Source organism: Alistipes sp., assembly GCF_020026455.1.
Taxonomy (GTDB): domain Bacteria; phylum Bacteroidota; class Bacteroidia; order Bacteroidales; family Rikenellaceae; genus Alistipes.
Window position 1 is genome coordinate 230685 of the sequence record NZ_JAHHQJ010000001.1, and the last position, 111596, is coordinate 342280.

General features: G+C 60.7%; 80 protein-coding genes, 2 tRNA genes and 1 pseudogene (1 of these 83 only partly in view). 50 read left to right on the forward strand and 33 right to left on the reverse strand.

Annotated elements, in window-relative coordinates; all coding sequences use genetic code 11:
• A protein-coding gene (locus QZ460_RS00880) for a NigD-like N-terminal domain-containing protein (protein ID WP_290539699.1) crosses the window boundary here: on the reverse strand, positions 1–438 show its 5' portion. It extends 294 nt beyond the left edge of the window; only the first 438 of its 732 coding nucleotides appear in the window; it begins with the start codon at positions 436–438; the stop codon falls past the left edge of the window.
• Between the two features lie 135 nt (positions 439–573).
• On the opposite strand from QZ460_RS00880, the gene QZ460_RS00885 reads away from it, so the two are divergent.
• Both QZ460_RS00885 and QZ460_RS00890 read left to right on the forward strand, forming a co-directional pair.
• Positions 574–1122 carry a sigma-70 family RNA polymerase sigma factor gene (locus QZ460_RS00885; RefSeq protein ID WP_290539700.1) on the forward strand — a complete coding sequence of 183 codons (549 nt, stop codon included), beginning with the start codon at positions 574–576 and terminating at the stop codon, positions 1120–1122.
• 74 nt (positions 1123–1196) lie between these two features.
• Complete coding sequence (locus QZ460_RS00890; protein ID WP_290539701.1) at positions 1197–2609, forward strand: hypothetical protein; 1413 nt, start codon at positions 1197–1199, stop codon at positions 2607–2609.
• Positions 2610–2862: 253 nt separating this feature from the next.
• Here the strand turns inward: QZ460_RS00890 and QZ460_RS00895 are convergent.
• Positions 2863–2937, reverse strand: a tRNA-Arg gene (locus tag QZ460_RS00895).
• A gap of 43 nt (positions 2938–2980) precedes the next feature.
• On the opposite strand from QZ460_RS00895, the gene QZ460_RS00900 reads away from it, so the two are divergent.
• From QZ460_RS00900 to QZ460_RS00925, 6 genes are all read left to right on the forward strand, one after another.
• Positions 2981–3610: a hypothetical protein gene (locus tag QZ460_RS00900; protein WP_366934975.1), complete on the forward strand. Its 630-nt coding sequence runs from the start codon at positions 2981–2983 to the stop codon at positions 3608–3610.
• Positions 3611–3615: 5 nt separating this feature from the next.
• On the forward strand, positions 3616–4212 hold the full coding sequence (locus tag QZ460_RS00905; RefSeq protein ID WP_290539703.1) for a riboflavin synthase: 597 nt from the start codon (positions 3616–3618) through the stop codon (positions 4210–4212).
• Between the two features lie 4 nt (positions 4213–4216).
• Positions 4217–5266 (forward strand): ATP-binding protein, encoded by a 1050-nt coding sequence (locus QZ460_RS00910; RefSeq protein WP_290539704.1) that lies wholly within the window; start codon positions 4217–4219, stop codon positions 5264–5266.
• A 241-nt stretch (positions 5267–5507) separates the two neighbouring features.
• On the forward strand, positions 5508–6407 hold the full coding sequence (lgt, locus tag QZ460_RS00915) for a prolipoprotein diacylglyceryl transferase (protein WP_290539705.1): 900 nt from the start codon (positions 5508–5510) through the stop codon (positions 6405–6407).
• A complete protein-coding gene (locus QZ460_RS00920) occupies positions 6404–7375 on the forward strand; it encodes a hypothetical protein (RefSeq protein WP_290539706.1) in 972 nt (323 codons plus the stop codon). The genes lgt and QZ460_RS00920 overlap by 4 nt, the downstream gene beginning before the upstream one ends.
• Positions 7375–7866, forward strand: coding sequence for a GtrA family protein (locus tag QZ460_RS00925; protein ID WP_290539707.1), 492 nt, complete (start codon positions 7375–7377; stop codon positions 7864–7866). Before QZ460_RS00920 ends, QZ460_RS00925 begins: the two co-directional genes overlap by 1 nt.
• Positions 7867–8019: 153 nt before the next feature.
• On the opposite strand, the gene uvrB is transcribed toward QZ460_RS00925, so the two are convergent.
• Positions 8020–10065, reverse strand: coding sequence for an excinuclease ABC subunit UvrB (gene uvrB / locus QZ460_RS00930; protein ID WP_290539708.1), 2046 nt, complete (start codon positions 10063–10065; stop codon positions 8020–8022).
• A gap of 99 nt (positions 10066–10164) precedes the next feature.
• Here uvrB and dnaG point away from each other — a divergent pair, with 99 nt between their 5' ends.
• The 4 genes from dnaG (at position 10165) to tsaB (ending at position 14615) form a co-directional block, all read left to right on the forward strand.
• A complete protein-coding gene (dnaG, locus tag QZ460_RS00935) occupies positions 10165–12138 on the forward strand; it encodes a DNA primase (protein WP_290539709.1) in 1974 nt (657 codons plus the stop codon).
• Between the two features lie 262 nt (positions 12139–12400).
• A complete protein-coding gene (gene smpB, locus QZ460_RS00940) occupies positions 12401–12862 on the forward strand; it encodes an SsrA-binding protein SmpB (protein ID WP_290539710.1) in 462 nt (153 codons plus the stop codon).
• A 127-nt stretch (positions 12863–12989) separates the two neighbouring features.
• Positions 12990–13766 carry a Cof-type HAD-IIB family hydrolase gene (locus QZ460_RS00945; protein WP_290539711.1) on the forward strand — a complete coding sequence of 259 codons (777 nt, stop codon included), beginning with the start codon at positions 12990–12992 and terminating at the stop codon, positions 13764–13766.
• 141 nt (positions 13767–13907) lie between these two features.
• Complete coding sequence (gene tsaB / locus QZ460_RS00950; protein ID WP_290539712.1) at positions 13908–14615, forward strand: tRNA (adenosine(37)-N6)-threonylcarbamoyltransferase complex dimerization subunit type 1 TsaB; 708 nt, start codon at positions 13908–13910, stop codon at positions 14613–14615.
• Positions 14616–14683: 68 nt separating this feature from the next.
• Here tsaB and QZ460_RS00955 read toward each other — a convergent pair whose 3' ends face one another.
• A complete protein-coding gene (locus tag QZ460_RS00955) occupies positions 14684–16114 on the reverse strand; it encodes a DNA recombination protein RmuC (protein ID WP_290539713.1) in 1431 nt (476 codons plus the stop codon).
• Positions 16115–16270: 156 nt separating this feature from the next.
• Here QZ460_RS00955 and rpe point away from each other — a divergent pair, with 156 nt between their 5' ends.
• The 6 genes from rpe to QZ460_RS00985 all read left to right on the forward strand — a co-directional run bounded on the left by rpe (position 16271) and on the right by QZ460_RS00985 (position 22318).
• Complete coding sequence (gene rpe, locus QZ460_RS00960; protein ID WP_290539714.1) at positions 16271–16921, forward strand: ribulose-phosphate 3-epimerase; 651 nt, start codon at positions 16271–16273, stop codon at positions 16919–16921.
• A 98-nt stretch (positions 16922–17019) separates the two neighbouring features.
• The gene (locus QZ460_RS00965; RefSeq protein WP_290539715.1) at positions 17020–18957 is read left to right on the forward strand and encodes an ATP-binding cassette domain-containing protein; all 1938 of its coding nucleotides are present in this window, start codon (positions 17020–17022) and stop codon (positions 18955–18957) included.
• Positions 18958–19151: 194 nt separating this feature from the next.
• A complete protein-coding gene (gene rlmB / locus QZ460_RS00970; protein WP_290539716.1) occupies positions 19152–19886 on the forward strand; it encodes a 23S rRNA (guanosine(2251)-2'-O)-methyltransferase RlmB in 735 nt (244 codons plus the stop codon).
• Between the two features lie 156 nt (positions 19887–20042).
• Positions 20043–21509, forward strand: coding sequence for a DUF4153 domain-containing protein (locus tag QZ460_RS00975; protein WP_290539717.1), 1467 nt, complete (start codon positions 20043–20045; stop codon positions 21507–21509).
• Between the two features lie 21 nt (positions 21510–21530).
• Entirely contained in the window at positions 21531–21746 is a 216-nt protein-coding gene (locus tag QZ460_RS00980; protein ID WP_290539718.1) for a hypothetical protein, read from the forward strand.
• On the forward strand, positions 21743–22318 hold the full coding sequence (locus tag QZ460_RS00985; protein ID WP_290539719.1) for a SprT family zinc-dependent metalloprotease: 576 nt from the start codon (positions 21743–21745) through the stop codon (positions 22316–22318). The genes QZ460_RS00980 and QZ460_RS00985 overlap by 4 nt, the downstream gene beginning before the upstream one ends.
• A 10-nt stretch (positions 22319–22328) precedes the next feature.
• Here the strand turns inward: QZ460_RS00985 and QZ460_RS00990 are convergent, their stop codons facing one another.
• Positions 22329–23678, reverse strand: a complete 1350-nt coding sequence (locus QZ460_RS00990) for an MFS transporter (protein ID WP_366934976.1) — start codon at positions 23676–23678, stop codon at positions 22329–22331.
• Between the two features lie 104 nt (positions 23679–23782).
• Complete coding sequence (locus tag QZ460_RS00995) at positions 23783–25351, reverse strand: glycerol-3-phosphate dehydrogenase/oxidase (RefSeq protein ID WP_290539721.1); 1569 nt, start codon at positions 25349–25351, stop codon at positions 23783–23785.
• 202 nt (positions 25352–25553) lie between these two features.
• Between QZ460_RS00995 and QZ460_RS01000 the strand changes: the two genes are divergently transcribed.
• On the forward strand, positions 25554–26348 hold the full coding sequence (locus QZ460_RS01000) for a DeoR/GlpR family DNA-binding transcription regulator (RefSeq protein WP_290539722.1): 795 nt from the start codon (positions 25554–25556) through the stop codon (positions 26346–26348).
• 76 nt (positions 26349–26424) lie between these two features.
• Here QZ460_RS01000 and QZ460_RS01005 read toward each other — a convergent pair whose 3' ends face one another.
• A complete protein-coding gene (locus tag QZ460_RS01005; protein ID WP_290539723.1) occupies positions 26425–27189 on the reverse strand; it encodes a glycerophosphodiester phosphodiesterase family protein in 765 nt (254 codons plus the stop codon).
• Between the two features lie 261 nt (positions 27190–27450).
• Here QZ460_RS01005 and galK point away from each other — a divergent pair, with 261 nt between their 5' ends.
• The 4 genes from galK (at position 27451) to QZ460_RS01025 (ending at position 33493) form a co-directional block, all read left to right on the forward strand.
• Entirely contained in the window at positions 27451–28581 is a 1131-nt protein-coding gene (gene galK / locus QZ460_RS01010; RefSeq protein ID WP_290539724.1) for a galactokinase, read from the forward strand.
• A 151-nt stretch (positions 28582–28732) separates the two neighbouring features.
• On the forward strand, positions 28733–30010 hold the full coding sequence (locus QZ460_RS01015) for a replication-associated recombination protein A (protein ID WP_290539725.1): 1278 nt from the start codon (positions 28733–28735) through the stop codon (positions 30008–30010).
• Between the two features lie 142 nt (positions 30011–30152).
• Positions 30153–30647: a metallophosphoesterase family protein gene (locus tag QZ460_RS01020; protein ID WP_290539726.1), complete on the forward strand. Its 495-nt coding sequence runs from the start codon at positions 30153–30155 to the stop codon at positions 30645–30647.
• 392 nt (positions 30648–31039) lie between these two features.
• Positions 31040–33493, forward strand: coding sequence for an ATP-dependent Clp protease ATP-binding subunit (locus QZ460_RS01025; RefSeq protein ID WP_290539727.1), 2454 nt, complete (start codon positions 31040–31042; stop codon positions 33491–33493).
• 246 nt (positions 33494–33739) lie between these two features.
• Here the strand turns inward: QZ460_RS01025 and aspS are convergent, their stop codons facing one another.
• Entirely contained in the window at positions 33740–35494 is a 1755-nt protein-coding gene (aspS, locus tag QZ460_RS01030; protein WP_290539728.1) for an aspartate--tRNA ligase, read from the reverse strand.
• Positions 35495–35820: 326 nt separating this feature from the next.
• Here aspS and QZ460_RS01035 point away from each other — a divergent pair, with 326 nt between their 5' ends.
• Positions 35821–36267, forward strand: a complete 447-nt coding sequence (locus QZ460_RS01035; protein ID WP_290539729.1) for a nucleoside deaminase — start codon at positions 35821–35823, stop codon at positions 36265–36267.
• 99 nt (positions 36268–36366) lie between these two features.
• Positions 36367–37305, forward strand: coding sequence for a tetratricopeptide repeat protein (locus tag QZ460_RS01040; RefSeq protein WP_290539730.1), 939 nt, complete (start codon positions 36367–36369; stop codon positions 37303–37305).
• Between the two features lie 155 nt (positions 37306–37460).
• Here QZ460_RS01040 and queG read toward each other — a convergent pair whose 3' ends face one another.
• Positions 37461–38396, reverse strand: coding sequence for a tRNA epoxyqueuosine(34) reductase QueG (gene queG / locus QZ460_RS01045; RefSeq protein ID WP_290539731.1), 936 nt, complete (start codon positions 38394–38396; stop codon positions 37461–37463).
• 98 nt (positions 38397–38494) lie between these two features.
• On the opposite strand from queG, the gene QZ460_RS01050 reads away from it, so the two are divergent.
• Positions 38495–40159, forward strand: a complete 1665-nt coding sequence (locus tag QZ460_RS01050) for an AMP-binding protein (protein ID WP_290539732.1) — start codon at positions 38495–38497, stop codon at positions 40157–40159.
• Positions 40160–40401: 242 nt separating this feature from the next.
• Here QZ460_RS01050 and asnA read toward each other — a convergent pair whose 3' ends face one another.
• The 3 genes and pseudogenes from asnA to QZ460_RS01065 all read right to left on the reverse strand — a co-directional run.
• Positions 40402–41436 (reverse strand): aspartate--ammonia ligase, encoded by a 1035-nt coding sequence (asnA, locus tag QZ460_RS01055; protein ID WP_290539733.1) that lies wholly within the window; start codon positions 41434–41436, stop codon positions 40402–40404.
• Positions 41437–41649: 213 nt separating this feature from the next.
• Complete coding sequence (locus QZ460_RS01060; protein ID WP_290539734.1) at positions 41650–44877, reverse strand: DUF2723 domain-containing protein; 3228 nt, start codon at positions 44875–44877, stop codon at positions 41650–41652.
• A gap of 726 nt (positions 44878–45603) precedes the next feature.
• A pseudogene (locus tag QZ460_RS01065) lies at positions 45604–46695 on the reverse strand (DEAD/DEAH box helicase); the annotation flags it as partial.
• Positions 46696–46780: 85 nt separating this feature from the next.
• On the opposite strand from QZ460_RS01065, the gene cysS reads away from it, so the two are divergent.
• The gene (cysS, locus tag QZ460_RS01070; protein WP_290539735.1) at positions 46781–48256 is read left to right on the forward strand and encodes a cysteine--tRNA ligase; all 1476 of its coding nucleotides are present in this window, start codon (positions 46781–46783) and stop codon (positions 48254–48256) included.
• 162 nt (positions 48257–48418) lie between these two features.
• Positions 48419–49531 (forward strand): peptide chain release factor 2, encoded by a 1113-nt coding sequence (gene prfB, locus QZ460_RS01075; RefSeq protein ID WP_290539736.1) that lies wholly within the window; start codon positions 48419–48421, stop codon positions 49529–49531.
• A 339-nt stretch (positions 49532–49870) separates the two neighbouring features.
• Here the strand turns inward: prfB and QZ460_RS01080 are convergent, their stop codons facing one another.
• The 3 genes from QZ460_RS01080 to QZ460_RS01090 all read right to left on the reverse strand — a co-directional run bounded on the left by QZ460_RS01080 (position 49871) and on the right by QZ460_RS01090 (position 51843).
• Positions 49871–50038 carry a 4Fe-4S binding protein gene (locus QZ460_RS01080; protein WP_019151157.1) on the reverse strand — a complete coding sequence of 56 codons (168 nt, stop codon included), beginning with the start codon at positions 50036–50038 and terminating at the stop codon, positions 49871–49873.
• A 49-nt stretch (positions 50039–50087) separates the two neighbouring features.
• Entirely contained in the window at positions 50088–51359 is a 1272-nt protein-coding gene (gene serS / locus QZ460_RS01085) for a serine--tRNA ligase (protein WP_290539737.1), read from the reverse strand.
• 413 nt (positions 51360–51772) lie between these two features.
• A tRNA-Gln gene (locus QZ460_RS01090) sits at positions 51773–51843 on the reverse strand.
• A 136-nt stretch (positions 51844–51979) separates the two neighbouring features.
• On the opposite strand from QZ460_RS01090, the gene QZ460_RS01095 reads away from it, so the two are divergent.
• A complete protein-coding gene (locus QZ460_RS01095) occupies positions 51980–53224 on the forward strand; it encodes a nucleoside permease (RefSeq protein WP_290539738.1) in 1245 nt (414 codons plus the stop codon).
• A 503-nt stretch (positions 53225–53727) separates the two neighbouring features.
• On the opposite strand, the gene QZ460_RS01100 is transcribed toward QZ460_RS01095, so the two are convergent.
• Entirely contained in the window at positions 53728–55824 is a 2097-nt protein-coding gene (locus tag QZ460_RS01100; protein ID WP_290539739.1) for a M3 family metallopeptidase, read from the reverse strand.
• Positions 55825–55892: 68 nt separating this feature from the next.
• Entirely contained in the window at positions 55893–58073 is a 2181-nt protein-coding gene (locus QZ460_RS01105; RefSeq protein WP_290539740.1) for a M3 family metallopeptidase, read from the reverse strand.
• Between the two features lie 89 nt (positions 58074–58162).
• Between QZ460_RS01105 and QZ460_RS01110 the strand changes: the two genes are divergently transcribed.
• The 9 genes from QZ460_RS01110 to QZ460_RS01150 all read left to right on the forward strand — a co-directional run bounded on the left by QZ460_RS01110 (position 58163) and on the right by QZ460_RS01150 (position 67499).
• Positions 58163–58876 carry a 16S rRNA (uracil(1498)-N(3))-methyltransferase gene (locus tag QZ460_RS01110; RefSeq protein ID WP_290539741.1) on the forward strand — a complete coding sequence of 238 codons (714 nt, stop codon included), beginning with the start codon at positions 58163–58165 and terminating at the stop codon, positions 58874–58876.
• 22 nt (positions 58877–58898) lie between these two features.
• Positions 58899–60887, forward strand: a complete 1989-nt coding sequence (locus QZ460_RS01115) for a proton-conducting transporter membrane subunit (protein WP_290539742.1) — start codon at positions 58899–58901, stop codon at positions 60885–60887.
• Position 60888: 1 nt separating this feature from the next.
• Positions 60889–61803, forward strand: a complete 915-nt coding sequence (locus QZ460_RS01120) for an NADH-quinone oxidoreductase subunit H (protein ID WP_290539743.1) — start codon at positions 60889–60891, stop codon at positions 61801–61803.
• The gene (locus QZ460_RS01125) at positions 61800–62429 is read left to right on the forward strand and encodes a hypothetical protein (protein ID WP_290539744.1); all 630 of its coding nucleotides are present in this window, start codon (positions 61800–61802) and stop codon (positions 62427–62429) included. The genes QZ460_RS01120 and QZ460_RS01125 overlap by 4 nt, the downstream gene beginning before the upstream one ends.
• Positions 62430–62433: 4 nt before the next feature.
• Positions 62434–63834 (forward strand): proton-conducting transporter membrane subunit, encoded by a 1401-nt coding sequence (locus QZ460_RS01130; protein WP_290539745.1) that lies wholly within the window; start codon positions 62434–62436, stop codon positions 63832–63834.
• Positions 63831–65354 (forward strand): NADH-quinone oxidoreductase subunit C, encoded by a 1524-nt coding sequence (locus QZ460_RS01135; RefSeq protein ID WP_290539746.1) that lies wholly within the window; start codon positions 63831–63833, stop codon positions 65352–65354. The genes QZ460_RS01130 and QZ460_RS01135 overlap by 4 nt, the downstream gene beginning before the upstream one ends.
• Positions 65355–65378: 24 nt before the next feature.
• On the forward strand, positions 65379–66143 hold the full coding sequence (locus QZ460_RS01140) for an NADH:ubiquinone oxidoreductase (protein WP_290539747.1): 765 nt from the start codon (positions 65379–65381) through the stop codon (positions 66141–66143).
• A gap of 2 nt (positions 66144–66145) precedes the next feature.
• Complete coding sequence (locus QZ460_RS01145; protein WP_290539779.1) at positions 66146–66691, forward strand: chromate transporter; 546 nt, start codon at positions 66146–66148, stop codon at positions 66689–66691.
• A gap of 235 nt (positions 66692–66926) precedes the next feature.
• Positions 66927–67499 (forward strand): chromate transporter, encoded by a 573-nt coding sequence (locus QZ460_RS01150; protein WP_290539748.1) that lies wholly within the window; start codon positions 66927–66929, stop codon positions 67497–67499.
• Between the two features lie 234 nt (positions 67500–67733).
• Here QZ460_RS01150 and QZ460_RS01155 read toward each other — a convergent pair whose 3' ends face one another.
• The 3 genes from QZ460_RS01155 to QZ460_RS01165 form a co-directional block, all read right to left on the reverse strand.
• A complete protein-coding gene (locus QZ460_RS01155) occupies positions 67734–68669 on the reverse strand; it encodes a class I SAM-dependent methyltransferase (RefSeq protein WP_290539749.1) in 936 nt (311 codons plus the stop codon).
• Positions 68670–68687: 18 nt separating this feature from the next.
• Complete coding sequence (locus tag QZ460_RS01160) at positions 68688–70517, reverse strand: U32 family peptidase (protein ID WP_290539750.1); 1830 nt, start codon at positions 70515–70517, stop codon at positions 68688–68690.
• A gap of 160 nt (positions 70518–70677) precedes the next feature.
• Positions 70678–73560 carry a putative LPS assembly protein LptD gene (locus QZ460_RS01165; protein ID WP_290539751.1) on the reverse strand — a complete coding sequence of 961 codons (2883 nt, stop codon included), beginning with the start codon at positions 73558–73560 and terminating at the stop codon, positions 70678–70680.
• Positions 73561–73700: 140 nt separating this feature from the next.
• On the opposite strand from QZ460_RS01165, the gene QZ460_RS01170 reads away from it, so the two are divergent.
• From QZ460_RS01170 to QZ460_RS01220, 11 genes are all read left to right on the forward strand, one after another.
• Positions 73701–74912, forward strand: a complete 1212-nt coding sequence (locus tag QZ460_RS01170; protein WP_290539752.1) for an N-acetylmuramoyl-L-alanine amidase — start codon at positions 73701–73703, stop codon at positions 74910–74912.
• A gap of 10 nt (positions 74913–74922) precedes the next feature.
• Entirely contained in the window at positions 74923–75930 is a 1008-nt protein-coding gene (locus QZ460_RS01175) for an MlaD family protein (protein ID WP_290539753.1), read from the forward strand.
• Between the two features lie 142 nt (positions 75931–76072).
• Positions 76073–78568, forward strand: coding sequence for a Smr/MutS family protein (locus QZ460_RS01180; RefSeq protein WP_290539754.1), 2496 nt, complete (start codon positions 76073–76075; stop codon positions 78566–78568).
• Positions 78569–78824: 256 nt separating this feature from the next.
• The gene (alr, locus tag QZ460_RS01185; RefSeq protein ID WP_290539755.1) at positions 78825–81194 is read left to right on the forward strand and encodes an alanine racemase; all 2370 of its coding nucleotides are present in this window, start codon (positions 78825–78827) and stop codon (positions 81192–81194) included.
• A complete protein-coding gene (locus QZ460_RS01190; protein WP_290539756.1) occupies positions 81194–81907 on the forward strand; it encodes an SAM-dependent methyltransferase in 714 nt (237 codons plus the stop codon). Before alr ends, QZ460_RS01190 begins: the two co-directional genes overlap by 1 nt.
• 148 nt (positions 81908–82055) lie before the next feature.
• Positions 82056–82664 (forward strand): nucleotide exchange factor GrpE, encoded by a 609-nt coding sequence (locus QZ460_RS01195; RefSeq protein WP_290539757.1) that lies wholly within the window; start codon positions 82056–82058, stop codon positions 82662–82664.
• A gap of 4 nt (positions 82665–82668) precedes the next feature.
• Positions 82669–83835: a molecular chaperone DnaJ gene (dnaJ, locus tag QZ460_RS01200; RefSeq protein WP_290539758.1), complete on the forward strand. Its 1167-nt coding sequence runs from the start codon at positions 82669–82671 to the stop codon at positions 83833–83835.
• A 347-nt stretch (positions 83836–84182) separates the two neighbouring features.
• Entirely contained in the window at positions 84183–84587 is a 405-nt protein-coding gene (locus tag QZ460_RS01205) for a hypothetical protein (protein WP_290539759.1), read from the forward strand.
• Positions 84588–86582, forward strand: coding sequence for a DNA mismatch repair endonuclease MutL (mutL, locus tag QZ460_RS01210; RefSeq protein WP_290539760.1), 1995 nt, complete (start codon positions 84588–84590; stop codon positions 86580–86582).
• Positions 86583–86621: 39 nt separating this feature from the next.
• A complete protein-coding gene (locus tag QZ460_RS01215) occupies positions 86622–87224 on the forward strand; it encodes a rhomboid family intramembrane serine protease (protein WP_290539761.1) in 603 nt (200 codons plus the stop codon).
• Positions 87225–87227: 3 nt separating this feature from the next.
• Positions 87228–88370, forward strand: coding sequence for an endonuclease/exonuclease/phosphatase family protein (locus tag QZ460_RS01220; protein WP_290539762.1), 1143 nt, complete (start codon positions 87228–87230; stop codon positions 88368–88370).
• 366 nt (positions 88371–88736) lie between these two features.
• Here QZ460_RS01220 and aspA read toward each other — a convergent pair whose 3' ends face one another.
• On the reverse strand, positions 88737–90170 hold the full coding sequence (aspA, locus tag QZ460_RS01225; protein ID WP_290539763.1) for an aspartate ammonia-lyase: 1434 nt from the start codon (positions 90168–90170) through the stop codon (positions 88737–88739).
• Between the two features lie 207 nt (positions 90171–90377).
• On the opposite strand from aspA, the gene QZ460_RS01230 reads away from it, so the two are divergent.
• Entirely contained in the window at positions 90378–90827 is a 450-nt protein-coding gene (locus QZ460_RS01230) for a YhcH/YjgK/YiaL family protein (RefSeq protein WP_290539764.1), read from the forward strand.
• Between the two features lie 130 nt (positions 90828–90957).
• Here the strand turns inward: QZ460_RS01230 and QZ460_RS01235 are convergent, their stop codons facing one another.
• The 12 genes from QZ460_RS01235 to QZ460_RS01290 all read right to left on the reverse strand — a co-directional run.
• The gene (locus QZ460_RS01235; protein WP_290539780.1) at positions 90958–92271 is read right to left on the reverse strand and encodes a UDP-glucose/GDP-mannose dehydrogenase family protein; all 1314 of its coding nucleotides are present in this window, start codon (positions 92269–92271) and stop codon (positions 90958–90960) included.
• Between the two features lie 123 nt (positions 92272–92394).
• Entirely contained in the window at positions 92395–93585 is a 1191-nt protein-coding gene (locus QZ460_RS01240; RefSeq protein WP_290539765.1) for an FprA family A-type flavoprotein, read from the reverse strand.
• A gap of 242 nt (positions 93586–93827) precedes the next feature.
• A complete protein-coding gene (locus QZ460_RS01245; protein WP_290539766.1) occupies positions 93828–95492 on the reverse strand; it encodes a RagB/SusD family nutrient uptake outer membrane protein in 1665 nt (554 codons plus the stop codon).
• 20 nt (positions 95493–95512) lie between these two features.
• Positions 95513–98779, reverse strand: coding sequence for a TonB-dependent receptor (locus tag QZ460_RS01250; protein WP_290539767.1), 3267 nt, complete (start codon positions 98777–98779; stop codon positions 95513–95515).
• A gap of 596 nt (positions 98780–99375) precedes the next feature.
• Entirely contained in the window at positions 99376–100518 is a 1143-nt protein-coding gene (locus QZ460_RS01255) for a DUF1735 and LamG domain-containing protein (RefSeq protein WP_290539768.1), read from the reverse strand.
• Between the two features lie 27 nt (positions 100519–100545).
• On the reverse strand, positions 100546–101655 hold the full coding sequence (locus QZ460_RS01260) for a glycoside hydrolase family 18 (protein WP_290539769.1): 1110 nt from the start codon (positions 101653–101655) through the stop codon (positions 100546–100548).
• Between the two features lie 37 nt (positions 101656–101692).
• Positions 101693–103300 carry a SusD/RagB family nutrient-binding outer membrane lipoprotein gene (locus tag QZ460_RS01265; RefSeq protein ID WP_290539770.1) on the reverse strand — a complete coding sequence of 536 codons (1608 nt, stop codon included), beginning with the start codon at positions 103298–103300 and terminating at the stop codon, positions 101693–101695.
• Positions 103301–103312: 12 nt separating this feature from the next.
• The gene (locus QZ460_RS01270; RefSeq protein ID WP_290539771.1) at positions 103313–106396 is read right to left on the reverse strand and encodes a SusC/RagA family TonB-linked outer membrane protein; all 3084 of its coding nucleotides are present in this window, start codon (positions 106394–106396) and stop codon (positions 103313–103315) included.
• A 546-nt stretch (positions 106397–106942) separates the two neighbouring features.
• On the reverse strand, positions 106943–107716 hold the full coding sequence (locus QZ460_RS01275) for a hypothetical protein (RefSeq protein WP_290539772.1): 774 nt from the start codon (positions 107714–107716) through the stop codon (positions 106943–106945).
• A 19-nt stretch (positions 107717–107735) separates the two neighbouring features.
• Positions 107736–108905, reverse strand: a complete 1170-nt coding sequence (locus tag QZ460_RS01280) for a DUF4595 domain-containing protein (RefSeq protein WP_290539773.1) — start codon at positions 108903–108905, stop codon at positions 107736–107738.
• A gap of 87 nt (positions 108906–108992) precedes the next feature.
• A complete protein-coding gene (locus QZ460_RS01285; protein ID WP_290539774.1) occupies positions 108993–110675 on the reverse strand; it encodes an Ig-like domain-containing protein in 1683 nt (560 codons plus the stop codon).
• Between the two features lie 226 nt (positions 110676–110901).
• Positions 110902–111596 (reverse strand): DUF4595 domain-containing protein (locus tag QZ460_RS01290; RefSeq protein ID WP_290539775.1); only part of this gene is annotated, 695 nt, incomplete at its 5' end.

A 111596-nucleotide genomic window follows, 5' to 3' on the forward strand; every position in this document is an offset into this window, starting at 1 on the left:
GTCCGATACGGGGTAGAGGGCATAGAAGGTCAGCCACTCTTTTGTCAGGTGGAACGTGTTGCTCTGGAAGCCCGTCTTGGCATTGCCCAGCTCGGCGAGGCGGGCGGCGTCGGTCACGACCTCCGAAGTGCCGGTGTAGATGGTCTCCAGGAGATAGAGGTCGATGTTGTAGTCGTAATTGGGAATACCGTTCTGGAGGGTGAACCAGATGATGACCCGCTGCTTTTTGTCGGGATCGGGCTTGTAGCCCGGGACGCGCGACTTGTTGCTCGGGTAGAGTGTCTCCCCGTTGTCGCGCTGGAAGTAGTAGTCTCCGCCGTCAAGCGTGCGGACGGTGGTGATGAGCGTGCGGAGGTGTTTGCTGTCGTCGTCGTCGTTGCAGGCCGTGAAAGCGGTGGCGGCTATGGCTGCGATGAGGAATAAGCCCAATTTTTTCATAATATCCAATATTTTATGTTACCTTTCGTTCTTAAAACGTCCGGCAGGGGCGAATACTGCATGGGGAATAAATTTTTTTCATCCGTGCAGTCTTTTGCCTCCCGCCGCATTTATAGAGTGTACAGAATAATGCAAATGGAGGAACAGATACTGGCCGAAGGGTGCAGGAAAGGGGACGATACGGCTCGCAAGGAGCTGTACGACCGCTATGCCGGCCGTCTGTTGTCGATTTGCATGCGTTATGCCGCAGACCGCGCGACGGCCGAGGATCTGCTCCACGATGCTTTCCTGAAGATCTACGGGGCGTTTGACCGCTTCACCTACCGGGGACCCGGATCGCTGCGCGCCTGGATCGAGCGGGTCACTGTCAACGTGGCGCTGGAGTGGATACGCAGCCGTTGCAAGCCGGGAAGCGTGACGCTCGACGAGGGAAAGGCCGCGGCGGAGGTGGCGGAGCCGGATGTCTCGGAGATGGCCCGCGTGCCGCGCGACGTGCTGATGCGCTTCATCGGCGAGCTGCCCGAGGGGTATCGGGCGGTATTCAACCTCTACTGCATCGAGGAGTATTCCCACCGCGACATCGCCCGGATGCTGGGAATCAACGAGAAAAGCTCCTCTTCGCAGTTGTTCCGCGCCCGGGCTATGCTGGTCCGCAGGATCAGGGCCTATTTGGAGACGCACTGAAGAAGAGAGGATGCCGTTTCGGAATGTTTGAAAAATGAGGGATCATCCGGTGATGCCGGACCTACGATAGGACTATGAAACAAGACAAGGATTGGATCGATGCCATGCGGAATGCGCTTCGCGACGCCGAACTTCCGCCTCCGGAGGGGGGATGGGAGCGTCTGCAGCGCGAGCTGGGCGGTGCGGCTCCGGGGCCGGAGGCTTCCGCGGGCAAACCCCGCGGGTTCGTATGGCGGATCTACCGGCCGCGGATCGTCGCCGCAGCGGCTGCCGTGCTGTTCTGCATTGTGGCGGGAGAGCTTCTGCTCCGGTCGGACAAGACGTTGGAACGTGACGGGGCTGTTGTCGCATCGGTGGCGGAAGAGGAGGCGGCCGGGGTTGCCATACCGCAGTCCGCCGAGGCGGAAACCCTGCAGGAGACCCTTGCAAAGGCGGTGGGAATGCCTCGCGAACAGACTGCCGGGGATGGACCCGCAGCGGGAGCCGGGGAGCTCCTCGCCGCGACTGCAGGGCCCGCAGCACAAGCAGCCCGGGGAAATCGCCGGGCGGAGGGCCGGACAGCACTCCGGGCCGGAGCGGGCATGACGGCGGATGTTTTCGGTGACGGTGCAAAGGCGCCGTCCGGGGCGGTTGAGAAAGTTCCAGCCGGAGCGGCGGCAACGGCTTCGTCCGGAGAAGGCGCAAAGGTGTCGTCCGGAGCGGCCGGAAAAGCCTCATCCAAAGAGGGTACCAAGGCGGCGGCCTCCGGCGGCAGGGCTTCGACGCAGGCTTCCGGTCGCTCTGCGGTGCGGTCGGCTGCCGGCATATCCGGTCGTGGGGGGGACTCCGACGAGCCGTTCGTAGCCTACGCCAGACCGCATAAAAAAGCGTCGTTCTCTCTGTATGCCGGCGGCGGCGTGGCGGGCGGAAACCGCGAAGGACTGGCTCCCCGGATGCTCGGCTCCTCGATAATGAACGACGCTTCGTCGGTGATCGGCAACGGCAACAGCCTGGCGCCCCTGCGCGGCGGCGGATACGACGCGGGTTCGTTCCGTCACCACCAGCCGTTGAGCTTCGGTATCGCCGTGCGCAAGGAGTTCGCGCACGGGATGTCGCTGGAAAGCGGCGTCAACTACACCCTGCTGCGTTCGGACGTGAGGATGCGTTACATCTCGGGCGATGTGGCGCAAAAACTCCATTTCATAGGTATTCCCCTGCGTTTCAACTGGCAGTTCTTCGAACGCGGCCGCTTCTCGCTCTATCTGGGTGCGGGCGGCATGGTCGAGAAATGCGTCTCGGCCAAACTCGGATCCGAGACCGTCGACGAACCGGGCGTGCAGTGGTCGGCACTTGCCGCCGTGGGGGCGCAATACCGCGTAGGCGGTATGGTGGGACTCTATTTCGAGCCCGAAGGATCGTATTACTTTACGGAGACCGAATTGCGGACGTCGCGTACGGATTCTCCCCTGACTTTGACCCTGAGACTGGGCGTGCGCCTCTCTTTTTGATGTCTCGGATCGCATAACGTACCTGTTTATCGGATAAGAGGAGTTCGCACCGGGAGGGCGGATTCCTCTTGTTGTTTTGCGGCTTATTGTGTCTAAAAATAGTATCAAATGGATCAAATATGCTATTTTTGTTGTATGATCGAAATTTGTTACTATTTTTGTTGAACGAATAAAGTGACGCCGCCACGCCCGATCTTGCATTTGTCCAGATACGATAAAAAAACACAGGCGCGCTTTGTTGCGCACCTGTGTGTGGTAGTCCCGACGGGAATCGAACCCATATCGTAAGAACCGGAATCTTATATTCTATCCATTGAACTACGGGACCGGGTGTGCAAAGATGCAAATTTTTTTTAATATTCGAAAGAAAAATGCGAGAAAAGCAGAATAATTGGCAAAGAATTGAGGCCGTAATCAAGTGGGCGAATATGTCGACCAACTATTTTGCGCGATATATCGGTCTGGCGCGTGGCGAAAATCTCTATCAGATCAAGCGGGGCAACAACGGCATTTCGCTGGATGTTGCCGAGCGTATCGTCGGCAAATTTCCCCGGATCGACAAGCTCTGGCTGCTGACCGGCGAGGGACAGATGTTCTCCGGAGAGCAGATGCGCGGGGTGCAGATACCTTATTATAGTACGGATGTCGAGCAGGGCATCGCCCGTCTGGATCGGCTCGACGCCGAGAGCAACCTCATCGTGCCTCCGGTGGGGGAGTGTGATCTGGCGATGTGCTATACGGGCCGTGCGATGGGCAACATCGTGCCGCCCGGAACGGTCGTGCTGCTGAAAGCCGTGGACCGCGATGCAATTATTCCCGGGGGTGAATATGTGATTGTCTGCCGAAAAATTGTAACTTTGCGGATAGTTCGGGCTGCCGACGAGGAGGGAAAAGTCCGCCTGGTGGCCGGAGATCGGGATAATTTCGATGATATCATTTTGAAAGTCAGTGATATAGTCTCGGTCTACAAAGTGAAGGGTAAATTGATCATTAACAGTTGAAGAGTATGTTTTCAGGCATTGTGGAGCGTATGGCGGAAGTGGTTTCGATCCGCACGGACCGGCAGAACAAGGATTTCGTACTTCGGGCGGATTTCTGCAAGGAGTTGAAAATCGACCAGAGCATAGCGCATAACGGCGTATGTTTGACAGTTGTGGACATCACGGAGGATACCTACACCGTGACGGCCATGAAGGAGACGCTCGACAGGAGCAACCTCGGGTTGCTGCGCGAGGGCGATCTGGTCAACCTCGAGCGCTCGATGAAGCCCGATGCGCTGCTCGACGGGCACATCGTGCAGGGACATGTCGACCAGACGGCGGTCTGCACGGCGAAGGAGGATGCCGACGGAAGCTGGTACTTCACCTTCAGCTACGAGCCCCAGGGCGCCGGGCTCTGTACGGTCGAGAAGGGCTCGGTGACGGTCAACGGCGTGAGCCTCACGGTCTGCGACTCGAAAGAGAAGAGTTTCCGGGTGGCGATCATCCCCTATACCTTCGAGCACACGAATTTCTGCCGCATCGAAGTTGGGTCGGTCGTGAACCTCGAATTCGACATCATCGGCAAATACATCGCCCGACTGATGCAAAACTACACGAAGTAAGCCTATGGTACACATCAAGACAAAAGAGGGAGCATCGCTGTGGATCGCCCTGCTCGCCTCGGCGATTGTCGCCGTGGGGATGGGTCTGCTGCATATCGAATGGTGGATCACGCTCTGCACGTCGGTCGGGGTGTTCGTCGTGGTGGCGCTCGCGGCGCTGTTCATCATCCGCAAGTATGTAGCCTACAAACTCAAGCCGATCTATTCGATCGTGCTTTCGCGCGACGTGCACACCAACGAGATCTTCTCGGAACTCAAGGACAAGCGTGTCGAGAACATCGGCGATGAGTTGACCGCGTGGGCCGACACCAACGACAAGGAGATCGCCCGGCTGAAGGAGGCCGAGTGTTTCCGCAAGCAGTATCTGGGCAATGTGGCCCACGAGCTGAAAACCCCGATATTCAATATCCAGGGATATATTTCGACGCTGCTGGACGGCGGACTGGAGGACGAGCTGATCAACCGCAAATACCTCGAGCGCGCCGAGAAGAGCATCGACCGCCTGATCAATATCGTCAACGACCTCGACACCATTTCGAAGCTCGAAAGCAGCATGAACAAGCTCAATCTGGAGCGATTCGACGTGGCGGCGCTGGCCCGGGAGATCGCCGAGCAGGCCGAGATGGAGGCCGACCGGAAGGAGATCCGGATCGGGGTCAAGGGTGCCGACAGCCTGCCTTCGCCCTTCTGGGTGCTGGCCGACAAACACTACATCGGGCAGGTGTTCGTCAACCTGATCATCAACTCGATCCACTACGGCAAGGAGGGCGGGCAGACCCGCATCCGGTTCCGCGACATGCTGGACAAGATTCTGGTCGAGGTCGAGGATAATGGGGCGGGCATCGCCAAGGAGGACCTGCCTCGTGTGTTCGAACGCTTCTACCGTACGGACAAGGGGCGCTCGCGGGAGCAGGGCGGCACGGGACTCGGACTGGCTATCGTCAAACACATCGTCGAAGCGCACGGCGAACGGATCACGGTCCGCAGCGAACTCGGCGTGGGCAGCACGTTCTCCTTCACGCTGAAGAAGGTGAACATGCAGGAGGCGAAATAGAGCCTGCGCGAAATCCGGCGCGCCAGCCCTGTTTGAGGGGCGGTCGGTTCCCGGGGGCAGGGCCCGTTGCAGTTGGAGCCGATTTCCGGGTGCGGGGCCCGTTGCTGTTGGGGCCGGTTCCCGGGTGTGGAGCAGAGCGCCTGCCGTCTCCCTTGCCGAAGCAGGGGCGGGGTGTAGTCGATTCGGAGGAGGAGGCAGCCCCTTGAAAAAGCAGAACCGAATGAAGTAACAACTTGAATAAATGACATATCCTTTGTTAGTACAACCGTTATCCATCGTTTGGGATTTCGATCCGGTGCTGTTTCGCATCGGGGCGATCGACATCCGCTATTACGGGCTGATGTGGGCCCTGGCCATTCTGATCGGCGCGAAATTCTTCGACAACTTCGTCAGACGTGAAGGACTGCCCGCCAAGGTCTCGGAGTCGATTTTCATTTATGGAACACTCGCCACGATCCTCGGAGCGCGGCTCGGCCACTGTCTGTTCTACGATACGATGGAGTATCTTTCGAAACCGTGGACCATCCTCACGGGATTCCGCGATGGCGGACTGGCCAGCCACGGCGCGGCCATCGGTCTGCTGATCGGCTTGTGGCTCTTCTCGCGCCGCAACAAACTGCCTTACATCTGGTCGCTGGACCGCATCATGATCCCGGTGGGGATCGGCGGCGCGATCGTGCGCCTGGGCAATCTGTTCAACTCGGAGATTTTCGGACAGGCGACGACCCTGCCGTGGGGCTTCGAGTTCGTCCGTTCGCACAAGTGGGCGGCCGAGTTCGCCCCTGCGGCGGTGCACCCGACGCAGATCTATGAGGCGATCTGCTATCTGGCGACTTTCGGCATCCTCTGCTGGCTCTATTACAGGAGGGACATTGCGCGCCGCCGTCCGGGCATCCTGTTCGGCATCGGCCTGATCGGGACCTTCCTCACGCGGTTTTTCATCGAGTATATCAAAACCGAGCAGGAGCCTTTCGAACTGGAGTGGGCGCTATACATGGGCCAATGGCTCAGCATCCCCTTCATCCTGCTGGGAATCTATATGATCTGGCGGGGGGCGACCCGTCCCGAGACGCTCCCGGCTTCGGGCTCGGCTCCGCAACCCAAATCCCCGCCTGCAACACCTAAAAAGAAGAAGAAATGAATGCGAACCCGATGGAAGAGCAGATCGGCCGCCTTGTCGGCAACCTGCTGGCCGGCGGCGGAGAGATTTTTCTGCCCGGCGTAGGTTCACTCTACACCGAGCGACAGGGAGCCCGACGGCTCAACCGACACACCGTGCAGCCGCCGAGCCGCACGGTGGCCTTCACCTCGCAGCAGCGGGGTGTATCGCTGGTCGACGCGATTGCCGGCGTCCTGCGTGAGGCCGGCGGTTCCGAAAATCCCGAAGCCGAGGCGCAGGCTGTCTACGACCGCTGGATGGCCCGGGTCCGCCGCGCAGACCTGCTGACCATAGAGGGTGTCGGAGTGCTGAAATTCAAGAATTTTATCCCCGATGAGGCGTTCGACCTCCGGCTCAATCCGCAGGGCCGCGAACCCGTGCGGATCCGGGTGCAGCGCCGTTTCGACTGGCCGCTGTGGGTTGGCATCGCGGCAATCGGCATCGCGGCGCTCTACGGCGGACGGGAGTTGCTCCTGTTCCGTTCGGGGACGCCGGAAACGGCCGTCGTGGCGGAGATGCCCGGTGTACCCGACAACTCCGGGGAGGTCGGAGCGCCAGATCTCCGGGAGGGGGCTTCTGAAACGGAGGGCTCCGTGGCCGGAGATTCCGTTGCGCTGACCGGCAGAGCTGCTTCGGAACCGTCCGTTCCCGATGCCGCACCGGAGGCGGAGACCGCCGACGCGCATTCGGCGCAGGAGCAGGGCGATCCGATGGCGCTGCTCTCGGGCCGCCACTATGTCGTGCTGGGGGTTTTCAGCTCCGAAGCGAATGCCCGGCGTGCCGGGCGGGAAGGCGAGGCCCGGGAGGCGACGTTCCGTTGCCGGATTTACCGTTTCGGGGGCAAATTCATGGTTTCGCCCTTCTCGTCGGACGATGCCGGAGCCTGTGCGCAGTTCATCCGCGCGCAGGACGGGCGATTCCCCGACATGTGGACCTATACCGCCCGCTGATGGCCCCTGCCGAATTGATAACCCGGGTGATCGACTGGTTTTACATCCGGCCCGTCGCCGCGCTCCTGCCCCGGCAGGTGTTCCGTTATGCGGTCTGCGGCGGTGTGACCTACATGCTGTTCGATCCCGTCTGCTATTTTCTCCTTTACAATTTCATCTTGGCGCACCGCTACGTCGATTTGGGATTCGTGGTCGTCTCCCCGCACATTGCGGCGATGATTCTCGTCTTTCCGTTCACCCTCTTCGTGGGCTTCTGGCTCAACCGTTATGTGGCATTCCGCCGGTCGCCGATCGGGGCCGGGACGCAGCTCCTGCGCTACCTGCTTTCGGTGGCGGGGTCGGTGGTGCTGACCTATGCGGGTCTGAAATTCTTCGTGGAGGTCTGCGGTGTGTGGCCTACGCCCGCCAAGATGGTCACGACGCTGCTGACGACGGTTTACAGCTTCTTGGCGGCCAAATACTTCACCTTCCGGCACGCCGAAGAGCCATAGGGGCAGGCGGAGGGTTGTAGACCGCGGGCCCGTAGGGGCGTAGGATGGCGGTAGAGCGGTAGGGTAGCGGAACCCGAAGGGCCGAAGAGCCGTGGAGCCCGTCGGAGGCCCGAATGCAAAGGGAGCGTCGCCGCTCCCTGTTTTTATTTCTTTCTATTTCCGGAGGTTCTCCTCCCGCAGTTTCTGGAGTTCGTACATCCGGTCGCGGAATTTCGCCGCGGCGAGGAAGTCCAGCGATTTGGCTGCACGTTCCATGTCCTCGCGCGCCTTGTCGATCAGCGCATCGATGTTTTCGCCGGCCGTGTAGCTCTTCTGCACGTCGGCGGCCGTTGCGTAGTGTTCTTCGACGATGGGATAGGCCGTCATGTCGACCTCCGACGTGTCGACGCGTCCCGCCAGCAGGGCGCTTTGTCCCGAGCCGCTCTTCTGTGCCTGCCGCGGCAGCATCTCGTGCTCCATGTTGTAGCGCACCTGCTTCTCGCGGCGGCGGTTGCTCTGCTCGATGGCGTAGCGCATCGAATCGGTGCAGGTGTCGGCGTAGAGAATCACGTTGCCCTGGGAGTGGCGCGCGGCGCGTCCGGCGATCTGCGTGAGCGACCGGACATTGCGCAGGAAGCCCTCCTTATCAGCGTCGAGGATCGCCACGAGCGCCACCTCCGGCAGATCGAGCCCCTCGCGCAGCAGGTTCACGCCGATCAGCACGTCGAACAGACCGCCACGCAGGTCCTCGAGAATCTGGATGCGCTCCAGCGTGTCGACATCCGAGTGGATGTAGCGGTTGCGCACGCCCACACGGTCGAAGTATTTCGATAGCTCCTCGGCCATGCGTTTGGTGATGGTCGTCACGAGTATCTTGTCGTCGTTCTTCACGCGCTTGTCGATCTCCTCGATCAGGTCGTCGATCTGGTTCAGCGTCACGCGCACCTCCAGCGGCGGGTCCACCAGTCCAGTGGGGCGGATCAGCTGTTCGACGACCACACCCTCGCTCTTCATCAGCTCGTAGTCTGCGGGGGTGGCGCTCACGTAGATCGACGTGCCCTGCAGCTGTTCGAACTCCGCGAAGGTCACCGGGCGGTTGTCCTTGGCCGCCGGGAGGCGGAAGCCGTACTCCACGAGGTTCTCCTTGCGGGCGCGGTCGCCGCCGAACATGGCGTGGACCTGGGGCAGGGTGACGTGGCTCTCGTCCACGACCATCAGGTAGTCCTTCGGGAAATAGTCGATCAGGCAGAAGGGGCGCGTCCCGGCGGCACGTCCGTCGAAGTAGCGCGAGTAGTTCTCGATGCCGGGGCAGTAGCCCAGCTCCTTGATCATTTCCAGGTCGTACTCCACGCGCTGCTTGATGCGGTGGGCCTCCATCGGCCGCCCGGCGCGTTCGAAGAACTCGATCTGCTTGCCCAGGTCGAGGTAGATCTGCTGCACGGCGGCGTTGATGCGCTCCTTGGTCGTCACGAACAGGTTCGTGGCGTAGAGCGTGATGCTGTCGAGCGAGTTGATGCGCTGTCCCGTGACGGGGTCGATCGACTGGATGGCCTCCACCTCGTTGTCGAAGAACATCACGCGGAAGCATTGGTTGCCGAATTCGCCGAAGGCCGCCATGATGTCCACCGTGTCGCCGTTGACACGGAAGGTCGCAGGCTCCAGCTCGCGTTCGGTGCGGGTGTAGAGCGCCTCGACCAGCTTGTAGAGGAAGTGCTTGTAGCTCACGACCTGCCCCACCTTGATGGTGATGGCCGTGGCGTGGAAGTCCGCCGGGTTGCCCGCGCCGTAGAGGCACGAGACGCTCGAGACGACGATCACGTCGCGGCGCCCCGACAGCAGTGTGGCGACTGTGGCGAGACGCATCTTCTCGATCTCGGCATTGATCTGGAGGTCTTTTTCAATATAGGTATCCGTCGAAGGCAGGTAGGCCTCCGGCTGGTAGTAGTCGTAATACGACACGAAATACTCCACGGCATTCTCCGGGAAGAAGTTGCGGAACTCCCCGTACAACTGTGCCGCGAGGGTCTTGTTGTGGCTCAGGACCAGCGTCGGACGGTTCAGCCGCGCGATGACGTTGGCCACCGTGAACGTCTTTCCCGAACCCGTCACTCCCAGCAGCGTGTTGTGTTTGGAGCCGTGCTCGATCGAACCGACGAGCTGCTCGATCGCCTCCGGCTGGTCGCCCATCGGGGCGTAGTCCGATACGAGTTTGAAATTCATGAGGCAAAGTTACATATTTTTTTGGATATGGAGCGGAAATCGCTCGCTGAGGCGCATGGTCGATCGTATTCTTGATATTTTTGCGTACCTTTGTAGGCTATGATCGACCGGGAAACAGTAGACCGCATTTACGCCGCCGCCAATATCGTGGATATTATCGGCGACTACGTCACGCTCAAACGCAAGGGCGTGAACTACCAGGCGTGCTGTCCGTTCCACAATGAGAAGACCCCGTCGTTCGTCGTGTCGCCCTCGAAGGGCGTCTACAAGTGCTTCGGATGCGGCAAGGGCGGCAACGCCGTGACCTTTCTGATGGAACACGAGAACATCACCTATCCCGAGGCGCTGAAGATGGTGGCCAAGCGCTACGGCATCGAGGTCAAGGAGAAGGAGATGTCGGAGGAGGAGGTGCGTCGCAACGACGACCGCGAGTCGATGTTCGCCCTGAACGGCTGGGCCGCGGAGTATTTCGCCAACTACCTCCACCGCGAGACCGAAGGCGAGAGTGTGGGCCTCGCCTATTTCCGTCAGAAGCGCGGGATGACCGATGCCACGATCCGCAAATTCGGGCTGGGATTCTGTCCGGCGAAGGGCGACCGGATGTCGAAGGACGCCCTGGCGGCGGGGTACAAGCAGGAGTTCCTCCTCGCAACGGGGCTTTCGCTGGTCAGCGACCGGGACGGCTCGCTCTTCGACCGTTTCCGCGACCGGGTGATCTTCCCCGTGCACAACATTTCGGGGCGCATCGTGGCCTTCGGAGGCCGCACGCTGCGCACGGACAAGCAGGTGGCCAAGTATCAGAATTCCCCGGAAAGCGAGATATACAGCAAGAAACGCGAACTTTACGGGCTCTATTTCGCCAAGAAGGCCATCCAGCAGCAGGATTTCGCCATCATGGTCGAGGGATATACCGACGTGATTTCGATGCACCAGGCCGGGGTCGAGAACGTCGTCTCCTCGTCCGGCACGTCGCTGACAATGGAGCAGATACGCCTGCTGAACCGCTTCACGCGGAATATCACGGTGATCTACGACGGCGACTCGGCGGGGATTCACGCCTCGCTGCGCGGGATTGACATGATCCTGAAGGAGGGCATGAACGTGCGCGTGGTGCTGCTGCCCGAACCGGAGGATCCCGACTCGTTCGCGCGCAGCCATACGGCGGCCGAATTGCAGGAGTATATCCGCGACAACGAGCAGGATTTCCTGGAGTTCAAGGCCAAGCTGCTGCTGAAAGACGCGCAGGGCGATCCGATCCGGAAGGCGGCGCTGATTGGCGACATGGTGCAGTCGGTGTCGGTGATCCCCGATCCGATCCAGCGCTCGGTCTACATCAAGGAGTGCGCGCGGATCATGGATATTGACGAGCAGATTCTCATTTCGGAGGTGGCGCGCAAGCGCATGACCACGTCGGGCGACCGCGAGACCGACGAGTTCCTGCGCCGCCAGACGACCCTCCGGCAGCGGGAGGCGCCGCAGCCCGAGGTGGAGTATGTCAAGCAGGTCGAGGCGGGGAGCAGTTTCGAGACCCTGGAGCGCGAGATCGTGAAATACCTGCTCAAGTACGGGCATTGCTCGTTCGATTTCAAGGAGGGCAAGACGATGGTGGCGTGCAACGTCGCGGAGGTGATTTTCTCGGAACTCAGCGACGACAACATTGCCTTCCGCAATCCGGTCTACAACAAGATCATGGCGACCTACCGCGAGCAGTGGGCGCAGCTGGGGACAGGGGTGGAGGTGCCGGCGCACATCTTCCTGAACCATATCGACCCCGAGGTGTGCAACATGTCGGTGGACATCCTCACCTCGGACGACAACTACGTGGTCAGCGACCTGTGGCGGCGTAAGGAGATTCACATCGATACCGACGCCGAGATGCTGGCCGTGGGGGTTCCGAAGGCCGTGACACTCTACAAGTCGAAGGTGGTCAAGGCGCTGATCGAGGAGTTGCAGGCCCGGCTGGAGGACGAGAACATCTCCGACGAGGAGCAGAGGGATGTGGTCCAGCGGCTTACGGCCTACAATAATGTGAAAGCGACGATTGCAAACAAGATACAACGATTGATTTTATAACCCCCTGTGACGGGCCGCATCGCAGGGTGTAGACTGGGAAAAAGCCCGTCGGAAGCGGGTTTCGGCAGGAAATGCCGGGATGGAGTTTTGAAGAAAAAAGGGGCAGGGATCGGGGCGTACGCGCATCACTGCGCATACCGTGTGCAAACAGAAAATAAACAGAAAGATGTGTAAAACATATCAAAGATAAAAGAATTAGTTACCTTGACCGATTCCCACCCCCGCAATTAAAATCGCAATTTGTGTGCCGTTTTTGAGTATTATGAGTGAACAGAAAAAGATAAATATCCGGAACAAGCGTGCGACGTTCGATTATGAGATTCTGGAAGAATACGTTGCAGGCATCGTGCTTGTCGGAACGGAGATCAAGTCCATCCGTGCCGGCAAGGCCTCGATGGTCGATACGTTTTGCTATTTCGACCGGGGCGAATTGTGGGTGCGCGGTGTCAACATCGCCGAATATGCCTGGGGGACGTGCAACAACCATGCGCCGCGCCGCGACCGCAAGCTGCTGCTCACGGCCCGCGAACTGGACAAACTCCGGCGTGCCTCGCAGGACAAGGGCCTCACGATCGTGGGCCTGCGGCTGTTTCTGAACGAACGCGGTCTGGCGAAGGTCGTCGTGGGGCTGGCCCGCGGCCGCAAGGCGTACGACAAGCGCGAATACCTGAAGGAGAACGACGCGAAGCGTGAGATGGACAAGGCGATGAAGACCTACCGGTAATTGGCCGTGGAGTCGGCCTTCCCGGGGTGTTCCGTGCTGCCTGCGGGCGGAGCGGCTTCCCGGCGGCAGGCTGCGGCATAAAAGCCGAAACGGGGCTCGCCCTGACGATGACTGAAAAAGGAGATTTATGACGAAAGCGATATTTTTGGACGTCGACGGAACGCTGATCAGTTTCAAGACCCACCGGGTGCCCTCTTCGGCTCTCGATGCGCTGCTCGAGGCCCATGCGCGGGGTGTGCGGCTCTTTATCGCCACGGGGCGTGCGGTTGCCGACCTGGACGGACTGGAGGGGATTCCCTACGACGGTGTGACGGCGCTCAACGGGGCCGACTGTCTGATGCGCGACGGCCGTGTCGTGGCCCGGCATCCGATTCCGCGCGCCGACTTCGAGAAGGCGCTCGCCTTGTCGGCGGAGCTGGATTTTCCGGTCGGGCTGGAGCTGAACGACGGGGTTTTCGTCAACCGTGTGACGCCCGATGTGGTGCGTCTGGCGGAACTGGTGGCCCATCCGGTCCCCGAGCAGGTCGACCTCCGGGTGCTTTTCGACCGGGGCGATTGCTGCCAGATGTGCTTTTATTGCGACCCTGTGCTGGAAAAGAGGGTGATGGCCGCGCTGCCGTCGCTCGTGGCGTCGCGCTGGTGCCCGATTTTCGCCGACATCAATGTCCGGGGTGTCGATAAGGCGAGGGGCATGGTCGAGTTCGCCGCGCATTTCGGCTTTGCGAACGACGAGGCGATGGCTTTCGGCGACGGCGGCAACGATGTGGCGATGCTGCGGGCTGCAGGCGTGGGCGTGGCGATGGGCAACGCATGCGACGAGGCGCTCGCTGCCGCGGACTATGTGACGGCGTCGGTCGACGACGACGGAATCCGGCGTGCATTGGAGCATTTCGGAGTGATATAACGGTTCGGTTCCGGGGAGCATCCGGGGTTGCGCCGCGACAGGTCCCCTTGCGGAGAGGGGCGGCCTGGAATGGGATGATTGGCAAACGATGCCGGGGCGGAGACTACCGCCGGCGGCAGCGAGAAAACGATAGAAGGAGTTATGAGTTTGATACTTGCTATTGAGACCGGAACGGACATCTGTTCCGTGGGTATCGCCAAGGACGGCGAACTGCTGTCGCTGCGCGAGAGCGACGAGGGGCGCGACCACGCCCGCAAGGTCGGCGTATTCGTCGACGAACTGCTGCGCGAGACGGGCATTGCGCCCGATGACCTCGATGCCGTGGCGGTGGGTAAGGGCCCCGGGTCGTATACGGGACTGCGCATCGGCGTGTCGTTCGCCAAGGGCCTGTGTTACGGGCTGCAGAAGCCGCTGGTGGCGGTCGGATCGCTCGAGGCGCTGGCCGAGGTGGCCCGCGAGGACTATGAGGCGGGGATTCTTGCCGTCGGCGACTGGCCGAACGCCCTGCTGTGCCCGATGGTCGACGCCCGGCGCATGGAGGTCTATGCGCAGGTTTTCGACACCGAAGGGCGTCCGCAGAGCGAGGTCTCGGCCGAGGTGGTCGATGCCGGGAGTTTCGCGGCTTTCCGCGGTCAGGGGCGCCCGTTCGTGATCTTCGGCAGCGGGGCGCGCAAATGCGCCGACATCCTTCCCGATGCGCTATGCGTGGAGGTGACCCCGTCGGCCCGCGGGCTTGCCCGGCTGGCCCAGCAGGCCCTCGATGAAGGCCGCACCGAGGATATTGCCTATTTCGAGCCGTTCTACCTGAAGGATTTCGTCGTTACGACATCGCGCAAGAAGCTGCTTTAGGTGGCCGCTGGCCCCGCGATTGTTTGCGGAGGGGTGATGTGCCGGCCCCGCGATTGTTTGCGAAGGGGCTATGCGCCGCTGTCCGGCCGGGCGGCGGAATCGGTGGCGGGTTCGTCCGGATCCGCATCGCTGCCGGCGATTTCGAGCGTGCGCGCGGCATGCTGCCGCTTGGTTTGCAGACGGGCGGTTTTGCGCAGGCGTTCGCCGACGCGGATGATGTTGTCGTTGCCCGTGCAGAGACGTTTGTAGGCGTCGTCGTAGGCGTCGCGGGCCTTGTCCAGAGCCGTGCCGACCCCTTCGAGCGAGGCGGTGAAGGCCACCAGCTGTTCGTAGAGTTTCAGTCCGCAGGCGGCGATCTCCTTGGTATTCTTGTCCTGGTCGTTGTATTTCCAGAGGTCGGCGACGAGTTTCAGCAGGGCGAAAAGATTCGTCGGCGACGAGATGATCACCTTCTTGTCGTAGGCGTCGGACCAGATGGCGGTGTCGTTCTGCAGCGCGGCGAGGAATGCCGGTTCGTTGGGGATGAACATGATGACGAAATCGGGCGAATTCAGCCGCCGCTGGTACTCCTTGCGGCCCAGTTCGGTGACGTGCTGACGCACCGAGGCGACGTGTGCCGCGAGGTAGCGCCGCCGCTCCTCCTCGCTGTCGGCCGAAGAATAACCTACGAAGGCCGTGAGCGAGACCTTCGAATCGATGACGATCTCCTTCTTCTCGGGCAGGTGCAGCACCACGTCGGGCCGCAGGTTGCGCCCCTCCTCATCCTTGATGTTGTACTGCGTTTGGTAGTGGATGCCCTTCGAGAGGGCCGAACTGTCGAGGATCGTTTCGAGAAGCATCTCGCCCCAGTCGCCCTGCACCTTCGAATTGCCTTTCAGGGCGTCGGTCAGATTCCGCGCCTCGGTCGAGATCGCCTGGTTGAGCTCCATCAGACGCCTGAGTTCCGACTTCAGTTCGCCGCGCTGGGAGGTCTGCGTGGTGTAGATCTCCTCGACACGCTTGCGGAAATCGACGATGTTCTCCTTGAACGGTTTCAGAAGAATGTCGATCGACTCCCTGTTCGTCTCCTTGAACCGTTGCGACTGCTCGCCCAGAATCTCCGTTGCCAGGTTCTTGAACTGCTGGCGGAAACGCTCTTCGAGCTGTTCGCGCTCGGCCTGCTCGGCGGCGCGCTCCTCGGCATTACGCGTCCGCAGGGCCGCCAGTTCCGTGTCGGATGCGGCCCGCAGGGCCGCCAGTTCGGCTTCGGTGCGCGTACGCTGTTCGGTCAGCGTCCGGACCTGCTCCTCGTAGCGGTGGCGAAACTCCCGCTCGGCGGCCGTAGCCTGCTCGGCGGCGGCCAGACGGGCTTCCGAAGCCGCAAGGCGTGACGAGGCGTCGCGTTCGCGCGTCTCGGCATCGGCGAACTTGTGCGATTCCCTGCGCCACAGCAGCAGGACGAGGACGAGCGCCGCGGCAAGGCAGCAGAGGACCGATATGTAGAGCAGGGACAGAGTCATGGCCGTTCGATTGTGGATTCCCTGCAAAAATAGCAATTTATTCCCGGAAAACGACCCGATCGGATGCGGGATCGGAATTTTCGGCCCGAAGTCCGCATTTTTCGTCTCCGGATACGGGAAATTTCGTATCTTTGTTTATTAAAAGCAAATTACGCCATGAACAGAATAGTAGCCCCTTCGATGCTCTCGGCCGACTTCGGCCATCTGGAGCGCGATACCCGGATGGTCGACGCCAGTGCGGCCGAATGGGTCCATATCGACGTGATGGACGGCGTTTTCGTCCCCAATATTTCATTCGGCTTCCCCGTGCTGAAGGCCATCCGCAAGGCGACGGCGAAATTTCTTGACGTGCACCTGATGATCGTCAATCCGGAAAAGTACGTCACGCGCTTCGTCGAGGCGGGGGCCGATCTGGTGACCTTCCATCTCGAGGCGACGGACGATCCCGCGGGATGCATCGCGCTGATCCGCCGGGCCGGAGTCAAGGTGGGGGTGTCGATCAAGCCGGCGACGCCGGTGGAGGCGCTGCGCGAGGTGCTGCCGCTGGTCGACCTGGTGCTGGTGATGAGCGTCGAGCCGGGATTCGGCGGACAGTCGTTCATCCCGGGGTCGGTCGCCAAGATCCGGGAGCTGCGCGCCATGGCGCGCGGGATGGGGCTGGAGACGATCATCGAGGTCGACGGAGGCCTCTCGTCGCACAATGCCGGCGAGGTCTATGGAGCGGGTGCCGATGTGCTCGTGGCCGGCAACGCCGTCTTCGGCGCCGCGGACCCCGCGGCCGAGGTCGTCAAGATGCTCAATGCCTGACCGTGCGGGCCGGGATGCTGCCGGGGACGGGCGTTTCGGGACCCGAAGATGGATATGTCGGATTAAATCGCTAACTTTGCGGTGTTTTTAGATTCGCCATGATTTCATTAGACAACCTTACCGTCAGTTATGGGGGCTGGACCCTTTTCGACAATATTTCGTTTCTGATCAACCCGAAGGACCGCATCGGGCTGGTGGGCAAGAACGGAGCAGGCAAAACCACGCTCCTGCGCATCATCACGGGCGAGTTGCAGCCCACGTCGGGAGCCGTGACACTCAACGGCGACTGCTCGATCGGGTATCTGCCGCAGACGATGCGCGTGGCGGACACCACGACGCTCGCGGAGGAGACCGCCAAGGCCTTCGAGGAGGTGTTGCGGCTCGAGAGCGAGATCGAGGCCCTGACGCGCGAGATCGCCGAGCGCACCGACTACGAAAGTCCCGAATACGAACAGCTCCTGCATCGTCTGAACGATGCGCAGGACCACTATCATATCCTCGGCGGCGAGACCCGCGACGCGGACATCGAGAAGACGCTGCTGGGCCTCGGTTTCAGACGTGAGGACTTCGGGCGTGCCACGAGCGAGTTCTCGGGCGGCTGGCGCATGCGGATCGAGCTGGCGAAGCTGCTGCTGCGCCGACCCTCGATCTTCCTGCTGGACGAGCCGACGAACCACCTCGACATCGAGTCGATCCAGTGGCTCGAGGAGTATCTCCGGAATTACAACGGCGCGGTGCTGCTCATTTCCCACGACCGCGCCTTTCTGGACAACGTCACCAACCGCACGGTCGAGCTGTCGCTGGGCAAGATCACCGATTACAAGGTCTCCTATTCGAAATACGTCGTCCTGCGCGCCGAGCGCCGGGAGCAGCAGATGGCCGCCTACGAGAACCAGCAGCGGATGATCGAGAAGACCGAGGAGTTCATCGAGAAATTCCGCTACAAACCCACCAAGTCGAACCAGGTGCAGTCGCGCATCAAGCAGCTGGAGCGCCTGGACCGCCTCGAAATCGAGGAGGAGGATCTCGCCACGCTCAACATCAAGTTCCCGCCCGCTCCCCGTTCGGGGCAGATCGTTGCTGAGATCCGCGACGCGGGCATGTCGTTCGGTGCAAAGCATGTTTTCAGCGGAGCCAATTTCGTGATCGGGAAGGGCGATAAAATCGCGCTGGTGGGCCGCAACGGCGAGGGCAAGACGACCCTTGCCCGCATGCTGATCGGCCAGCTGACGCCGACCGAGGGGTCGGTGCGCCTCGGTGCGAATGTCAATATCGGCTACTACGCCCAGAATCAGGACGATTTGATGGACGGCGACTTCACGGTCTACGACACGCTGGACCGTGTGGCCGTGGGTGACATCCGGACCCGGCTGCGCGACATCCTGGGGGCGTTTCTGTTCCGCGGCGAGGACATCGACAAGAAGGTCAAGGTCCTCTCGGGCGGCGAGCGGGCACGTCTGGCCATGGCCCGCATGATGCTCGAACCGCGCAACCTGCTGGTGCTGGACGAGCCGACGAACCACATGGACATGCGTTCGAAGGACATCCTCAAGAATGCCATCATGAAGTACGACGGTACGGTGGTTGTGGTGTCGCACGACCGCGAATTCCTCGACGGCATGGTCGGGAAGGTCTACGAGTTCCGCGACGGCGGGGTGAAGGAGTATCTGGGCGGCATCTACTATTTCCTCGAAAAGCGCAAGCTGGAGTCGTTGCAGGAGATCGAGCGGAAGGACACTCCGTCGAGACCTGCAGCAAAGAGGGACGAGGTGGCAGCTTCGGGAAAACTCACCTACGAGCTGAAGAAGGAGCAGGAGAAGCAGATCCGCAAGTTGCGGAAAGCCGTCGAAGCCGTGGAGACCGATCTGGCCGGGATCGAGAAGCAGATTGCCGAGTACGATGCGCGGTTTGCCGCCGCGACCGAATACAACGAGGCCGACTACAAGGCCTACAACGAACTGAAAGGTCGTTACGATCACCTGATGCACGAGTGGGAGAAGGTGTCGTATGAACTGGAGATCGTCGAGGATCAGTGATTTGCGGTTTTGCAGGCTGCTTGTCGGGATGAGCCAAACGCTGCGCGTATGGAGTATTTGGTTTGTCTTTTGACGCTTGCCGACGCTGCCGATGCTGCCTCCGTTGCTGCCTGTTTGTCTGCGCCGCACGAACGGGGGACGGTCCCGGGCCCGAGGGCCGGATTGAAGCCGCGTGTAAAAAGTAAAAAACGATTATGGATAACAATCTTATTTTCGGGATTCGTCCCGTGGCCGAAGCGATCGAGGCCGGAAAGCAGATCGAGAAACTCTACATCCGCAAGGGTGCCGAAGGGCAGCTGATGCAGGAACTGAAGGACCTTTGCATGCGTCACCGCCTCCATTATCAGGAGGTTCCGGTCGAGAAACTCAACCGCCTGACACGCGGCAACCACCAGGGCGTCGTGGCGCAGACCGCGGCCATCGAGTATGTGCAGCTGGCCGATATTCTGGAACGCGTGCCCGAAGACGAGACGCCGCTCGTGGTGTTGTTCGACGGGGTGACCGACGTGCGGAATTTCGGGGCCATCGCCCGCTCGGCCGAGTGTGCCGGGGCGCACGGACTGATTGCACCGCTGAAGAACTCGGCGCCCGTGAATGCCGAGGCGATTCGTTCGTCGGCCGGAGCGCTGACGACGATCCCGGTGTGCCGCGTCGGTTCGGTCCGCAATACGATCAAGGCCTTGCAGGCGGAGGGCTTTCAGATTGTGGCGGCTACGGAGAAGAGCCGCAAACTGCTCTACGATGCCGATTTTCGCCGCCCCACGGTGATCGTGATGGGCGCCGAGGATACGGGTATCTCGAAGGAGGTGCTCAAGCTCTGCGACGAGCAGCTGGCCATCCCGCTGATCGGTCACATCGAGTCGCTCAACGTCTCGGCCGCAGCTGCCGTGATGCTCTTCGAGGTCGTGCGCCAGCGTATCGGCGAATAGCCGACCCCCGACCCCCGGCCCCCGGGCCCGGGATAACCCGGCAATCCCGACAACCCCGGCTGTCCCGGCTCCGGGTCCCGGGCCTCGGATAACCCGGCAACCGGACAGCCCGATAACCCCGGGCTGTCCGAAAAACCTGATAACCCCGACAAACCTATGAAAACGAAATTCAAATTCAGCCTGTGCTGGCTCCGCGAAGGGGTCGTGCGGGTCGTGCGGTCGTATCCGGTCGAAATGCTTCTGGCGCTCTACGCCTGCATCTGGTGTCTGCTGACCTTCGAACTCGACTGGGACAATAGGGAACTGTTCGAGAAAATCGCCCTTGTGCCGCTTTTCTTTGCGCTGGCGCTGGCGCTCAATGTTGTGGCGGGAGGCGGCCCGTGGCGAAAGGTTTACTGGGTGGTGTGGGTGCCGCTGGTGCCGCTGTCGTTCTGGAGCGGGCTTGGCGACTGGGTCGAAAGCGCGTCTTTTTCCATTTCGCTCGGCATTCTGGCTCCGCTGCTGCTGCTGTTGAGCCTGCGGGCCGTGCGGAACGACCGCTTCGTGGCCGGAACCGTCGTCTGGCTGCGCTCGGGGGCACTGGCCCTGTTGTTCGCCAATGTTGCGCTGGGGCTGTTCCTGGCGATCTTCTATTCGGCGGTCTATATCTTTGGTCTCGAAGGCCGGTGGGTCGAGCACCTCGGGGTGTGGTCCGTGACGATCTGCGAGACGCTGGCCGTACCGCTGCTGTTTCTGATGCTGGCCGACCGCTGGCGGGGCGCCGAACTGCGCGGCAACCGCGTCCTCGAAGTACTGCTGAACTACATCGTGACGCCCGCACTGCTGATCTACGCCGCGATCCTCTACCTCTACATGGCCAAAATCCTCGTCACGTGGACCTTGCCCGAGGGAGGTGTGGCCTATCTGGTCTTCGGGTTCACGATGACGGCCCTGGCCGTGAAGGCTCTGGGGCTGCTGCTCGAAAAACGGATCTGCAACTGGTTTTTCGACCGCTTCAGCCTGGTGTCGCTGCCCGTGCTGGTGCTGTTCTGGATCGGTGTGGTGCGCCGCACGACCGAATACGGGCTGACCGAACCGCGCGTATACCTCGTGGTGTGCGGTGCGCTGATGACCCTCTGTGTGCTGTTGTTCCTTTCGCGGCGTGCGGGCCGCTATCTGTGGGTGTGCCTCGCGGCATGGGTGATCTTCGCCGCGATGGCCTTTGTTCCCGCCCTCGGACCGGAGCGTATCGCCCTGCAGTCGCAGACGCAGCGTGCTCTGCGGTTGGCCGGGCGTCTCGGGCGTCTCGGCGGGGACGGACGCCTGTTGTTGACGCCCGTTCCGCTGGCCGATACCGTCTATAAGAAGGAGTACCGCGAACTCTACACGTCGCTCGACTATATCTGGCGCGACAGCACCTCTTTCGCGCGGTTCGGCGTGAGGGATCTCGGAGATCTGGCTGCGATTTTCCCCGAGGAGATGCGCCATTACGTGAGGTGGGGCTATTCCCCGGAGCGTGTGTCCAACAGTATCTTTGTCGAGCTGCCCACACCTGCCCCGATCGAGTTGGTCGCGGGGTATTCGCGCTATTATGCGAATCCAAATAACGATTGCGTTTTTCGAGACGATACGTTGCGCCTCTGACTGGGCGCAGCGGAGCCCGAGGTGGTGATTCCAGGGAAGGAGTTGCTCGAGGTTCAGCTGGCGAAGAGCGGTTTCGTGCCTGCCGCGGACGCCGTTCCGACCGAGAGTCAGGCGTTGCAGCTGTTGGATTACCGCAGCGAACACTGTCGGATCGTTTTCAGGGGCCTGATCATCGATTGCGAGGATTCGGTGTTGCGGGTTACCGACATGACGCTCCATTCCGTCTGGCTGCGATGACCTCGGTTTATGTGCATCCCCGGCTGGGCGAGGTGACCCTCTCGCAGACCGTGCGCGCCCGGCGCATTTCGATTTCGGTGCGCGCCACGGGTGCCGTGCGGCTTTCGTTTCCCTGCGGGGTGTCGCAAAAACGGGCTTTGGATTTTCTGGAGCGCAAGGCGGAGTGGATCGGGGCAGCGCGCGAACGGCTCGCCCGCAAGCGGGCATCCCTGCCTCCGCAGTTGCCGCCCGAGGAGCAGAAAGTCCGCATCGAGGAGCTGCGCCGTGCGGCGAAAGCCGACCTGCCGGGGCGCATCGGACGGCTGTCGGAGGCGACGGGCCTGAAGTACGAAAAACTTTCGATCCGCGCCTCGCGCACGAAGTGGGGGAGTTGTTCGGGGCGCAACCACATCTCGCTGAGCCTCTTTCTGATGACGCTCCCCGAGCACCTGCGTGACTATGTGATTGTCCACGAACTCTGCCACACGGTCCACCACGACCATTCGCCCCGGTTTCACGCCCTGGTCGACCGCCTGGTCGGAGGGCGCGAAAAAGCCCTTAACCGGGAGTTAAGGGCTTTCACGATTCGTTAGCGGGAATTTCCTATTGGGCGAGAGCCTGTTTTTCGCGTTTCCAGGTGGTGGCGCAGAAGATTGCGGCAAGCAGGCTGGCGACGACGAACATCCAGAAGGTGGCGTTCCATCCCAGCGAGTTGTCGTTGGCGACCGAGCCCATGACGATTTTCGCCAGCACGGCATCGCCGAACAGATAGCCAAACAGTCCGACAAATCCGGCGGCCGTTCCGGCTGCATTCTTCGGCACGAGGTTCAGGGCCTGAATGCCGATCAGCGCCACGGGACCGTAGATGCAGAAGCCGATTTCGCAGAGCGCCGCGTAGACGACCGTGCGTCCGATGGCGGCCGGGTCGCCGCCGAAGATTTCGGCCAGCAGCCGGGCGATGGGGGCGGCCTTCCAATAGATCAGAATGCCGATCAGCACCAACACCATGTAGATCACGTTGGCCGGGGCGCAGCGCCCCTTGAAGCATTTGGCCGAGATCCATCCGCAGATGATCGTTCCGGGGACTCCGGCATAGTTGTGCAGCGAGAAGGCCAGGTTGCTCTGCGCGGCATCCATGATATTCATCTCCTGAAGGTAGACCGGCGCCCAGTCGCTGATGCCGTAGCGCACCAGATAGACAAAGGCGTTGGCCAGGGCGATGAGCCAGAGGATTCTGTTCTTGAAAATGTAGTCGACGAAGAGTTTCCTGAAGGGGATTTTCTGCTCTTCCCCCTTGGCGGCTTTCACCGCCGAGTAGTCGTTGCGGTATTCGTCGATGGGGGGCAGTCCGCAGGCCTGGGGCGTGTCGCGCAGTGCCCACCAGCAGAAAACGGCAAGCAGAAGCGCCACGCAGCTCGGGAAGATGAAGGCTGCACGCCAAGTGTCGCTCCATCCCAGTGTGGCGAAGAGGACGACCCCGGCGGTGACGAGCAGCCCCAGCGAGCCGCTGCCGATCGTGTGCGACGTATTCCATACCGACATCTTGAAGCTGCGTTCGTTCTGGGAGAACCAGTGAGCCATGATCCGCCCGCAGGGAGGCCATCCCATGCCCGAGAGCCAGCCTACCAGCAGCATCAGGCCGAAAATGATGCCGACGTTGACGCCGGGGTTGGTGTGGCTGTAGGGGATCAGTCCCGTGGCGATCATCAGCAGCGACGAGAGGATGAGCCCTACGACCAGAAACTTGCGCGCATCGGAGCGGTCGGAGAGGCTTCCCATGATGAACTTGCTGAAGGCATAGGCGATCGAGATCGCCGAACCGGCGAGTCCCACGCTGGCCTTGTCGAGGAGCCCCGACTCGATCATGCCCGGCGCTGCGAGCGAGAGATTCTTGCGCACCAGATAGTAGGCCGCGTATCCCAGAAACGCTCCCAAAAATACGCGCAGACGCATCTGCGCATAGGTTCCCGGGATTTTGTCCCGGGAGAGCCTCGGCTTGGGTGCCGGAGGATTGAAAAAACCGAACATTTTGTGCAGGCTTGGATTAAAAGTTCTTATCAGGCTTCAAAGATATAATTTTTTGCCATCTTCGTGAAACTTTCGACCTGTGCATCGATCCATGCCTGGTCGCGGCCCAGCTCGCGGGCCATCGTTTCGGCGACCTTCGGGGCGGCGGCCATCGCCTCGCGGGCGTCGACGAACAGCAGCCGCACGCGGCGTGCCAGCACGTCCTCGACCGAGAGGGCCATCTCCTCACGCACGGCCCAAACCACTTCGGCCAGCGTGTAGCCGAACTTCGGGGAGAGTTTCTCGCCCAGCGCCGGGTTTTCCTCGATCAGGCGCAGGATCTTCGGCTCGTCCGAACCGTAGACGTACATGTGGTCGGAGAGATCGGGGTTCTTGCGGTAGCCGTGGATGCGGAGTTTTCTGGTCACGCACTTGCGCCGGGGGAGGCCCGCCACTTCGATGGCCTTGTCGACCGTGTCCTCGGCCATCAGGCGGTAGGAGGTCCACTTGCCGCCGGTGATCGTCACCAGACCGTTGTCCGAGGTGATGACCTTGTGGCTGCGCGAAATCTCCTTCGTGTTCTTGCCCTTCTTCTTGGGTGCCGCCAGCGGACGCTGCCCGGCAAAGACCGAGAGGATGTCCTTGTATGTGGGTGCCGGATTCATGTAGAGTCCCGCGGTGCCGAGGATGAAGTCGATCTCCTCCTTCAGCGGGCGCGGCTCCTCCTCCGGGGTGGGGCGCACGATGTCGGTGGTTCCGACCACGACCTTGTCGTGCCAGGGCACGGCGAATAGCACGCGGCCGTCCGAGGTCTTGGGGACCATGATGGCATAGTCGCTCTGCAGGAATTTCATGTCCAGCACGAGGTGCACGCCCTGGCTCGGGGTGACCATCTTGCGGTGTTCGGGGCTGTCCATGTGCATGATGTCATCGACGAAACAGCCGGCGGCATTCACGACGCTGCGCGCCTGGATCTCATGCTCCTCGCCGGTGGTGTTGTCGACGAACTTCACGCCGGCGACCTTGCCCGCCCCGTCGTGCAGGATGCCCGTTACGGTGGCCTCGTTGACGACCGTGCCCCCGTGTTCGACGCAGGTCTGGGCCAGGTTGATGGCCATGCGCGAGTCGTCGAACTGTCCGTCGTGGTAGACCACGCCGCCCTTCAGACCCTTTTCGACCGAGGTGGGGATGTATTGCATCACTTTCTTGGCGGAGATGTATTTCGAGCGTCCGTATCCGAAGCCGAACGAGAGCAGGTCGTAGAAGGTCAGGCCGCAGAAGTAGAGGAAATTGTCCCAGTAGCGGTAGTTCGAAATGACGAAGGCCTGGTCCTTCACCAGATGCGGGGCGTTGGCCTTCATGCGTCCGCGCTCGCGCAGCGCTTCGAGCACAAGCATCACGTCGCCCTTCTGCAGGTAGCGCACGCCGCCGTGTACGAGTTTGGTCGAACGGCTCGATGTACATTTCGCGAAGTCGGTCTTCTCCAGGCAGGCTACGCTCATGCCGCGCGAGGCAGCGTCCACCGCGACGCCCAGTCCGGTCGCTCCGCCGCCCACGACTACCATGTCCCATATTTTGCCCTTGTCGGACAACTTCTTGATTTGTGATGCTCGTTCCATAAAGTCTCGGTTTGATCGTTGATTTCGTTTCGCAACAAAAGTACGAATCATTTCGGGGATTTCAAAATAAAAAATCTTTTAATTTGAAATGCGACGGCCGGAGGCGGGTATTTTTCGGGTGGGAAAATAATCGCGTGAAAGGTTTGTTTTTTGAATATTTTTCGTATATTAGACCTCAGAAACTTTAAAATTTTGATTGCGCATGAACAAACCAGGTGAAGAACCGCTTTTGAGCCTTCCGGAACGACACAGCCGTATTCTGTCGCTGTTGCAGCAGAACGGTTCGATTTCGGTGACACAGCTCTCCGAGCTTTTCAAGGTTTCGGAAGTGACCATCCGCAAGGATCTCTCCTACCTTGAGCAGCAGAAGAAACTCTACCGCACCCATGGTAGCGCCATCCTCATAAGTCCCTATATCAGCGACCGGCACGTGAATGAGAAGGAGAAGAAGAACGTGGCCGAGAAGCGGGCCATCGGCGCGGCCGCCGCGGAGCTGATCTCGCAGGACGATTCGATCATTATCGCTTCGGGAACGACGTTGGCCTTCCTGGCCCGGGAGATCAAGCCCGTCGGCCACCTGACGGTCATCACGTCGGCGGTTCCCGTGACCCAGATTCTCTCGCAGCATCCCGATGTGGATGTGCTTCAGTTGGGCGGCATCACCCGTAGCAGCTCGATGTCGGTCGTGGGTCCCTTTGCCGAGACGATGCTCCGCAATTTCAATTGCAGCAAACTCTTCGTTGGGGTGGACGGCATCGACATGGAGTTCGGACTGACGACGACCAACGTGCTCGAAGCCTCGCTGAACGATGCGATGATCAATGCCGCACAGAAGGTCGTGGTGCTGGCCGACTCGTCGAAATTCGGCCGCCGCGGGTTCAGCAAGATCTGCGATCTGGAGGCCGTCGACCGCATCATCACCGACAGCGGCGTGCAGCAGCTTTACCTCGACCGGCTGCGTGAGCGGGGCATCGAGGTGACGGTGGTGGACGCCTGACGGGCTTCCGACCGGATAAACAGCGAGCGGCAAAACCCGGGTTTTGCCGCTCGCTGTTTTTTTTGACTGCGGGGTTCTATTTCTTCAGCAGGGCCTGCAGACGCTCGGGGTAGTCGGTGGTGATGTAGTCCACGCCCAGGTCGATGAAGTAGTTCATGTCCGCTTCCTCGTCCACGGTCCAGACGTTGACCTCGAGCCCCAGCTCGTGCGCCTCCTTCACCCATTGGGGGTGTCTGCGCAGCACGCCCATCGAGTAGTCGATGCCGGCCAGCCCCAAATTTTTGATGCTCTTGGGAGGCAGGTCGCCGTTGAGGTAGTGGATCTTGGTGTCGGGGATGAGCTTTTTGAAGGCCAGGCAGGCGTTGATCGAGAAGGCGATGATGTCGGTTCGATCCAGCACGCCGTGTTTCCTGAGCTGCTTGACGATCTTTTCGGCGGCGAGGTCCTCGCGGGTGTAGTCCGAAAGCGACTTCATTTCGAGAATCAGGCGCGTGTCGGGCTTCGAGGCCACGAGTTCGAGATAGGCGTCGAGCGTGGGGATGTTCTCGCCGTTGGGGAGCACGATGGCCGTGATCTCTTTGGCCGTGGATTTCTCCATGTCGACGTCCGTGCCCTTGTACTTGCGGTCGTGGTTGACGACCAGTTTGTCGTCGGCCGTGAGCCATACGTCGATCTCCGAGCCGTAGGCGCCGATGGCGTCGGCCTTGGTGAACGATGCCAGCGAGTTCTGTGCCGACTCGGGGGCTGTCCAGTAGCCGCGGTGGGCAATTACCTTGGGCTGGGCGGCGACGGCGCCTCCTGCAAACAGCATGGCGGCGGCCAGAATGAGTTTTTTTGTCATATCGTTTGAACTGTTAGTTGGTAACTTCTGAAACGAAACCAGTCCAAAGATAGCAAAGATTTTCGGATTTTCATGTTGAAAGGGTGTTAAACTTTTGTTTACGCGGGGGTGTCGCGGCGGCCCTCTCCGGGGGATTTGGGTGTCAAAAGGCTGATTTTATTGCCTGTTGTGGCAAAATTGTACCCGGGGTTGCGGAATTTTTCCTATCTTCGTACAATCCGAAACCGGAAACTCAAAACTTAAAACCACAAAATAAGAGCCATGAAAGAAAAAGTCAGCAAAAAATTCAGTGAACTTTACGGCGAGGGGGCCATCCTGTTCGCCTCTCCGGGCCGCATCAACCTGATCGGCGAACATACGGACTACAACGGGGGCTTCGTCTTCCCGGGTGCGGTCGACAAGGGGATTGTCGCAGCCATCCGGCTCAACGGCACGGACAAGGTCCGCGCCTATGCGCTCGATTTGGACGAAAGCTCGGAGTTCGGTCTGGAGGAGGCGGACAAACCGGCCGCGGGCTGGGCGTGCTACATCTTCGGCGTCTGCCGCGAGATCCGGAAGCGCGGCGGCACGATCGGCGGCTTCGACACGGTCTTTGCCGGGGATGTGCCCCTGGGCGCCGGCATGTCGTCGTCGGCAGCCTTGGAGTCCACCTATGCCTTTGCACTGAACGACCTCTATAACTGCGGGATTGACAAGTTCGAGCTGGCGAAGATCGGCCAGTCGACCGAACACAACTACTGCGGTGTAAACTGCGGCATCATGGACCAGTTCGCCTCGGTTTTCGGCAAGAAGGGCAACCTGATCCGTCTGGACTGTCGTTCGCTGGAGTATGCCTACTTCCCGTTCGATCCGAAGGGCTATAAACTGCTGCTGCTGGATTCGCGCGTGAAGCACGAACTGGTGGGCTCCCCGTACAACGACCGCCGCGCTTCGTGCGAGCGTGTGGCAAAGGTGCTGGGGCAGGAGTTCCTGCGCGGCGCCACGATGGAGCAGCTCGAAGCCGTCAAGGACCGGATTTCGGAGGAGGACTACCGGCGCGCCCGCTACGTGATCGGCGAGGAGAAGCGCGTTCTGGACGTCTGCGCGGCGCTCGAAAAGGGCGACTACGAAACGGTCGGCAAACGCATGTACGAGACCCATTGGGGCATGTCGAAGGACTACGAAGTCTCGTGCGAGGAGCTGGATTTTCTGGTGGAGGTCGCCGAGGAGTGCGGCGTGACGGGTTCGCGCATCATGGGCGGCGGCTTCGGCGGCTGCACGATCAACCTGGTGAAGGAGACACTTTACGACAGCTTCGTCGCTGCGGCCAGGGAGAAGTTCGGAGCCAAATACGGCCACGAACCGAAGGTGTACGACGTGGTGATCTCCGACGGCTCGCGCCGCCTGGACTGACAGGGCGCCGTCCGGCCTGAATGAGTGTCCCGGGCTGTCGCGGCCCGGGACTTTTGTTTGCCGGGCCAAAGCGTGTTTGGCGCTATGTCGGCCAAATTGGGGATTATTTTTTGAAAAATTCCTATCTTTGCTCCTGTTAAATCCATCCGCCATGCCGAACATTCCCTTAGCCGAACGCCTCCGACCCCGCACGATCGACGAATATATCGGGCAGGGCCACCTCGTGGGTAAAAACGGGGTGTTCCGCAAGTTCTTCGAGACGGGCAATGTCCCCTCGTTCATCCTCTGGGGCCCTCCCGGTGTGGGCAAGACCACGCTGGCGAAGATCGTCGCCACGCAGCTGGAACGCCCGTTCTTCACCCTCTCGGCCGTCACGTCGGGAGTGAAGGACGTGCGCGAGGTGATCGAGTCGGCGCGCAAGCAGCGCTTCTTCGACCAGAAGGCGCCGCTGCTATTCATCGACGAAATCCACCGGTTCAACAAGTCGCAGCAGGATTCGCTGCTGGGGGCCGTCGAACAGGGTGTCTTCACGCTCATCGGCGCCACGACCGAAAATCCCTCGTTCGAGGTCATCTCGCCGCTCCTGAGCCGCTGTCAGGTCTATATCCTCAAGTCGCTCGAAGACAAGGACCTGCAGACGTTGCTCGACCGCGCCCTCACGACCGATGCCGAGCTGAAGGAGCGTCAGATCGAAGTTGTGGAGACCGGAGCGCTGTTCCGCTTCTCGGGCGGCGACGCGCGCAAGCTGCTCAACATCCTCGAAATCGTCGTCGGGGCCACCGACGGCAAGGTGACGATCACCGACCGCTATGTCACCGACTGCCTCCAGCAGAACATCGCCCTCTACGACAAGAACGGCGAACAGCACTACGATGTCATCTCGGCCTTCATCAAGTCGGTCCGCGGCAGCGATCCCAACGCCGCGATCTACTACCTGGCGCGGATGCTGGCCGGCGGCGAGGAGCCTCGTTTCCTGGCCCGGCGTCTGGTGATCCTGGCCTCGGAGGACATCGGTCTGGCCAATCCCAACGCCCTGCTGCTGGCCAACGCCTGCTTCGATACCGTGCACAAGATCGGGATGCCCGAGGCGCGCATCACGCTGGCCGAGACGACGATTTACCTGGCCACCAGCCCCAAGAGCAATTCGGCCTATACGGCCATCAACAAGGCGATGGCGCTGGTCGAACACGACACCACGAACCGCCCCGTGCCGCTGCATCTGCGCAACGCCCCGACCCGCCTGATGGACAGGGCGGGCTACGGCAAGGGCTATAAATACGCCCACGACTACGCGGGGCATTTCGCCGAACAGGAGTTTCTGCCCGAGAGCCTTTCGGGCACGAAGTTCTACGAACCCGACACCCAGAACGCCGCCGAGGCCAAGATTGCCGAACGGATGGCTCAGCTGTGGAAAGACAAATACAAATAGTGATCCTGCCCCGGCTCATCGTCCCGGCCGGCTCGTGCCGCAGGCGGAGGGGGCAGTACTCCCGCCCCCTTGGGCGGAGAAGGAGACGGCCTCGGCCCGGGAAGGTTGGCGCAGGAGCACGCACAAGCACATTGTAAATAAAGTGAAACGTATCGGCATCATCTCCGACACCCACGGAACCTTCGACGACACGCTCCGCGACTTTCTGAAAGACGTGGACGAAATCTGGCATGCGGGCGACATCGGCTCGATCGAGCTGGCCGACCGGATCGCCGCCTTCAAACTGCTCCGCGCCGTGAGCGGCAATATCGACGACGGTGTGACCCGCTGCGTCCACCCCCAGTTTCTGGCTTTCGACTGCGAGGGAGTGCGGGTGCTGATGACCCACATCGGAGGTTATCCCCGCCGTTACGACCCGCGCGCCCTGCAGAAAATCCAGTCCGTGCGCCCGAAACTCTTCATCGCCGGGCATTCGCACATCCTCAAGGTCGTCTACGATCCCGTCCACGACCTGCTCCACGTCAACCCCGGAGCCGCCGGGGTGTCCGGATTCCATAAGGTCCGCACGGCCGTGCGCCTCACGATCGACGGCCCGGAGATGCGCGACATGGAGGTCGGCGAGTGGCCCCGCGGGTGAAACCCCGGCGGGCGGAGGGCCGAAACCGATGCTCCGGAAGCGCCCTTTTCCGGTACGAAACCACCCGAAATAAAATTTTATGCCCCAAAAAGCCGGAAAGGCATTCTGCCCGGATTCCGGCAATCGTCGGCAAAATGTCCGGAACGTTCCGGTAAGTCGCCCGCCGGAAAAACCCGCTGCGGACAATTTCGTCCCGAAGCCTTGTGGCGATCCCTGTAAGGCATTGCAGGTCAGTTGTTCTTGCCGATGCTCCGGGGCTTGGGCCGGGGATTTCCGCCCGGCGGAATCGCCTCTGCGTCGGTTGCCGGGGCCCGGCCGCTGAACAAAAACGGCCGTATAATATTCAGATACGCGCTCGCGTTAGTATGGCGAATTCATAACGACGACGCAACATGCAACCGAAAATTTCGAAAACATTGGAGGGCATCATCGCCCGCTCGGCATTCAACACGACGAAGGCGGGAATGACGCATTCGCTCAAGGATTACCTCACGCTGGAGCTGCTCCGCGAAGAGGGATCGCTTGCCTATCAGCTTTTATCCTCCCGGCTCAAGGACTGGGAACTCTATCAGGTGCGCCTGCGCATCGAACGCGAGGTCGCCGACGCCAAACAACAGGAGATCTGCTCGCCCGAGGAGTACTACCGCACCTTCTCCGACGAACTGCTCGCCATGCCGGGTGTCGTTCGGAGCGTGTCGACGGCCCATGCGCTGCTGTCGATCATCAGCGATGCCTCGACGGCGACGGCGCGTGTACTGGAGATGTACGGCGTCACGGCCGACTGCGTCTCCGGAGACCTGCAGCAATTCGCCGTGGGCGACGACTTCCGCTCCGAGGTGCAGGTCCGCATGCTCGACCCCGGCGGGGAGAACGGGACCGCGGCGAAGGCTGCGGACCGCCTGCTCGACAAGTTCGGCGTGAACCTCACGCGTCTGGCCCGCGAGGGGAAGATCGACCCGGTCATCGGACGCGAACAGGAGATCGAACGCGTGGTGCAGATTCTCTCGCGCCGCAAGAAGAACAACCCGATCCTGATCGGCGAGGCCGGTGTGGGCAAGAGTGCCATCGTCGAGGGCCTGGCGCTGCGCATCGCACGCGGCGAAGTGCCCTACACCATTGCCGACAAGACGCTCTTTTCGCTCGACGTCTCGGCGCTGGTGGCGGGTACGAAGTTCCGCGGCGAGTTTGAGGAGCGCATGCAGCAGCTTCTGGACGAACTGCGCAAGGCCAAGGATACGATCATCTTCATCGACGAGATACACACCATCGTGGGTGCCGGCTCCACGCAGGGCAGCCTCGATACGGCCAACATCCTCAAACCGGCCCTTGCGCGCGGCGAACTGCAGACCATCGGCGCCACGACGCGCGACGAGTACCGTGCGAACATTGAGTCCGATTCGGCCCTCGAGCGCCGCTTCCAGAAGGTCGCGGTCGAGCCGACGACTCCCGAGCAGACGCTCCGGATCCTGCGCAACATCGCGCCCCACTACGAGCGTCACCACAAGGTGCGCTACACCGAGGAGGCGCTGCAGGCCTGCGTGACGCTCACCGGGCGTTACGTCACCGACCGCTATTTCCCTGACAAGGCCATCGACGCTCTGGACGAGGCCGGATCGAGGGCACACCTGCAGTCGGCGCGCGAACCGGAGGAGCTGCGGGTCATGAAGACGGCGCTCAGCGACGCCAAACGCGAACGCCGCGAGGCGGTCGAGGCGCTGGTCTATGAGAAAGCCGCCTCGGCGCGCATGCGGGAAATCGCGCTGCGCTCGAAGCTGGGTGAGAGCCGCGCCGAATGGAAGCGTTCGCTCGAAAGCAACCCCGTGAAGATCACCGCAGAGCACATCCAGGAGGTGATTACCGCCATGACGGGCATCCCCGCGGAGCGCGTTTCGGACGGGGAGATGACCCGCCTGCAGACCCTTCGCGAGCACCTTGCCAAGCGTGTCGTGGGGCAGCAGGAGGCCGTGGAGAAGATTTCGCGCACCATCCGCCGTTCGCGCGCCGGGCTGAAGGACGAAAACCGCCCCATCGGCGTCTTCCTCTTCGTCGGCCCCACGGGTGTGGGCAAGACACTGCTGGCCAAGGAGGTGTCGAAATGGCTGTTCGACGAGCACCGCGGGCTGATCCGGATCGACATGAGCGAATATGGCGAAAAGCACAATGTGGCGCGCCTGATCGGTTCGCCTCCGGGATATGTCGGCTACGGCGAAGGAGGCCAGTTGACGGAGGCCGTGCGTCGTCAGCCCTACGCCGTGGTGCTCTTCGACGAGATCGAGAAAGCCCACCCCGAGGTCTTCAACGCCATGCTGCAGATCTTCGACGAAGGGCACCTCACCGACGGATCGGGACGCAAGGTCGACTTCCGCAACACGATCATCATCATGACCTCGAATGTGGGGTCGCGCTCCGCGGTCCGGAAGTCGGTGCAGGTGGGTTACAGCACCGTTTCGAAGAGCGCCGTGGCCGACCTGACGCCCCGGAGCGAGTACCGCAAGGCCCTGGAACAGACCTTTGCCCCGGAGTTTCTCAACCGCATCGACGACATCGTGCTGTTCCGCACGCTGGAGATCGCCGACGTGGAGCGGATCGTCGATCTGGAGTTGCAGGGGCTGCTGGCCCGCACGGGCCGGCTGGGCTACAAGGTGAAAATCACCGAAGGGGCCAAACGCCGGCTGGCGGCCATGGGCTACGAATCGCGCTACGGCGCGCGTTCGCTCAAGCGCACGTTGCTGGATAATGTCGAGGAACCGCTCTCGACGCTGATCATCGACGGCAAGCTCCGCGAGGGCGACACCGTGATCGTGGAGTCGGACAAGGGCAGCGGCGTGAAGCTGCGCGTGGCCTGACCGACCGCTTGCAAAGAGGGACCGGGAAACAAATCCCGGTCCCTCTTTGCGTTTTTCCGCAGGAACGCCCCCCCCCTCACTCTCGGTCGTTGTTGCGGGTTGCGGTCGGGAGTTGTGCGGTCGGTGTGCGGGGAGGATCTGTGGCGGATGGTTGCGGCCTGGGGCCTTGTCCCTTGCCGCGGTGGGGAGTCAAGAAAAAGGGCCGATAAGAATATATCGGCCCTTTTTCCTGGTGACATGCGGAATTTACTCTTCCGGTTTCCTTAACTCCAGATACAACTCGTCGAGCTGCGTCTGGTCGATGTATCCCGGGGCGTCGAGCATCACGTCGCGGCCCGCGTTGTTCTTCGGGAAGGCGATGTAGTCGCGGATCGACTCCGAGCCGCCGAACAGCGAACACAGACGGTCGAATCCGAACGCCAGACCTCCGTGAGGGGGTGCCCCGTACTTGAAGGCGTTCATCAGGAAGCCGAAGCGTTTCTGCGCCTCCTCGGGCGTGAAGCCCAACAGTTCGAACATCTTCTCCTGCAGCTTCGAGTCGTGGATACGGATCGAGCCGCCGCCGATCTCCGTGCCGTTGCAGACGAAGTCGTAGGCATTGGCACGCACGTGTCCCGGGTCGCTGTCGAGGTATTGTACGTCCTCGAGTTTGGGCGAGGTGAAGGGGTGATGCACGGCGTAGTAGCGCTGCGTCTCGTCGTCCCACTCAAAGAGCGGGAAGTCGACCACCCACAGCGGGGCGAACTTCTGCGGGTCGCGCAGTCCCAGCTGCTGGGCCACTTCGAGACGCAGGGCGCAGAGTTGCGTCAGCGTCTTGAACTTCTTGCCGCAGAGGATGAAGACCATGTCCCCGGCCTTGGCTCCGCAGCGCTCGGCCATGGCACGCACCTGCTCGGGGGAGTAGAACTTGTCGATCGACGACTTCACGCCGCCCTCCTCGACACGGATCCAGATCAGCCCCTTGGCGCCGATCTGCTGCCGCTTGACGAACTCCGTCAGAGCGTCGATCTGCTTGCGGGTGTAGGTGGCGCAGCCCGTGGCGGCGAATCCGGTGATGTATTCGGCATCGTCGAAGACCTGGAAGCCGTGTCCTTTGGCCAGGTCGGTGATCTGGGCGAACTCCATGCCGAAGCGCAGGTCGGGCTTGTCCGATCCGTATTTCTCCATCGCCTCGATCCAGGGCATGCGGCGCAGCGGTTCCGTCAACTCGATGTCCATCACGTGCTTGAACATGTGTTTGGCCCATCTCTCGAAGATTTCGAGCACGTCCTCCTGCTCGACGAACGACATCTCGCAGTCGATCTGCGTGAATTCGGGCTGGCGGTCAGCGCGCAGATCCTCATCGCGGAAGCAGCGCACGATCTGGAAATACTTGTCGTAGCCGGCGACCATCAGCAGCTGTTTGAGCGTCTGCGGCGATTGGGGCAGGGCATAGAACTGGTTGGGCGACATGCGGCTCGGCACGACGAAGTCGCGCGCTCCTTCGGGGGTCGAACCCACCAGACAGGGGGTTTCGATCTCGAGGAATCCCTCGTCGGAGAGGAAGCGGCGGATCTCCTGGGCCATCTTGTGGCGCAGGATCAGGTTGCGCTGCAGGGGCGGACGCCGCAGGTCGAGGTAGCGGTACTTCATGCGCAGGTCGTCGCCGCCGTCCGAGACCTCCTCGATGGTGAAGGGGGGCACTTCGGCTTCGTGCAGGATGACCACCTTTTCGGCCGTTACCTCAATGTCTCCCGTCGGCATTTTGGGGTTCTTCGACTGCCGCTCAACGACTTTGCCGACGACCTGGATGACCCATTCGCGGCCCACGCGGCAGACCGTTTCGCGGGCCTCGGCGGGGGAGTGTTCCTCGACGACGATCTGGGTGATGCCGTACCGGTCCCTCAGGTCGATGAAGGTCATGGCGCCGAGGTTCCTGACTTTCTGCACCCATCCGGCCAGGGTGACGGTTTGGTTGACGTTGCAGGCCCGGAGGCAGCCGCAGGTATGGGTTCTGTACATGGCGATATGTTGTGTTTAGACGTTACGATCGGCAAAGTTAACTAAAATTCATCATTCCTCGTTCATCAAACCCCGATTAAATGACGGGATACCTTGTTAAAACCGCCCTGTGTTGCAGGAGGGCACCGCCTCAGCCGCCGGGTGCGGATGCAAGGACTTCCGTGCGGCGCAAGGGAGCAAAACCGGCCGCAGCCCCGAAACGGGACTTCCGAACCGGGCATTTTGAATCGAAATCGGGGCATTTGCCTTGCTTCCGGGTGGAGATTGTCGGTGTGGGATGCGGTTCTTTGGAAAAAATGGTTACTTTTGCCGAAAAGAAATCCGGCATGGAACAGCACGAAACCGATGAAAAATTCATGCGGCTGGCACTAAACGAGGCGCGGAAAGCGTTAAAACAACAGGAGGTCCCCATCGGAGCGGTCGTCGTGGCCGACGGCGCGGTGATCGGGCGGGGCCACAACCTCGTTGAAACCCTGGCCGACCCCACGGCCCATGCCGAGATGCAGGCACTGACGGCCGCCGCCGCAACACTTGGGGGCAAGTATCTGCAGGAGTGCACGTTGTATGTGACGGTCGAGCCTTGCATCATGTGCGCCGGGGCGATCGGATGGGCGCAGGTGAGCCGAGTGGTGTGGGGCGCCGACGATCCCAAGAAGGGCTTCCGATGCTACTCCGAGGCGGTGTTCCACCCCAGGACGACTGTGGCACGGGGTGTGCTTCGGGAGGAGTGTGAGGAATTGATGCGTGTTTTTTTTGCGGGTTTGCGCGGATAGATTTGGTAAAAAAGGAATTTTTTTTATACTTTTGCAGCCAACGCGTTTCGAACAGGAGCGCATGAACTGAAAAACTTTCAAAAATAGAATAGAAAAGCAATGAAAAAGTTATTTGTATCGAGTATCGCGCTGTTTGCGGCGCTGTCGCTCTCGGCACAGGATGTTACCGCAATCTACAACGAAGCCGCAGCTGCTTTCGGGGCCAAGGATTTCGCAGGCGCAGCCTCGAAGTTCGAGCAGGTGATCGAGCAGGGGCTGGACAACGAGGAGGCCGCGTCGCTGGTGGCCACGGCCAAGACGACGCTTCCCAAATGCTACTTCATGATGGGTGGCGGAGCGATCCGGACCAAGAACTACGACGAGGCGCTGACGAATTTCACCAAATCGGCGGAGTTGGCCGAACTCTACGGCGACATGAGCCAGATGGCCAAGGCCAACGGCTGGGTGGCCAAGATCTACCAGATCCAGGGCGGCGACGCTTTTAACAACAAGGACTATGCGACTGCCGCAGGCGTGTTCGAGAAGGGCTACAAGGCTGACCCGGACAATACCGCGATGGCGCTGAACCTAGCCATGAGCTACTGCGAAATGGGCGAGTACGAGAAGGGTATGGACATCTATGAAGGAGTGGCCGCCAAGACGCACCCCAAGTATGCGGATGACGTTGCCAAGGCCAAGGAGATGATCGCCCTCTATACCAATAACAAGGTGGCCACGCTCCAGGCAGCCAACGATTTCGACGGTATCATCTCGATGGCCGATGCGCTGCTGGCTAAGAACGCCGGAAACGCCTTGGCTCAGAAGGTCCGCCTGCAGGCCTATGCCAGCAAGAAGGACTACGACAAGGTGATCGAGCAGGGCGAGGCTGCCGCCAAGGTGCAGGCCGATCCCGAGGATATGAGCCTGATGTACCTGACGCTGGGTGCCGCCTACAACGCCAAGGAGATGAAACCGCAGGCCATCGAGGCCTTCCGGAAGGTGACGGCAGGACCGGCAGTCGAGAGTGCGAAAGCCGCATTGGCCGAGCTGACCAAATAGTCTGCGGGCTGCGCGGGGAGCGCGGGGCGGTCGGGGGTCCGAGGAACCTTCGGGCCGCACGGAAGCTAAGCCCCGGGTCCGTCAATAGACCGCAAAGCGGGTTCCGATTTTCGGAACCCGCTTTTTTTGTGCCGATCCGGAAGTGAAGGGCGGGATCAGTCCTCCGACACCTCTTCGGTTGCGGTATTCCGACGGGCATTCTCCCGGATGCGGGCCAGTCCGCTGCGGGTCAGCGGCGTGCGGGCGCAGAGGGTTTCGAATGCCGTCTCGTCCATGTCGAGCCACGCTGCCGCGTCCATCGTCAGCGGATCGAACACGGCATCGAACGCCGCATTGCGGTGTTGCGGGGCGCGACGGTTCCAGGGGCAGGAACTTTGGCACGCGTCGCAGCCGAAGATCCAGCCGTCGAGCTCCGGTTGGCCGGGTTGCTCCCGCTCGATGGTGCGGCACGAGATGCAGCGGTGGGTGTCGATGGTCCGGTCGGGGGCGATGGCCCCCGTGGGGCAGTTGTCGATACAGCTGCGGCAGGTCCCGCAGCGCGACCCTTCGAAAGGTGCATCGTAGCGGTCGGTCTCTTCGGTAAGGATCAGCTCGCCCAGCACGACGTAGCTCCCGTATTGTGGCGTGACGAGCAGCGACTGCCGCCCGATCCATCCCAGCCCGGCCTCTACTGCCAGCTGCTTCTCGGCCAGCGGTGCGGTGTCGACGAAGGCGCGGCCACCCAGACCGGGGTACATGGTGCGCAGGGCGTCGAGCATCCCGCCGAGCATCGCCCGGATGGAGGTGTGGTAATCCGCCGTGCAGGCGTAGGAGGCCACCTTTGTCCGGTGTCCGGGCGGATAGCCCTCGCCGATGCGGTTTTTGTACGACACAGCGCAGACCACGGCCGTCCGTGCGCCTTCGACCAGTCGGCGCGCATCGAAGCGCTTGTCGACGTTGCGCTCCAGATAGCCCAGCGACGATTGGCAGCCGCGGGCCAGCCATGCGCGGAAAAGGGCCTCGTTTTCGGCCAGATGACGGCACGGGGTGATGCCGCAGAGGTCGAAGCCCGCGTTGGCGGCGAGCCGTTTGATGTACAGATGGTCGAGCATTGTGATAATTTACGCCAAAAATAGTGTTTTTTAGTCGGAATTTAGTAATTTCGCAGCATACTTTTGCGTTATCCGAACGTAGCTAATAAGAACACATGATGACTGTCAATACACTGTACGAACTGGTTCGCAACAGCGTGGAAAAGTTTGCGTCGAAGGTCGCTTTCTCGATGTACGGTGGCGACGAGGTGACCTATGCCGAGGTGGGCCGTCGTATTGCCAAACTGCAGGAGATTCTCACCGGTGCGGGGCTTCGCGCCGGGGACAAGGTGGCGCTCTTGAGCAGCAACATGCCCAACTGGGGCATCAGCTATTTCGCCGTCACGTCGGCGGGGATGGTGGCCGTGCCGATCCTGCCCGATTTTTCGGGCGAGGAGCTGGACATGATCATCGAGCACTCGGAGGCCAAGGCCCTGCTCGTGTCGGACAAACTTTTCACCAAACTCTCGAAGCAGACCATCGGGGGGCTTAACGTGGTGGTCCGTACCAAGAACCTCGGCGTCATCTCGCAGCATGTCCGCGAGGAGGGCGCAACGGGCATTCCCCGGCCCGAGGACCTGGCCGTGATCATCTACACGTCGGGAACCACTTCGAAGCCCAAGGGCGTGATGCTGACCCACGCGGCGCTCTGCGCACAGGTCCGGATCTCGGCCTCGATCTTTCCGGTCGACGGCAACGACACGTTCCTTTCGGTGCTGCCCCTCTCGCACACCTACGAGTGCTCCATCGGCATGATCTATCCCTTCTCGATGGGCGCGCGGATGGTCTACCTCGACCGTCCGCCCACGGCCTCGGCCTTGATGCCCGCCCTGCGGGCGATCCGACCGACGGTCATGCTGATCGTGCCGCTGATCATCGAGAAGATCTACCGCCATCAGGTGCTCGCCAAGTTCAACTCCAACTCCTTTTGGCGTGCGCTCTACCGCATCGGCTTCATGCGCCGCTACCTCCACCGCGTTGCGGGCGGCAAGCTGATGAAACTCTTCGGCGGGCGCCTGCGCTTCCTTGGAATCGGGGGTGCGAAACTCGACAGCGGGGCCGAGAAATTCCTGCTCGAAGCCCGTGTCCCCTATGCCATCGGCTACGGATTGACCGAGACGGCACCGCTGCTGGCCGGCGCGGCCCCTTCGCAGGTGCGGCTGGGATCGACCGGACCCCAGGCCCCGGGCGTCGAGCTGCGGCTCGAGAACATCAACCCCAAGACCCGTCAGGGCGAGATCGTGGCCCGCACGCCGAGTCTCATGGTGGGCTATTTCAAGAATCCCGAAGCCACGAAGGAGGTTCTCACGCCCGACGGATGGTTCCGCACGGGAGACCTCGGGGAGCTGGATAAGGACGGCTGGCTCTACATCAAGGGCCGCCTGAAGAACATGATCGTGGGCCCTGGCGGCGAGAACATCTATCCCGAGGACATCGAGACGGTGCTCAATTCGCATGTCTGCATCGCCGATTCGATCGTCACGGAGCAGGAGGGGCGCCTGATTGCCCTGGTGCACTTCAACCGTGAGGAGATCGAGTCGATGATCGACGATTGGCGCGAGGAGTGGGAGAGCAAGAAGGAGGCCTGGGAGGCCAAGACCGAGCAGTTGAAGAAGGAGATCATGGATTTCGTCAACGCCAAGGTCAACCGTTTTTCGCGCATCTCGGAGGTCGTTGAGGAGAAGGAGGACTTCGTCAAGACCCCCACACACAAGATCAAGCGATTCCTTTATAATAAGGACAGGAACGGCCAAACTCCGGACCATCCTGCTTCCGGACAATAGGCAACCCCCCCCCGCTCCGGGAGCGGGGATTCTTTTTGACCCGAAACGAGTGCCCCTCCCGATTTTCGGCGGAGGCATGAGGCTGGTCGCTTTCGATAAAGGGTCTGGAGGGACGTCCGATTTTCTGAAGGGACGTCCGATTTTCGGCCCGGGGCATTTTCGTGAGGCCGTCCGGGTTCGTGGCGTTTTCGCAGGGCCGTCCGGCTTTTAGTTCGGGTTCGTTGCGTTTCCGCAGGGCCGCCTTACTTGAGATAGATGCCGTGGGCGGCACATGTGGCGATCATCTGCTCGGGCCAGATGCTGACCTGAACTTCGCCGATGTGGGCACAGCGCAGGTAGAACATGCAGAGACGCGACTGGCCGATGCCGCCGCCGATCGAGAGCGGCAGACGGCCTTCGAGCAGCAGGCGGTGGAACTCCATTTCGCGCCGCTCGGGACAGCCGCAGATCGCAAGCTGGCGTTCGAGGGCTTCGGCATCGACGCGTATGCCCATGCTCGAAAGCTCGAAGGCACTCTCCAACACCGGGTTCCACACGATGATGTCTCCGTTGAGCCCCTTGTAGCCGCCTTCGGTCGGGGAGCTCCAGTCGTCGTAGTCCGGGGCACGCCCGTCGTGCCGCTGTCCGTCGGAGAGTTCGCCGCCGATGCCGATGAGGAACAGCGCCCCGTATTTGCGGGCCGCCGCCTGCTCGCGCTCCTTGGGTGTCAGCGCGGGGAACTCCTGCAGCAGCTCCTCGGCCTGCAGGAAGGTGATCCGCTCGGGCAGTATGGGCGTGATGTGCGGGTAGAGCTCGTAGACCTCCTCCTCGACGGCCTTCATCGCCTCGTAGATCGTTTCGACGGTCGTTTTCAGGAAGTCCAGATTGCGCTCTTCGGGGCGCATTGTGCGTTCCCAGTCCCACTGGTCGACGTAGAGCGAGTGGATGTTGTCCAGCTCCTCGTCGGCGCGGATGGCGTTCATGTCGGTGTACAACCCGTATCCCGGGGCGATCTTGTAGGATCCCAGTTTCATGCGTTTCCATTTGGCCAGCGAGTGCACGACCTCGGCCCGGCGGTCGCCCAGATCGCGGATCGGGAACGATACGGCGCGCTCCACGCCGTTCAGGTCGTCGTTGATACCCGTGCCCGAAAGGACGAACAACGGGGCTGTGACGCGGCGGAGGCGGAGACGGCGGGCCAGCATGTCGGGGAAAATCTCCTTGAGGCGGGTGATGGCCTGCTCCATCGTTTCGGGAGCGAGTTTGGCCGTATAGTCTTCCGGGATGAACAGCGGCATGGGTTTCGGGGTTTGGATTCGAAAAAAACGGTTTGTTTTGCAAATATACGCAAAGGCGGGGCAAGTCGGCTCTGCCCGAGCTCAAAAAGTGACGGTTCAAGCCCCGGATCCGGAGCTCGGCTGGCCCGTGTCTGCGGCCGGGAGAGGGTGGGGTGGTAAAAATAACGCACGCAACACTCTGTTACGTGCGTTATCGTTACTTCCGGCTTCCGGCTATTTTGCTGCGGGCTGCGACATCGAGTCGGGCTGATGGTGCTTGTCGCCCACGTCGATCAGATTCTCTTCGGAAACCCCCAGCGAACGGTAGTATTCGTTCAGTTCGGCCACAATCTCCTTGCGGTCGGCATAGCTGGCCAGATAGTAGATGTCGCCCAGCTGGTCGAGTTTCTCGTCGATAAGCCCCGAGACCATGTCGCCCTGCACCCCTTCGAAACGGAGGTAGTGCTCGATGTATTCGATCAGCGTTTGGGCATACTCCCTCAAAAGAGCGTCGCCCTTCGCGGCGGATTCCGTGTCGCCCATGGTCGCGGCGGCGTAATAGGCCTCGAGGAAGGGGTAGGTGTTGGTGTCGGTGAAACGCACCTGCGAGGTCGGCATCCGCTTCAGTCCCAGGTCGAGCAGCTCGACGGCCTCCGCGACGCGGTCCTGCCGCAGCAGTTCCTTGGCTACGCGGGCGAAGGCGTCGCGGGCGTGCGAGGCCGAAAGGTTGTACTGGATGAACGAGTCGGCATAGACCCGTGGGTCTTCGAGGTTGCCGTAGCGGAACGTGTCGCGCAGCAGCGGCGCGGCGTAGTCGGCGTCGATGCGTCCGATCTCGAAGGGATTCTGCGTCGGGGTGAGGATCGGCACGAGCCGGTAGGCATAGCCGTCGAACTGGAGGTAGTTCATCAGCCCGAAGTCCTGAAGGATGTAGACCTGCGTCATGTAGATCGGGCGTTTCCAGTCGAAGTTGGCCAGCATGTCGAGGATCATCAGCTGGTTCTTGTCCAGCGAATTTTTCTTGATGTCGATGAACACCGTGTCTACCATCTTGTCGCGGTCCTTTTCGGCCACGATGCCCGAAGCCAGGGCGTTCTCCTTGTTCACCGGCAGGGCGATGCGCTTGGCAGGGATGTAGTCGGCCAGCGAGCCGTCGGCGAGTTTGACCTTGCTGCGAGGGTCGTCGCTGCGCACGAAGGCGATCACCTCTTTGATGTCCAGAGCGCGGTCGACGCGATTGTCGACATAGATCATGTCGTTGGTGAAGGTGTACTTGTGCTTGGGCAGCGAGAAGGGCACCCCTGGGGCATCGTTGGCCTTGGTCTTCATTTCGTCAATGTACCATTCGCCACCGAGGTAGGAGGTGTTCATGATCCGCACGTCGGGGCGCACGCCGTAGACCTCCTGGTTGTTCCACAGCGGGAAGGTGTCGTTGTCGCCGTAGTTGAGGATGATCGAGTTGGGGAGGGTCGACTGGAGGTAGTTCCAGCCGATGTCGCGGGCCATCGTGCGGTGCGAACGGTCGTGGTCGTCCCAGTTCTGCGCCGCGAGGATGGCCGGAACGCCCATCGAGACGACGGTTGCCGCGGCGGCGGCCGTGAGGTTGTTGCGCTTGGTGATCCACGCGATCAGGTCGCGCAGGGCCAGCACGCCGAATCCGATCCAGATCGAGAATGCGTAGAACGATCCGGCATAGACGTAGTCCCGTTCGCGGGGCTCGCCGGGCGAGGTGTTGAAGTAGAAGACCAGGGCGATACCCATCATCACGAACATCCACAGCACGATCGAGAAGTTGCGCTGGTCGCGGTTCAGCTGGTAGATGAGCCCGATGAGTCCCAGCAGGAAGGGGAGGAAATAGTAGGTGTTGCGGCCCTTGTTTTCGGCGATTTCGCGCGGCAGGTTGTCCTGCGGGCCGACGTATTTCTCGTCGATCCAGCGGATGCCCGAGATCCAGTTGCCGTCGGATATCGTCGTGCGCGAAGGCTGTATGTCGCTCTGGCGTCCCACGAAGTTCCACATGAAATAGCGCCAGTACATGTACGAGAGCTGGTAGTTGAGGAAGAAGTGGATGTTTTCCCAGAACGTCGGTTCGGTGATGGTGTGGGTCTCGCCGTAGGAGTCGGTGTAGCCCCGTTTGCGGCCAAAATCGAGTGTTTCGCCGCGCATGGGGCGTCCCTGCCCGTCGCGCAGGATCTCACCCTTGTCGTCGCGCAGCGTCTCGGTCTTGGTACGGTAGGCGGCCCACTCCATGTAGGCCTTTTCGCCCTTGGAGTAGTTCCACATGCGGGGGAACAGCTGCATGAACTCCGGGTCGTGGGTGTAGCCCGTGATCACCGAGGCGGTTTTGTACTTGCCGTCCTCGTCCAGATACCAGATCTTCTTCTCCTTCACGCCCTTGGGGGGAGCCGAATACTGTGCGCCGTACAACAGCGGCCGGTCGCCGTACTGGTCGCGGTTCAGGAGCGACAGCAGGGCGTGGGGGTTGTTGGGGTTGTTGGAGTTCATCGGCGGGTTTGCCGCGGCGCGGATGGTCACCGAGGCGTAGGAAGAGTAGCCGACGAGAATCATGGTCGTAGCCAGCAGGACGGTGTTCAGCAGGACGCGTCCCCGTTTGTGTGCCGACCATGCGGCCCATCCCAGGCCGATGATCAGCGCCAGGGCGAAGAGCGTGATGCCCGAGTTGACCGGCAGGCCGAACGTGTTGACGAACAGCGTGTCGATCTGCGCCCCGATCCAGACGGTGTGGGGGATGATGATGTTGTTGACGAAGACGATCATCGCCCCGGAGATCAGCGTCGACCACGTGATGCCCCGCCACGTCACCCGTTCGGTCTTGCGGAAGTAGTAGATGAAGACCAGTGCGGGGATGCAGAGCAGGTTGAGGATGTGCACGCCGATCGAGAGGCCCATCAGGTAGGCGATCAGCACGATCCAGCGCGAGGCGTGGGGTTCGTCGGCCTGCTCCTCCCATTTAAGCATCAGCCACACGACCAGCGCCGTGAACATCGACGAGAGGGCGTAGACCTCGCCCTCGACGGCCGAGAACCAGAATGTGTCGGTGAAGGTGTAGGCCAGGGCCCCGACGGCTCCGGCACCCAGAATGGCCCAGGTGTTGGCCGGGGTGAGCTGTGCGCCGTCGCGCGTCACCAGACGCCGCGCCAGATGGGTGATGGTCCAGAACAGGAACAGGATGCAGAAGGCGCTGGCCAGCGAGTTCATGGCATTGACGGCGATGCCCACGTAGTCGGGGTTTCCGAAGGCGAAGAGCGTGGCCAGGCGCGCCAGCATCATGAACAGCGGAGCTCCGGGCGGGTGTCCCACTTCGAGTTTGTAGGACGTCGCGATGAATTCCGAGCAGTCCCAGAGGCTTGAGACGGGTTCCATCGTCATCAGATAGACCGTTGCCGCGATGGCGAACACGACCCAGCCCGTGATGTTGTTCCAGCGTTTGTAAAAGTGCATATCCGAGAAAACTTTTTCGTAACTACTTATCGAGCAAAAGTAATGATTTAACGCGGTTTTTCCAACCTTATTATGTGAAATCATTTAGAGCCACCTTTTCCACCATTTTTTCGGCGGGGCCTCCGCCGGTGCCGCCGATGCGGTTGCGGCGGCGGGGGGCGTTGCGGATCCGACGGCTGTATCCGCCCCTCGGCGTTTGCGGCGGCGCGACGGCTTGGCCGCTGAGGACTTGGGGGCGTTTTTGGATGCGGCGGCCGCTGCGGAACTGCTTCCGGCAGTTTTCGCAGCATTGCCGCCCGCTTTCGAGGAGCTTCCGCCCGGCTTCGGGGAGTTTCCGCCCGTTTTCGCGATGTTGCTGTTGCGCGTGGTATCGGCGGTGCGGGAGGCTGTTTTCCCGGCCGGTTCGATGGGGGTTCCCGGTGCGGGGCGTGTGCCCCGTCTGCGGCGCGGACGCGATGGGCGGGAGACCGCCCCGGATTCGGGCTGCGCCGGATTTTGCCCCGGCTGCGATGCTTTTGTGCCTTTGCGGGCGTCGTTCTGTTCCGTGTTGGGGTCCGGCTGCTGTCCGGCGTCCGCATTGCGGGCGGAGGACTGTGCCGACCGGGCTCGGACGTTGCGGGCCGGTTTCGGCTCCCTGGAGTGTGTCGGCTGCTGCGCGGCCTTTCGTGCCGGGGCGGCCTTGCGCAGGGCATATTCCGGAACCGGGCCCTCGGTGGGGATCGTAAGCCCGGTGAGCTTCTGAATGTCGCAGAGATATTCGAATTCGTCCTCCGAGCAGAACGACCACGCCGCGCCCTCGTGTCCCGCTCGGCCCGTGCGTCCGATGCGGTGGACGTAGGTTTCGGCCACCTCCGGCAGGTCGTAGTTGATCACCAGCGGCAGTTGGCTGATGTCGATTCCCCGCGCGGCGATGTCCGTGGCGATCAATACCCGGCATGCGCCCGTCTTGAAGTCGTTCATGGCCTTCACGCGGGCGTTCTGCGACTTGTTGCCGTGGATGGCCGAGGAGGTGATCCCGGCCCGGTTGAGAATCTTGGAGAGGCGGTCGGCGCCGTGTTTGGTGCGGGTGAAGACCAGCACCTGCGGGGCGTCGGATTCCCCGAGCAGGTCGATCAGCAGCTGGCTTTTTTCGCTCTTCTCGGCAAAATGAACCTTCTGTGCGATGGTCTCGACCACCGACGCCGGGGGTGTGACGGTGACCAGCACCGGGTCGCGGAGAATCTTCGCGGCCAGAGCGGCGATTGATTCGGGCATCGTGGCCGAGAAGAAGAGTGTCTGACGCCGCTCGGGCAGCAGGGGCAGGATGCGGCGGATGTCGTGGATGAAGCCCATGTCCAACATGCGGTCGGCCTCGTCGAGCACGAAGAACTGGATCGTGTCGAGCGTCACGTAACCCTGTGCGATCAGGTCGAGCAGCCGGCCCGGAGTAGCCACCAGCAGGTCCACACCCTTCTGAAGGGCGTCGACCTGCGGGCGCTGGTTGACCCCGCCGAAGATCACGCAGTGGCGAATGGGGGTGTAGCGGGCGTAGTCGCGGCAGCACTCGTCGATCTGAATGGCCAGTTCGCGCGTCGGGGTCAGGACCAGGGCGCGGATCGGACGGCGGCCCTTGGGGGCCGGTTCGGCGGCTAAAAGTTGGAGCATCGGCAGCGTGAAGGCTGCGGTTTTCCCGGTCCCGGTCTGGGCGCAACCCTGCAGGTCGCGGCCTTCGAGTACGGGCGGAATGGCTTGTTGCTGAATGGGGGTGGGATTCGTGTACCCCTTTTCTCCGATGGCGCGCAACAGCGGCTCGGAGAGTCGTAAGTCTTGAAATTTCATATAATCGGCGTAAAGGTACGATTTATTTTTCGGTTTCCGTGTAAAAATTCGTACCTTTACCCGTTCAAAACGTTAATTCGCGATTATGGATTCCAAACTCGTACTTTACAATACGCTCACCCGCCGCAAGGAGGTCTTCGAGCCGCTCGTTCCGGGCCGCGTGGGCATGTATGTCTGCGGTCCCACGGTTTACGGCGATCCGCATTTGGGCCACGCCCGGCCCGCCGTGACGTTCGACCTGCTGTTCCGTTACCTCAAGGTTTCGGGCTACAAGGTGCGCTACGTGCGCAACATCACCGACGTGGGCCATCTGGAGCACGATGCCGACGAGGGCGAGGACAAGATCGCCAAGAAGGCCCGGCTCGAACAGTTGGAGCCGATGGAGGTGGCGCATTACTATACGGAGCGCTACCACCGGGCGATGGACGCGCTCAATGTCGAGAGCCCCTCGATCGAACCCCATGCCTCGGGACATATTATCGAGCAGATCGAGTTCGTGAAGAAGATTCTGGCCGACGGCTACGCCTACGAGGCGAACGGTTCGGTCTACTTCGATGTGGAGAAGTACAACGCCAAATACAACTACGGCCGCCTGTCGGGCCGCAATCTCGAAGACATCGTCGCCAACACGCGCGAGCTGGACGGGCAGTCGGACAAACGCCACTCCTACGACTTTGCGCTGTGGAAGAAGGCCTCGCCCGAGCATATCATGCGCTGGCCGTCGCCCTGGAGCGACGGATTCCCGGGATGGCACATGGAGTGTTCGGCGATGTCCACGCGCTACCTCGGGGAGCGTTTCGACATCCACGGCGGCGGCATGGACCTGATGTTCCCCCACCACGAGTGCGAGATCGCGCAGTCGACCGCCGCTCTGGGTCACGACTCGGCCCGCTACTGGCTGCACAACAACATGATGACGGTCAACGGGCAGAAGATGGGCAAGTCGCTGGGTAACTTCATCACGCTGGAGGAGTTCTTCACCGGGTCGCACCCGAAGCTCTCGCAGGCCTATTCGGCCATGACGATCCGTTTCTTCGTGCTTCAGGCCCACTACCGCTCGACGCTCGACTTCTCGAACGAGGCCCTGCAGGCCGCCGAGAAGGGGCTGGACCGCCTGATGAAGGGTATCGAGACGCTCGGGAAGATCAAACCCGCGGAGACTTCGACGGTCGATCCCGCCGAGCTGGAGCAGCGTTGCGCCGAGGCGATGGATGACGACCTGAATTCGCCGATGGTCATTTCGGCCCTGTTCGACTGGGTGCGCATCGTCAACCAGCTGGCCGACGGCTCGCAGACGATCACGGCCGCCGACCTCGCGGCACTGACGGCCACCGTGCGCCGCTATGCTTTCGATATTCTGGGTCTGCGCGACGAGAAGGCCGCCGGTACGGCCTCGGGACGCGACTATGTGACGCCGCTGGTCGAGATGCTGCTGGACGAGCGCCTGAAAGCCCGCGCGGCGAAGGACTGGGCCGCCTCGGACCGCATCCGCGACGGACTCACGGCCGCCGGCATCCGCGTCAAGGACCGCAAGGACGGCACGGACTGGGAACTGGAGTAGGAAACGCCGGCCGGTGTGGTGAATCCGGGGCAGGATCTGCCCCTCCGCAGCGGCATCCCTCCACCTCTGCGCCAACGGTCCGCCGCGGAGCGACGGGTCAAACGGCGAATTTCACCCCGAAGTTCGCCGCACGGAAACCGAACATGAAATTTTGAGCATATTATGGTACTTGCGGAACAGATCAAGGAGATCGAGCAGCGTCGGGAAGCGCTGGAACGCTGTTTGGATATCGACCAGAAGCGCATCGACCTGCGCAACGAAGAGGAGAAAACCCAGGAGCCGAATTTCTGGGACACCCCCGACAAGGCGCGCGAACAGCTGCGCAAGGTGGCGGGGATCAAGGCATGGGTCGATGACTACGATGCCATTTGCAAGGATGCCGAGGACCTTCGGCTGATGCCCGACTTCGTGAAGGAGGGTGTGGTCAGCGAGCAGGAGATGGACAGCCACTATGCCGCGACGCTCGAGAAGATCGAAAAACTCGAAATGCGCAACATGCTGCGCCGCGACGAGGACAAACTCGGGGCCATCCTCGACATCAACGCCGGGGCGGGCGGCACGGAGGCGCTCGACTGGGCGTCGATGCTGATGCGCATGTACACCCGCTGGGGCGAGGCCCACGGCTACAAGGTCAAGGTGCTGGACTTCCAGGCCGGCGACGAAGTCGGTGTGAAATCCTGCACGCTGGAGTTCGAGGGGGAATACGCCTACGGCTACCTCAAGAGCGAGAACGGCGTGCACCGCATGGTGCGCCTGTCGCCGTTCAACGCCAACAACAAGCGTCAGACCACGTTTGCGTCGGTATTCGTGTCGCCGGCCGTTGACGACACGATCGAGATCACGGTCAATGCCGCCGACATCGAGTGGGACACGTTCCGCTCGTCGGGTGCCGGGGGACAGAACGTCAACAAGGTGGAGACGGCCGTGCGCCTGCGCTACCACGCGAAGGACCCCGACACGGGCGAGACGATCGAATACCTGATCGAGAACATGGAGACGCGCTCGCAGCTGATGAACCGCGAGAACGCCATGCGCATCCTCCGTTCGAAACTCTACCAGCGCGAGCTGGACAAGCGGATGGCGACGCAGCAGGCGCTGGAGGCATCGAAGAAGAAGATCGAGTGGGGTTCGCAGATCCGCTCCTATGTCTTCGACGACCGTCGCGTGAAGGACCACCGCACGGGGGTGCAGACCTCGGCTGTGGAGTCGGTGATGGACGGCGATCTGGACACCTTCATCAAGGCCTATCTGATGGAATACGGGGCGCAGGCGTAGGGAAGTCGCGCGGCGCCACACCCTTCGCTTGATGCCGTGCCGCCCCGCAGTCTCTTTGTAACCGTCGCGCCGCAACCGTTGTGCTCTGTGCCGCAACCGTTGTGCGATGCTGCATCCTTCGCGTGACGCCGCCCCGCAGTTTCTTTGCCCCCTTCGCGCCGCACAGCACGGCCGTTGGGGCGGCTGGTGCGATCCCGCAGAGCGGGCGCAGCTATCCGGGACTATTCTTGCGGCATGCAATGCGTCGCCCCGGTCCCGTTCGGACGGGACCGGGGCTTTCCAAACCAAAAAAGCACACCCCGATTGCCGGGGTGTGCTTTTTTTCGGTTGTTCCGTGAGTTACTCCGAAACGATTGCTTCGCTCGGGCATACACCTGCGCAGGTGCCGCAGTCGATACATTTGTCGGCGTCAATCACATAGATGTCGCCGGCCGAAATAGCCTCTACGGGGCACTCGCCGATGCAGGTACCGCATGCAACGCACGAGTCGGTAATTTTGTAAGCCATTGTTGTTGTGTGTTTGTTGTTAAATGTGTGTGAGTGCAAATATAAAAACTTATTTGATAATATCAAAACCCGTGTAGGGAATCAGCGCCTCGGGGATGCGGATGCCTTCGGGGGTCTGATAGTTCTCCAGCAGTGCGGCCACGATGCGCGGCAGGGCGAGCGACGAGCCGTTGAGGGTGTGTGCCAGTTGTATTTTCTTCTCCTCGTCGCGGTAGCGGAGTTTGAGACGGTTGGCCTGGAACGACTCGAAATTCGATACCGATGACACTTCGAGCCAGCGTTTCTGCGCCTCGGAGTAGACTTCGAAATCGTAGGTCAGCGCCGAGGTGAACGACATGTCGCCGCCGCACAGGCGCAGGATGCGGTAGGGCAGGCCCAGGGCCTTGACGATGCTCTCTACGTGTGCCACCATGCCGTCCAGTGCCTCGTAACTCTTTTCGGGCAGCGAGAGCTGCACGATCTCCACCTTGTCGAACTGGTGCAGACGGTTCAGTCCGCGCACGTCCTTGCCGTAGGATCCGGCCTCGCGGCGGAAGCAGGGGGTGTAGGCGGTCATCTTCACGGGGAAATCCTCCTTGTCGAGGATCACGTCGCGGTAGATATTCGTCACGGGCACTTCGGCCGTGGGTACGAGGTAGAAGTTGTCGACCGTGGCGTGATACATCTGGCCCTCCTTGTCGGGGAGCTGTCCCGTGCCGAAGCCCGAGGCCTCGTTGATCATCACGGGCGGCTCCACCTCGAGGTATCCGGCAGCTGTGTTGCGGTCGAGGAAGAAGTTGATCAGCGCGCGCTGCAGCCGGGCTCCCTTGCCCTTGTAGACGGGGAATCCGGCGCCGGTGAGTTTCACACCCAGGTCGAAGTCGATGATGTCGTACTTACGGGCCAGTTCCCAGTGGGGCAGCGGGTTTTCCGGCAGTGCGGTGTAGCTTTCCACGAGTTTGACGACGAGGTTGTCCTCTGCCGTCTTGCCTTCGGGTACGATCTCGGCGGGGAAGTTCGGCAGCGAGACGATGGCCGACTGCAACTCCTGCCGGACGTCGGTCAGTTCGGCTTCGAGACGCGAGGATTTCTCCTTGAGGTCCGTCACGAAGCGTTTGCGCTCCTCGGCCTCCTCGCGGCGGCCCTGGCCCATCAGTGCGCCGATCTCCTTGGCGGCCTTGTTCTGAGCAGCCAGCGTGTTGTCGAGTTCCAGCTGGAGGGCTTTGCGCCGGTCGTCGAAGCTGATGATTTTTTCGATGATCGGTGCGGCGTCCACTCCCTTTTTGGCCAGTTTGCGTGCGGCGGCCTCTTTGTCATCGCGGATTTGCTTTATCGTAAGCATAGTATCGTGTGTTTTTTTGTGTTTTTCACTTACAATCTGCAAATTTAGTAAAATAGCGCCAAACTGTCACGCTGTGGCGGCGTTTTTTGCGATTTTGCCGAAAACCGGACGTTTGCCCGAAGCCGGAGTCCGCTTTCGGCTGTGCGGGGGGGCGGGATATTACGACCCCGTCCGGCGGGGCGAGGTGCGGAGTGCGAGTTGCGGGTTATTGCGATCTTGTCCGGCTGCGTGTAGGGGTGCGGGATGTATGGCCTATTCGGCGGAGTGTGGGGGAGCAGGGCGGTGATGTTGCGGCCCATCCGCGAGGCGCGGGATATTGCGACCCCGTCCGGCGGTGTGCAGGGGGAGTTGACGCGGGATGGAGCGCCTGCATACAACGTAAAAGCCCCGCATTCGGGGAATGCAGGGCTTTGTTGAGCTACCAGGATTCGAACCTGGAATAACAGGACCAGAATCTGTTGTGTTACCGTTACACCATAGCTCAGTAGATTTTGGTGATGCAAAAGTAGAACTTTATTTTGCAAATGCAAAGAAAAATCCGAAAAAAAAATCGTACATTTGTTTTAATCTATGCAGAAAAAACCGTTTGAAACTTAAAATTCACACAAAATCAGTAAATTATGGGAATTAAATTTCGGCTTATCGTCATGAACTTTCTTCAGTATGCAATCTGGGGTTCGTGGCTTATCTCGCTGGGCGCCTACCTGGGAGGCGGACTCGACTTCTCGGGATTGCAGATCGGCAGTTTCTTTGCGACGATGGGAATCGCCTCGCTGTTCATGCCCGCCGTGATGGGAATTATCGCCGACCGCTGGATTCCGGCGCAGAAACTGCTGGGCATCTGTCATTTCATCAGCGGCGCGTTTCTCATCGCCGCAGCCTCGCAGACGGCCTACGCCTCGCTGTACAGCTGCATGCTGCTGAGCGTGATGTTCTACATGCCGACCATCGCTCTGTCCAACTCCGTGGCCTACAATGCCCTCGACCTGGCCCGGCTCGATACCGTGAAGCATTTTCCGCCCATCCGCGTATGGGGAACCGTGGGCTTCATCGCCGCCATGTGGTTCGTCGACCTGACGCACATCGGGGGTGTGCAGATCAAGCTCACCGAGTGGCAGCTCTACGTTTCGGCACTGCTGTCGTTCGTGCTGGCGGCCTATTCGTTCTCGCTGCCGGGGTGTCCCGTCGAGCGCAACGCGCAGAGACAGTCGTGGGTCGATACGCTGGGTCTGAGGGCCTTTGCGCTCTTCAAGGAGAAGCGGATGGCTGTTTTCTTCATCTTCTCGATGTTGCTGGGCGCAGCCTTGCAGATCACCAATGCCTTCGGTGACAGCTATATCCAGGACTTCGGCTCGATGCCGCAGTATACCGATTCGGCCATCGTGAAGCACTCGGTGATCCTGCTGTCGCTGTCGCAGATGTCCGAGACGTTCTGCATCCTGCTGATCCCCTTCTTCCTCCGTCGCTTCGGCATCAAGAAGGTCATGTTGATCTCGATGCTGGCCTGGGTGCTGCGCTTCGGGTTCTTCGGCATCGGCAATCCCGGCTCGGGTGCGGCGTTCCTCGTGCTTTCGATGATCGTCTACGGCGTGGCGTTCGACTTCTTTAACATCTCCGGCTCGCTGTTCGTCGAAAAGGAAACCAGCCGCGAGATCCGCTCCTCGGCCCAGGGTGTCTTCATGATCATGACCAACGGCTTCGGGGCCTTCTTCGGATCGTATGCTGCGGGAGCCGTCGTGGATGCGTACGGATGGCCCGATTCGTGGTTCATCTTCGCCGGGTATGCCCTTGTGGTGGCCGTTGTTTTTGCCGTGGTGTTCAAATACCGACACAACCCGGCCGAAATGGAGGTTGCAAACCATTGATGACTGACGGTCCGGCGGCAGGGAGCTCCCTGCTGCCGGATTTTTTTATCCCCACCGGAGCCTTTTGCTGCGCGCAATGCCTGCTCCCGGAGCGTTCGCGGCTCCGGGGCATTCTTCGGCGCGACTTGTTCTTCGGTCCGGATCGTTCTTCGGTGCGGGGTATTCTCCGGCGCGACTTGTTCTTCGCTTCGGATTGTTTGCCGAGAGGGCGGACGATCTTCCGGCCGCATGGTCGGTTGCTTTATATATAATGTAAAAGGAGGTAAAGCCGGATTGCGTGGAGTCCGGCAAAATTTTTCGTTTCCTCGGCGAATCCGTTCCGGCTTGCTCCCCGGGGCCGGACTTCACACAGCCTGCTCCTCGGGGCCCAGTCCCTGCGCGGAGACCAATAGAGCGGCGCATCGCCTGCGCCTGGGCCTCCGTGTTGCCGAAGATTCGCTCTCCGGGATACGAAAAGAGGAGGGCCTGTGCAGGCCCTCCTCCGAAATCGGGGAGCGGATCGCCTATTTTTCCAGACCCATCTTTTCGATCAGGGCGCGGACTTCGGGCTTGTGGCCGCGGAAACGCACGTAGAGTTCCATCGGATGCTCCGTGCCGCCCTTCGAGAGGACGTTCTCGCGGAACGACGACGCCGTTTCGCGGTTGAAGATGCCCTTCTGCTTGAAGAGTGAGAACGCATCGGCTTCCAGCACCTCGGCCCACTTGTAACCGTAGTACCCGGCGGCGTAACCGCCCGAGAAGATGTGGCCGAATGCCGGGGCCATTGCCGTTCCGGGAACGACGGGCAGCACCTGTGTCGGGGCCATCGAGGCGGCTTCGAACTGCTCCACATCGCCCTCGAACGGCTCGGTGAGCGTGTGCCATGCCATGTCGGTCATGCCGAACGACAGCTGGCGTACGTTGGCATAGGCTGCCAGATAGTTCTGTGCGGCGACGATGCGGTCGACGATCTCGGCGGGAATCGGCTCGCCGGTCTGGTAATGCACGGCCCACAGGTCGAGGAACTCCTTCTCGGTCGCCCAGTTCTCCATCAGCTGCGAGGGCAGTTCCACGAAGTCGCGGTAGACGTTCGTGCCGGTCTGCGACTCGTACTTGCCCTCACCCAGCATGCCGTGCAGGGCGTGTCCGAACTCGTGGAGGAAGGTCTCCAGTTCGTCGAAGGTCAGCAGCGAGGGAGTCGTTTCGGTGGGCTTGGTGAAGTTCATCACCAGCGACACCAGCGGACGGGTCTCCTTGCCGTCCTCGATCTTCGTGCCGCGGAACTCGGTCATCCACGCTCCCGAGCGCTTCGACGCGCGGGGGAAGAAGTCGAGGTAGAGGACCGCCATGAAGCGCCCGTCGGCGTCGGTCACGTTGTAGGCCGTCACGTCGGGATGGTACACCTCGATCTGTTCGTCGGGAGTGAAGTTCAGTCCGTAGAGCTTGTTGGCCAGCATGAAGACACCCTTCTTCACGTTTTCGAGTTTCAGATAGGGTTTCACCAACTCGTCGTTCAGGGCATATTTCTCATCCTTGTATTTCTCGGTGTAATAGGCCCAGTCCCAGGGCATCAACTCGCCCTTGAATCCGAGCGTTGCGGCGTAGTCGCTCACCGTGCGGTAGTCGGCATCGGCATGGGATTTGGTTGCGGCCAGCAGTTCGGCGAGGAAGTCGTTGACCGTTTTCGTATTCTCGGCCATGCGGCGTTCGAGAACATAGTCGGCATAGCACTTGTATCCCAGCAGGTTGGCGACCTTCAGACGCGTGTTGGCGATTTGCTTCACGATCTGCGTGTTGTCCGTCTCGCCGCCCAGCGCCCTCGAATTGCTGGCTTTCCAGAGTTTCTCCTTCAGCTCGCGGTTCGAGGAGTAGATCATGAAGGGCAGGTAGCTGGGTTGTTGCAGCGTCACGGTCCATCCCTTTTCGCCGCGGGCCTTGGCCTCGGCGGCCATGCCTTCGCGGACGAATGCGGGCAGCTCGGCCACCACCTTCGGGTCGGTGATGTTGAGCGTGAATGCGTTGGTTGCAGCCAGCGCGTTCTGCCCGAACTGGAGCGTCAGCCCCGAGAGTTCGGAGGAGTACTTGCGGTAGAGCTCCTTGTCGGCTTCGGAAAGGGCCGCGCCGTTGCGGGCGAAACTCTGATAGGTATCCTCAAGCAGCTTCCGGTCCTCTTTGCTGAGGCGCCCCGGATGCTCGTAGACCCGCTTCACCCGGGCAAACAGCTCGGGGTTGAGCGAGATGTCGTTCGACAGTTCGGTCAGCTTGGGCTGCACGCGCTGTGCGATCTGCTGCATCTCGTCCGACGTGTCGGCTTCGAGCAGGTTGAAGAAAATCCCCGAGATGCGGCTGAGCAGTTCGCCCTGACGCTCTAGCGCCACGATCGTGTTGCCGAAAGAGGGCTTCTTGGGGTTGTTCACGATCGCGTCGATCTCGGCGCGCGAGCAGGCGATTGCGGCATCGAACGCCGGTTCGTAGTCCGCGAGCTTTATCTCGGAGAACGGCGGGGTCTCGTGGGGTGTATCCCATGCGGCCAGCAGGGGATTGGACAGATCGAGTTCGGGCAGCTGCGCTTTGGGTATCGAATTGTCGGCACAGCCTGCCGTCATAGCGGAAACAGCCATAATAAACAGTAGTTTTTTCATTATCGTATCAAATTAGCGGTTTCTTGTTTTTTGATGGGTTCCGGGCTTTACGCTCCCCGGACGGCGGATGCGGCGGCTGCGTCTCCGGCTTCGGGAGCAGCCTCCTCGTCGGAGGGTTCGGGCTCCTGCAGAAGTCCCCGGCCGCGGAGCATGGCCCGCTTGTCGGGATCTTTGCCGCGGAAGTCGCGGTACATGGTCATGCCGTCCTCCGAGCCGCCGCGGGCGAGGATCTTGCGGCGGAAATCGTCGGCTATCTTCTTGTTGAAGAGGTCGCCGCTCTCGCGGAAGGCCTCGAAGGCATCCTTGTCGAGCACCTCGGCCCACGTATAGAAATAGTAGCCCGCGGAGTATCCGCCGTCGAAGATGTGCGAGAAATAGGGGTAACGGTAGCGCGGCTCGATCTGCGGAATGAGCCCGCGTTTTTCGTGCAGGGCCTTGCGCTCGAAGTCCATCGGATCGAACGGTTCGTATTCGGTGATCGAGTGGATGTCCATGTCCGAGAGCGATGCGGCGATCAGCTCGGTGGTCATGAATCCCTGGTTGAAAAGGTCGCTGCGGTGCAGCTTGTCGACGAGGTATTTGGGAATCACCTCGTTCGAGAGGTAATGCACGGCATACTGCTTGAGCAGCTCGGGATTGAATGCCCAGTTTTCCATCAACTGCGAGGGCAGCTCCACGAAATCGCCCTCGACCTCCGAGAGTCCGCGGTACTTCACGTCGTGGAACAGGAAGTGGAGCGCATGTCCGAATTCGTGGAAGAGCGTCTCGGTCTCGTCGAGGGTCAGCAATGCGGGATTGCTTCCCGTCGGGCGTGTGAAGTTGCAGACGATCGACACCACGGGAGCCACGCGTTTCCCGTCCTCATAGGTCTGCTCCACGTAGTTGCCGCACCATGCGCCCTGGCTCTTCCCGTCGCGCGGGAAGTAGTCGAAATAGAGCACTCCCAGATGCGACTGGTCGATGTCGAGCACCTCGTAGGCGATCGCATCGGGATGGTAGAGCGGCACGACGATCGGACGGAAGGTGATGCCGTAGAGGCGGTTGGCGAGGAAGAAGATGCCTCCCTGGACATTCTCCAGCGAGAAATAGGGCCGCAGCATCTCCTCGTCGAGGGCGTATTTCTGCTTGCGGACCTTCTCGGCGTAATACCACCAGTCCCACGATGCAAACTCTTCTTCGGGGAAATCCTTCCGGAACAGCTCCTCCATCTCGGCCAGCTCGCCTCTGGCGCTTTCGAGCGCCGGGGTCCAGATCTCCTCCAGCAGGCCGTACACGGCGTCGGTCGTTCCGGCCATCTCGTCGTCCACGACATAGGCCGCATGGGAGGGATAACCCAGCAGGTGGGCCTTCTCCGTGCGCAGACGGATGAAATCGTTGATCAGCTGTTTGTTGTCATACTCGTCGCCGTTGTTGCCGCGGTTGAGGTAGGCCTTGTAGATCTGCTCGCGCAGGTCGCGTTTCGACGAGTAGGTCAGAAACGGAATCAGGCTGGGTTTGTGCAGCGTGAAGACATATTTCCCCTTCCGGCCCATTGCCTCGGCCTTTTCGCGGGCCAGATCGCGGGCCGTGGCCGGCATGCCGTCCAGATCGGACGAGGTGAGCTCCAGCGTGTAGTTGTTGTTCTCGGCGAGGAGGTTCTGCCCGAACTTCACGGACGTGAGCGACAGCTCCTCGTTGATCGCCTTCAGGCGGGCCTTCTGTTCGGCGTCGAGCAACGCTCCGGCGCGCACGAAACTCCGGTAGGTCTTCTCCAGCAGACGGCTCTGCTCGGCGTCGAGCTCCAGTGTGGCGCGGCGGTCGTATACGGCTTTGATCCGTTCGAACAGTTTTTCGTTGAGCAGGATCTTGTCGGCGTGTGCCGCCATGCGGGGCATGATCTGCTCCTCCAGCGCCTGCATTTCGGGGGTGTTCTCCGCGGCGCAGAGCATTCCGAAGATCAGTCCGACCTGCGAGAGCATCTTGCCCGAGTCGTCGTAGGCCAGGATGACGTTCTCAAACGAGGGTGAGTCGTTGTTCGACGTGATGGCGTCGATCTGGGCTTCGTGGAGCGACATGCCGCGTTCGAGGGCCGGCAGGAAGTGCTCCGGCTCGATCCTGTCGAAGGGCGGCACGCCGTAGGGAGTCTCCCATTCGGTGAAAAATGGATTTTCACCCACGGTTTTCCCGGGCTTGCAGGATATGAGTGTCATGGACAGAAAAAGTGTTAATAAAGCGGTAATACGTTTCATCGATCGTGTTATTTTAGTAACTTTGTCGCGCGTTATTCGACAAAGTTAGGGAAAAATCTGTAAATAAAATAAATAATACGTCTCCAAACATGCAACTTTTCTACGCGCCGGACATCGTCCCCCCGTTTCATACGCTGAACGAGGAGGAGTCGAAGCACTGCATCCGCGTCCTGCGGCTCCAGTGCGGCGGGCGCATCCATATAACTGACGGACGGGGCAATTTATTTTGTTGCGAAATCACCGACGACAATCCCCGGCGCTGCACCGTGCGGGTTGTCAGCACCGAAGCGGGATTCGAAAAACTGCCCTATGCGCTGACAATGGGTGTCGCGCCGACCAAGAATTCGGAGCGTTTCGAATGGTTTCTGGAAAAAGCCACCGAGGTGGGCGTCACGTCCGTCGTGCCGCTGGAAACGGAGCGCAGCGAACGGCGGGTCTTCAAACCCGAGCGGGGCGAAAAGGTCGTCACCGCGGCGCTGAAACAGTCGCTCAAGGCCTACCGTCCCGTGCTGCATCCGCTCACACCCTTCCGTCAGGCGGTGCTGGCGGCTCCCGAGGGGCGGAAGTTCATTGCCCACTGCGCCGCTGCGCAGTCGCCCGGCGGGAAGGCCTACCTGCCCCGCACGCTCCGTCCGGGCGAGCCGGTCACGGTCTTCATCGGTCCCGAAGGCGACTTTTCGCCGGGCGAAATCGCCTTTGCGCTGGCCAACGGTTTCGAGGAGATCACCCTCGGGGGGCAGCGTCTGCGCACCGAGACCGCAGCCCTTGCGGCGGTGGTCATGGTATCGGTGGTCAACGGTTAAGCATACAATAAATTTCTGATATATGTTTTTTTTCTACCTGCTAATCGCCCTGACGGCAGTGGCGGCGGCCGTTTTCGCCTCGCCGCTGCGTCGCAAGGTCTGGACTGCGCTGGCCCTCACGGCCGCCGGTGCCCTGTGGTGCTCGGCGCGTGCCGTCGGTGTGCTGGCCGGAGCGGACAGCGGCCTTGTGTGGTCGATCTCCGGTACGCTTTTCGGCGGTGACACCGGCTCGATGGACGGGCTTTCGGCGCTGTTCGTCGTGATCATCTCGATCGGCGCCGTCGCCGCCGTGCTCTACTCTCGGGGCTACCTGGCCCACTGCCTTGCGGAGAAATCTCCGGCCCACATCTCGCTGCACTACACGGCGCTGGTGGTGATGTTCTACGCCATGCTGGGCGTGGTTCTTTCGGACGGCGGCTTCTCGTTTCTCTTTTTCTGGGAGCTGATGACCGTGGCGTCGTTCCTGCTGATCCTCTTCGACGCCCAGCGGCGCGAAGTGCGGCGCGCGGCGCTCTCCTACCTGATCATGATGCACATCGGCTTCGTGCTGCTCGTCATCGGCTTCGTGCGGCTCGACGCCGTCTGCGGCGCCGCCACGTTCGGCGCTCTGGGCGACTACTTCCGCACACAGCCCGGGCTGCCGCTGCTGCTGGCCTTCCTCGGGGGCTTCGGCATGAAGGCGGGACTTTTCCCGATGCACGTCTGGCTCCCGGAGGCGCACCCCGCGGCCCCGTCGCATGTCTCGGCCCTGATGTCGGGTGTGATGATCAAGACGGGCGTCTACGGCATCCTGCGCGTGACGGCCGCACTGGGCGAACAGCCCCTCCTGCACACCGCCGGCGTCATCCTGCTCGCGGCGGGTGTCGTCACGGGCCTGTGGGGCGTGATCCTGGCAGCCATGCAGAACGATGTGAAACGCCTCCTGGCCTACTCCTCGATCGAGAATGTGGGCGTCATCTTCATCGGCCTCGGCGTTGCCGCGCTGGGCAAATCCTCGGGTAACCAGCTCGTCGCGCTGTGCGGCATCGCGGGTGCCCTGATGCACACGCTCAACCACTCGCTGTTCAAGAGCCTGCTCTTTTTCGGCGCGGGCAACATCCTCTCGCAGACCCGCACCACATCGCTCGACGCGCTGGGCGGACTGGCAAAGCACATGCCCCTCACGGCAATCCTCTTCCTCACGGCTACAGCGGCCATCTGCGCCCTGCCGCCCCTCAACGGCTTTGTCTCCGAACTGCTGATCTACCTCGGGATGCTCGACGGCATCGCTTCGGGCAGCAACGTGCTGGCTTCCGCCGCCGGACTGGTCGCTCTGGCGCTGATCGGCGGACTGGTCGTCCTGGCCTTCACCAAACTCTACGGCACGGTCTTCCTCGGATCGCCCCGCACCCACACGGTCGCCGAGTCGTCCGAGGTCGACACCTTCCGCATCGCGGCGATGGCCCTGCCGCTCGCGGGCATCCTGTTCGTGGGACTGTTCCCCCGGGCGGCCGTCGCGGCCGCAACCCGGGCCGCAGGCTTCTTCCTCCGCACCCCGGCCGACGCCGCCGACTGGCTGCTCTCGCCGTCGCTCGCCGCCGCGGGACGCACGGCCTGGATTCTGATCGCCGTGGTGTGCCTGCTGCTGTGGCTCCGCCGCCGGATGCTGCGCACGCGCACCGTTGCCAAGGGCCCCACCTGGGGCTGCGGCTTCACGGCGCCGAATGTCCGGATGCAGTATACGGGCGAATCCTTCTCCGAGGGACTCCAATCCATCGCCACGTCGCTGACCCAGAATAGCGGCGAGGGCTCCCCCGTGGGCAAGGGCGAAATCTTCCCCGCGGCCCACTCGTTCGACATCGGCCACCGCGATCGCATCGGCCGGCTGTTCGCCGCCTGGTGGGTCGAGCTGCTGCGCATGATCAACCAGCGCGTGATGCGCCTGCGCACGGGCAAGATCAACCATTACATCCTCTTTGCACTGGCTTTCCTGGGGCTGGTGTTCCTGTTGTCGGTATTTAACGCGATTTAAGATGGCAGCACTCAACACACTCCTTCTTCTGCTGGCGGCCCTGGCCATTCCGGGACTGATCAACCGCACCCGGGCGCTGCTCGCGGGCCGCAAGGGCATCCGCTTCGCCCAGCATCTTTACGACGTGCGCCTGCTGCTGCGCAAGGGCGCCGTCTACTCCCCGACGACGACCGCCGTGTTCCGCGCGGCTCCGTCCGTCATACTCGGCACGGCCCTCGTCGCGGCGCTGTTCGTCCCCGTGGGCGACCTTCCGCCCGTGCTGTCGTTCGAGGGCGATCTGGTCGCCTTCGCCTACCTCCTGGCCCTGGGCCGCGTGGCTCTGGTCCTCGCGGCGATGGACACCGGAAGCTCGTTCGAGGGCATGGGCGCCAGCCGCGAAGCCCTCTACGGCGCGCTGGTCGAACCGGCGCTGATGCTCGTCTTCGGCACCCTGGCCCTGCTGTCGGGCTATACCTCCTTTGCGGCGATCTTCTCGGACGACACGGTGAACGGCGTGCAGCTGGTCGTCGTGCTGCTGCTGGCGGCCTACGTGCTGGTGAAAATCGTCTTCACCGAGGCCGGGCGCGTCCCGGTCGACGACCCCCGCACGCACCTCGAGCTGACGATGATCCACGAGGTGATGTGCCTCGACTACTGCGGCGTCGACCTGGCCTATATCAAGATGGGCGGATGGCTCAAGACCGCCGCTCTGTCGATGCTCGCCGCCGATGCCGTCGCCGCGACCTGCTGTCCCCGCTGGTGGGTGGCGGCTCCGCTCGCGGTGCTCGTCACGGGGCTTTCGGTGGGCATCGTCGAATCGACCCAGGCCCGCAACAAACTCGCCCGCAACACCACCTTCATCCTCACCATCGCGGCACTGGCCGCCCTCGTGTTCTTCACGGGCTACCTGCTGCAACTTAACATCGGTCTGCAATGATACTTCCGCTGATCATCCTCTATGTCGTGACGCTCGTCTACCTGGCGATCACCGAGCGTTTCCGCAACTTCGCCTCGCTGATCGGTCTTCAGGGATGGCTGCTGTTCGCCGTCGCCCTGGTGCGGCTGCACGCCATCAACCCCGCCGAGCTGGTCTTCATCAGCCTCGAAACCCTGCTTTTCAAGGGGATTCTCGTCCCGGGACTGCTTTTCGCCGTCATCCGCCGCACGAAGATCAACCGGGTTTCGCACCCCGGCTCCACCCAGTCCGGTTCGCTGCTTCTGTCGCTCGTGGCGCTGGCCGTGAGCGCCTCGGTCACCTATTACATCGCCGATACGACCATCGACCTGGTGTTCTTCGGCGTGGCCTTCTACTCGCTGCTCAGCGGCCTGATCCTGATCGTCATGCGCCGCAGGATCTTCTCCCACATGGTCGGCTTTCTGGTCATCGAGAACGGAGTGTTCCTCTTTTCGACGGCCATCGGCGTCGAGATGCCGCTGCTGATCAACTTCGCCATCCTGCTCGACATCCTCATCTCGGTGCTGATGCTGGGCATCTTCTTCACCAAAATCGACGGCAAGTTCCACGCCGACGATGCCGATTCACTCACCAACGTAAAGGATTGACGCCATGATCTGCTACCTCATTTTCAGCGTCCTCATCGCGGCTGCGGCCTTCACGGTCCGCCGCCGGAGCCTGCTGCGCCTCACGGGCGCGGCCTTCTACGCCGTGCAGGCGGCCTTCGCCGTGTGGATCGTCGCCGGAGGGCTCTACGGCCGGACTTCGGCCGAGTGGTTTGCCTTCGACGCCGCGGGCACGCTCTTCTACTGCCTGCTCTGCATCGTCTCCGCCTTCGCCTTCTTCCACTCGAGGGCCAGTATCCTCGACTGCGACCTGCGCCAGACCCGCACCTACGCGGGCCTGCTGATGCTCCTGACCACCGCCATCGCGGGTGCTTATTTCGCCTCGAACCTCGCCGTGACATGGATCTTCCTCGAAGCCACCACGCTCTGCTCGGCGGGTATCGTCTACCACCGCCGCACGGCCCAGGCGCTGGAAGCGGCGTGGAAATACGTCTTCGTCTGCTCGACGGGCATCGCCATGGCCTATCTGGGCATCCTGCTGCTGGCCGCCGCCACCAACTGCGAGTCGCTCGACTACGCCACCGTCGCCGCCGCGGCCCCGGGCGGCAGCGCCCTCTACCTGAAGACGGCCTTTCTGCTGATCCTCTGCGGTTACAGCTGCAAGGCCGAGCTCTTCCCGCTCTATACCGTGGGCGTCGACGCCAACTTTGCCGCCCCGGCCCCGGCCTCGGCGCTGATCTCCACCGGACTGGTCAACGCCGGGTTTCTGGCGCTGCTGCGGGTCTACAAACTGCTTGCCGCCACCGAAGTCTTCCCCTGGGTGAAATCCGTGCTGCTGCTCGTCGGCGTGCTGTCGCTGGTGGTCGGCGCGCTGTTCCTGCGGCGCACCAACAACTACAAACGCTTCCTTTCCTATTCCACGGTCGAGAACATGGGTATTGCGGCCATCGGACTGGGCATCGGGGGCATCGGGGTCTGGGCCGCCGTGTTCCATGTCGTCTGCCATACGCTCATCAAGAGCAGCCTCTTCCTGCAGATCGCCGTCGTGCGTCAGGTCTACGGCAACTACCGTATCAACCGCATCGGCGACTACATCCAAATCAACCGTGTGGGTGCCGTGGGACTGCTCACGGGCATGGTCGTGCTGGTGGCCTTCCCGCCCTCGCCGCTGTTCCTCTCCGAGCTGATGATCCTCAAGCAAACCGTCGCCGACGGCCGCTGGTGGCTCGTCACGGGCATCATGCTGCTGCTGTGCCTGGTCATCTACTTCTTCTGCTCGCGCCTGCTGCGCCTCTGCTACCAGCCCCGGCAGGACGAACTGCATCCCTCGGCTACCGACCGCGCCCTGTCGTGGTCGGCCCTCTCGCTGCTTGTCGCCGCCATCGGACTGGGGCTTTGGCAGCCTGCCTTTTTCCGCGAACTGATCGACCGAATCGCATCGCTATGAATTACCATGTAACCGACAATACCGGCGCCTGCGTTGCGCTGAACGACATCCCCGAAGTCTCCTACGCGGCCTTCTACGAGGATCTGCGCCTTAAACTCTCCGACGCACGTTACCATGTGGCCCACTATTTCGCCCTCCCGTCGGGCGACCGCATGCGTTTCTTCCTGCTGCTGCTCGACGACGTTGAGCACCGCGTGCTCCTCGCTTCGCACGCTTCGGACTACTACGACGAGACGGTGCTCCCCTCGCTCACGGCCCTGCATCCGCAGATGCATCCCTTCGAGCGCGACATCTCGGAACGCTACGGCATCCGTTTCGATGGCATGCCGTGGCCCAAGCCGCTGCGCTTCCCTGCCGGGCGCTACGACCGCAATAGTTCGATCGAGAACTATCCCTTCTACACGATGGAGGGGCGTTCGTTGCACGAGGTCAACGTCGGCCCGATCCATGCCGGCGTCATCGAGCCGGGAGCCTTCCGCTTCATCTGCAACGGCGAGCAGGTCCTGCACCTCGAAATCGCGCTGGGCTACCAGCACCGGGGTGTCGAGACGGCCTTCGAATCCACCGGAAACCGCCTGCGGCAGATGTGCCTTGCGGAGTCCGTCGCCGGAGACAGCGCCGTGGCGCATGCCACGGCCTTCGCACGGGCCGTCGAGAAACTCGCCTGCCGTGAGGTCCCGGACTCGCTGGAGCGCGAACGTGCCGTGGCCCTCGAGCTCGAACGCATGGCCATGCAGATCGCCGACACAGGCGCCCTCTGCATGGATGTGGGCTACCAGTTGGGGCAGGTGGCTTCGGAGGCCTTGCGTACCATGACCATCAACACCACTCAGGCGTGGTGCGGCAACCGCTTCGGCAAGGGGCTGATACGTCCCCTCGGCACCAACCATCCGCTGACGGCCGAAAAGGCGGCGATGATCCGCCGCAACGTCCGCGAAATAGCCCGTCGCTACGACGAAGTGCGCCGCGACATCAAGTCGTCGCCCTCGCTGCTGGCCCGCTTCGAGCAGTGCGGCATCGTTCCGCGCGACGAGATGCAGCGCATCGGCGGCGTGGGCCAGGCGGCCCGTGCAAGCGGTCTGGGGCGTGACATCCGCACGTCGCACCCCTGGGGCGTCTTCGCCGGGGAGCTGCACCACGAGAGCGTCGTCAAAACGCAGGGCGACGTGATGGCCCGGCTGATGGTGCGCAGCCGCGAGGTGCTGCAATCGGCCGGATACATTGACCGCCTGCTCGACGGCTTCGGGGCGGAATGCGCGGATGCCGGAACGCCGCATCCGGACTATGCGGCGCCGCTGGCGCCTCAGTCGCTTGCCTTCGGACTGGTCGAGGGATGGCGCGGCGAGACCTGCCACGTGCTCCTGACCGATGCCGGGGGCCGCATCGCCGCCGCCCGCATCAAGGACCCGAGCCTCCACAACTGGCTGGCCCTCGCCCTTGCCGTGCGCGGCGAGGGGATCTCCGACTTCCCGATCTGCAACAAGAGTTTCAACCTCTCCTATTGCGGTCATGATTTATGATTTTTAATGCTTAATTTTGCGGATATGATCTTTCCGAAAATAAAGGTGCTGCACAGCCACGGACGGCAGGCCATCCCCGACCTCGACGCCGTGGAGCTGACCCCGGAATTCCGGGGCCGTCCCTGCCTGACCGAGACGCCGGACACCGGCGACGCCGTGCGTGCGGCCGCCGTCTGCCCCACGGGGGCCTTCACGGCCGCGCCCCTTGCGCTCGACTTGGGCCGCTGCCTCTTCTGCGGCGAATGCGCGCGTGTCGCGCCCCGCAACGTCCGTTTCACCAACGATTACCGCATCGGCTCTCCCACGCGCGAAGGTCTGGTCGTCCGTCCGGGCGACACCCGCGTGGCCTTCGACCCGGAGCAGGTGCGCCTCGAGATCCGCCGTTGCTTCTCCCGGGCGCTCCAGCTGCGCGAAGTCTCGGCCGGGGGCGATGCGTCGGTCGAAATGGAGCTGGGCGCCACGGGCAATGTGAACTTCGACCTTGGCCGCTTCGGCATCGGCTTCACGGCCTCGCCGCGCCATGCCGACGGCGTGGTGATCTCCGGTCCCGTCACGGCCAACATGGCCGAGGCGCTGGAAATCTGCTACGACGCCGTTGCGGAGCCCAAAATCCTCGTCGCCTGCGGCTCGGAAGCCTGCTCGGGCGGCCTGTTCGCCGACAGCCGCGCTGTCGACCGCACGTTCTTCGACACCCACACCCCGGACCTCTGGCTGCCCGGCACCCCGACCCATCCGATGACCTACATCGACGGGATGATGAACCTCCTGGGCCGCAAAAAACGCCAGTAATGATGCCGCGCCTTGCAACCATTTTCGGCTCGTTCCTGAAAATCGGGATGTTCACCTTCGGGGGAGGCTACGCCATGCTGCCGCTGATCGAGAGGGAGCTGATCACCAGACGCAGGTGGCTCGAACCGAAGGAGTTCCTCGACCTGCTGACCCTCGCGCAGTCGGTCCCCGGCCCGATTGCCGTCAACACATCGGTCTTCGTGGGCTACAAGGTCCGCGGACTGCGCGGCGCGGCCGCAGCCCTGCTGGGTACGGTGGTGCCGTCGTTCGTCATCATCCTCGTGATCGCCCTCTTCTTTGCGGGCATCCGCCAGAATCCGGTCGTCGACGCTGCCTTCAAGGGCATGCGTCCGGCTGTTGTGGCGCTGATCATCGGCCCGGTGCTCTCGCTCTCCCGCGGCATGCACTGGACGATGGCGGCCGTCATCGCGGTCTCGGCGCTGGCCATCTGGTGGCTCGACTGGTCGCCGGTCCTGATGCTCGCCGCAGCCGCCCTGCTGGGCATGGCCTGGGAGCTGACAATCGCTGAACGGGCGGGACGGAAATAACCCCGGTCTCGGCCCTCCGCCCGCGCAACAAGCCCCTGCCCGTGCAACAAGTCCTCCGCCCGCGTGCGACCCTCCCCCTGCCTGAACCGGCGGGGCCGAGAGCCGGACAGAGCCGGACAGGGCAGATAGGGCAGGGCAGAACGACACAGGACCGGGCAGGGCAGGGGAGCCGCGACCGCAAGCCGCGATGATGCCCGAAGCGAATGCAAGACGATGCAACAAACAACAAAACGCTATGATCCTCTGGCAACTCTTCATATCCTACCTTAAGATCGGATTCTTCGGATTCGGTGGCGGTTATGCCATGCTGTCGCTGATCCAGTATGAAGTGGTCGTGCACCACCAGTGGATGACCGCTGCTGAATTTGCCGACATTGTGGCCGTGTCGCAAATCACCCCCGGACCCATTGCCATCAACTCGGCGACCTACGTGGGTTACAGCGTCGGCATCCAGACCGGGTACACCTGGTGCGGGATTCTGGGTTCGGCAATCGCCACCTTTGCCGTCTGCCTGCCGTCGCTGACGCTGATGATCCTCGTGGCGCGTTTTTTCATGAAACTCAAGGGAAACCGGTTGGTCGAGGGGGCCATGCGCGGCATGCGCCCCGTGGTGATCGGCATGATCGCCGCCGCAGCCCTGCTGCTGATTTTCCCCCACGGCGACAACCCCGACGACCGGAATTTCGGCGATGTGTGGAGCTGGGTGCTCTTCGGCGGTGTTTTCATCGGCTCGTGGCGCAGGGTCAACCCCATCCTGCTGATTGTCCTCTCGGCTGCCGCGGGAATCCTGATTTATTACGTCTTCTGACACATCCGCAGATCGCCCCGGAGACAGTCCCGGGCAACTTTGGGCGGCCCCGGATAGTCCCGGATGGCTTCGGATAGTCCCGGGGAGGTTTGGGTTGATTCCGGGCTGCGTTGAATCGCTCCGGGTCCGCTTGAACTGGCCCGGTCGGTCCAGAAAAAAACAATGCCGCCCGACTGCACCTTGCCGCTTGTGGGGTATCGGGGCATCCGTCGTGCCCCCCCCCGAAAAACGAGTCTACCGCGTAAACCGGTAATAGGTTCCCAGCGGCAGTTGCTTGCCGGCCCGGTCGGTGAAACAGAGTTCGCCCCACTGCTCCTCGCGCGGAGCGCCGAATGCCTGCCGCACGGCCGTGCGTGCCAGTGTCGACGAGAGGCCCATCGAATAGAGGTTCAGCACCAAAAACGCCCCTCGGGGTTCGAGCAGCTGCGCGCAGCACTCCAGCATTTCGCCGATGTTGTCCTCCAGAATCCAGCGTTCACCGTCGGCCCCGCGCCCGTAGGCCGGGGGATCGAGGATGATTCCGCGGTAGCGGTTGCCGCGGCGCACTTCGCGCCGGACGAATTTCAGTGCATCCTCGACAATCCACCGCACACCCTCCAGACCGCTCAACTCCATGTTCTCGCGCGACCAGGTCACCACCTGCCTGACCGAATCGACGTGCGTCACCTCGGCCCCGGCAGCCCGTGCCGCGAGAGTCGCGCCGCCCGTATAGGCGAAGAGGTTCAGCACCTTGGGAGCGCTACCTCGCGCATCACCCGAATTGACGGCCGCAGCGTGTTCATCACCAGGCGATTCCACTCCGGACAAGGCCCGGCAGTTGTCGTAGATGAAATTCCAGTTGGCGGCCTGCTCGGGGAAGATGCCCACGTGTTTGAACGACGTGAGCCCCAGACGCATGCGCAGCCGCATCCGCTTGTAGGCATACTCCACGACCCAGCGGTCGGGCATTCCGGGGGCGAGACGCCACTCGCCCCGCTCGTCGCTGCGCACATCGCGCCGGAACGAAGCGTCGGCCGTGCGTCGCCACTCCTCTTCGGTGAGCGAGCGCCGCCAGATGGCCTGCGGCTCGGGACGGCGCGTCACATAGCGCCCGAAGCGTTCCAGTTTCTCGAAATCCCCCGTGTCGAGGAGTTCATAATCCCCGAAATCGGGCGTCAGCTGTTCCTGCATGGCTTGTTTTATAAATGGTTATACTCCTTCCGGCGTTCGTTTCTCGAGCGGATCGACCAGCAACATTTCGCAGGCCCCGCAGTCAAATACGAGCCGGTAGCGGAATGGGCCGTGTTCCAGAAACAGGTCGCCGCGCAGCCGCGGATGCTCCCGGAGGCATTCGCCGATCTCGCGGCGGATGCAGTAGGCCGAGCGCATGACCACATGTCCGGCGGTCGTCGGCGCGAGGTCGAGTCCCCGTTCGATCTGCCGCACCCCGTGGTCGCGGTAGAACGCCTCGGCCAGCCGGTTGGTGACGTTATCTTCGGCCGAAAGCCGTTCCGAAGGGTAGCGTGCGGCGGGATTCTCGGGCAGAATGCGGTGCTCCGGCTGCCGCTCGCGGCGCGCTTCGGCAAGTGCCGCCAGCGCTTCGCGGCGCAGTTCCGCAGCCAGCGACGCCGGCACGAACCACCCGGCACCCCGCACTTCGACGTCGCGGACCGCGAAGATCGTGTCGCCCGCCTTCATCGTCTGAGTGCGCAGTGCGGCGGCATTGGCGTCGGGATTCTTCGCCGGATCGAGCCGCACGGCCCGCACAGCCGAGGCCGTGACGCCCTCGCAGTCCGTATAAGTGAGTTTCAGCCCTTGGGCCGTCGCCTCCGCCGTGGCTGTGGCCGGAATCACCCGCCGTGTGCGGCTGCGCTCCACGGACAGCGTGAAACGACGGTCGAAATTGCGGCGGACCTCCGCCCCGGGAGTGATTCCCTCCATGCGGTTGGGCGTGATGCGGCGGCCCTCCACGGTATTGACGTTGGTTCCGGTCACGCCGCGCGGCGTCAGGAAGCAGATGCCGTCGCCCGGAGCAAGGTCGTGCGCTCCGTCGAGCGTGAACGTGCCGCCCGAAACCCCCGCCACGCGGCCCACCCGTTCGCCGACCGCCTTCGGGGTGTCGAACGATGCCACTCCGGAGCACTTCCCGTCCAGAAAATAGGTGGATTCCCCGCGGGTGAAACTCTTCGACGGGTCGGGCGTGAAATCCGGGATACTCTCGCCGACCGAAGAGCGCACAAGTGCCGGCCGCAGGGCCAGCGCCTCGTCCACAGCCCGGCGGTAGTGGGCTACAACGTTCCGTATATAAGCGAGATCCTTAAGTCGACCTTCTATCTTGAATGAGGTAACTCCCGCATCCATCAGATCGCCAATGCGTTGCGAAAGATTCATGTCGCGGACCGACAGCAGGTGCTTCCCGGCGATCCAGCTCCGGCCCTTTCCGTCGGTCAGGTCCCAGGCCAGGCGGCAGGGCTGGCTGCATGCCCCGCGGTTGCCGCTGCGCGCGGACATCGACCGCGAGAGGAAGCAGCGGCCGCTGTATCCCACGCAGATGGCCCCGTGGACAAAACATTCGACCTCGGCCGTGGTGGCGGCACAGATGGCCCGGATCTCCTCCAGCGTGAGGTTGCGCTCGAGGATCACCCGCGCAAATCCGGCCTCGCCCAAAAAACGGGCCCCCTCGGGGGTGCGGTTCGACACCTGGGTCGAGGCGTGCAGTTCCACCGGAAGGTTCATCCGGCGCAGGGCCATGTCCTGAACGATGAGCGCATCGACGCCCGCGTCGATCAGGCTGCGGGCCTGTTGTTCGGCGGCCTCCAGTTCGTCGTCCCACACGAGGGTATTGAGCGTGGCGTGGACCCGCACTCCGAAGCGGTGGGCATATTCCACGACCCGGGCGATCTCCTCCGCGCTGTTTCCCGCGGCCTGCCGCGCACCGAAGCGTGCGCCGCCGATATAGACCGCATCGGCGCCGTAGTCCACGGCTGCCGTGGCCGCGGCGTAATCTTTGGCAGGAGCTAACAGTTCGACGGGTTTCATTTTTTCTTTTTGCAAAAGTAACAAAATGCGGTCAATATCGGGACGCCGCGAACGGAAAATTGAGGGATTCGTCGTCAGACCGGATCTTGCCGCCTGGGGTTCTGTGGATTGCAAGCGTCGCTCGGGGAGGACGACTCGGGGAAGACATTTCCATCCTGCGTCAGTACATGTTGTCGTACATCGACTGCGATTTGTCGTATTTCAGGTCGGAGAGCGATGCGGCCTTCACGCCGATGTTGAAACTCCACGAACGGTGGTAGCCGAACGGAATCCACGAAAAGGACATCTGCCAGCAGTGGAGGTCACGCGTGATCGAGACTGACGACGTGGTGAGTTTGCGTTGCTTGATGTCGTAGCCTCCTTGGAAGGTGATGCCCGTCTTGGGGGTGACGTTCAGCGAACCGTTGAAACCGACGGTCTGGGTGATGTTCTTCCGGTAGCCCGTCGTGCCGTTGTTGGTGTATGAGATCGAGTAGTTGACCGCATAGTTGAAACCGAAGTTCCACGGCAGCGAGAAATCGTAGTAGCTCTGTGCCATGTACTGTCTTCGCAGCACGGGGTCCATGTGCCCATAGGGATCGTAGAACGGGTTCTGGTACTCGGGGGGGATTGACGTGATGTCGTTGATGGCCGTTTCGCTCCGGTCGCTGCGCGATTTGAACGTATAGCCGAACGACCAGCCCGTCGAGACGACGCGCCCCGGGAAGAAGAGCTTGTTGTAGCGCTTGCCCTCGGGGGTGACGCGGTAGGGGTCGAGTGTCAGCGAGAGGTTGATGCCGAAGTTGTTGAACAGCGTCGTGCGGAACGAAACCGGGATGGTCGAGAGGCGCATCGAGTCGGCCAGGAAGTTATACGAACCGCTGATGCGCAGTTCGTCGATCAGCTTGATCTTCTTCACGCCCGAGGTGTCGCGTTTCGAGAGAACCTTCATTTCGAGGTTCTGAGACAGCGAGAAGTTCATCGACATCGAACGGCCCGACGAGGGGACGCCGTAGGCGTTGACCGCATAGGGCGAGTAGGTCGTGAAACGACCCGTCGAGTCGGTCTGGCGGATCCTGTAATAGCCGTATTTGGGGTCGGTGAAGTCCGGGGCATAGGAGAAGCCGATCGAGGGGGTCAGCGTGTGGCGGATGGCCTGGATCTTGCGGTTGCGGCTCTTCTTCGTGAAGTCGTACATGCCGTAGACCGTCGTGGAGGCCGAAACGCTGAACTGGTAGTTATAGAGGCGGTAGAAACCGTAGCTTGCAGGCAGCGTGTCGGTCTGGTTGGTGAGGGGGTTCCACTCGAATTCGACCTTCTTGAAATACCACTTCTCGTTGTAGTTGATCGACGGCGAGAGGTTGATGTAGTTGAACAGGTTGAACGAGGCCGAAATCGGAATCGAGTGCTCGATGCCGTTCTTCATGTTTTCGAGCGTCTCTTTGGAGAAGATTTTCGATTCGGTGGTGGTCACCGAGTTGGTCATCTTGCCCGTGTACTGCATCGAGATCTTTTCGTACCAGCGGTCCTTGCCCTGCTTCTCCTTGCGCTTGAAGGGGTAGAAGCGCGAGACGTTGAAGACCACCGTGGGCAGCGTGATCGAGATGCTCTTGTTCTGCGAGTTCTGCGAGATGGCCATGTTCGCCGACAGCGAGAAGGGCGTTCCGGCCCAGTTCTTCGAGTAGGAGATGGTCGAGTTGGTCTGCGTCGAGAGAATGTCGTTGAGGTTGGTGGCCGAATAGCGGCTGTAACCGCTCGTGGCGAAGTTCACCGAAGCCGAGAAGGTCGAACCCGGGTTGGCCTTGGGGTCCTGGGAGTGGGTCCACTGGATGCGGAAGTTGCTCTGCTTGATGTAGTCGTCCTCGCCCTTTTCGCCCGTCTTGACATTCGAATACTGCATGTTGAAGCTGCCGCTGTACTTGTAGCGCTTGATGTAGCGCGCCGCGGCCGAAGCCTCCCACGACCCCAGCGTGTAGATGCCGCCGCGCACTGCCAGGTCGGCATATTCGCCCAGGGTGAAGTAATAGCCCAGGTCGCGCAGGAAGAAACCCTTGGCGTACTCTTCGCCGTAGGTGGGCATCAGCAGACCCGACTTGGGGCCCATGTTGATCGGGAAGAACCCCTCGGGGATGCCGAGGAAGTAGATCGGCACGTCCTCCATCACCAGGTAGGCCGGGCCAGTGACCACCTTCTTGCCGGGGATGACCTTCGCCTTGGTCATTGCCAGGTAGAAGTGGGGATGGTCCGTATGGTCGCAGGTGGTGTACTTGCCGTGCTCGATGTTGATCGTGTTGTCGGGCATCTTCTTCACGCTGCCGCCCACCAGCCAGCCGTCGCCCTGCTGTGTGGCCACTCCCTTGATCTTCGCCTTCTTCGTGTCGAGGTTGTAGGTGATCGTGTCCATCTGGTAGGTGGCCGAGCCCTCGGTGAATTCGGGTTTGGTGATGATCTCCTTGCCGTCGAGCGTGTCGGGCTTGCCGTAGGCGTAGACCATCTTCGAATCCATGTCGATGCGCATGTAGTCGGCCTTGAGGTTGCTGTTCTGGTAGGAGACGTCGCCCTGGTTGTAGATGTGGACCAGCTTGTTGCGCACGTCGTAGACGAGCGAGTCGGTGTTCTTGCCCGCGATCGGGTCGTCGAGGAAAGCCCCTGCGGGACGCGGCTTCTTCACCGTGTCGCGGCGGAGCGTGTCGGTGGCGAGCGTGTCGGGTCGTGCGCCCGGAGAACCGCCCTGCTGCGCCACGAGCGAGTCGACCTGCGCCGCGAGGAGCGAATCCTTCATCTGCTGCGGCAATGCGTCGAAGGCCCTGCGCCGCCGGATCTCTTCGCGCGCCTGTCTGCGCACCTCGCGGCGCGAGGGAGTGGCGGCAGGCTGACGGGTGCCCGAGTCGAGGTTTATTGCGGCGGTGTCGGGGGCTGTTGCGGCGGAGCGAGTCGGGCTCGGGACGGTGTCCCCGAGGATGGGATGGCGGGTTGTGCGGGGCATTCCGCCGCCCAGTACGATCTGGGCAAACAGCAGAATCACCGTCGCCGACAAGATATATTTTACCCTAATTTTATCCAAAATCCCAAAAATTTTCCATACCTTTGCCGACAAGTCGGCAAAAACGCCCGGATCGAGCCGCAGAGCCGTTTCCGTCGCATTTTCGGCCCGACAAAGATAGGTAAAAATTTATAGAAAGCTCACATTTGGTACCATTAAATATGCGCACACGACTTTTGCTGCTCTTCGCCCTTGCGGCCGCAACCGTACTTATGAACGTTGCGGTGGCGGGGAATATTGCGCACGGTGTCGAAGTCGTGGTCATCGACGCCGGGCACGGGGGGCGATTCCCCGGTGCGCACTACGGAGGGGTCTATGAAAAGGACCTCACGCTGAAGGTGGCGCTCAAACTCGGAAAGCTCATCGAGGAGGGGATGCCGGGGGTGAAGGTGGTCTACACCCGCACCACGGACAAGACGCTGGGGCCCGATCTGGCGGCCGACCTGCAGGCACGGGCCAATATCGCCAACAAGGCCGGGGGCGATCTCTTCATCTCGATCCACGCCAACGCCGCACCCCGGGCAACGGGCGTGCGCGGGGTCGAGACGCTGATCATGGGCGAGAGCCCGAAGGAGCAGCGATACAACGAAAATGCCCTGTTCGAAAACAACCGCGAGGATCTGATCGACATGTCCGACGAGCGGACGGCGGCCATCGTGCGGGCGTACATTCAGAATCTGCAGTTCACCTACGGCGAATACAGCATGGCTTTCGCCCGCTGCGTCCAGAACAGCTACCTCAAGGCGGGGCGCCATTCGCGCGGCATTAAGCCGCAGTTGCTGCGGGTGCTCTATGCGACGGACATGCCGGGAGTGCTGACCGAGATCGGCTTCATGTCCAACCAGCAGGAGCTGGCCTACATGAAATCCGACAAGGGGCAGAACGAGATCGCCCGGTCGCTCTACCAGGCGATCCGCAGCTATTCGGCCTATGTGCTCGAAACCCGGAGGGCCGAGGAAGGGCAGGCTGCGGCCGCCAAATCGGCCGCGGAGAAGTCGGACGGAAAAGCCGCAGAGAAGGCGGCGGAGAAGTCGGCGGAAAGAGATTCAGCGGCAGTGTCGGCAGAAAGAGAGTCGGCGGAGAAGCCCGCAACGGAGACCCCGGTCAAAACCCCGGAAAAAGCGGCTGCGCAGCCTTTGCGCTACACGATTCAGGTGATGGCTTCGGCGTCGTCCGTGCCCGTCACCTCGGCGCAGTTCCGCGCCTACCGCGGCAAGGTGAAGGAGTATGCGTCCGAGGGACGATTCCCCTATAAGTATGGTGTGGGCGAATATGCCACCCGCGGAGCCGCACAGCGGAAGCTGGCCGCGGTGCGCAAGGTATTTCCCGAGGCCTTCGTGGTCGCGTGCCGGGGAGCACAGATTGTAAAATAAAAGTACAGATATGAAAAGGGAAGTTAAAATCGGAATTTTCGGCGTGTCGATGATCATTGCCGCCTGGGCCGGAATCCGGTTTTTGAAGGGATTCGACATCTTCAGCCGCAACTCGGTCTATTATGCCGCCTACGACCAGATCAACGGCGTGCAGGCGGCCTCGCCGATCATGATGAAGGGCGTCAAGATTGGTACGGTGACGGGCATTTCGTTCGATCCGCAGCACAGCGACAAGGTCGTGTTGCAGTTCACCATCAAACGGAACTACCACATTCCGAGCGACTCCGAAGCCAAGATTTTCAGCAACGGGCTGATGGGCGGAAAGGCCATCGAAATCAACTACGGCTCGGCGCACTCGTTCCTTCGGTCGGGAGACACGCTGCGCTCGGTGCGCGAACGCGATCTGATGGATGTGGCCGGCTCGGAGCTGGAGTTCTTCAAGCAGAAGGTCTCCCAGGTGACGGGGGATCTCTCGCGTACGCTGGCCAACCTCAATAGTCTGATGGAGGCCAATGCGCAGAATATTTCCGGCACGTTGGGCCATCTGAACACCATTACGGGCGACATGGCCGACCTGCTCGACGCCGAGAAGAACAATCTGAAGGTGGCCGTTGACGACCTTACGGAGTTCTCCGCGATGCTGGGCCGCAACACCCCGCGTGTGGACAGCATCGTCGGCAGCCTGAACCGGATAACCGGCGAGCTGGCCGACGCCGGATTTGCCCGCAGGCTGACGGATGCCGTGGGGGAGGTGAACGCCCTGCTGGCAAAGGTCGAGGCGGGCGAGGGAACTGTCGGCAAGCTGATGACCGATCCTGCGCTCTACGATTCGCTGACCGAGGCCAGCGCCAATCTCGCCTCGCTGCTGGCCAACCTCGAGCAGTATCCCGGCCGCTACGTGCACTTCTCGCTTTTCGGACGCAGTCCCGAGAAGATGCAGGAGAAGGCCGAGCGTAAAGCAGCCAAAGCTGCAGCCAGGGCCGCAAGGGATTCCGTGAGATTGAACCTGAAAAATTAAGAATTGAAAATTGGAAAGGTGCCGGCTGGAATCGTTTGCTCCATCTCCCGTCCGGCCGTGTCGTCGCATGCCGGTGAACAGAACGAAACGTCGAACGGGAGGTCGGTTTTTTTAATTTTTAAGGCTTAATTTTTTTATCTTCATGATTTACCCTGCCACATTCGAGCAGAAAATAGGATTCGACCGGCTCCGCGAGCAGGTCGCGGAACGTTGTACCATGCGCGCCGCCCGCGAACGGCTCGCCGCCGAGGGATTTTCGACCTCCATGCGCGAGATTGAACAGCGGCTGGCACTCGCCGACGAAATGCGCCTGCTGCTGGATATGGAGCAGGATTTCCCCGGGGGAGAATATCCCGATGTCGATTACATCGTCGCCAAACTGCGCGTCGAGGGTTCGTTCCTCGACGTGGAGGAGGTTGTGATGCTGCGCCGGGCGCTGGCCGCAATCGGCGGCATCGTCTCGTTCATCGTCAGCCGCGAAGAACGTTATCCGGCCCTCCATGCCCGCACGCGGGGCGTTGCGGTCTTCCCGGAGATCGTGCAGCGCATTGACGCCATTCTCGACCGGTTCGGGCAGGTGAAGGACAACGCTTCGCCCGCCCTGCTGGAGATTCGCCGCTCCATCCGCGAACGCGAGGGGCAGGCCGCCAAACGCCTGCAGGCTGTGCTTTCAGCGGCCAAGGGGGCGGGGATCGTCGATGCCGACGCCCAGATCTCGATCCGCGACGGCAAGGCCGTGATCCCGGTTTCGGCCGGCAACAAACGCAAGCTGAACGGGTTTATCCACGACGAATCGGCAACGGGAAAAACCTTCTACGTCGAGCCGGTCGAGGTGGTGGAGATCAACAACGAACTGCGCGAGCTGGAGTATGCCGAGCGGCGCGAGATCGTGCGTATCCTCACGGAGTTTACCGACGCGGTCCGTCCCGACGCGGAGTTGATCGCCGATTCGGGCGACTACCTGGCCGAGGTCGACATGCTGCGCGCCAAGGGCCGCTGGGCCTCGGAGAACGGGTGTGTGCGTCCGATCGTATCGACCGACGACAGGCTGGTGCTGAAAAACGCCCGCCACCCGTTGCTGCAGCAGACACTGCGGGCCGCGGGCCGCGAGATCGTGCCGTTGGATTTGCAGCTCGACCGGCGCAAGCACATACTCGTCATTTCGGGACCGAACGCCGGCGGCAAGTCGGTTTGTCTGAAAACCACGGGTATCGTGCAGTATATGTTCCAGTGCGGGTTTCCGGTGCCGGTATCGGAGGTCTCGGAGCTGCCGGTCTTCGAAAGCATTTTCATCGATATCGGCGACGAGCAGTCGATCGATAACGACCTGTCGACCTACTCGTCGCACCTGCTGAACATGAGGCATATGCTGGCGGGCGCGTCGGGACGGACGCTGGTGCTGATCGACGAGTTCGGGTCGGGAACCGAGCCGATCATCGGCGGGGCGATCGCCGAGGCGATCCTCGAGCGGCTGCTCGACAAGGGGTGTTACGGCGTGATCACGACGCATTATGCCAATATCAAGTATTACGCCGCATCGGTGGAGGGCATTGCCAACGGGGCGATGATGTTCGACGTGCAGAATATCCGGCCGCTGTTCCGGCTGGAAATGGGCAAGCCGGGAAGTTCGTTCGCCGTGGAGATCGCCCGCAAGATCGGGCTCCCGGAGGATATTATCCGTGCGGCGAGCGAAAAGGCCGGGTCGGACCACATCAATATCGAAAAACAGCTGCGCGAGATCGCCCGCGACAAGCATTACTGGGAGCAGAAACGCGACCGCATCCGGCTGACGGACCGCAAGGTCGAGGAGCTGGAGCAGAACTATGCCGAGCAGCTGGCGAAGATCCGCACCGAGCGGCAGGAGATTCTGAAAAAAGCCAAGCTGGAGGCCCGGCAGTTGATTGCCGACGCCAACAAGCAGATCGAAAATACGATTAAAACCATCCGCGAGGCGCAGGCCGAGAAGGAGCTGACGCGGCTGGCACGGCGCGAGCTGGACGACTTCCGCGAGGTGGTCGAGAAGGCCGACGAGGCCCGGAACGAAGCCGCCGTGGCCCGCGAAATAGAGCGTATCGAACGCCGCCGCCAGCGGCGCGCCGAGCGTCGGGCGCAGCAGGGCGCGAAGCCGGCAGCGGGGGAGCGTGCTCCGGAGCCCGAGAAGCCGCGCGAAGTGGTCGTCGGGTCGAAAGTCCGCATGACCGGGCAGGAGATGGTCGGCGTGGTGCAGTCGGTGAAGGGAAAGCGGGCGCAGGTGGCGTTCGGGCAGATACTTACGGCGGTGGACAAGGGGTTGCTGACGGTGGTGTCGAACAACGAATACCGCGAGGCGACACGTCCCGTTACATCCCGTACGGTTCTCTCGGTGGACATCTCGTCGCGCAAGCTCAACTTCAAGGACCACATCGACGTGCGCGGCATGCGCGCTTCGGAGGCGCTGGACGAGGTGCGCAACTTCATCGACGACGCACTGATGGTGGGTGTCGGCACGGTGTCGATTCTCCACGGCAAGGGAACCGGCGCGTTGAAGGAGGAGATTCGCCGTTACCTGCGCACGGTGCCGGAGATCGTTTCGGCGGTGGACGAGCATGCCGATCGCGGCGGGGCCGGGATAACGATCGTTACCTTCGATTTGTCGTGAGGGTGAGGCTTGGGGTTTCCCGTTCGGATCGGGGAGCCGGGAAATGCTGCGCGGCGTGAAATAAGGCAGCGGGTGCAGGGGTGGCCCGGACCGCAAATCCGCGGATTGCAAGGCCCGGGGCCGGAAGCAGGCGTTTGGGCCCGGAAGCAGGGGGCAGACGGGGCCGGGAGCAGGCGTTTCGGGGCTGGCGGCCGGTGTCTGACGGAGCTTTTCGGGAGCCCCTCCCCGAAAAAAGACTGGAAAAAATGGATATTTTATGAAATATCGTCTTTCGCAAATCGCCGCCGTCGTGGGCGGCAGGTTTTCAGGAACCGACTGCGAAGTACAGTCGGTGGTGACCGACAGCCGCTCGCTGACGTGCGAACTCGGAGCGGGGCCGGTGTTTGTCGCCATGTGTGGCGCAAACCACGATTCGCATGCGTTCGTCACGCAGATGTATGCGCGCGGCGTGCGGGCCTTTATGGTCGAACGGCCGCTCGAAGCCTTGCCGGAGTGCGGGTATGTGCTCGTCGAAAATGCCATCGCGGCCCTGCAATGTCTGGCGGCATACCACAGGGCGCAGTTCCGGGGAACGGTGGTGGGCATCACCGGTTCGAACGGCAAGACCGTCATCAAGGAGTGGATTGCCGAGGAGCTGCCTGCGGGCATAAAGTGCTACCGGTCGCCCAAAAGCTACAATTCGCAACTGGGGGTGCCGCTGTCCGTGCTGATGATCGAGGGCGACGAGCAGCTGGCGCTGATCGAGGCGGGGATTTCGAAACCCGGGGAGATGGAGCGTCTGGAGCGCATCATCCGTCCCGATGTGGTGGTGTTCACCTCGATCGGCGACGCACATCAGGAGAATTTCCTCAATCTGGAGCAGAAATGCGACGAGAAGATGGTGCTGGCCCACTGTGCCGAGACCATCGTCTACCACAGTTATTACGAGCCGCTGGGCCGCATGATCGCCGCGCGCTTCGCGGGGCGGAAACTCTGCGACGCGGCCTCCTGTCCCGAGGTGCCGGAAGCGCTGATCGGCAACGCGGCATCACGCCGCAACGCCCGGATCGTCGAGGCGTTCTGCGCGGCGATGGGCTATCCCGCCCCGGCGTTCAGCGGGGCTCCCGAGGTCGCCATGCGGCTCGAAGTCAAGGACGGCATCAACGACTCGGTGCTGATCAACGACGCCTACAACCTCGATCTCAACTCGCTGGCTCTGGCGCTCGACTACCTGCACAACGTGGCGCTGTCGCGCCGCCGGACGCTCGTGTTGTCGGACATCGCGCAGAGCGGGCTGACCGACGACGAACTGTACGGACGCGTGGCCGGGATGGTCGCGCGGGCCGGCATCGACACCTTTGTCGGTATCGGTCCGAAGCTGAAGCGCTATGCCGCGCTGTTCGGCGGCGACAGGGAGTTTTTTGCTTCGACCGACGAGTGCATCGCCCGCATCGGCCGCAGGGCGGTGGCCGGGCGTGCCGTCCTGTTGAAAGGCGCGCGGGAGTACCGTTTCGAGAAACTCGCGCATGCACTGGCGCGCAAGAGCCATACGACGGTGCTGGAGGTCGATCTCGACGCCATGGTGCACAACCTGAACTATTTTCGCGCGAAGATCGATTTCTCGACCCGTCTCGTGGCGATGGTCAAGGCGGGTTCGTACGGTGCCGGGGATTTCGAGGTGGCGCAGATGCTCCAGCACCAGGGGGTCGACTACCTTGCCGTGGCGTTCGCCGACGAGGGTGTGCTGCTGCGCGAGCGGGGGATCACCATGCCCGTCGTGGTGCTGAATGCCGATGCCGACAGTTTCGAGCAGATGATCGCCAACCGGCTCGAACCCGAGATATACAGTTTCCGGTCGCTTGCCGATTTCGCCGAGGCGGTGTCGCATGCGGGCGAAATCCGTTATCCGGTGCACATCAAGCTCGATACGGGCATGCACCGGCTGGGATTCATGGAAGGAGAGATCGCGCGCCTGTGCGAGGTGTTGCGGGAGTTGCCCGCCGTGAAGGTGGCGTCGGTGTTCTCGCACCTGAATTGTGCCGACATGCCCGAGGAGGATGCCTACACCCGGGAGCAGATCGCGCGTTACGACCGTATGAGTGCCGCCCTCGCCGCGTCGCTGCCCTATCCCGTCATCCGCCATACGGCCAATTCGGCGGCCATCGAGCGCTTCCCCGAGGCGCAGTTCGACATGTGCCGCCTCGGGCTGGGTCTTTACGGTTTCGGATGGGAGCACAATGCGGGGCTGCGTCCGGTTTCGGCGCTCAAGACCCGCATCGTGCAGATCAAGCGTCTCGAAGCGGGCGAGGCCGTGGGATACGGACGTGCCGGAAAACTGCTGCGCCCGACGCTGACGGCGACCGTGCCGATCGGTTATGCCGACGGGTTGGACCGTCATCTGGGCTGCGGGCGCTGGTCGATGCGGGTGGCCGGGCAGCCGGCGCCGATCGTGGGCCGCGTCTGCATGGACAGTTGCATGATCGACATCACGGACATTCCGGGCGTCGGCGAGGGCGACGAGGTGACGGTCTTCTCCGCCGAGCCGGGAAATGACCTCGAAACGATGGCCCGGGTACTCGACACGATACCTTACGAGATCATGACTTCGGTCTCGTCGCGTGTGAAACGAATCTATCTCAAAGAGTAATGGCAAGCGGAACCCTGTATCTGATCCCCTGTCCGATTTCGGACGAAACGGCGCCGTGGGACGTGCTCCCCGCGGCTAACCGGGCCGTGATGGATGCGCTGGACTACTTCATCGTCGAGAACACCCGCACGGCGCGGCGGTTTCTGTCGAAAGCCGGCATCGCACGGCCCATCGGCGAGCTGGAATTCCGCGAACTGAACGAACACACTGCCGCCGGCCGCGAAATCGAGGAGCTGATTGCGCCGCTGCTCGGAGGCCGTTCGGCGGGGGTGATCTCCGAGGCGGGGGTGCCGGGCGTCGCGGATCCCGGGGCGGCGGTCGTCGAGGCGTGTCACCGCCGCGGCATCCGCGTCGTGCCGCTCGTCGGGCCCTCGTCGATCATCCTCGCGGTGATGGCTTCGGGGCTGAACGGGCAGTCGTTCGCTTTCAACGGCTATCTGCCCGTGAAGCCGCCCGAAAGGGCCCGGGCCATCCGTTTCTTTGAACGACGCGCACTGGCGGAGGGGCAGTCGCAGCTCTTCATCGAAGCTCCCTACCGCAACGTGAAGCTGATGGAGCAGCTGGTGCAGACGCTCGGGGCCCAGACGCGGCTGACCGTAGCTGTCGATCTCACCGCTCCGGGCGAGTGGATCGAGACCCATACGGCCGGGGAGTGGCGCCGCTGCCGGCTGCCCGAAATGAACAGGCGACCGGCTATTTTCATCATCGGATAGAGGACTCTTGTCGGGAGGTGGCTTCTCTGACGCCGGAAGGGGTGTCGGTGCGTTGTCCGGCGGGGCATTGTCCTTGAAATCCGGCGCTTGGCCGGGTTGGTATGCAATTTGATCGAATAAGGGGAGGAAAACTGAAAAATTACAAGATATGAAAAAGGAAAAAGTTTATAATGAGGGTATTGGAGGCGACGAAGGCTTTGCCCCCGGCGATGGGTATCCGTCGTGCGAGGGTGAAGCGTGTGCCAATGTGGCAGATGAAACCGGTGAGGCGACTGACACATTGGCAGACGGTGAGCCCGCTGCCGAAGCCGACGCAGCCAAGGCCCTCGAAGAGGCCGTGGCGCAATGGCAGGACAAGTATGTCCGCCTGCAGGCCGAATTTGACAACTACCGCAAGCGCACGCTCAAGGAGAAAATGGAACTGGTGCAGACCGGGGGCCGCGACGTGCTGCTGGAGATGTTGCCGGTGCGCGATGACGTGCAGCGCGCCGTCGATGCCATGCAGAAAAGCGACGACCTGGAGGCTCTGCGGGCGGGTGTGACGCTTATTTCACAGAAATTTACCGAGGCACTCCGCCGCAAGGGGGTGACCGAGATCGAAGTGATGGACAAGGATTTCGATGCCGATTTTTCGGAGGCCGTGGCCCGGTTTGCAGCTGGGGACGGGAAAAAAGGCAAGGTCATCGATGTCGTTCAGACGGGTTACATGCTGGGCGAGAAGGTGCTGCGCTTTGCTAAAGTCGTTGTAGGAGAGTAGGATCATGGCAGAAAAAAGAGATTACTACGAAGTGCTGGGCGTGGCGAAGAACGCTAACGCAGACGAAATAAAGAAGGCCTACCGCAAAGCGGCCATCCAGTTCCACCCCGACAAAAACCCCGGGGACAAGGAGGCCGAGGAGAAATTCAAAGAGGCTGCAGAGGCCTACGACGTGCTGTCGAACCCCGACAAGCGCGCCCGTTACGACCAGTTCGGCCATGCCGGAATGAGCGGCGCGGCAGGCGGCGGGGCCGGAGGTTTCGGAGGTTTCGGTGGAGGTGGCTTCTCGATGGAGGACATCTTCTCGCAGTTCGGAGATATTTTCGGCGGCCATTTCGGCGGCGGATTCCGCTCGTCGAACGGCGGCGGACGGCACGTGAACCGCGGCTCGGACATCCGCGTGCGGGTCAAGCTGACGCTGTCCGAGATCGCCAACGGGGTTACGAAGAAACTCAAGATCAACAAGACCGTCGCCTGCGACAAGTGCGGCGGCTCGGGAGCCAGGGACGCCAATGCCTATTCGACCTGTTCGACCTGCAACGGAGCGGGCTATGTGACGCGCGTGGAGAATACCTTCTTCGGGCGGATGCAGACGCAGGGCGTCTGCCCCACGTGCGGCGGCACGGGCAAGGTGATCACCGCGGCGTGTGACAAGTGCAAGGGCGAAGGCACGCTGCGCGGGCAGGAGGTCGTGGAGATCAAGATCCCGGCCGGCGTGGGCGAGGGCATGGTCCTTACCGTCACGGGCAAGGGAAATGCCGCGCGTCAGGGCGGTGTGAACGGCGACCTGCAGGTGATGATCGAGGAGGAGCGCGATCCCGAACTGGTGCGCGACGGCAACGATCTGATCCACAACCTGAACATCACCGTGACGACGGCCCTGTTGGGCGGCACGGTCGAGGTTCCGACGGTGGACGGACGCGCCAAGATCAAGATCGCTCCGGGAACGCATGCCGGCAAGGTGTTGCGTCTGGGCGGCAAGGGATTGCCGGACGTGAACGGATACGGCCGCGGCGACGAACTGGTGGTGGTGGACATCACCGTTCCGTCGAAACTCTCGGCAGAGGAGCGGAAACTCGTCGAGCAGCTGGCCGCGCAGCCCTCGTTCCAGAAGGCGGAGTCGGTCAAGAATCAGAATATTTTCGAACGGATGAAAAGCTTCTTCCGGTAGGATTCCGGGCGAGAGTTGCGGCTCCGGATCCGTTGCGGACGGGTGTATTCGCGGCGTTGGCCGTCTCTCCGGCCGCCGGATGAGGATCCGGTTTCGGGCGGTGCACGGGCCGCAGGCCTTGAGCCCTGCGGGCCGGGGCGTTGCGGAGCGCCGTTTCTCGGACATTCCCTCGCCGAGGGGCTTGTGGCGCAGGTCTGGCGCCGTTTCTGCTTGGGCGGCCCGGCAAACGACAGCGTCGTCTGCCGGGCCTGTCGTCGCACCGCGGCCGTGATGTCGCAAATGGAAAAAAGAGAGTCATGCAATAAAATTGCGAAGATATTCGTATCTTTACAAAAAATAGAACGACCATGTTAGGCTTTACCCCCTTCAAACGGCACCCGAACAAATTCAATTACATCCCGCGGTATTACGACCCCGAGAAGGAGGCCCGTGAGCAGCGCCGGGCCGAGTTGCGCGGCGAGCGCGCCGAGGATGCCGACCGCGAATACCGGCCCGGGCAGTACATCCGCACCCAGCGCGAAGCCCGGGAGCAACGGCGGTCGAACGAGGAGGAGCGGGGCCGCATGCGTGTGCTGAAGATGGCCGCAGGGGCTGTGGTGGTGATGCTTTTCATCTACCTTCTCTACCCGAAGCTGGCCGAGGTGTTCCTCCGCACGCGGGCTCTGCCTGCGACCGAAACGCAGCAGGTCGGCCAGGAAGAGTTCAATCCCTATGCGCCCATTAGGGTCGTTCCCAACGATTACAAGGAGTAAATGGCAGATAAAATCAGATTGTTACCCGAGGTCGTTGCCAACCAGATCGCCGCAGGCGAGGTCGTCAACAGGCCCGCATCGGTGGTGAAGGAGATGATGGAGAACGCCATCGACGCCGGGGCGACTTCGGTGAAGGTCAACTTCCGCGATGGAGGCAAGGACCTGATTCAGATTGTCGACAACGGCAGCGGCATGTCGCCCATCGACGCCCGCATGGCCTTCGACCGTCATGCAACGAGCAAAATCGGGGCCGTGGAGGATATTTATGCCCTGCACACGTTCGGATTCCGCGGTGAGGCTCTGGCTTCGATCGCCGCCGTGTCGCAGGTCGAACTGCGCACCCGTCAGGAGGGCGACGAGGTCGGGACGCAGATCGAGATCAACGGCGGGCAGTTTGCGGCGCAGAATCCCGTGATGTGCCCCGTGGGGTCGCAGTTCTTCGTGCGCAACCTTTTCTACAACGTTCCGGCGCGCCGCCGTTTCCTGGACAAGAGTTCCTCCTCGGCCTCGCAGATCAAGTCCGAGTTTCAGCGCATTGCGCTCTGCAATCCGCAGATCGCCTTCGAACTCTATGCCAATGACGCTCCGATCTATGCGTTGCAGGCCGGGTCGCTGGCCGGGCGCATCGTCGATGTGGTGGGGCGTCACATCAAGCAGAACCTGCTGGAGGTCGAGGCCAACACATCGATCGCCTGCATCGAGGGATATATCGGCCGTCCGGCGGCCGCCAAGAAACGAAACTCGGAGCAATATCTGTTTGTCAACGGGCGCTTTTTCAAGAGCTCCTACCTGACGAGCGCCATCCTGAAAGCCTATGAGAAACTGATTCCCGAGAGTTGCCAGCCCTCCTATTTTCTCTACCTGACGCTCGACCCCGGGCGTATCGACGTCAACGTGCATCCGCAGAAAACCGAGGTCAAGTTCGCCGACGAGGAGGCCGTGTGGCAGATCGTCAACGCCGCTGTGCGCGAGACGCTGGCCAAAACGGGCGCCGTGCCGCTGATGGATTTCGACCGGGACAGCCCGGTGGAGATCCCCGTCTTGCAGCAGGGAGCCGTTTACAGCGAGCCGCTGGCCATGTCGAACAGCGACTACAACCCCTTCCGCGAAGAGTATATCGACCCTTCGGCTCCCGATCCGAATGTCGATTTCACGGGATTCGACGTGCCTTACCGCGACGGCGGGAGTGTGGCGGATAGCGCCGCAGGAGGCATGCGCACGGGAGGAGCCCGGAACACCGGGGCGTCGTTCCCGCGGGTTGCGGCGGGCGGATTCGCCCTGCCGGGGGCCGACGACGGGGAGTTCGAGGAGTTCGAGTCGGGCGGCGGGTTCGAGATCGCCTCTTCGGGCGGCGGGTTTGACGACAGCGCTCTGGATTTCATCCCTTCGTCGGACGCTCCCGAGCAGCAGCAGCTCGACATGCCGCAGCGTCCCGAATTTACCGATGCGCTGCCGTTGCCGGGCGGATATGTCGCAGCCCTTTTGGGCGGCCGCTTCGTGGTGGTCGATGTGCGGCGCGCCCGCGAGCGGATTCTCTACGAGGATTACCTCCGGATGCTGGGCAACGGCTCGGCGGTGAGCCAGCAGCTGCTCTTTCCCGAGCGTCTGGTCCTCTCGGGCGACGAATATGCCCTTCTGGAGGAGAATGCCGTGGAGTTCGCGGCCCTGGGTTTCGACATCGACTTCTGCGGCGAAGGGGCCGTCGAAGTGAAGGGAACGCCCGCTGATATGCCCGCCGATGCGGTGGACAGGCTGTTGTTCGACCTGTTGCAGGCCTTTGCGATCCCGGTGTCGCTCTCCGATGTGCGGCGCGAGAAGATCGCCGGTGTGATGGCCCGATCCGGAGCCAGGGGCGTGGGGCGGAATCTCTCGCGCGAGGAGGCCGAGGCACTGCTCGCACAGCTGGCCGACACGGGGAATTTCAGCTTTTCGCCCTCGGGCAAGGCGATCTCCGCGGAGATCACGCCGGAAGATTTGCGCGCCAAGTTGGGATAATCCGGTGGAAAAGAGTTACATTTGCAAAAATTAAAACGCATGAACCGCTATTTTCAGACCCCTCCGGTGGTCAAAAATCTGATAATCATAAATATACTGGTTTATATGGCCACGGCCATGCTGCCTGTCGGCGACACGATCCTGCAGTATTGCGCCCTGTCGTTGGGAACGCCCTATTTCCATACCTATCAGTTCATCACCTACATGTTCCTGCATGCCAATTTCGAGCATATTTTCTTCAATATGTTTGCATTGTGGATGTTCGGGCGGACGCTCGAGTATGAACTCGGCTCGCAGCGGTTTCTGACCTTCTACATGGTCTGCGGCGTAGGTGCGGCGCTGATTCAGTACCTCACGGCACTGGCCTTCGGCGAACTGCCGCTGTTGCTGGTCGGCGCCTCGGGTGCGGTGATGGGACTGCTGCTGGCCTTCGGCGTGATGCATCCCAATGCGGTCATCATGTTGCTGATTCCGCCCATTCCGATGAAGGCCAAGTGGTTTGTCGTCATCTATGCCGTCATCGAGCTGTTCCTCGGATGGAGGGGCGTGGGCAACGTCGCCCATTTCGCCCATGTGGGCGGCATGCTGTGGGGATTCCTGCTGCTGCATTGGTGGAAGCGCCGGGGAATGATCCGCTTTTAGCCGATGGCTTTCGATTACTATAACGGATACGGGGGAGGAACTCCGGAGAAGCGGCGGCGCAGTCTTGCCGTGCGTCTGGTCGATCTGGTCCTGACGCTCGTGACCCTGGCCGTGGGCGTGACGTTGGTGCTCACCTATTTCGTCCCCTATGTCGCCCCGGGCAGCGTGTGGTTCTTTCCCGTGTTGGGGCTGGCGGCTCCGGCGGTCTATGTCGCGGCGGTCGTGCTGACGCTCTATTGGATCATCCGCTGGCGCTGGGTGTGTGCCGGGACGATGCTGGTCATCGTCGTGGCGGGACTTTTCAAGGTCTCGCTCTTCTGGCGTCCCGAAATCCGCCGCAGCTATGCCTCGGAGGAGTCCTTCGACCGCGCGGCGGTCAAGGTTATGAGCTACAACGTGCGCTGTTTCTACGGCGAGGACGGCCGGAGCAGTGTCAACGACATCCTGCGTCTGATCGAGGAGCAGGATCCCGACCTGATCTGTCTCCAGGAATTCAATGCCCGCCTTGCGGAGAAGTCCGAGGAGTTTGCCCTGCTGGGCGAGAAGTACGAGATCGCCCACTTCGGGCGCACGCAGGCTCCCGATTCGCTTTACGGGGCAACGCTGACCATTCTGAGCAAATACCGCATTCTGCGTTCGGATACCGTGCTGACGCCCTCGTCTTCGGTCTGGGCCGATGTGATTGTGGACGAGGACACCGTGCGGGTCTTCAACAACCACCTGCGATCGACGGCCATCAACGCTTCAGACAACCAGTTCATCACCAGCCATCAGTTCCTTTCGGACACGGCGCGCGAGACCAAAATCCGCAGTATCGTGACCCGTTTGCGCGAAAACAGCGTGCTCCGGGCCGCGCAGGTTGACAGCATCGCGCAGGTCGTGGAGGCGACACGCACGCGGCGGATCGTCTGCGGCGATTTCAACGATACGCCCATGTCGTATGTCTACCGCACGATGGCGCGGGGTCTGCGCGACGCATTCCGCGAGTGCGGGTCGGGCTATGCACATACGTTCCGCGGGTTCTACAACATGTTGCGCATCGACTATGTGTTGAGCGGCGGTTTCGAACCGCTTTCCTACGAGGTGATTCCGGTCGACTATTCGGACCACCATCCCGTTGTCGTGCGGCTTCGGAAAAAGCCCTGACGAATTTCCTCCTCTCGCCGGAAAGCGGAATTTCGGGCGGAGACTCTCTTGGTGCCGGGTTGCATGTGTCCGGCCGGCTTGTCGCCGGAAATCAGCTGCTGTTTTCCGAAAGCCCTTGCGGGCGCGTCGATCCCGCCGGTAAGGTACAGGCCGGTCTTCCCTACCTGAGGAAGGCTATTTGCGCGGCAAGGGCGGGGGTGAGACAACCGGGAAGGAGATTGCGGCAAACGGGGGCGTGCGGTATTTGGTGGGAGGATTCTGATGCGTCGCGGCTGGGTGGCGCAATAGCAGTCCGGTGGAACGAAATAGCCCCGGCTCTGCGGAGCCGGGGCGGGGTTATCCGATCTTTTTTCGGTCTCTTTTTGATCACTCTTCGATCTTCTTGCGCGGGTGGACCATGTTCTCGGGTTGCAGCACCTTGTGCAACTCCTCTTCGCACATCAGCTTATGTTCAAGAACAAGGTCGTAGATGCCCTTGCCGGTTTTGAGGGCCTCCTTGGCCAGCATGCTCGATGTTTCGTAGCCCAGGTAGGGGTTGAGCGCCGTGACCAGTCCGATGCTGTTGTAGACCATTCTGCGGCAGATCTCCTCGTTGGCCGTGATGCCGACGATGCACTTCTCGCGCAGCGTATTCATGGCGTTGATCAGCATTTCGATGCTCTCGAACAGGCAGTGGACGATGATCGGCTCCATGACGTTCAGTTCGAGCTGTCCGGCTTCCGAGGCGATCGTCACGGTGAGGTCGTTGCCGATCACGCGGAATGCAACCTGGTTGACAACCTCGGGGATCACCGGGTTGACCTTGCCCGGCATGATCGACGAGCCCGGCTGGCGCGGCGGAAGGTTGATTTCGTTCAGCCCGCAGCGGGGACCCGACGAGAGCAGACGCAGGTCGTTGCTGATTTTCGAGAGCTTCACCGCAAGGCGTTTCTGGGCCGAGGAGTTCATGATGAAGGCTCCCGTGTCGCTCGTGGCCTCGATCATGTTCGATGCCTCGACGAGCGGCAGCCCCGTGATCTCGCGCAGGTGGCGGGTGCAAAGCCCGGCATAGTCCGGGTCGGTGTTGATGCCCGTTCCGATGGCCGTAGCCCCCATGTTGATCTCGAAGAATAGCTGTTTGTTGGCCGTCAGCCGTTCGGCCTCCTCGGCCAGATTGGCGGCGTAGGCTTCGAACTCCTGGCCCAGGGTCATCGGCACGGCGTCCTGAAGCTGTGTGCGCCCCATCTTGATGATGGTGGAGAATTCCTCGCCCTTGGCGTGGAACGCCGCGACGAGTTCGCGCAGCGAGGCAACCAGGTGTTCGATGCTGCGCGCCAGGGCGATCTTCACGGCCGTGGGGTAGGCGTCGTTGGTCGACTGCGAGAGGTTGACATGGTTGTTGGGGTGGCAGTAGTTGTATTCGCCCTTTTCATGGCCCAGGAGTTCCAGCGCCCGGTTGGCGATCACCTCGTTGGCATTCATGTTGGTCGACGTGCCGGCGCCGCCCTGCACCATGTCGACGACGAACTGTTCGTGGAGTTTCCCGGCGCGCAGCTCCTCGCAGGCCCGGATGATGGCATCGGCGATTGCCGGGTCGAGCAGCCCCAGGTCGCGGTTGGCCATGGCGGCCCCCTGCTTGACGTCGGCCAGGGCGCGGATCAGCTCCGGAAAGAAGTTGAGCCGTACGCGGCTGATGTGGAAATTCTCTACGGCGCGCATGGTCTGCACACCGAAATAATACTCCGCCGGGATTTCCATTTCGCCCAGCAGGTCGTGTTCACGACGGGTTTTACCCGAAAGTCTGAGTTCCGTAAAGTCCATGATCCATATGTTTTGGTTACAGGTTTGCAAAAGCAGGGAGGCTGCGCTCCGGATCGGGTGTGGTCCGGCGAAACCTTCCGACATCAAATATAATGCTTTTTCCGTTACTTTGTTATAATAAAAAAACTTGTTAACTTTGTATTCGCTCCGCGGAGTTGAAGAATTCGGCGGCGGACAGACGCAGAACTGAAAAAACAAATAAAGAACATGATTTTAGACTCTCTGAAAAACAGCGCGCTTTACTACGGCGTAAGTCCGCGCATGAAACAGGCTTTTGAACTGATCGCATCGACCGACTGGATGACGATCGAACCGGGAATTCACGAACTCGACGGCCGCAACATCTACGTCAACGTCATGGATCGCGAGCTGAAGCAGAAGCCCGACGCAAAACTCGAAATCCACAACGAGTACATCGACATTCAGGTTCTTATCCGGGGTGTGGAGGAGTCTTTCGGCTGGAGCGAGCGCAAGGACCTCAAGAAGCCGCTGGGAGAATTCAGCGTCGAGAACGACATCCAGCTCTTCGACGACGTGCCGCAGACCTATTACACGATGCGTCCGGGGCAGTTTACGATCCTTTTCCCCGAGGACGGACATGCGCCGATGGTGGGCGAAGGGACGGTGCGCAAGATCATCGTCAAGGTGCGTCGGTAGAAGCTGTCCATCGTTTTAGGGCCGGGGTTTCCCGGCCTTTTTTGTCTCTGGAGGCAGGGTGTGCGGGAAGAGTGTCGCACAGGGCGCATTATCCCCTCGGGCCGAAGATCCGGCCCGAGGTACCGGGGGCTTATTTCCCGATGCCGAAGTAGCGGAATCCCGCCGCTTCGACCTCCGGCTTGTCGAAAATATTGCGGCCGTCGACGACCACATTGCCCCGCATCGTTGCGCGCAGGAGCGTCCAGTCGGGCATGCGCAACTCCTTCCATTCGGTCAGCAGGGCTACGGCGTCGCTGTTTTCGGCGGCCCCGTACATCGTCTGGGCATAGCGGATCGGTAGCCGGGCCATCCGGCGGCGGCTTTCGGGCATCGCCACGGGGTCGTAGGCGTGCACCTCGGCTCCGGCTGCGAGCAGACGCTCGATTACCACCGCGGCCGGGGCTTCGCGCATGTCGTCGGTGTCGGGTTTGAAGGCCAGTCCCCAGATGGCGACGACCTTGCCCCGCAGATCGCCCAGCGCGGCCTGCAGTTTCTCGAAAACAACCTCTTTCTGCAATTCGTTGACCCGCTCGACGGCCTCGATGACCTGCATCGTGTAGCCGTGTTCCCGGGCCGTGTGGGCCAGGGCCTTCACGTCCTTCGGAAAACAGGAGCCGCCGTAGCCGCAGCCGGGGTAGAGGAACTTGTTGCCGATGCGGATGTCGGCGCCGATACCCTTGCGGACCATCTCCACGTCGGCACCCACGCGATCGCACAGGTTGGCGATCTCGTTCATGAACGAAATACGCGTCGCGAGCATGGCATTGGCCGCATATTTGGTCATTTCGGCCGAGGGAATGTCCATGAACAGCACCCGGAAATTGGTGATCAGGAACGGCCGGTAGAGCTTGGCCATCAATTTGCGCGCCCGTTCGCTGTCAACGCCGACGACCACGCGGTCGGGCGACATGAAGTCCTTGATCGCCGCTCCCTCCTTCAGGAATTCGGGATTCGAGGCAACGTCGAACGGGACCTTACAGCCGCGCTTGTCGAGCTCTTCCTCGATCACGGCGCGTACTTTCTGCGCCGTGCCCACGGGGACGGTGCTCTTGGTGACCAGCACGGTGTATTTCCTGATGTGGCGTCCGAAGGTGCGGGCTACTTCGAGGACGTATTGCAGGTCGGCCGAACCGTCCTCGTCGGGAGGGGTTCCGACAGCCGAGAAGACCACCTCGACATGGGGCAGGCATTGCGTGAGGTCGGTGGTGAAGTGCAGGCGCCCCGCCTCCACGTTGCGCCGCACGAGTTCTTCGAGGCCCGGCTCGTGGATCGGGATGATGCCCCCATTCAGGGCTTCGATCTTTGCGGCGTCTATGTCCACGCAGGTGATGTCGAGGCCCATTTCGGCGAAGCAGGCTCCCGATACCAGCCCGACGTAACCCGTTCCCACGATTGCGATTTTCATCATGATTGCTGGAGTTGTTTTTCGGAATGTAAAGATAGGCTTTTTTTCGGAATATACCCGTCGCAGTACGAAAAAGGGCGGTCCGAAGACCGCCCCTACGGTGTTTTATTCTCTGTGCCTGCACTATTCTCTGCGCCTGCATTGGGCGACGGCCTCCGCCAGCCTTGCGCAGGGGTCGCACTTCTCGTGCGAGTAGCCCTGTTTCATCTCCACGGGATCGCACAGGGGTTCCCACTTCATCTTCTGGGCGAACTCCGTGAGCAGACGCACCGCGGCGCCGGCCCAGCAGAACGAACCGACCCAGCCGAATTTGCGTTGGGGAATGCCGCGCGCGGCGAGGCTGTCGAGCAGCTGGGCCACGGGCGGGAGCAGGTTGCCGTTGTAGGTGGGGCTGCCGACGATCAGTGTGTCGAACCGGAAAACGTCGCGCAGGACAATCGACAGATCGGTGTGGGAGAGGTTGTAGACGCGGATGGGGCCGACCTGTCGCGAGGCCAGCTCACGCGCGATGTGCTCGGCCATCTGCTCCGTGTTGCCGTACATCGAGGCGTAGGCCACGACCACTCCCGGCTCGCCTTCGTAGCGGCTCAGGCGGTCGTAGATGTCCAGCACCTGTGCGATCTGCTGCTGCCACACGGGGCCGTGCGTCGAGCAGATCGTCCCGACGGGCAGCGTGCGCACCTTCTGGAGTGCTTTCTGCACGGGAGCGCCGTATTTGCCCACGATGCAGGAGTAGTAGCGGCGCATCTCGTCCCAGTAGCGGTCGGTCTCGACCTGTGAATCGGTGATGCCGCCATCGAGCGCCCCGAAGGCCCCGAAGGCGTCGCCGGAGAAGAGCGTCCGGTCCTCGGCGCACCATGTGACCATCGTCTCGGGCCAGTGGACCATCGGGATCATGTGGAACGACAGTGTCTTGCCGCCCAGGTCGAGCGTGTCGCCCTCCTTGACCTCGAGCGTGCCCCCGGCGATGCCGTAGAAGCCTTCGATCATCTGGAGGGCCTTGGCGTTGCTGACGATTTTGAGGTCGGGATAGAGGCGGCGCAGCGCCGTGATCGACGACGAATGGTCGGGTTCCATGTGGTTGACGACCAGATAGTCGATCTTCCGGTCTCCGATGGCCTTGCGGATGTTAGCTTCGAGGCGGCTGCCGAAGGCTTCCTCGACGGTGTCGATCAGGGCGATCTTTTCGCCTACGACCAGGTAGGCGTTGTACGTCACACCCATCGGAAGCGGCCAGAGGGCTTCGAAGAGGGTGGTGGTTCGGTCGTTGACGCCGACGTAATGGATGCCGGGATGTATTTCGGTAATTGCCATAAACGATTTTGTTTTGGTTCGCTACAAATTTACGAAAAATATTTTTCCGGTGCTACTGTCGGCTTTTTTATTGCTCCGGGAAGTTGCATGCGGGGAGCCTCTTCGGGGCGGCGGGGCCGTTGCGCGGAAACAAAAAGCCGCAACCCGGTGAAGGGTTGCGGCGCATGCCGGGCAGGGCGCGGCGGCTCAGAGGAACCGATGTTGATCTTCGGCCCTGCTGTGTTGGGCCTTATTTTTCTTCTTTATTTAGACTCGTCGACAGTCTGAACCGGGTTGGGGTTGTTCTTGCCCAAAAGAGCCTTGTTCTGCTGGACGGCATTCAGCGGGAATACGCAGTTCCACCAAGGAGCGCGGCCCTCTGTGGAGAGTTTGGCTCCCGGCGGGGCATTCGTCCCCTCCTTGCCGTTGTGCATGCCCATGTTCAGACGCTTCAGGTCGTACAGGATGACACCCTCGCCCCAGAACTCGATCCGCTTCTGGAAAATAATCTCCTCGATAAGTTTGTCGTCGGCAACCGAGACCGTATAGGACTTGTCTCTGTGGCTCATAAATGTCTGTAACAGCGATTTGCCGGCGGCTTTGTCGTAGTGTGCTGTAGCTTCTGCCTGGATCAGGTGCATCTCCTCGACGCGCATGATCGGGATGCTTGTCACGTTACCCGTAGAATAGTTCCGTTTTTCACCATTGGCTGCGTGGAACTTGAACGATGCATAGGCGGCGATCGTTTTGAACTCTTCCTCGGTCAGGGTCGTATAAGGTTGAATATCCTTAAACGAGCGGTCCTTTCCGACAAAACTCTTTTTGCGGAAGTCGCCTTCCGAAATGCGGTTGTAGTTGAATACCGAGATACCCGGCTGTGAGTTGTAACCGTAGCCCCAGATCGCCTCGGGCGTCATGTGGGCCGACCACGACAGCAGGTTGTTGAGCACCGTGTCGGTGGTCTGGATCATGGCCCACATCCACGACGAGTTGACCGTGTTGAACCCGGTTTTTGGGTCGAGCCACTGGTTTTCGGTCAGGATCGTGCAGCCCGATTTTTCGATGGCCTTATGGGCATATTCGGCAGCCATTTTGTAAGCGGCTTCGCCGGTCGGAATATCCGCATAGGATTCGTTGAATTGACCCAGCCAGAGGTAGGCGCGGGCCTTGAGTCCATAGATCACAGCCAGCGAGGGCAGGTTTTTCGTTGGCGGCGTATAGTCGGCCAGCAGAGTCTCGGCTGCGTTGAGATCCTCGAAGATGAACTTGAATATCTCCTCGCGCGATACGCGCGGGTTGTTCTCCAGTTGCTCCATGCTCGTATCTTCCCGGACGATGGGGACGGTCAGCCCTTCAACAGCTTTCAGCTCGGTCTCGTAGGAGGGGCGCTTGGGAGCCTTGGCCGGCAGTGCCTCGTAGAGGCGGGCCAGGTCGAGGTAGCAGAGAGCGCGGAAAGTCTTGGCGATACCCATCATTTCATTGGCATCTCCGATCTTCTTTGCGGCGTTGATGGCCTCATTGGCCGTGAAGATGAACTTGTAATAGTTGGTATAGAAGAACGGGGACATTCTGCCATTGGCAGCCAAGCCGGTTGATTTGCCCGGATAGAGCCAGGCCTGCCAACGGTCGTAGTACTGGTTGCCGCCCGGCAGGTTGCCGCTGACGGGGAATACCTCGCCGGCCATGCGGTCGGTGGCACCGAAGATACCCGGGTAGCCGAAGTCGATGTGCTCGCCGAGACTCATAAAGTTGGTAATGAGAACTGTCGGCATGGCTGTGATAAGACCACCCTGTGCGAACGGGGAATCGGTCGTCTGTTCGCTGGTGGCATATCCCCCCTCGGGGAAGGTCTCCTTGATACAGCCCGAAAGAAGTACGGCCGAACCGAGAAGAAGTGCCGCTGTTTTCAGTATGTTGTTCTTTTTCATGATATTCGTCGTTTAACAAATTAGAACGTTACGGTTACACCGCCCGAGAAGGTGCGGATCGGGGCGTAGTAGTAGGGGTTCGTGATTCCGTTGATGGCCTGACGCGGATCGAGACCCTGACGCTTGGACCAGTACCATACGTTGTCGCAGGCGAAGTAGATACGCAGATTCTCGACGAGGAATTTGCGCGTGATGCGCTTGGGAAGCGTATAGCCGAGCGTGATGTTCTGGATGTTCAGGTACGAGGCGCTGATGAGGAAACGGTCCGAGATGGCTGCCTGGTCCGTGTCGTCGTAAGCAAATCGCGGAATGTTCGAACCGGAGTTCTCGGGAGTCCACGAATTGAGCAGATCGTGGTGGTAGTTGTTGCCGGTCGACGTGCCTGACGGGGAGTTCATATAGAACCTGTAACCCTCGTCGAGAACTTGTCCGCCGAGCTGGTAGGTGAAGCCGATCGAGAAGTCGATGCCATGGAAGCGCAGCGACGTGCCGAAACCTCCGTAGACATCGGGCAGGGCGTCTCCGTGCATTTCGCGACCCTCCTGCGAGGCTACCGAGTAATCGGAGGTCTTGATGCGCTTCTTGGTGCCGTCCTCTTCGGTTTTGTAGGTGTACCACTGCGATTTTCCGGTCTCGGGGTCTACTCCCGCATAGGTCGGAACGTAGAACGAGAAGACGGATTCCCCTTCGGTGAGGAATTTGGTGCTCTGCCAGCGGCCTACGTGTTTGCCGTCGGCCGTGGTGTTGTTTTTGAACTGCTCCGGCAGGCGGGTCACCTCATTCTTGTAGTGGGTCATGTTGAGCGAGAAGTCCCACACCAGGTTTTTGGTCCGGATCAGGTCGGCGTGCAGCTCGATTTCGAAACCACGGTTGACCATGTCGCCGATGTTGGTGAAAATCGTCGTGTAACCTGCCTCGATCGGGGTGGCCAGTTCGAAGAGCATGTCGGTGGTCTTGCGGTTGAAGACATCGAGGCTACCCGACAGGCGGTTGTCCCAGAAGCCGAACTCTACGCCGACATTGAGGTTGGCGTTGGTCTCCCAGGTGATGTCGGGATTGCCTTTCTGGAAGAGGACGCTCGTAACGCCGTCGCCGCTGCTCAGGATTTCGCGGTAGTCGGTATAGCGGTAGTAGGATTCGGCCCGCGATCCGAGGTTGTCGTTACCCTGAGAACCGTACGATGCCTTGACCTTCAGCATGTTGACCCACGGTGCGTTGAACCAGCTCTCGCGGTTGATGATCCAGGCTGCACCGAGCGACCAGAAGTTACCCCAGCGGTGGTCGGGGTGGAAGCGCGACGATGCGTCGCGGCGGTACGAGCCCGAGAGATAGATGCGGTTGTCATAATCGTACTGTCCGCGGAAGAAGTAACCTTCGTTGTTGTACTCCAGAACCGACGAACCCGACCGCGACGAGTCGATGACTGCGCCGCTGAGCTCGGTGTTGTCCGGCGAGAACATCATGGTGCGCGAACCGTACAGACCGTAGGATTTGCGGTTGTACATTTCATGACCGAAGAGCAGGTCGAGGTTGTGGACCTCGGCGAAGGTGTTGTTGTAGGTCAGGAGCTGCTGCATGTTGTAGGCGATCTCCCGGCCGTGGCTCTTGTAGACAGAACCGCCCGATTCGGCGAACTGTCCGTAGTAGGGGTTCGACACATTCGTGCCGCGGGTCTCGTCGAGCGATACGCTGCCGTTGAGGGTCAGTTTCAGGCCCTTGTACAGGGAGAAGTCGGCAAATCCGTTGGCGATTAAGGCGTTGCCCTCGTTGATGTACTTGTTGAGCTGGATGTCCTGAAGGTCGTTGCTCTTGCCGCCGTTGGTGCGCAGTGCTCCGCCGTTGCGGCCGTCGCCGGTATCGTACATCTTGAAGCCGTATTTGTCGATCATGATCTTGCCGTTGCCGTCGCGCATGTAGACCGGATAGATCGGAGCCATGCGGATCGCCGTGGCAAATGCGTTTCCGCCGTCGGCATTACCTTCGCCCTGGCCTTCGCCGTCGGCATTGGGCTTGTTGCCGTTGTGCCAGACAAAGTGGGTGTAGGACATGTTACCGCCGACTTTCAGCCACTTTTTGGCCTGGTAGTCCGCGCGCAGGCGGGCGGTATAGCGTTCGCTGTTCGAACCGTCGACGATACCCGTGTTGTCCAGGTAACCGAGCGATGCGAAGAAATTGGCGCGGTCCGTTGCGCCGGAAACGTTGACGTTATACTCCTGACGGAATGCGGCCGATTTGTAGATTTCGTCGAGCCAGTTGTCGGGCTGCAGGTAGAATTTCTGTCCGTTGGAGTCGGTTACCAGACGGCCCTGCGTCGCACGCGGGTTGAGACGGCCGTTTTCGCCGATGAGGTTCTGGCCTTCGGGCACGGTGAAGACGTTGTAGCCTAGACCTCCGGGATCGTTCGAGGTCAGCAACTTGTTGGCCGAGGCGTAGGCATCCGCAGCAGATTGCTTCTTATTGAGCTTGTAATAGTTGTAGAGCGACTTGTGGTGCATCTCGTAGTATTCGCCCGCATCCTCCACGATGTCGTAGGTCTGCAGCGCACGGGTGTTGATGCCCCACTTGCCGTCGAAAGTCACGGTGGCCTCGCCGGCCTTCGCACGCTTGGTCGTGACCATGATGACGCCGTTCGCACCGCGGGCGCCGTACAGGGCGTTCGATGCGGCGTCCTTGAGAACGCTGATCGACTCGATGTCGGCGGCGTTGATGTTGTTGATGTCGCCTTCGTAGGGCACGCCGTCTACAACCCACAGCGGGTCGTTTTGGGCATTCATCGAACCGTAGCCGCGCACGTAAATCTTCTGGCCGGCACCCGGACGACCCGATGCGGCGGAGAACTGCACTCCGGCAATTTTGCCGACGAGGGCATCCCCGACGTTCGAAGACTGCGTCTTGATCAGATCATCGGATTTGATCACCTTCGCCGCACCGGTGAAGGCGTCTTTCTTGGCTGTACCGAAAGCCACTACGATCACATCGTCGATGTCCTGGGAGTCCTCTTTCAAGGTGATGCTGATCCGGGTCTTGCCTCCGATGGCCACCTTTTGGGTTTCATAGCCGATGAAGGATACGATCAGCGATCCGTTTTCGGGAGCCGCAATGGTGAAGCTACCGTCTCCGTTGGAGGTTGTGCCGACCTGCGTGCCGTCGACCATAACTGTCGCTCCGGCTACCGGTTTCCCGTCGGGACCGGTGACTGTACCGGAAATCTGCTTACTTTGGGCCAGAGAAAATAAAATCCCCCCCCCGAGTAACGCAATTAACGATAGTAGAATTTTTCTTCCCATAAGCGTTAATTTAAATAATTTTTTAAATAAAGTCTACAGGCAAATGTAATAAAATGTGGACTTGCATACAAATAAAATATTAAAATAATTTATCTGTATGACACATATATACCTGATTGGGTTATATTGCTTGCAATTTGGAAAAAAGCAGGGTTTTTGTGGTTGCAATTTGTAATCTGTGTTTTCGGGCGTTTCGGGCGAATGGGGAGCCGGGTGCTCTTTGGCACATGTGTGAATCGGCCTTCAAGAGCGTCCCCGGATGTTCTCTGGATCGGTGGCGCGACAGGGCGGAGCGGGCTTTTCGGCAGGAGGAGTTTCGGCGAGTTTTCGGGAAGAGGCAAGATCCGGGGGAGGGATGTGGTTTCGGCGAGGGTGGTTGGTGTGTTTTTGAGGTGTTTTGAGTTGCGGGGGCGGGTTCGGGAGAGGGGCTGTCAGAGGGAGCGAAGAGGTCGGGAAGCGATGGATTCGGTCGGAACGGGCGAGCGTTATTGGGGCGCAGGAATGATTTGCGGAAAAGGGGGGATGGGCGGAAGATGGAAAAAGGCGGAATCCGTTGCCGAATTCCGCCCTTTTCAAAAATAGGGATAACCGTGCGGTTACTTGATCTCGATGGGGGTGTCGAGGTCGGTGGGGAAGACCGGACCGCGGGTCTGACCGTCCATCTTGCCGGTTGCATCCTTGATGGTGTTGCCGTTCATGCCTTCGCTGTTGAGTTTGTAGTAGCACTCCAGACCTTCGGACTTGGGATCTACCGACAGCATGTTTTTCTGCAGCTGGTTCTCCGTGCGGGCAACGCTCCACAGACGTACCTCGGCCATCTTGCCGTTGAACGGACGCTCGCCCCACATGAAGCCGTCGACCTTGCCGATGAAGAATCCGCCGCCGCCGATGCCGTCACCGCCAATCATCAGCTCCTTGGATCCTGCGCTGCCTTCATTGACCTTGACGCCGTTTACATACATTCCGGCGAAGCCCGAAGCTGCATCGCGCACGAATGCCACATGGTACCATTGTTTGGTCTGCAATCCGTTGGGATTGTGGAACTGGACTTTACCTGCAATCTGGAGAAGATTGCGGGCAAGACCGCCGCCCTCGTCACCGATGCGTAGGATCAGCTCCCCCTCCTTGCCCATGACGGTGTTGTTGCCGTAGAAGTTGTCGACGTAGATCAGGGCCTCGTAGGTCAGCGACTTGAAGCCGCGGTCGCCGGGGATGGGTACATAGATGGCACTGTTGCTGAAGCGGGCCGCGTGGACCAGTCTCACCGGCTTGCTGATTACATAGTAGGTGATGTCGCCGCCGCTGATGATGGGGGCTGACGAGCTGGCGATACGAACGGGAAGTACATAGGTTTTGCCCTCCTCCACGGTGTTGAGGTTCGAGAGGGTGATGTTTACCTTGTCGGCATAGACCTTTTGCGCCTTGATTGCCGACTCCTTGACATTCATGGAGGCATGCTCCAGGTCGAAGAGCTTGTACTCGGTTCCGTTCTTGGCGTTGAACGCATCGACGGCCGCCTGATCGGCGAAGTCGTAGGTGAGCCGAACGTCGTTGGTCATCAGATTCGAAAGGCGGGCGCCGAGTTCAATGGCCATTTCATTGCTTTCGCCGATCTCCACACGGTATTCGTCGCTTTCGAAATATACTTTGGATTCCAGCAAATCGCCCTGCGTATCGTTGCACGAATACAAGGATACCGAGGCCGCGGCAAATGCCAGATATTTTAATATTCTATTCATTTTATTCGCTGTTTTTTAGGTGACAAATTACATGGTAGGCTTCTGGTTCTTTTTCCAGTCGTTGAATACCTGTTGGTTGATCTGGATTGCCTGACGCATCCATTTGTAGTCGGGTTTGTTGTCGTAGTCGTTATCGAAACGATAGGCTCCGACTCCGCCCTTGTAACCTCCGTGAGCTGCATCCGGCATCCATCTCGCCTGGTGGAGCAGGACACCGCCGTTGGCGAAGTTCGACTCGAAGTTGTCGGTAATAATCAGCTTCCGGTCGTTGCCGCCGGGTGCGCGGTAGGAGGGTTGTGCTCTGCCGTAGGCCTGCGTGATCCAATAATCGACATACTCCTCCATGTCGGCACCGAAGTAGTTGATCAGACCGTCGATGACCAGCAGCTTGTGCCCCTTGCCCTCGGGGTCGCTGGCCGGACCGATGTATTTGCCCATCTCCTTGACCAGCACCTTGATGGTGGTGCCGTCCAAAGAACCGTCGGAGTCGTTGAAGCCCATGCCCGGCTCCCAGTCGATGTCGAAACCGTCCCATTCGCCGGTTACGAGCGAGTCGCAGATGGCCTTGGCGAACTTGGCGTAGGCCGGAAGGTTCTTCTCGAGGTTATTGCTGGGGCTGTAACCCCAGAAATTCCAGCGTGCCTGCTTCTTGGCTTCGGCGATTTTGTGGTCGGGCCACTTCTCCTCTTCGGCCTGTCGGTAGATGTCTGTGTAGATCGATTCGGGGGTGCGGCCCTTGCCGATGTGCGAGAGCAGGCTTACCTCCAGCAGCTTGATGCCCTTCACCTTCTGGACAAATTCCTTGTCGGCCTTCTGCTCGGGGGTGATCTGCGATGCGCTGGGTGCGCCGCTCCACATGGAGACGATGTCGATCGAGTCGGGCATGGAGCTCAGATAACCTCTGCGCATGGTGCCCGTGGGCGACCAGTTGGAGAACCATCCGAAGGCTACGGGACGAGCGTAGTTTGCGGCCGAGGCGTGGTACTCGCGCAATTTGGCATAATACTCTTCGCTGCCGGGAGCTCCGGTGTTGTAGCCGCCGATGTGCTCGATCTGTATGTTCTCCACATCGGTGCAGCTTGTGAGAATCATACCTGCAAGGGGCAGCGAGTATAATAATTTCTTGATGATATTCATAATCTTGGTATTTGCTGTTTCGGGTTATGCTATTCTGTTACTTCTTTGCCCACCAAAGGTTGGTCGCGCCGTTGTCGAGGCCGCCCAGCTTCTGCACGGCGTCGTCGTAGATCTCCTGTCCCTCGGAGGTTTGGTAGAAACTCTCGGGGTACTTCATGCGGCGGATTCCGTCGGTCGAGGTGATGCCGATCGAGGATCCCCGGTTCTCCACGACGGGGTTCATCTTGGGATAGCCGGTTCTTCTGAAGTCGGTCCATGCCTCATGTCCGTTGGGGAACATGGCAAGGTACTTCTGGATCATGATCTTTTCGAGTTTTTCCTCTTCGCCGCCATCGAAGCTGGTCGTGGCGTGGGAGGGAACCGCAAAGTCGCAGTTGCCTTCACCCGAGAGGGAGTGCTTCATGGGGCGCTTGCCCGACATCAGATACTGCTCGGCACCCGACACGCCGTTCTCCTCGAACGACATCTTGACACCGGCTTCGTAGTTGGTTTTCGCGTCGCCGAACTTGCCGCCCCACTTCAGAGCCGCCTCGGCCTTGAGGAACAATACCTCGGAGGTGCGCAGCCAATAGGTCGGGGTGCTCGATGTGAAGTTGGGCAGCGAGCACTCCTTGTAGGCCTTGAGACCGCCTTTGGTGTGGCCCGAGGGCACTGCCATATACTTCTGTCCGTCGTATGCCTTCACGGCGTTGGGGTTCTCGGCCGGCAGGAAATATTTGCTCAGGCGGGGGTCCTCATAGCCCATCAGATAGGAGTAGATGGTCGAACCCATGCGTGCCTCGCCGTATTTGGTGGCCAGCCACTCCACGTTGTTGATGAAGTTCATGCCTGCACCTGTCGCCATCTTGGCTTCGTCGTCCTTCGAGGTCATCACACCGATGCCGTCCAGTGACTTCTCGGCATACTGCTTGGCCTTTTCGGGGCTGGCGCTGCTGATGCGCATGGCCAGACGCAACATGAGGGAGTTGGCATACTTCACCCATTTTTTCGCGTCTCCTCCGTATACGGCGTCGTATTTGGGCATGATGGCGATGCCGTTCTCGGCATAGTCCTTCAATGTCCCGATCGCGGCGGAGAGATCTTCCAGCATTTGGGTGTAGACCTCTTCCTCGGAGTCGAAGAAGATCTTCATGGTGTTGTCGGCAGCGTGGGAGTAGGGGATGGGACCGAAGGTGTCGACAGCCTTGTGCCATGCCGAGATCTTGAGGATCTGTGCCAGGGCGTACACCTCGGGGGTCTTGTTCTGCTCCGACGAAGCCTTCAGGCGCTTCCACGGGTCGAGCGATTTGGTGTAGGCCCAATCGTAGGTCGAGGCCACCCAGCCGTCCTTGAGGTAATAGCAGGGGTGGGAGTTACCGCCGTCCCAAGTGTTGGCCTCGCCGAAATAACCGCTCCAGATGTCGGCCGACAGGTGGTAGGCTACCTGGTAGGCATTGATGATATCGGTATCGTCGGCCTGGGTTCCTACCGGAAATACGTTCTTTTCCAGGGAGAGGACCATGCCGCCGACTGCGATGTTGTCGCGGATGCTCTCCTCATCGGTAACTTCAAAGGGGTTGGTATTGATCTGCTCATAGTCGCAGGCCGCAAGCAGCGAAGCTGTGCATACGCCTGCCATGAGTATATATCTGTTGATGTTTTTCATGGTTGTCGCGTTCTACAATTTAAACTTGATTGAGAATCCATAGCTGCGCACACTGGGCTGCATGAAGTAGTCGTTGCCCTGGCCGTAGGTGGCGGTCGAAGGGGTGAGTTCGGGATCGAACGGTGCCTCGCAGTAGATCATCCAGGGGTTGTTGGCGATGAACGAGATGGTGAGATCCTTCACTACGTTGCGGAACCACTTGTTAGGCAGGGTGTAGCTCAGGGTCAGCTCTTGCAGGCGGATGTTGGTTGCGCTGTAGGTGTAGTAGCCCGAAGTCTGGTAGTCGCCCGTACCGATCATCTGGTAGTAGGTCTTGGCATCGACGCGACCCTGACCGGGAAGCAGTGCACCGCCGGCCAGACGGTCGTCGCCCGAACGCTTCGATACACCGAACTTGTCGAGGATGGCCTCGGTCGACGAGGTGACGACGCCTCCGACGCGTGCCGTGAACAGGAAGCCCAGGCTCACGCCCTTATAGGAAATGGCGTTGTTCCAGCCCATGTTGTACTTGGGTGCGGTCGAGCCGAGGTAAACGGGCTCGCCGGCCTCCAGGGAATAGGTTCCGTCGCTCTTGATCTCCACGAAGCCCTGGCTGTCCTTCTTGAAGAAGGTGTTGGCATAGATGTCGTGGATGCTGCCGCCCTCCTTGAGGATGACGCGTCCCTTGTCCTTCAATACCTGGGGAATGTTGATGGGGTCATCCATCAGACCGGTCTTGTAGTTGCTGACCATCTCCTTGATCTCGTTGACGTTACGCGAGTAGGTGAAGGTCGACGAAAGGGCGAGACCCGACTTGAAGCGGTTGTTGTAGTTGACCATCACCTCCCAACCGCGGTTCTCCACGTCGCCGGCCTGAAGGTAGATCTTCTTATAGCCCGTGAACTCGGGGAGGTCGCCCAGGAAGGTCTGGTTCTTGGTGTTCGAGTGGTAGTAGGTTACCTCGGCATTGAAGCGGTTCCACAGACGCAGGCTCAAACCGAACTCGTAGGAATTGGTACGCTCGGCCTTGAAGTCGGTGAAGGGATAGATGTCGGTGGGCTTCAGTGCGCCGCCGACGATGGGCGTGGTGACGGTGCCGGGGGTCAGGCCCGAGCGCGAGACGGGGGCGCCCACCTGGGTGAACGAGCCTCTTAGCTTGAGGAGCGAAACCCATTCGGGCATGTTGATCATCTCGGAGAGCAGGGCTGACAGTCCGACCGAAGGATAGAAGAACGACTCCTCCTTGGTGTTCACCAGACGCGAGTTCCAGTCGTTGCGGCCGGTGAGCGTCAGGTAGAGCATGTTCTTCCAGCCCAGCTCCACGTTGGCGAAGATGGCGTGGTTGCGGACGCGCGAATCACCGCCCGCCTCGTCGGGACGGCCGTTGGCCGGGTCGATGTTGGTGGCCGAGAACTTGTTGGCCACGCCCAGCAGGCGACCCTTGTAGCCTCGTTCGAGCGACCAGAAGTTCGAGTAGCTCCAACCCACGTTGGCCGAAATCGACCAGTTGTCCCACAGTTTGTTGATGTTGACCATGGCGTCGGCATACTCCTGGCGGTCGTCGTAGTTCTGATAGCCGTAGAAACCCTTGTCGCTACCCTCGGTGAAAACCTCGTGGGACGAAGCATAGAGTTTGCGTTCCGACTTGATCTTGCTGTCGTCCATTCTGTAACGAGCCGATACGTTCAGCCAGTCGGTGATCTTGTAGGTCAGGCCCACGTTGAACATGTAGCGGCTCTTTTCGTGGGTGACGATGTTGCGGAAGGCCGTCCAGTAGGGGTTTTGGTTGGCATAGACGCGGTCGGCCACGGGCCAGTACATCACGGGGATGTTGCGGGTGGCGTCGTAGCGCTCGAAGCTCTTGATGGCCTCGAAGTTCTCGCCGCGCGGGAAGAGGTAGGCTGCCATCACGGGGTTCCAGTACTGACCCTGCGATACCATGTTGGTGTCCTCCTGCTTGATGTACGAAGCTCCGAGGTCGAGCTTGAGTTTGTCCTTTGCGAAGGTCGACGTGTTGCGGATCGTGAAGTTCAGACGGTCGTAAGAGTTGTTGGGAACGATACCGTCGGAATTGGTCGACGAGAACGACGCGAAGGTCTGGTTTTTGTCGTTTCCGGTAGTGAGCGTGATGGCGTTGATGAAGTTCATCCCGGTGTTGAAGAAGTCTTTCTTGGGGTCGTAGCCGGTGGGGGCGGCCATCTTGTCGCCCCAGCTCTCGTAGGCGCCGGCCTTGTTACCGTAGATCGTCTGGAACTCGGGGGTCATGTAGGCCTTCGAGAACTCCGACGACGAGGAGAACGAGACCTGGAGCTTGCCCTCGCGGCCTTTCTTGGTCGTGATGAGGATGACGCCGTTTGCTGCGCTGCTGCCGTAGAGTGCGGCGGCCGAAGGACCGCTCAGCACGGAGATGGACTCGATATCTTCGGGGTTGAAGTCGGCGATACCCTCCGAGCCGGCCTTGCCCTCGCCCATGATGCCGCTGTCGGCACCTACCGAGGTGTTGAACAGGGGAATACCGTCGATTACGTAGAGTGCGTTGTTGTCGCCCTCGATCGACTTGGCTCCGCGCATGACCACACGGGTCGAACCGCCGACGCCGCTGGCGCTCTTGTTGATGTTCACACCGGCGATCTTACCGTTGAGCGAGTTGACGAAGTTGGCGTTTTTTACGGTGGTCAGCTCCTCGGCCTTCACCTGCTGTACGTTGTACGAAAGGGCCTTCTCCGAGCGCTTGATACCTAGTGCGGTTACGACTACGGCATCGAGTGTCGCGTTGTCCTCGGCGAGCTGGATGTCGACGACGGTCTGGCCTCCGAGGGTGATTTCCTGGGTCTTGTAGCCGATGTAGGAGAAGATGAGGGTGTTGCCCTTCTGGGCGTTGATGGTATAGTGGCCGTCGAGATCGGTGGTTGTACCGATGGTGGTACCCTTGATGGATACGTTTACGCCGATAAGAGGTTGGTTGGCATTGTCGACAACCGTACCGGTCACACTGGCCTTGTTATCTTGTGTCTGGGCATCATAAGAGGTGGCTGCGTAGGCATTTCCCCCCCCCATAACAAGCAACAATACACTGAACATGAGGCATAAGCCCTTTAAAGTCAGATTGTTTTTCATTCGTTGGTTGGTTTGTGATTAATAATTTAGGTTTCGATGCGGCTGTCGATGGCGACGGGACGCATCGGAGGTTGTTTTTTAGGTTTTCTATGAATTCATAAGCATTTTGTGTGTTTTGGCTTAGGCTTTTTTCAAAAAAGCCTGTCAAAGATAATGAATTTATCAGATAAAGGAAATTTTTGCGGAATTATTCGATGGCAATTCGGCAAAATTCGGGAGCGAAAATAAATTGTAAAATTTTTTAATTTATAGGCTGTTTTCGTGTCCGACGCGGTGTGTCGATTAAATGACCGGAAACCATTGTGTTGTGGCGTCGGGCGGGCGATAGGGCGGGAAACGATATTTATAAAATATTTAAAAAACAAAGAGGGCTCTTTGTCGTTCGGGGGCCGGGATGGACGAATGCGGTTCTCGGTTGGGCCGTCATGTCAGGGGTTCGGGAGCTTGCAGACCGGATAAAAAAAGACTCACCCTGAGTGCGCTGTTCTTCGGGAAGCGGGGTGAGTCTGGTGCCCTGTGGGGCAATGGGCTGTCGGCTGCGGACTGTTACCAGCGGAACTGAAGGTAGACGCGGTAGCCGCTGCTCTTGATTTTGGCGCTGCTCAAATCGAGGTCGCCCGTGAAATTCTTGTATTTGCAGTCGCCGAAGCTGGCCTCGAAGCCGCAACCGATAACTCCGTAGCTGAACGATGCTCCCGTGCGGAACTGGGTCGAATAGTTGCCCATGTAGCTGCCGTCGGTATAGATGGACGAGAAGGTGGGGGCATAGCGGAAGTAGGCGGCAATGGTGAAGCGGCGCCCGGGGGTCAGCGTCACCGAGGGGCCGATCTGCCAGCCGTAGTCGATCCTGTGTAGTTTGTAGTCTCCCGATTCGTCCGATTCATCCGATTCGGACGGGTAGTCCGGGTAGTCCGGGTAGTTCGGGGTGGCGGATTCATCCGATTCGAAAGAATTGAACGAGCCGGCGTCGTTGTAGGAGAACTGTGCGTAGTTCAGGTCGAGGAAGCTGACGTCGAGACCTATGTTTATAATGCGCGCGATGGGCTTGCGGTGGAACATATAGGTGCGGCCGCGGACAATCGATGCTCCCCAGTCGCTTTTGAATTTGGCGTCGGCCTCGACGAGGGTGATCATTTCTTCCATGCCGTCATCCATGAGGATGTCGCCCTTGGGGGACATCTCCGTGGAAACGTAGCTGATGTTGAAGAATTTTTTGCGCACGCGCTTGTCGGGTTGCAGGCTCGTCGAGTCGCTTTTCTGCGCAAAGGCGCTTCCCGTGGAAAAAAGAATGGCTGCGATGAAAAATAAAATCTGTTTCATGTAAATAAATTGTTTGTTATCAGTAGTTGGTGTATTTGATTTGGAAGATGCGGGGATTCGAACGGTTTGTCTCGCCCGATTCGTTCAGTCTGTACTTGAAGGCTTTGGTGATGTGGTCCTCTTCGAACGAGTACTCCGCGTCGAAATCATCCTTGCCAGACCATTGGGAATCGCCTCTTTCACTTTGTATGAAACCGCGGCTTCGGACGCCCAGGAGACCTGCCCATATCAGTGATTCGTCCCACGAAATCATATCGGCTTCCACGATGCACTGGCTGTCCAGATTTTCAAGGTTATGCCTGCCGGTATAGGTAAACCGGGTGTTGGTTTTCTCGCCCTCCGAATTGCCATAACGGACCTCCACGAGATTGCCGTTCTCCCATAGGTACTCTTCCCATTCATTCTGCTTGTCTGCGCGGATCAGATGGTTCTGGGAGTCGTATTTAAAAGTGGTGGTATACGATTCATAAGTGGAGAAGTACGTTTTTTCCATCCGTTCGGCATAGCCTGCATCGTTGAGCATGACCGTAAGGCGAGTCTTGTTTTCGGGACAGTCAATCCGCACGATGTTGTTGTCGTATTCGTACACGTATGTTGTATTGGCTGTCTCGAGTTTATTTCCTGTCCCATTCGGATCGCTAATGATGTCGTGGTAGCGAATCAACCGGCCCTTTTCGTCATACTCCAGAGAGGTCCGGCGTCCTTCCACGCCGCCGGCGAAATAAGCATACACTTCCGAAATCAGCCATCTTACAGGTTGCAACTCGCCTCCGCCGGGCGACTCGCCTTCATCGGGAATCTCGCCTTCTTCGGTCTTGCTTCTCTGCTCGATGGTAATCCTGATCTTCGTCGAGCCGCACTCGATTATAATGGTTGCCTTGCGGTTGTTGCCCGTGGTGTTTACCTCGATGTTAAGCTCAATCGTGTAGTTGCCGGCCTCGTCGCCGTGATCCGGAGATACCGTCACCCACGACGGACTGCCGGCGCGGGTTTCGGCAACCGTGGCGCGCCACGGACCTGTCGTCGAGAACGAAATGCCCTCGGAGGGTGTGCCCGATGTTTCATCGGCGAAAATCGTGTATTTTTTCGGCGTGCCGGGGCTCAGTCGGATGTCCTTGCCGCCATCGCTGTCGTCGGAACAGCCTGCTAAAGCCGCCGCCGCAAACAGAAAAGCAAAAATACGTTTCATCTTATTTTATTAGGTGTGTTTTTTCTTGAGAACGGGTGAAAACCGCTGCCGCCGGGATGCCGAAGCTCCCGGCGGCAACGGTGCAAATCATTCGGCGTAGGTGATTACGGCTTCGAAGCTCTTGTATTTTTCTACCATGTCTCCGCGGGACTCCTGCATTATCTGTGTAATCTTCGTCGGAAGACCGTCGGCATCGGTTTCGTAGGTGTATTCGAAGACACGATCACTAGAACCATCGATTAACGGCGATTCGGTAACTTTCCTGGCCATGTGCTCCGACCGTTTGCCCGTAAGGCCGATCAGCGAGAAGATATTATTTCCTCCATCTCCCGTAGCAAAACACCAGCCTTCAGACGCTGATAGTACAAAAAGCCAGTTCAGGTCGAGGTTGGTCTTGTTGAGGACCGTTCCGTAACTTGCCTTGTCGATTATGTCTCCTTTATTATCGGGATTATAAGTACCTTCGTTATAGCCCCACCACACTTCGGTCGGGTTGTTTCCGGTCCACGTAATACGCATTTCTCCATCCTCGGTAGAAATGCTTTTTACCAAACGGCCTTCGGTGTTGTAAAACAGTTTATAAGTGTCATAATACCGAGTCCATTGTTCCGTGCCGTTTACATACTCTTTGTCATAAGAGATATATTCGCCCGACACGGCACGTCCCGATTCGTCCAACTCGACCGAGCCCGAAGTCTTGTAGGGATCGGCCACGCCGTCCTCTTCTTCTGTTATTTCGTAGGATACCTTTCGGTCGCCATAAGTAAGAAGGGCGGTTATTCTCTCAAGGCTCAGATCTCCTCGGGTGGAAGCTGGCACAGCGGAAAACTGTCTGCGGATGAAAGGAGTTGACTGTGGTTTTTCAGGTTCGACTACCTCGTTGTAACTTTCCGAAACGATCTTCGTCAGCCGGTTATTTTCATCGTAAAAGAAACTATACTCATCCGCGATATCGATTTCGGGTTGCGAGTTACCATTATACCAATAGGTCGTCTTTATCTGGGAAATCAGCTTCTTGCTTTGGGGTTCGGGGGAGGGCTCGTTGCCGAGGACGGTGACCGAGCAGGATGCCCAGACCTCCTTGTTCGAAGAAGAGGTTGCCGTGACGGTTGCCGTTCCGGCGTCCACAGCGGTTATTTCTCCGGTCAGGGGGTTGACATCCGCGACCTTCGGGTTGCTGCTCGACCAGACTACCGATTTGATCGTGGCATTGGTCGGTTTTACGGTGGCGGTCAGCGTTGCTTTGGCTCCTTTATTCAGCGAGAGCTGGGTTTTGGAGAGCGAGATCTCGGTCACCTTGACCGGGGGCTCGTTCTGCTCCCCGTCCTGCTTGGTTCCCTCCTGCACGACGGTTACAGTGAATGTATTGTCTCCGGACCGGATGGTGATCGTGGCCTCGCGCCGCTGTCCGGTGTAGTTCTGGTCGACTTCGATGCGGAGCGTGATTGTTCCGGGTCCGCCGCTGTATGCCTCCCGGTCGCCGATATAGAGCCTGAGCCACACCACCTTGTTGCCGCTGTCGTCGGCTGCGCGGGTGATGGATTGGGCTTGTGCTGCTGACCGCGGGGTCGCTTCGGTTACGGTCGCCGTCCACGGGGCATCGGCCGTGAACGAAAAACCGTTGCCCGTGGTTTCGTTGTCGGCAAAGGCCTTCTGGGTGAGTTGTTCCTGGGGCGGCGGAATGAGCGTTCCGCCCTCGTCGTTGTCCTTGTCGCATCCGACGAACATGGATACAACCGAAAGCATCAGTAAAGGCAAAAGTTTTTTCATGGTATCAATTTTTGATGTTTTATATAATAGGTGTAGCCCTACAAAACTCGTTCAAGCGGGCATGAAGCAGGAGTCGGCAGGAGGCTGCCGACATGTCCCGCACAGACAGCAGGCTGTCCATGCAGAGCATATCGGCAATCACTCCTCCCTGAAAGAGTTATTTTTGATGGGAAAGGGTCTTGTGCTGCCGTCGGGATGCCGAAGCTCCCGGCGACGGTGGTGCAAATCATTCGGCATAGGTGATTACGGCTTCGAAGCTCTTGTATTTTTCTACCTTGCCTCCGTAGGTCTTCTTCGTTATCCGCGTTATCTTTGTCAGAAGACCGTCGGCATCGGTTTCGTAGGTGTATTCGTAGACACGCTCCCCATCAGCATAGATTAACGGGGATTCGGGAACTTCCCTGGCCATGTGCTTCGACCGTTTGCCCGTAAGGCCGATCAGCGAGAAAAGATCATCACTATCTCCCGTAACATAACGCCAGTCTTCAGACCCTGATAGTACAAAAATCCAGTTCAGGTCGAGGTTGGTTTTGTTGGGGGCCGTTCCGTAGCTTGCCTTGTTGGTGCTTTCATCGCTTGTTCCATCATCCCAAACTTTGAACGACCATACTTCGGTCGGGTTGCCTTCTGTCCACGTAATACGTGTCTCGTCTGTATGATGATACCCTCCCTGGTTTTGGTAGTTTGAAACAAGTTTCTTCAGATAGCCTTCGGTGTCGTAAAAAAGTTTGTACGAATCGGAGGTCGGAATCGTATCATCATATTTTTCATAAAAAGCATATTCGCCCGACACGGCACGTCCCGATTCGTCCAACTCGACCGAGCCTGTATCCTTGCGGGGATCGATCCCGTCCTCGTCTTGGCGCGTTATTTCGTAGGATACCTTCTGGTCACCATAAGTGAAAAGGACGATCTCTTTCG

Coding starts and splice junctions, on each gene's coding strand:
- QZ460_RS01265 (WP_290539770.1), bottom strand. CDS start 103,300: ATGAAAAACATCAACAGATATATACTCATGGCAGGCGTATGCACAGCT.
- QZ460_RS00945 (WP_290539711.1), top strand. CDS start 12,990: ATGACGAAAGCGATATTTTTGGACGTCGACGGAACGCTGATCAGTTTC.
- QZ460_RS01190 (WP_290539756.1), top strand. CDS start 81,194: ATGGCAAGCGGAACCCTGTATCTGATCCCCTGTCCGATTTCGGACGAA.
- QZ460_RS01115 (WP_290539742.1), top strand. CDS start 58,899: ATGTTTTTTTTCTACCTGCTAATCGCCCTGACGGCAGTGGCGGCGGCC.
- QZ460_RS00955 (WP_290539713.1), bottom strand. CDS start 16,114: ATGACTCTGTCCCTGCTCTACATATCGGTCCTCTGCTGCCTTGCCGCG.
- QZ460_RS01035 (WP_290539729.1), top strand. CDS start 35,821: ATGGAACAGCACGAAACCGATGAAAAATTCATGCGGCTGGCACTAAAC.
- QZ460_RS00925 (WP_290539707.1), top strand. CDS start 7,375: ATGGCCCCTGCCGAATTGATAACCCGGGTGATCGACTGGTTTTACATC.
- queG (WP_290539731.1), bottom strand. CDS start 38,396: ATGCTCGACCATCTGTACATCAAACGGCTCGCCGCCAACGCGGGCTTC.
- QZ460_RS01195 (WP_290539757.1), top strand. CDS start 82,056: ATGAAAAAGGAAAAAGTTTATAATGAGGGTATTGGAGGCGACGAAGGC.
- QZ460_RS01180 (WP_290539754.1), top strand. CDS start 76,073: ATGATTTACCCTGCCACATTCGAGCAGAAAATAGGATTCGACCGGCTC.
- prfB (WP_290539736.1), top strand. CDS start 48,419: ATGGTACTTGCGGAACAGATCAAGGAGATCGAGCAGCGTCGGGAAGCG.
- galK (WP_290539724.1), top strand. CDS start 27,451: ATGAAAGAAAAAGTCAGCAAAAAATTCAGTGAACTTTACGGCGAGGGG.
- lgt (WP_290539705.1), top strand. CDS start 5,508: ATGACATATCCTTTGTTAGTACAACCGTTATCCATCGTTTGGGATTTC.
- QZ460_RS01285 (WP_290539774.1), bottom strand. CDS start 110,675: ATGAAAAAACTTTTGCCTTTACTGATGCTTTCGGTTGTATCCATGTTC.
- QZ460_RS00920 (WP_290539706.1), top strand. CDS start 6,404: ATGAATGCGAACCCGATGGAAGAGCAGATCGGCCGCCTTGTCGGCAAC.
- QZ460_RS01150 (WP_290539748.1), top strand. CDS start 66,927: ATGATCCTCTGGCAACTCTTCATATCCTACCTTAAGATCGGATTCTTC.
- rpe (WP_290539714.1), top strand. CDS start 16,271: ATGAACAGAATAGTAGCCCCTTCGATGCTCTCGGCCGACTTCGGCCAT.
- QZ460_RS01170 (WP_290539752.1), top strand. CDS start 73,701: ATGCGCACACGACTTTTGCTGCTCTTCGCCCTTGCGGCCGCAACCGTA.
- serS (WP_290539737.1), bottom strand. CDS start 51,359: ATGCTTACGATAAAGCAAATCCGCGATGACAAAGAGGCCGCCGCACGC.
- QZ460_RS01215 (WP_290539761.1), top strand. CDS start 86,622: ATGAACCGCTATTTTCAGACCCCTCCGGTGGTCAAAAATCTGATAATC.
- cysS (WP_290539735.1), top strand. CDS start 46,781: ATGGATTCCAAACTCGTACTTTACAATACGCTCACCCGCCGCAAGGAG.
- dnaJ (WP_290539758.1), top strand. CDS start 82,669: ATGGCAGAAAAAAGAGATTACTACGAAGTGCTGGGCGTGGCGAAGAAC.
- aspS (WP_290539728.1), bottom strand. CDS start 35,494: ATGTACAGAACCCATACCTGCGGCTGCCTCCGGGCCTGCAACGTCAAC.
- QZ460_RS01110 (WP_290539741.1), top strand. CDS start 58,163: ATGCAACTTTTCTACGCGCCGGACATCGTCCCCCCGTTTCATACGCTG.
- asnA (WP_290539733.1), bottom strand. CDS start 41,436: ATGCCGCTGTTCATCCCGGAAGACTATACGGCCAAACTCGCTCCCGAA.
- QZ460_RS01135 (WP_290539746.1), top strand. CDS start 63,831: ATGAATTACCATGTAACCGACAATACCGGCGCCTGCGTTGCGCTGAAC.
- QZ460_RS00890 (WP_290539701.1), top strand. CDS start 1,197: ATGAAACAAGACAAGGATTGGATCGATGCCATGCGGAATGCGCTTCGC.
- QZ460_RS01175 (WP_290539753.1), top strand. CDS start 74,923: ATGAAAAGGGAAGTTAAAATCGGAATTTTCGGCGTGTCGATGATCATT.
- QZ460_RS01095 (WP_290539738.1), top strand. CDS start 51,980: ATGGGAATTAAATTTCGGCTTATCGTCATGAACTTTCTTCAGTATGCA.
- QZ460_RS00990 (WP_366934976.1), bottom strand. CDS start 23,678: ATGCGTCTGCGCGTATTTTTGGGAGCGTTTCTGGGATACGCGGCCTAC.
- QZ460_RS01005 (WP_290539723.1), bottom strand. CDS start 27,189: ATGACAAAAAAACTCATTCTGGCCGCCGCCATGCTGTTTGCAGGAGGC.
- QZ460_RS01275 (WP_290539772.1), bottom strand. CDS start 107,716: ATGAAACAGATTTTATTTTTCATCGCAGCCATTCTTTTTTCCACGGGA.
- QZ460_RS01240 (WP_290539765.1), bottom strand. CDS start 93,585: ATGGCAATTACCGAAATACATCCCGGCATCCATTACGTCGGCGTCAAC.
- QZ460_RS01255 (WP_290539768.1), bottom strand. CDS start 100,518: ATGAATAGAATATTAAAATATCTGGCATTTGCCGCGGCCTCGGTATCC.
- QZ460_RS01140 (WP_290539747.1), top strand. CDS start 65,379: ATGATCTTTCCGAAAATAAAGGTGCTGCACAGCCACGGACGGCAGGCC.
- QZ460_RS01280 (WP_290539773.1), bottom strand. CDS start 108,905: ATGAAACGTATTTTTGCTTTTCTGTTTGCGGCGGCGGCTTTAGCAGGC.
- smpB (WP_290539710.1), top strand. CDS start 12,401: ATGAGTGAACAGAAAAAGATAAATATCCGGAACAAGCGTGCGACGTTC.
- QZ460_RS01060 (WP_290539734.1), bottom strand. CDS start 44,877: ATGCACTTTTACAAACGCTGGAACAACATCACGGGCTGGGTCGTGTTC.
- QZ460_RS01260 (WP_290539769.1), bottom strand. CDS start 101,655: ATGAATATCATCAAGAAATTATTATACTCGCTGCCCCTTGCAGGTATG.
- QZ460_RS01050 (WP_290539732.1), top strand. CDS start 38,495: ATGACTGTCAATACACTGTACGAACTGGTTCGCAACAGCGTGGAAAAG.
- QZ460_RS01125 (WP_290539744.1), top strand. CDS start 61,800: ATGATACTTCCGCTGATCATCCTCTATGTCGTGACGCTCGTCTACCTG.
- QZ460_RS01000 (WP_290539722.1), top strand. CDS start 25,554: ATGAACAAACCAGGTGAAGAACCGCTTTTGAGCCTTCCGGAACGACAC.
- QZ460_RS01040 (WP_290539730.1), top strand. CDS start 36,367: ATGAAAAAGTTATTTGTATCGAGTATCGCGCTGTTTGCGGCGCTGTCG.
- QZ460_RS01250 (WP_290539767.1), bottom strand. CDS start 98,779: ATGGGAAGAAAAATTCTACTATCGTTAATTGCGTTACTCGGGGGGGGG.
- QZ460_RS01120 (WP_290539743.1), top strand. CDS start 60,889: ATGGCAGCACTCAACACACTCCTTCTTCTGCTGGCGGCCCTGGCCATT.
- QZ460_RS01100 (WP_290539739.1), bottom strand. CDS start 55,824: ATGGCTGTTTCCGCTATGACGGCAGGCTGTGCCGACAATTCGATACCC.
- tsaB (WP_290539712.1), top strand. CDS start 13,908: ATGAGTTTGATACTTGCTATTGAGACCGGAACGGACATCTGTTCCGTG.
- QZ460_RS00910 (WP_290539704.1), top strand. CDS start 4,217: ATGGTACACATCAAGACAAAAGAGGGAGCATCGCTGTGGATCGCCCTG.
- aspA (WP_290539763.1), bottom strand. CDS start 90,170: ATGGACTTTACGGAACTCAGACTTTCGGGTAAAACCCGTCGTGAACAC.
- QZ460_RS01220 (WP_290539762.1), top strand. CDS start 87,228: ATGGCTTTCGATTACTATAACGGATACGGGGGAGGAACTCCGGAGAAG.
- QZ460_RS01080 (WP_019151157.1), bottom strand. CDS start 50,038: ATGGCTTACAAAATTACCGACTCGTGCGTTGCATGCGGTACCTGCATC.
- QZ460_RS01015 (WP_290539725.1), top strand. CDS start 28,733: ATGCCGAACATTCCCTTAGCCGAACGCCTCCGACCCCGCACGATCGAC.
- QZ460_RS01235 (WP_290539780.1), bottom strand. CDS start 92,271: ATGAAAATCGCAATCGTGGGAACGGGTTACGTCGGGCTGGTATCGGGA.
- QZ460_RS01160 (WP_290539750.1), bottom strand. CDS start 70,517: ATGAAACCCGTCGAACTGTTAGCTCCTGCCAAAGATTACGCCGCGGCC.
- QZ460_RS00985 (WP_290539719.1), top strand. CDS start 21,743: ATGACCTCGGTTTATGTGCATCCCCGGCTGGGCGAGGTGACCCTCTCG.
- QZ460_RS01205 (WP_290539759.1), top strand. CDS start 84,183: ATGTTAGGCTTTACCCCCTTCAAACGGCACCCGAACAAATTCAATTAC.
- mutL (WP_290539760.1), top strand. CDS start 84,588: ATGGCAGATAAAATCAGATTGTTACCCGAGGTCGTTGCCAACCAGATC.
- uvrB (WP_290539708.1), bottom strand. CDS start 10,065: ATGAATTTCAAACTCGTATCGGACTACGCCCCGATGGGCGACCAGCCG.
- QZ460_RS01105 (WP_290539740.1), bottom strand. CDS start 58,073: ATGAAACGTATTACCGCTTTATTAACACTTTTTCTGTCCATGACACTC.
- rlmB (WP_290539716.1), top strand. CDS start 19,152: ATGGATAACAATCTTATTTTCGGGATTCGTCCCGTGGCCGAAGCGATC.
- QZ460_RS01245 (WP_290539766.1), bottom strand. CDS start 95,492: ATGAAAAAGAACAACATACTGAAAACAGCGGCACTTCTTCTCGGTTCG.
- QZ460_RS01230 (WP_290539764.1), top strand. CDS start 90,378: ATGATTTTAGACTCTCTGAAAAACAGCGCGCTTTACTACGGCGTAAGT.
- QZ460_RS01155 (WP_290539749.1), bottom strand. CDS start 68,669: ATGCAGGAACAGCTGACGCCCGATTTCGGGGATTATGAACTCCTCGAC.
- QZ460_RS00900 (WP_366934975.1), top strand. CDS start 2,981: ATGCGAGAAAAGCAGAATAATTGGCAAAGAATTGAGGCCGTAATCAAG.
- QZ460_RS00885 (WP_290539700.1), top strand. CDS start 574: ATGGAGGAACAGATACTGGCCGAAGGGTGCAGGAAAGGGGACGATACG.
- dnaG (WP_290539709.1), top strand. CDS start 10,165: ATGATCGACCGGGAAACAGTAGACCGCATTTACGCCGCCGCCAATATC.
- QZ460_RS00975 (WP_290539717.1), top strand. CDS start 20,043: ATGAAAACGAAATTCAAATTCAGCCTGTGCTGGCTCCGCGAAGGGGTC.
- QZ460_RS01130 (WP_290539745.1), top strand. CDS start 62,434: ATGATCTGCTACCTCATTTTCAGCGTCCTCATCGCGGCTGCGGCCTTC.
- QZ460_RS00995 (WP_290539721.1), bottom strand. CDS start 25,351: ATGGAACGAGCATCACAAATCAAGAAGTTGTCCGACAAGGGCAAAATA.
- alr (WP_290539755.1), top strand. CDS start 78,825: ATGAAATATCGTCTTTCGCAAATCGCCGCCGTCGTGGGCGGCAGGTTT.
- QZ460_RS01145 (WP_290539779.1), top strand. CDS start 66,146: ATGCCGCGCCTTGCAACCATTTTCGGCTCGTTCCTGAAAATCGGGATG.
- QZ460_RS01270 (WP_290539771.1), bottom strand. CDS start 106,396: ATGAAAAACAATCTGACTTTAAAGGGCTTATGCCTCATGTTCAGTGTA.
- QZ460_RS01025 (WP_290539727.1), top strand. CDS start 31,040: ATGCAACCGAAAATTTCGAAAACATTGGAGGGCATCATCGCCCGCTCG.
- QZ460_RS00905 (WP_290539703.1), top strand. CDS start 3,616: ATGTTTTCAGGCATTGTGGAGCGTATGGCGGAAGTGGTTTCGATCCGC.
- QZ460_RS00965 (WP_290539715.1), top strand. CDS start 17,020: ATGATTTCATTAGACAACCTTACCGTCAGTTATGGGGGCTGGACCCTT.